Annotated in this window: 81 protein-coding genes and 4 pseudogenes (1 of these 85 only partly in view); 42 read left to right on the plus strand and 43 right to left on the minus strand. The window is 59.7% G+C overall.

The features are described 5' to 3' along the window. From QRN36_RS17160 to QRN36_RS17200, 9 genes are all read left to right on the plus strand, one after another. Positions 1-372, plus strand: the 3' end of a protein-coding gene (locus QRN36_RS17160) for an FAD/NAD(P)-binding oxidoreductase (protein ID WP_285425144.1). The gene continues 888 nt to the left of window position 1, outside the view; the window shows 372 of its 1,260 coding nt (coding positions 889-1,260); its start codon lies beyond the left edge, outside the window; the stop codon is at positions 370-372. A 99-nt stretch (positions 373-471) separates the two neighbouring features. After that, positions 472-1,224, plus strand: coding sequence for an AraC family transcriptional regulator (locus QRN36_RS17165; RefSeq protein WP_285425145.1), 753 nt, complete (start codon positions 472-474; stop codon positions 1,222-1,224). A 218-nt stretch (positions 1,225-1,442) separates the two neighbouring features. Further along, positions 1,443-2,261 (plus strand): transporter substrate-binding domain-containing protein, encoded by an 819-nt coding sequence (locus QRN36_RS17170; RefSeq protein WP_373568764.1) that lies wholly within the window; start codon positions 1,443-1,445, stop codon positions 2,259-2,261. Between the two features lie 196 nt (positions 2,262-2,457). Then, the gene (locus QRN36_RS17175; RefSeq protein ID WP_285425146.1) at positions 2,458-4,227 is read left to right on the plus strand and encodes an aconitase X; all 1,770 of its coding nucleotides are present in this window, start codon (positions 2,458-2,460) and stop codon (positions 4,225-4,227) included. Continuing rightward, a complete protein-coding gene (locus QRN36_RS17180) occupies positions 4,220-4,885 on the plus strand; it encodes an amino acid ABC transporter permease (protein ID WP_285425147.1) in 666 nt (221 codons plus the stop codon). The genes QRN36_RS17175 and QRN36_RS17180 overlap by 8 nt, the downstream gene beginning before the upstream one ends. A 10-nt stretch (positions 4,886-4,895) precedes the next feature. Beyond that, positions 4,896-5,546 carry an amino acid ABC transporter permease gene (locus QRN36_RS17185; protein ID WP_093460869.1) on the plus strand — a complete coding sequence of 217 codons (651 nt, stop codon included), beginning with the start codon at positions 4,896-4,898 and terminating at the stop codon, positions 5,544-5,546. Then, positions 5,539-6,261 carry an amino acid ABC transporter ATP-binding protein gene (locus tag QRN36_RS17190; protein WP_093460872.1) on the plus strand — a complete coding sequence of 241 codons (723 nt, stop codon included), beginning with the start codon at positions 5,539-5,541 and terminating at the stop codon, positions 6,259-6,261. Before QRN36_RS17185 ends, QRN36_RS17190 begins: the two co-directional genes overlap by 8 nt. Before the next feature lie 348 nt (positions 6,262-6,609). Beyond that, a complete protein-coding gene (locus QRN36_RS17195; RefSeq protein WP_285425148.1) occupies positions 6,610-7,647 on the plus strand; it encodes a proline racemase family protein in 1,038 nt (345 codons plus the stop codon). Between the two features lie 195 nt (positions 7,648-7,842). Next, entirely contained in the window at positions 7,843-8,760 is a 918-nt protein-coding gene (locus QRN36_RS17200; RefSeq protein ID WP_093460878.1) for a dihydrodipicolinate synthase family protein, read from the plus strand. 132 nt (positions 8,761-8,892) lie between these two features. Here QRN36_RS17200 and ttcA read toward each other — a convergent pair whose 3' ends face one another. Continuing rightward, a complete protein-coding gene (ttcA, locus tag QRN36_RS17205) occupies positions 8,893-9,717 on the minus strand; it encodes a tRNA 2-thiocytidine(32) synthetase TtcA (protein ID WP_093460881.1) in 825 nt (274 codons plus the stop codon). Between the two features lie 318 nt (positions 9,718-10,035). Here ttcA and QRN36_RS17210 point away from each other — a divergent pair, with 318 nt between their 5' ends. Further along, on the plus strand, positions 10,036-10,638 hold the full coding sequence (locus tag QRN36_RS17210) for a Yip1 family protein (protein ID WP_093460885.1): 603 nt from the start codon (positions 10,036-10,038) through the stop codon (positions 10,636-10,638). 222 nt (positions 10,639-10,860) lie between these two features. Continuing rightward, on the plus strand, positions 10,861-11,355 hold the full coding sequence (locus QRN36_RS17215; RefSeq protein WP_285425149.1) for a SprT family zinc-dependent metalloprotease: 495 nt from the start codon (positions 10,861-10,863) through the stop codon (positions 11,353-11,355). A gap of 113 nt (positions 11,356-11,468) precedes the next feature. Here the strand turns inward: QRN36_RS17215 and QRN36_RS17220 are convergent, their stop codons facing one another. Next, positions 11,469-12,650, minus strand: coding sequence for a CaiB/BaiF CoA-transferase family protein (locus tag QRN36_RS17220; protein ID WP_285425150.1), 1,182 nt, complete (start codon positions 12,648-12,650; stop codon positions 11,469-11,471). Positions 12,651-12,829: 179 nt separating this feature from the next. Beyond that, a complete protein-coding gene (locus QRN36_RS17225) occupies positions 12,830-14,164 on the minus strand; it encodes a dicarboxylate/amino acid:cation symporter (protein ID WP_093460893.1) in 1,335 nt (444 codons plus the stop codon). A 344-nt stretch (positions 14,165-14,508) separates the two neighbouring features. Here QRN36_RS17225 and QRN36_RS17230 point away from each other — a divergent pair, with 344 nt between their 5' ends. Continuing rightward, complete coding sequence (locus tag QRN36_RS17230) at positions 14,509-15,507, plus strand: AraC family transcriptional regulator (RefSeq protein ID WP_285425151.1); 999 nt, start codon at positions 14,509-14,511, stop codon at positions 15,505-15,507. Between the two features lie 167 nt (positions 15,508-15,674). Here the strand turns inward: QRN36_RS17230 and QRN36_RS17235 are convergent, their stop codons facing one another. The 3 genes from QRN36_RS17235 to QRN36_RS17245 form a co-directional block, all read right to left on the minus strand. Next, complete coding sequence (locus tag QRN36_RS17235) at positions 15,675-17,018, minus strand: ATP-binding protein (RefSeq protein ID WP_285425152.1); 1,344 nt, start codon at positions 17,016-17,018, stop codon at positions 15,675-15,677. Further along, a complete protein-coding gene (locus tag QRN36_RS17240) occupies positions 17,015-17,692 on the minus strand; it encodes a response regulator transcription factor (protein ID WP_285425153.1) in 678 nt (225 codons plus the stop codon). The genes QRN36_RS17235 and QRN36_RS17240 overlap by 4 nt, the downstream gene beginning before the upstream one ends. Before the next feature lie 123 nt (positions 17,693-17,815). Next, positions 17,816-18,244, minus strand: coding sequence for a hypothetical protein (locus QRN36_RS17245; protein WP_285425154.1), 429 nt, complete (start codon positions 18,242-18,244; stop codon positions 17,816-17,818). 185 nt (positions 18,245-18,429) lie between these two features. Here QRN36_RS17245 and QRN36_RS17250 point away from each other — a divergent pair, with 185 nt between their 5' ends. Both QRN36_RS17250 and QRN36_RS17255 read left to right on the plus strand, forming a co-directional pair. After that, positions 18,430-19,236 carry a dienelactone hydrolase family protein gene (locus tag QRN36_RS17250; RefSeq protein WP_285425155.1) on the plus strand — a complete coding sequence of 269 codons (807 nt, stop codon included), beginning with the start codon at positions 18,430-18,432 and terminating at the stop codon, positions 19,234-19,236. 404 nt (positions 19,237-19,640) lie between these two features. Then, complete coding sequence (locus tag QRN36_RS17255; RefSeq protein ID WP_285425156.1) at positions 19,641-20,366, plus strand: 4'-phosphopantetheinyl transferase; 726 nt, start codon at positions 19,641-19,643, stop codon at positions 20,364-20,366. 502 nt (positions 20,367-20,868) lie between these two features. Here QRN36_RS17255 and fhuF read toward each other — a convergent pair. Genes fhuF through QRN36_RS17270 form a run of 3 tightly spaced genes read right to left on the minus strand, consistent with a single transcriptional unit; the run spans position 20,869 to position 23,957 of the window. Further along, entirely contained in the window at positions 20,869-21,618 is a 750-nt protein-coding gene (gene fhuF / locus QRN36_RS17260) for a siderophore-iron reductase FhuF (RefSeq protein ID WP_285425157.1), read from the minus strand. Next, positions 21,576-23,216, minus strand: coding sequence for an ATP-binding protein (locus QRN36_RS17265; RefSeq protein WP_285425158.1), 1,641 nt, complete (start codon positions 23,214-23,216; stop codon positions 21,576-21,578). Before QRN36_RS17265 ends, fhuF begins: the two co-directional genes overlap by 43 nt. 3 nt (positions 23,217-23,219) lie before the next feature. After that, positions 23,220-23,957 (minus strand): response regulator, encoded by a 738-nt coding sequence (locus QRN36_RS17270; protein ID WP_285425159.1) that lies wholly within the window; start codon positions 23,955-23,957, stop codon positions 23,220-23,222. Between the two features lie 885 nt (positions 23,958-24,842). On the opposite strand from QRN36_RS17270, the gene QRN36_RS17275 reads away from it, so the two are divergent. From QRN36_RS17275 to hopBF1, 6 genes and pseudogenes are all read left to right on the plus strand, one after another. After that, a complete protein-coding gene (locus QRN36_RS17275; RefSeq protein WP_285425160.1) occupies positions 24,843-27,755 on the plus strand; it encodes a ribonucleoside-diphosphate reductase subunit alpha in 2,913 nt (970 codons plus the stop codon). Between the two features lie 285 nt (positions 27,756-28,040). Further along, positions 28,041-29,288, plus strand: coding sequence for a ribonucleotide-diphosphate reductase subunit beta (locus tag QRN36_RS17280; protein WP_093460925.1), 1,248 nt, complete (start codon positions 28,041-28,043; stop codon positions 29,286-29,288). Between the two features lie 190 nt (positions 29,289-29,478). Continuing rightward, complete coding sequence (locus QRN36_RS17285) at positions 29,479-30,282, plus strand: HNH endonuclease (RefSeq protein WP_285425161.1); 804 nt, start codon at positions 29,479-29,481, stop codon at positions 30,280-30,282. A 337-nt stretch (positions 30,283-30,619) separates the two neighbouring features. Then, entirely contained in the window at positions 30,620-31,114 is a 495-nt protein-coding gene (locus tag QRN36_RS17290) for a type VI secretion system amidase effector protein Tae4 (RefSeq protein ID WP_285425162.1), read from the plus strand. Beyond that, a pseudogene (locus tag QRN36_RS17295) lies at positions 31,111-31,565 on the plus strand (type VI secretion system amidase immunity protein Tai4). The gene QRN36_RS17290 and the pseudogene QRN36_RS17295 overlap by 4 nt, the downstream one beginning before the upstream one ends. Before the next feature lie 158 nt (positions 31,566-31,723). Further along, a complete protein-coding gene (hopBF1, locus tag QRN36_RS17300; RefSeq protein ID WP_285425164.1) occupies positions 31,724-32,338 on the plus strand; it encodes a T3SS effector protein kinase HopBF1 in 615 nt (204 codons plus the stop codon). A gap of 117 nt (positions 32,339-32,455) precedes the next feature. Here hopBF1 and QRN36_RS17305 read toward each other — a convergent pair whose 3' ends face one another. Continuing rightward, the gene (locus QRN36_RS17305; RefSeq protein ID WP_093460941.1) at positions 32,456-32,746 is read right to left on the minus strand and encodes a hypothetical protein; all 291 of its coding nucleotides are present in this window, start codon (positions 32,744-32,746) and stop codon (positions 32,456-32,458) included. A 246-nt stretch (positions 32,747-32,992) separates the two neighbouring features. Between QRN36_RS17305 and QRN36_RS17310 the strand changes: the two genes are divergently transcribed. The 4 genes from QRN36_RS17310 (at position 32,993) to QRN36_RS17325 (ending at position 36,636) form a co-directional block, all read left to right on the plus strand. After that, complete coding sequence (locus QRN36_RS17310) at positions 32,993-33,946, plus strand: restriction endonuclease (RefSeq protein WP_285425165.1); 954 nt, start codon at positions 32,993-32,995, stop codon at positions 33,944-33,946. A 141-nt stretch (positions 33,947-34,087) separates the two neighbouring features. Beyond that, entirely contained in the window at positions 34,088-34,312 is a 225-nt protein-coding gene (locus QRN36_RS17315; RefSeq protein WP_285425166.1) for a hypothetical protein, read from the plus strand. A gap of 298 nt (positions 34,313-34,610) precedes the next feature. Beyond that, positions 34,611-35,279: a polyribonucleotide nucleotidyltransferase gene (locus tag QRN36_RS17320; RefSeq protein WP_285425167.1), complete on the plus strand. Its 669-nt coding sequence runs from the start codon at positions 34,611-34,613 to the stop codon at positions 35,277-35,279. Between the two features lie 277 nt (positions 35,280-35,556). After that, positions 35,557-36,636: a diguanylate cyclase gene (locus QRN36_RS17325; protein ID WP_285425168.1), complete on the plus strand. Its 1,080-nt coding sequence runs from the start codon at positions 35,557-35,559 to the stop codon at positions 36,634-36,636. A gap of 1 nt (position 36,637) precedes the next feature. On the opposite strand, the gene QRN36_RS17330 is transcribed toward QRN36_RS17325, so the two are convergent. The 12 genes from QRN36_RS17330 to QRN36_RS17385 all read right to left on the minus strand — a co-directional run bounded on the left by QRN36_RS17330 (position 36,638) and on the right by QRN36_RS17385 (position 50,323). Then, entirely contained in the window at positions 36,638-37,516 is an 879-nt protein-coding gene (locus QRN36_RS17330) for a hypothetical protein (RefSeq protein WP_285425169.1), read from the minus strand. Positions 37,517-38,109: 593 nt separating this feature from the next. Beyond that, the gene (locus tag QRN36_RS17335; protein WP_285425170.1) at positions 38,110-39,336 is read right to left on the minus strand and encodes an efflux RND transporter periplasmic adaptor subunit; all 1,227 of its coding nucleotides are present in this window, start codon (positions 39,334-39,336) and stop codon (positions 38,110-38,112) included. A 19-nt stretch (positions 39,337-39,355) separates the two neighbouring features. Next, a complete protein-coding gene (locus QRN36_RS17340) occupies positions 39,356-40,738 on the minus strand; it encodes a TolC family protein (RefSeq protein ID WP_285425171.1) in 1,383 nt (460 codons plus the stop codon). Positions 40,739-40,899: 161 nt separating this feature from the next. Beyond that, positions 40,900-41,607 (minus strand): hypothetical protein, encoded by a 708-nt coding sequence (locus QRN36_RS17345; RefSeq protein ID WP_285425172.1) that lies wholly within the window; start codon positions 41,605-41,607, stop codon positions 40,900-40,902. Positions 41,608-41,665: 58 nt separating this feature from the next. After that, positions 41,666-42,871 carry an ABC transporter permease gene (locus tag QRN36_RS17350; protein WP_285425173.1) on the minus strand — a complete coding sequence of 402 codons (1,206 nt, stop codon included), beginning with the start codon at positions 42,869-42,871 and terminating at the stop codon, positions 41,666-41,668. Next, the gene (locus tag QRN36_RS17355) at positions 42,861-43,568 is read right to left on the minus strand and encodes an ABC transporter ATP-binding protein (protein ID WP_373568765.1); all 708 of its coding nucleotides are present in this window, start codon (positions 43,566-43,568) and stop codon (positions 42,861-42,863) included. Before QRN36_RS17355 ends, QRN36_RS17350 begins: the two co-directional genes overlap by 11 nt. A 141-nt stretch (positions 43,569-43,709) precedes the next feature. After that, complete coding sequence (locus QRN36_RS17360) at positions 43,710-43,976, minus strand: LuxR C-terminal-related transcriptional regulator (RefSeq protein WP_285425224.1); 267 nt, start codon at positions 43,974-43,976, stop codon at positions 43,710-43,712. A 411-nt stretch (positions 43,977-44,387) separates the two neighbouring features. Further along, positions 44,388-44,858: a VOC family protein gene (locus QRN36_RS17365; protein ID WP_285425175.1), complete on the minus strand. Its 471-nt coding sequence runs from the start codon at positions 44,856-44,858 to the stop codon at positions 44,388-44,390. Positions 44,859-45,051: 193 nt separating this feature from the next. Then, the gene (locus QRN36_RS17370) at positions 45,052-46,371 is read right to left on the minus strand and encodes an MFS transporter (protein WP_285425176.1); all 1,320 of its coding nucleotides are present in this window, start codon (positions 46,369-46,371) and stop codon (positions 45,052-45,054) included. A 119-nt stretch (positions 46,372-46,490) separates the two neighbouring features. Then, the gene (locus tag QRN36_RS17375) at positions 46,491-47,273 is read right to left on the minus strand and encodes a helix-turn-helix domain-containing protein (RefSeq protein WP_285425177.1); all 783 of its coding nucleotides are present in this window, start codon (positions 47,271-47,273) and stop codon (positions 46,491-46,493) included. Positions 47,274-47,358: 85 nt separating this feature from the next. Then, positions 47,359-47,844: a GNAT family N-acetyltransferase gene (locus QRN36_RS17380; protein ID WP_285425178.1), complete on the minus strand. Its 486-nt coding sequence runs from the start codon at positions 47,842-47,844 to the stop codon at positions 47,359-47,361. A 304-nt stretch (positions 47,845-48,148) separates the two neighbouring features. Next, positions 48,149-50,323 (minus strand): TonB-dependent siderophore receptor, encoded by a 2,175-nt coding sequence (locus tag QRN36_RS17385; protein ID WP_285425179.1) that lies wholly within the window; start codon positions 50,321-50,323, stop codon positions 48,149-48,151. Positions 50,324-50,503: 180 nt separating this feature from the next. On the opposite strand from QRN36_RS17385, the gene QRN36_RS17390 reads away from it, so the two are divergent. After that, positions 50,504-51,142, plus strand: coding sequence for a LysE family translocator (locus QRN36_RS17390; RefSeq protein WP_285425180.1), 639 nt, complete (start codon positions 50,504-50,506; stop codon positions 51,140-51,142). Positions 51,143-51,150: 8 nt separating this feature from the next. Here the strand turns inward: QRN36_RS17390 and QRN36_RS17395 are convergent, their stop codons facing one another. Together QRN36_RS17395 and QRN36_RS17400 are read right to left on the minus strand one after the other, a co-directional pair. Beyond that, positions 51,151-52,296, minus strand: a complete 1,146-nt coding sequence (locus QRN36_RS17395) for a PQQ-dependent sugar dehydrogenase (protein WP_285425225.1) — start codon at positions 52,294-52,296, stop codon at positions 51,151-51,153. 66 nt (positions 52,297-52,362) lie between these two features. Next, positions 52,363-52,707: a hypothetical protein gene (locus QRN36_RS17400; protein ID WP_285425181.1), complete on the minus strand. Its 345-nt coding sequence runs from the start codon at positions 52,705-52,707 to the stop codon at positions 52,363-52,365. A gap of 303 nt (positions 52,708-53,010) precedes the next feature. On the opposite strand from QRN36_RS17400, the gene QRN36_RS17405 reads away from it, so the two are divergent. The 6 genes and pseudogenes from QRN36_RS17405 to QRN36_RS17425 all read left to right on the plus strand — a co-directional run bounded on the left by QRN36_RS17405 (position 53,011) and on the right by QRN36_RS17425 (position 58,969). Then, entirely contained in the window at positions 53,011-53,847 is an 837-nt protein-coding gene (locus QRN36_RS17405; RefSeq protein ID WP_285425182.1) for an AraC family transcriptional regulator, read from the plus strand. A gap of 54 nt (positions 53,848-53,901) precedes the next feature. After that, positions 53,902-54,504 carry a LysE family translocator gene (locus tag QRN36_RS17410; RefSeq protein WP_285425183.1) on the plus strand — a complete coding sequence of 201 codons (603 nt, stop codon included), beginning with the start codon at positions 53,902-53,904 and terminating at the stop codon, positions 54,502-54,504. A 55-nt stretch (positions 54,505-54,559) separates the two neighbouring features. After that, positions 54,560-55,579 (plus strand): diaminopimelate epimerase, encoded by a 1,020-nt coding sequence (locus tag QRN36_RS17415; RefSeq protein WP_285425184.1) that lies wholly within the window; start codon positions 54,560-54,562, stop codon positions 55,577-55,579. A 569-nt stretch (positions 55,580-56,148) separates the two neighbouring features. After that, positions 56,149-56,826 (plus strand): annotated as a pseudogene (locus QRN36_RS27615) (PAS domain-containing protein); the annotation flags it as partial. Between the two features lie 102 nt (positions 56,827-56,928). After that, positions 56,929-57,363, plus strand: a pseudogene (locus QRN36_RS27620) (methyl-accepting chemotaxis protein); the annotation flags it as partial. Between the two features lie 430 nt (positions 57,364-57,793). Continuing rightward, on the plus strand, positions 57,794-58,969 hold the full coding sequence (locus tag QRN36_RS17425) for a Bcr/CflA family efflux MFS transporter (RefSeq protein ID WP_285425186.1): 1,176 nt from the start codon (positions 57,794-57,796) through the stop codon (positions 58,967-58,969). Positions 58,970-59,090: 121 nt separating this feature from the next. Here QRN36_RS17425 and QRN36_RS17430 read toward each other — a convergent pair whose 3' ends face one another. The 7 genes from QRN36_RS17430 to QRN36_RS17460 all read right to left on the minus strand — a co-directional run bounded on the left by QRN36_RS17430 (position 59,091) and on the right by QRN36_RS17460 (position 64,441). Beyond that, on the minus strand, positions 59,091-59,528 hold the full coding sequence (locus QRN36_RS17430; protein WP_285425187.1) for a nucleoside deaminase: 438 nt from the start codon (positions 59,526-59,528) through the stop codon (positions 59,091-59,093). A 59-nt stretch (positions 59,529-59,587) separates the two neighbouring features. Next, complete coding sequence (locus QRN36_RS17435) at positions 59,588-60,052, minus strand: hypothetical protein (protein WP_285425188.1); 465 nt, start codon at positions 60,050-60,052, stop codon at positions 59,588-59,590. A 175-nt stretch (positions 60,053-60,227) separates the two neighbouring features. Further along, on the minus strand, positions 60,228-60,776 hold the full coding sequence (locus tag QRN36_RS17440) for a GNAT family N-acetyltransferase (RefSeq protein WP_285425189.1): 549 nt from the start codon (positions 60,774-60,776) through the stop codon (positions 60,228-60,230). A gap of 164 nt (positions 60,777-60,940) precedes the next feature. Beyond that, a complete protein-coding gene (locus tag QRN36_RS17445; RefSeq protein WP_285425190.1) occupies positions 60,941-61,954 on the minus strand; it encodes an ABC transporter substrate-binding protein in 1,014 nt (337 codons plus the stop codon). A gap of 60 nt (positions 61,955-62,014) precedes the next feature. Next, complete coding sequence (locus QRN36_RS17450) at positions 62,015-62,521, minus strand: sigma-70 family RNA polymerase sigma factor (protein ID WP_285425191.1); 507 nt, start codon at positions 62,519-62,521, stop codon at positions 62,015-62,017. A gap of 183 nt (positions 62,522-62,704) precedes the next feature. After that, positions 62,705-63,484, minus strand: a complete 780-nt coding sequence (locus tag QRN36_RS17455; protein ID WP_285425192.1) for a phosphate/phosphite/phosphonate ABC transporter substrate-binding protein — start codon at positions 63,482-63,484, stop codon at positions 62,705-62,707. 15 nt (positions 63,485-63,499) lie between these two features. After that, on the minus strand, positions 63,500-64,441 hold the full coding sequence (locus tag QRN36_RS17460; protein WP_285425193.1) for a fatty acid desaturase: 942 nt from the start codon (positions 64,439-64,441) through the stop codon (positions 63,500-63,502). A 133-nt stretch (positions 64,442-64,574) separates the two neighbouring features. Here QRN36_RS17460 and QRN36_RS17465 point away from each other — a divergent pair, with 133 nt between their 5' ends. Together QRN36_RS17465 and QRN36_RS17470 are read left to right on the plus strand one after the other, a co-directional pair. Continuing rightward, a complete protein-coding gene (locus QRN36_RS17465) occupies positions 64,575-65,045 on the plus strand; it encodes a GNAT family N-acetyltransferase (RefSeq protein ID WP_285425194.1) in 471 nt (156 codons plus the stop codon). 48 nt (positions 65,046-65,093) lie between these two features. Next, positions 65,094-65,924, plus strand: a complete 831-nt coding sequence (locus tag QRN36_RS17470; RefSeq protein WP_285425195.1) for a class I SAM-dependent methyltransferase — start codon at positions 65,094-65,096, stop codon at positions 65,922-65,924. Between the two features lie 21 nt (positions 65,925-65,945). Here the strand turns inward: QRN36_RS17470 and def are convergent, their stop codons facing one another. The 3 genes from def to QRN36_RS17485 form a co-directional block, all read right to left on the minus strand. Continuing rightward, positions 65,946-66,485, minus strand: a complete 540-nt coding sequence (gene def, locus QRN36_RS17475; protein WP_093462538.1) for a peptide deformylase — start codon at positions 66,483-66,485, stop codon at positions 65,946-65,948. A gap of 60 nt (positions 66,486-66,545) precedes the next feature. Further along, a complete protein-coding gene (locus tag QRN36_RS17480) occupies positions 66,546-67,559 on the minus strand; it encodes a YihY/virulence factor BrkB family protein (RefSeq protein ID WP_285425197.1) in 1,014 nt (337 codons plus the stop codon). A 240-nt stretch (positions 67,560-67,799) separates the two neighbouring features. Next, entirely contained in the window at positions 67,800-67,991 is a 192-nt protein-coding gene (locus QRN36_RS17485; RefSeq protein ID WP_093460996.1) for a CsbD family protein, read from the minus strand. A gap of 252 nt (positions 67,992-68,243) precedes the next feature. On the opposite strand from QRN36_RS17485, the gene QRN36_RS17490 reads away from it, so the two are divergent. Next, positions 68,244-68,624, plus strand: a complete 381-nt coding sequence (locus QRN36_RS17490; RefSeq protein ID WP_093460998.1) for a hypothetical protein — start codon at positions 68,244-68,246, stop codon at positions 68,622-68,624. 87 nt (positions 68,625-68,711) lie between these two features. On the opposite strand, the gene QRN36_RS17495 is transcribed toward QRN36_RS17490, so the two are convergent. After that, entirely contained in the window at positions 68,712-69,548 is an 837-nt protein-coding gene (locus QRN36_RS17495) for a S1 RNA-binding domain-containing protein (RefSeq protein ID WP_285425198.1), read from the minus strand. 96 nt (positions 69,549-69,644) lie between these two features. Here QRN36_RS17495 and QRN36_RS17500 point away from each other — a divergent pair, with 96 nt between their 5' ends. From QRN36_RS17500 to QRN36_RS17520, 5 genes are all read left to right on the plus strand, one after another. Continuing rightward, positions 69,645-69,842 (plus strand): hypothetical protein, encoded by a 198-nt coding sequence (locus QRN36_RS17500; protein ID WP_285425199.1) that lies wholly within the window; start codon positions 69,645-69,647, stop codon positions 69,840-69,842. Positions 69,843-69,930: 88 nt separating this feature from the next. Further along, positions 69,931-70,110 carry a hypothetical protein gene (locus QRN36_RS17505; protein WP_037012170.1) on the plus strand — a complete coding sequence of 60 codons (180 nt, stop codon included), beginning with the start codon at positions 69,931-69,933 and terminating at the stop codon, positions 70,108-70,110. Positions 70,111-70,307: 197 nt separating this feature from the next. Next, positions 70,308-70,793, plus strand: coding sequence for a hypothetical protein (locus QRN36_RS17510; RefSeq protein WP_285425200.1), 486 nt, complete (start codon positions 70,308-70,310; stop codon positions 70,791-70,793). 162 nt (positions 70,794-70,955) lie between these two features. Next, a complete protein-coding gene (locus QRN36_RS17515) occupies positions 70,956-71,699 on the plus strand; it encodes a TorF family putative porin (RefSeq protein ID WP_285425201.1) in 744 nt (247 codons plus the stop codon). A 63-nt stretch (positions 71,700-71,762) separates the two neighbouring features. Then, entirely contained in the window at positions 71,763-72,635 is an 873-nt protein-coding gene (locus QRN36_RS17520; RefSeq protein WP_285425202.1) for a DUF6279 family lipoprotein, read from the plus strand. A gap of 55 nt (positions 72,636-72,690) precedes the next feature. On the opposite strand, the gene QRN36_RS17525 is transcribed toward QRN36_RS17520, so the two are convergent. Continuing rightward, positions 72,691-73,113: a transcriptional regulator gene (locus QRN36_RS17525; protein WP_285425203.1), complete on the minus strand. Its 423-nt coding sequence runs from the start codon at positions 73,111-73,113 to the stop codon at positions 72,691-72,693. Positions 73,114-73,292: 179 nt separating this feature from the next. On the opposite strand from QRN36_RS17525, the gene QRN36_RS17530 reads away from it, so the two are divergent. Further along, positions 73,293-73,568, plus strand: coding sequence for a hypothetical protein (locus QRN36_RS17530; protein WP_285425204.1), 276 nt, complete (start codon positions 73,293-73,295; stop codon positions 73,566-73,568). Between the two features lie 104 nt (positions 73,569-73,672). Here QRN36_RS17530 and QRN36_RS17535 read toward each other — a convergent pair whose 3' ends face one another. After that, positions 73,673-75,025: a DEAD/DEAH box helicase gene (locus tag QRN36_RS17535; RefSeq protein WP_285425205.1), complete on the minus strand. Its 1,353-nt coding sequence runs from the start codon at positions 75,023-75,025 to the stop codon at positions 73,673-73,675. 178 nt (positions 75,026-75,203) lie between these two features. Here QRN36_RS17535 and QRN36_RS17540 point away from each other — a divergent pair. Next, positions 75,204-76,457 (plus strand): annotated as a pseudogene (locus tag QRN36_RS17540) (mechanosensitive ion channel family protein). A gap of 116 nt (positions 76,458-76,573) precedes the next feature. On the opposite strand, the gene QRN36_RS17545 reads toward QRN36_RS17540, so the two are convergent. The 6 genes from QRN36_RS17545 to QRN36_RS17570 form a co-directional block, all read right to left on the minus strand. Beyond that, positions 76,574-76,819, minus strand: coding sequence for a hypothetical protein (locus QRN36_RS17545; RefSeq protein ID WP_285425206.1), 246 nt, complete (start codon positions 76,817-76,819; stop codon positions 76,574-76,576). A 223-nt stretch (positions 76,820-77,042) separates the two neighbouring features. Continuing rightward, complete coding sequence (locus QRN36_RS17550; RefSeq protein ID WP_285425207.1) at positions 77,043-77,276, minus strand: hypothetical protein; 234 nt, start codon at positions 77,274-77,276, stop codon at positions 77,043-77,045. A gap of 303 nt (positions 77,277-77,579) precedes the next feature. Then, the gene (locus QRN36_RS17555) at positions 77,580-77,813 is read right to left on the minus strand and encodes a hypothetical protein (protein WP_285425208.1); all 234 of its coding nucleotides are present in this window, start codon (positions 77,811-77,813) and stop codon (positions 77,580-77,582) included. A 153-nt stretch (positions 77,814-77,966) separates the two neighbouring features. Beyond that, entirely contained in the window at positions 77,967-78,833 is an 867-nt protein-coding gene (locus tag QRN36_RS17560; RefSeq protein ID WP_285425209.1) for a carboxylate/amino acid/amine transporter, read from the minus strand. Positions 78,834-79,073: 240 nt separating this feature from the next. Beyond that, on the minus strand, positions 79,074-79,673 hold the full coding sequence (locus tag QRN36_RS17565; RefSeq protein ID WP_285425210.1) for an FMN-dependent NADH-azoreductase: 600 nt from the start codon (positions 79,671-79,673) through the stop codon (positions 79,074-79,076). Between the two features lie 160 nt (positions 79,674-79,833). Next, positions 79,834-80,148: a 3-phosphoglycerate kinase gene (locus tag QRN36_RS17570; RefSeq protein WP_285425211.1), complete on the minus strand. Its 315-nt coding sequence runs from the start codon at positions 80,146-80,148 to the stop codon at positions 79,834-79,836. A gap of 60 nt (positions 80,149-80,208) precedes the next feature. Between QRN36_RS17570 and QRN36_RS17575 the strand changes: the two genes are divergently transcribed. Next, positions 80,209-81,135, plus strand: coding sequence for a LysR family transcriptional regulator (locus QRN36_RS17575; protein WP_285425212.1), 927 nt, complete (start codon positions 80,209-80,211; stop codon positions 81,133-81,135). Positions 81,136-81,401: the final 266 nt, after the last annotated feature.

An 81,401-nucleotide genomic window follows, 5' to 3' on the forward strand; every position in this document is an offset into this window, starting at 1 on the left:
ATTGCCGGGCTCGTGGCGATCGACCGTCAGGACCAGGCGCGTGCGCTGTGGCCCCAGCGTGAACGCTGGCAGCGGTTTGCCGACCGGTTGAACCGTGCGTTTGCCCTCGATCCGGCCTTGAAGCGACTGGCCGCGCCGGACACCCTGGTGTGCCGCTGTGAGGATGTGGCCTACGCGAGCCTCGTCGAGCATGGCACCTGGAGCGCTGCGAAACTCAACACCCGCTGCGGCATGGGCGCCTGTCAGGGCCGCATCTGCTCGACCGCCGCGCAAACCCTGTTTGGCTGGGAGCCACCGGTGTTGCGCCCACCGTTCAGCCCGGCTCGCATCGCGACGCTGGCGTGTCTGGACGAAGCGGAACCCGCGGCTTGATGCCGGTGAGGTCCGTCCTGCTTATTGCCGCTTTCTAAGCAGCGCCACATTGCCGCATGATCGACCCTGCCCATCCGTCCGGCCGCCCTGATGATGAACATGATTGACCTGCTGCCCGCCTCGCCCCTGCGCGACCTCGATCAATTGCTGACCAGTCTGGAACTGGTTGCGCCGTTGTTCGATGCAATTCCCGGCGTGGTGTTTTTCATCAAGGACGCCAAAGCGCGTTATGCGCTGGTCAACCAGACGCTGGTGCAGCGGTGCGGTTGCAAGGAGAAGCAGCAGATCGTCGGGCTGACCGCCGAGCAGGTTTTCCCGGCGCGGTTCGGCCCGCTGTACACCGCGCAGGATCGGCGGGTTCTGGCCGATGGCAGACAGCTGAGTGATCAGCTCGAGCTGCACCTCTATTACGGCAATCAGCCGATCTGGTGCCTGACCCACAAGATTGCCTTGCGCGACCATCAAGGGGCGATCATTGGTCTGGCCGGGATATCCCGGGATTTACAGACCCTGCAAACCACACACCCGGCGTACCAGAAGCTGGTCGAAGTCGATGCTTATATTCGCCAGCATTTCGCGCGCTCCATCACCCTTGAGGAACTGACCGCCATCGCCGGGCTGTCGATTGCCCAGCTGGAGCGCCACTGCAAGCGCATTTTCCAACTCACGCCGCGCCAGATGATTCACAAAGCGCGACTGGGCGAAGCGTCGCGGTTGTTGCGCGAGGACCTGTCGATCACCGAGGTCGCCTTGCGTTGCGGGTACACCGATCACAGCGCGTTCAGCCGGCAATTCAAGGCGTTGACGGGCGTGTCGCCCAGTCAGTATCGGGATGCGCAGCAGCAGAACTGATACCGCGCTCACCAACGTGCATCTATGAAGCACTGCGTGGTTTTTTGCTCCTTTATGTAACACCTCTGGTGCCCCGGCAGGTCCCTGCCCTGTCGGCAGGCCGCCCACCAAAGCCCTGCAGCGCGTGATGGCAAATCGGGCACGCACCGTGCATATGAAATATCGTATACGAAATTACTTATCCGGCCGTTCCATTACTTGCATCCACCGAGGCTTCTATGAAAAAGCATGCTGTTGCCGTAGCCCTCCTCGCTGTAATGAGTTCCTCTTTCATCAATACTGCCTTTGCCGACAAGCTCGATGACATCATCGACTCCGGCAAACTGCGCTGCGCCGTGACCCTGGACTTCCCGCCCATGGGTTCGCGCGATGACAAGAACAACCCGGTCGGATTTGACGTCGATTACTGCAACGATCTGGCGAAGGTGCTCGGGGTCACCGCCGAAGTGGTGGAAACGCCGTTTTCGGACCGGATTCCGGCCTTGGTCTCGGGACGCGCCGACGTCATCGTCGCTTCGACGTCCGACACGCTGGAGCGGGCAAAAACCGTGGCGATGACCATTCCCTATTTCGCCTTTCAGATGGTCGTCCTGACCCGCGACAACACCGGCATCGGCAAATACGACGACCTCAAGGGCAAGAACGTCGGCAATACCAGCGGCACCTATGAAGCCATCGCGCTGGAAAAAGATCAGAAGGCCTGGGGCAGCGGCAGTTTCCGCGCCTACCAGACGCAGAACGACACGATCCTGGCCGTCGCTCAAGGCCACATCGACGCGACCGTGGTCACCAACACTGTCGCCGCCGCCACGCTCAAATCCGGGAAATACAAAGGCCTGAAAGTCGCGGGCAACGCGCCGTACGTCATCGATTACGTGTCTCTGGCAGCCAAGCGCAACGAATACGGGCTGATCCATTACCTCAATTTGTTCGTCAACCAACAGGTGCGCACCGGCCGTTATGACGAGCTGTGGAAGAAGTGGGTCGGTGACGAAATCAAGCCGGCCAACCTGACCGTGCCGGGGGTTTATTACTGAGCGTGGAGTTGACATCCCCCTGTAGGAGCGTGGCTTGTCCCGCGACCTGCCGGAAACCGGCAGCAAATTCAGCGCATGCGTGGGGCCTGATACACCGCATGCGCAGGGTTACGACGACTACGTCGCCGCTCGCGGGACAAGCCACGCTCCTACAAGGGATCGCATCTGGTTTGACTACCTCATTCAGGAGCCCACGATGTCTGAAGTTTCGTTAAACGGCCGTTGTCTGGTCGCAGGCGCTGCCCAGGGCGAGCTGTTGTACGCCGATGTCGGCCTGAGCTTCTGGGGCGGGGTCGAGCCGTTCACCGGCGAAGTGATTGATCGCCATCACCCGTTGAGCGGCCAGATCATCACCGGACGGGTGCTGGCGATTCCCAGTGGACGCGGTTCGTGCACCGGCAGCAGCGTGTTGCTGGAGCTGATCCTCAACGGTCACGCGCCTGCGGCACTGGTCTTCGAGCGGGTCGAAGACATTCTGACCCTCGGCGTGCTCGTCGCTGAGCAAATGTTCGGCCACTCGATTCCGGTCATCAGCCTGGGCGAGGCAGGGTTCGCCGCATTACGCCCAGTGAAATTCCTGCGCGTCGACGGCGCCCGAGTCACGGCATTCGACAGCGCCCCGCCTGCACTGCCCGCTCAGTCGCCACGCCAGGCGAGTCGCGTCAGCCAGACCATCAATCTGAGCGAGATGGATCAGAGTTTTCTCGACGGCACCTATGGCAAAGCCGCACAAGTGGCAATGGGCATCATCCTGCGCATGGCCGAGCTGCAAGGGGCGACAGAACTGCTGGACATCACCCAGGCGCACATCGACGGCTGCATCTACACAGGCCCGGCGAGTCTGCGTTTCGCACGGCAACTGGTCGAATGGGGCGCCAAAGTGCGCGTGCCGACCACCTTGAATTCGATCTCGGTGGACAAGCGTCGCTGGCGCGAGCTGGGGGTCGATCCGGCGCTCGGCGAACCCGCCAGTCAACTGGGTGACGCGTACCTGGACATGGGCGCCCGCGTCAGTTTTACCTGCGCGCCTTATCTGCTGGACAGCGCGCCAGAGCTGGGCGACCAGATCGTCTGGGCCGAATCCAATGCGGTGGTCTACGCCAACAGCGTGATCGGCGCGCGCACCCTCAAGTACCCGGACTACCTCGACATCTGCATCGCCCTGACCGGCCGCGCGCCGAACATCGGCTGCCACCTGACGCAGCAACGCCTCGCCGCCCTGCGCATCGACATTCCTGCGCTCGACCGGCTGGACGACAGTTTCTACCCACTGCTGGGCTATCACATCGGCCTGCTCTGCGGTGCCGAGATCCCAGTGGTCTGCGGCCTGGAGCACGAAGGCCCGACCCTGGATGACCTCAAAGCCTTCGGTGCCGCGTTCGCCACCACGTCGGCTGCGCCCATGTTTCACATCGCCGGCATCACGCCTGAAGCCACCACCGTCGAACTCGCCCTGGGCGGACACCCTCCCGCCCGGACGCTGAGCGTCAGCGAAACCGATTTACTGCACAGCTGGCGCGAACTGAACAGCGCGCAGAGCCCGGAGGTCGACGCAGTGACGCTGGGTAATCCGCACTTTTCCCTGAGCGAATGCGCAAGCCTGGCAGCACTGTGCCAAGGCAAACGCAAGCACGAGCGCGTCGCCATCGTCATCACCTGCGGTCGCGCCACACTGGAGCGCGCGCAACAGGCCGGGTACGTCGCCACGCTGGAAGACTTCGGCGTGCAATTCGTCACCGACACCTGCTGGTGCATGCTCGCCGAACCGGTCATCCCGCCGACCGCCCGCACGCTGATGACCAATTCGGGCAAGTACGCCCACTACGCACCCGGTCTGGTGGGCCGCCGCGTGCATTTCGCCAGCCTTGCCGAGTGCGTCGAAAGCGCCTGCACCGGCGTCGCCAGCGGCCGTCTGCCAGCCTGGCTGCACGCGGCGGCCCGCGCGGAGGCTGCCGCGAATGTTTGACTACAACTTCCATTGGCGAGCGGCTTTCAAGGCCCTGCCGGACATGCTCGATGGCGCCTGGGTGACGTTCCAGACCGCCGCCCTGTCGATGATCCTCGGGGTCATCATCGCGTTGTTTCTGGTGTTCATGCGTCAGGGCAAGAACCCTGTGTTCCGCGGCTTCGCAGCCACCTGGATCTCCATCGCGCGCAACACGCCCTCGCTGTTTCAGGTGTACATCCTGTATTTCGGCCTTGGCTCGTTCGGTCTGCATGTGAGCTCATGGGTCGCCCTGCTGGCCGGCATCACCCTGAATAACGCCGGCTATCTCGCGGAGAATTTTCGCGGCGGCCTCAAGGCGGTGCCTGACACTCAACTGCGCGCCGCGCGCTCGCTGGGCATGAGCGCGCCGCAGGCCTATCGGCTGATCGTCATTCCGCAGTTGCTGCGCATTGTCTTCTATCCCCTGACCAACCAGATGGTCTGGGCGGTGCTGATGACCTCGATGGGCGTGATCGTGGGCCTGAACAACGACCTCACCGGCGTGACGCAGGATTACAACGTCAAGACCTTCCGCACCTTCGAATTCTTCGCCATCGCGGCGGTGCTCTATTACCTGATCGCCAAGTTGATCGTGGCCGTGGCGCGGCTGCTGTCCTGGCGCCTGTTCCGGTACTGAGGAGTCGAGCATGTTCAATAGCACGTTCAGCTGGAACGACCTGCAATTCATGCTTCAAGGCGCCTGGGTGACGATTCTGCTGACGGTCGTCTCGATGATCATCGGCACCCTGGCGGGCGTGGTCTGCGGCATGGCCCGCGCGCTGCTGCCACGCAGCACCATCCCGCTGGCCTGGTTGCTGGATGTGTTTCGCAGCGTGCCGCTGCTGATTCAGTTCGTCCTGTTCAATGCGCTGAAAAGCATCGCGGGCCTGAACTGGAGCGCGTTCGCCGTGGCCTGCGTCGTGCTGGGGCTGTATGTCACTGCGTATTGCACGGAGATCGTGCGCAGCGGCGTGCTGTCGGTTCCGCTCAGCCTGCGCCGCGCCAGCCGCTCGCTGGGTCTCACGTACTGGCAGGACCTGCGCCGGATCGTCATGCCAATGGCGACCCGCGTCGCCTTCCCCGGCTGGGTGAATCTGCTGCTCTCAGTCATGAAAGACACCGCGCTGGTGATGTGGATCGGCATCGTCGAACTGCTCCGCGCCTCGCAGACCATCGTCACGCGCATTCAGGAACCGCTGCTGGTGCTGTGCATCGCAGGCCTCATTTACTACGTCATGAGTCTGGTGATCGCCCGTCTGGGTGCCCGGCTGGAAACAAGGTGGCAGGAAAATGATTGAGATCGACAACGTACACAAATCATTCGGCGAGCTTGAAGTCATCAAGGGCGTGAGCCTGCAGGTGAACAAGGGCGAAGTGGTGTCGATCATCGGCGGGTCGGGCTCGGGCAAGTCGACGCTGCTGATGTGCATCAATGGCCTGGAATCGATCAAGAGCGGCAGCATTCGCGTGGACGGCACGGAAGTGCATGCCAAGGGCACCGACATCAACAAGCTGCGGCAGAAGATCGGCATCGTCTTCCAGCAGTGGAACGCGTTCCCGCACCTGACGGTGCTCGAGAACGTCATGCTGGCGCCACGCACGGTGCTGGGTAAAAGCAAAGCCGAGGCCGAAGCGCTGGCGGTCCGGCAACTGACCCATGTGGGGCTGGGCGACAAGCTCAAGGTATTCCCCGGCAAACTCTCGGGCGGGCAGCAACAGCGCATGGCGATTGCCCGCGCGCTGGCGATGTCGCCGGACTACATGCTGTTTGACGAGGCGACTTCGGCGCTTGACCCGCAGTTGGTGGGTGAGGTCCTGGACACCATGCGCATGCTTGCCGAGGACGGCATGACGATGATTCTGGTGACCCACGAAATCCGCTTCGCGCGGGACGTGTCCGACCGCGTGGCGTTTTTCCGCAATGGCCTGGTGCATGAAATCGGCACGCCGGATCAGGTCATTGGCAACCCGCAGCGGCCGGAAACGGCGGACTTTCTGCGGTCGATCAATTAAAGGATCTGAAGCCTGAGGGTCAGGCGCAAGGCGTTTGCAGATCAAAATTGCAGGCGTGAGCCTGCTCGCGAAGACGGAGTTTCAGTCCATTCATCTGCACCGGATGTACTGGCCTCTTCCCGGCTGAAGCCGGTCCTGCAGACGCTGCAAGCTTTGCGTAGGACCGGCGTCTTCCCGGCTGAAGCCGGTCCTGCAGACGCTGCAAGCTTTTCGTAGGACCGGCTTTAGCCGGGAAAGCGTCGGGTGTTTCGCCGCTGATCGAAGCGGGGCGCCATAGACAGCTGGCTTACTCCCACAGATTGTGCAGTGGCGTCAGGTAATACGAGTCCAACAGGAGGGTTTTGCGAAATGCGCTCATCGAAAGTGATTCATGTGGTCAGTTGTCACGCCGAGGGCGAGGTCGGTGATGTGATCGTCGGCGGGGTCGCGCCGCCACCCGGGGACACGATCTGGGAACAGTCGCGCTGGATCGAGCAGGACAACGTGCTGCGCAACTTCATGCTCAATGAGCCGCGCGGCGGCGTGTTCCGCCACGTCAACCTGTTGGTGCCGCCTAAGAACCCCAAGGCGCAGATGGGCTGGATCATCATGGAACCTGCCGACGTGCCGCCGATGTCCGGCTCCAACTCGCTGTGCGTGGCAACGGTGCTGCTGGACAGCGGCATTCTGCCCATGACCGAGCCGCAAACCCGCCTGATTCTTGAAGCGCCCGGCGGACTGATCGAAGCCATCGCGCAATGCCGCGACGGCAAGGTGCAGAGCGTCGAGGTGCACAACCATCCGTCCTTCGCCGATCAACTGGACGTGTGGATCGAGGTGCCCGGCCTGGGTTCGGTAGAGGTCGACACGGCTTACGGCGGCGACAGTTTCGCCATCGTCGACTCAGTGAAACTGGGTTTCTCGCTCACGGCCGACGAGGCGAAGGACCTGGTGGAAACGGGGCTCAAGATCACCCAGGCGGCCAACGAGCAATTGGGCTTCACCCACCCGCTGAACAAGGACTGGAACCACATTTCGTTCTGTCAGATCGCGGCCCCGGTGAATTACGCCGCTGGCGTGGCCAATGCCGCGAACGCGGTGGTGATCCGTCCCGGCAAGATCGACCGTTCACCGTGCGGCACCGGCTGTTCGGCACGTCTGGCGGTGTTGCACGCCAAGGGACAGTTGAAGGTCGGTGACCGGTTCATCGGGCGCTCGATCATCGGCTCGGAGTTTCATTGCAAGATCCAGAGCGAAACCGAAATCGCCGGCCGCAAGGCCATTGTGCCCAGCCTCTCGGGCCGCGCCTGGATCACCGGGACCCACCAGCACATGCTCGACCCAAGCGACCCGTGGCCAGAGGGGTACAAGCTGACCGATACCTGGCCGGTTGGCCTGAAGCTGTGATTTGAAGCAAGACGCAATACCTGTAGGAGCGCGCTTGCCCGCGATGCGTCGGATCAGACGCATTGAGGGTGAATGATTCACCGCATCGCGGGCAAGCGCGCTCCTACAGTCGATTCGCAAAGCACATCAACCAGGGCGAAATTCGTCCAAACCAAAACGTATACGAAATACCTTAATGCACAAGAGGAGTCACTCATGAGTCAGTCCGTATCCTGGAGCGGTGTTTTCCCCGCGGTCACCACACAATTCAACGAAGACTTTTCCCTCAACCTGGAGGCCACCCACAAGGTCATTTCCAATCTGGTCCGCGACGGCGTGTCAGGTCTGGTGATATGCGGGACCGTGGGCGAGAACACCTCTTTGAGCGTGTCCGAAAAAATCAGTCTGGTGGAGGCGGCCAAGGACGCCTCGGCCGGTCGAGTGCCGGTGATTTCCGGGATCGCCGAATTCACCAGCGCCAACGCCAGCGCTGTCGCCAAAGACGTACAGAAAGCCGGTGCCGACGGGATCATGCTGATGCCCGCGCTGGTGTATTCGTCAAAACCGTTCGAAACCGCTGCGCATTTCCGCACCGTGGCCGCCGCCACCGATTTGCCGATGATGGTGTACAACAACCCGCCCATCTACAAAAACGACGTCACCCCGGACATCCTGATTTCCCTGGCCGACTGCGACAACATTGTCTGCTTCAAGGACTCGTCGGGTAACACCAACCGCTTCATCGACGTGCGCAACGAGGTCGGCGACCGCTTCGTGCTGTTTGCAGGGCTCGATGACGTACTGGTCGAAAGCGTGGCGGTGGGCGCGGTGGGCTGGGTGTCGGGCATGTCCAATGCCTTCCCGAAAGAAGGCGAAACCCTGTTCCGCCTGGCCAAGGCAGGACGCTTCGCCGAAGCGATGGCCCTGTATGAATGGTTCATGCCGCTGTTGCACCTGGATGCGCGTCCGGATCTGGTGCAGTGCATCAAGCTGTGCGAAGCGATCATGGAACGCGGCAGCGCCCTCACCCGCCCTCCGCGTCTGGCGTTGCCGGACAGCGACCGGGCGTACGTCGAAGGGCTGATGAAGACCGCGCTGGCGAACAAGCCGGTGTTGCCGGATGTGGGGCTTTGACGAACCTGCTGAACGACGCTTGACCATTGTAGGCGTGAGCTCGCTCGCGATTGCCATTCGTCAGACACTGTTTTATCTCTGACCTACCGCAATCGCGAGCAAGCTCACTCCCACAGGATTCCGTGCGTTGCTTTAAATATTCACCACATTCACAAACCGCGACGCGGCAGTTTCGTCGATCTTCAGACTGGTGAAATCGAACAGATTGCGGTCGGCCAGTTGCGACGGCACCACGTTCTGCAGGCTGCGGAAGATCATTTCGGAGCGGCCCGGCGTCTTGCGGTCCCACTCCTGAAGCATGTCCTTGACCACCTGACGCTGCAGGTTTTCCTGCGAGCCGCACAGGTTGCAAGGAATGATCGGGAATTGCTTCATGTCCGAATACGCCTGAATGTCCTTCTCGGCGCAGTACGCCAGCGGCCGGATCACCACGTTGCGGCCATCGTCGGCGCGCAGCTTGGGCGGCATGGCCTTGAGGGTGCCGTTGAAAAACATGTTCAGGAAGAACGTTTCGACGATGTCGTCACGGTGGTGACCGAGCGCCATCTTGGTCGCACCGATTTCGTCGGCGAAGGTGTACAGCGTGCCGCGACGCAGGCGTGAGCACAGCGAGCAAGTGGTCTTGCCTTCCGGAATCAGCTCCTTGACCACCGAGTACGTGTCTTTCTCGACGATGTGGTATTCGACGCCCAGCTCTTTCAGGTAGGCCGGCAGCACGTGCTCCGGAAAGCCCGGCTGTTTCTGGTCCATGTTCACGGCAACGATGTCGAACTTGATCGGCGCGACCTTCTGCAAATGCAGCAGCACGTCGAGCATGGTGTAGCTGTCCTTGCCGCCGGACAGGCAGACCATCACCTTGTCGCCCTCTTCAATCATGTTGAAATCGGCAACTGCCTCGCCTGCAAGCCGACGCAGACGCTTCTGCAGTTTGTTCTGATTGACTGAAAGGGTGCCCATGGCGCTGATATCCGCTCGCTGTGACTCTGGAAAAGGACGGCATTTTACGCATAAACGCTGGGGCTGGTAATGCCTGTTGGTCCCTTGAACACTGCCCGGGTTCTGCGTATTCACGTGGGTGCCGTCCGGGTACAAATCACCAACGGCTATTAACAGCGTTCTTGAATGCGCCAAACACTCTAACGCCTGCGGTTTTCATCGCCTGCGGCTTTCTATACTGCCAGTGAGGTCGCCGCCGTTTCCCTTGCCAGAGCGTGACCTTGCCCTGACTGCATCAGGTTGTCAGGTGCGACGGTTCCCTCATGAGGAGTAGCGGGCATGATTCATCACGTTTTGGGGCTGTTCACGCACCCCGATCAGGAATGGCAACAAATACGTGGCGAAAAAGAAGAAAGCATCGGCCACATGTACCTCACGCATACATTGATCCTCGCGGCGATCCCGGCCGTTTCGGCGTACATCGGCACCACGCAGGTCGGCTGGGTCATCGGCGGACGCACACCCGTCATGCTCACCAGCGACAGTGCGATCTGGATGACGATCATGTCGTACATCGCCATGCTGGCGGGCGTCGCCGTGATGGGTGGGTTCATTCACTGGATGGCAAGAACCTACGACGCCAGCCCTAGCCTCGCACGTTGCGTGGCGTTTGCGACCTACACCGCCACACCGCTTTTCATCGGCGGACTGGCGGCGCTCTACCCGCACATGTGGCTGGGAATGATGGTCGGGGTGGCGGCGGTCTGTTACACGGTTTATCTGCTGTACGTCGGGCTGCCGGTGTTCATGGGCATCGACCCGGACGAAGGCTTCATGTTTTCCAGCTCCGTGCTGGCGGTGGGGCTGGTGGTGCTGGTAGCGATCATGGCATTCACGGTGGTGCTGTGGGGCATCGGGGTCGGGCCTGAATACACGAATTGAGGCCTGTCGGTCATCGATCCAGCGACCGTACGCAAAACCTGCAGGAGTGAGCTTGCTCGCGATTGCGGTCTGCCAGACACAAGGATTTCTCTGACAGATAGCAATCGCGAGCACGCTCACTCCTACACGGCTCGGGGGTGAATTCATGACCATTCGGCAGCTCAGGTTTTCGGCAGGGACGCGCTTTGCGGCATACTCGCCTCCTCTGGAGACCGATGAAGCATGCTCGAGCAACTCAATACCCGCGTCGAATCCTGTTACCAACAAGCCGAAGACTTCTTCAAACGCCCTTTCAAACGCCCTGTCGTCAGCCTCAAATTAAGGGGCCAGAAGGCCGGTGTCGCGCATCTGCACGAAAACATGCTGCGCTTCAATCCGCAGCTTTACCGCGAAAACAGTGAAGATTTCCTGCGTCAGACCGTGGCCCATGAAGTCGCGCACCTGGTCGCCCATCAACTGTTCGGCGACACCATCGCGCCTCACGGCGAAGAGTGGCAACTGATCATGCGTGGCGTGTATGAGCTGCCGCCCAACCGCTGCCACACCTATGAAATCCAGCGTCGCAGCGTGACCCGCTACATCTACCGCTGCCCGTGCCCGGAAAGCGATTTCCCGTTTTCCGTGCAGCGGCACAAGCTGGTGCGCAAAGGTCGGCGTTATCTGTGCCGCCGGTGTCGGGAAATCCTGGTGTTCAGCGGCGAGACGCGGGTGGAGTAACGCCCGCTTCTCGGCAGTCCTCACCGGCCCTTTCGTGAGCAAGCTCACTCCCACGGGGGATCGAGGCATACTTGAACTTGCTCGCGAAGAGGCTGGTGACTGCGCCACATCCGTCAGCCAATGACCCCGGTCGCACGCATGGCGCTGATTTGCTCCTGATCAAACCCCGCCTCCGCCAGCACCTGTTCGCTGTGCGCACCCACTGACACACCGATATGCCGGGGCGGTGCGAGGCCTTCGGAGAACTTCAGCGGGCACGCCATCTGTGGCTGAGCGCTGCCATCGCTCCTCGGCACCAGCGTGACCACCTGCCGGGCTTGCAACTGCGGATGGTCCACCGCCTCCGAGAAGCTCAGCACCGGCTCGACGCATGCATCAACCGCTGCGAAACAGGTCGTAAGTTCGGCAAAACTGCGCCGTTCGAACTCAATCTGCAGCGCTTGTTTGAGCGCCATCTGCTGGGCATGGTCCGATGAAAGTCCCGACTGTGCCAATTCGGGTCGCCCCAAAGCCTCGCACAGCGCATCCATGAACACAGGCTCCAGACTGCCGACCGCGAACCAGCGTCCGTCACGGCTGCGGTAGTAGTCATAGAAGCTGCCGCCATTGAGCATCTGGTCTTCCCGGCGCGGCTCGACGCCCGCCGCCAGGGCACCGGCGCCAGCCAAGGCATTCAGGCTGAAAGTGCAGTCGGTCATGCTGACATCGACGTACTGCCCTCTCCCGGTCTCATTGCGCGCCACCACGGCTGCCAGCAAGCCGATCACGCCGTGCAGCGAACCGCCCGCCACATCGGCGATCTGCACGCCCAGCGGCAAAGGGCCGCTGTCCTTGCGACCGGTGTGGCTGGCAATTCCCGACAGCGCCAGGTAGTTGATGTCATGCCCGGCACGGTCGCGATAAGGGCCGGTCTGTCCGTAGCCGGTGATTGCCACGTAGATCAGCTTCGGATTGATCGCCTGCAGCGCCTGATAACCGATGCCCAGACGCTCCATCACGCCGGGCCGGAACTGCTCCAGCACGATGTCGTAATCCGCGACCAGTCGTTTGACGACCTCGATCGCCTGCGGCTGTTTGAGATCCAGCGCCAGGCTGCGCTTGTTGCGGTTGAGGTACGCGTGGCTGGCGGACACGCCCTGGTCATGGGGCGGCAGCGTGCGCAGAAGGTCTGGCCGGGTCGGCGATTCGATGCGCAACACGTCGGCGCCCATATCGGCCAGCAACAACGAAGCAAAGGGGCCGGGCAGCAGCGTGGAAAAATCGAGGACTTTGAGCGAAGACAACGGACCTTGCATGCGGGCGCTTCCCTGGACATCAATGATGAGGGACAGCGTAGGTCGGGGCATTCGGCGGGGCAATGACACGATCCATCATCAAGACTTACACGAGGTTAGTCTGCCGATCTTGCAGCCAATAAAAAACCCGCCCGGGTTTCCCTCGGGCGGGTTTTTCACATCAGCCAGACGCTAAGCGATCAAGAGCGCCCTACCGTGGCAGAACCTTCAGCCACGCCCAGGTCGTCCTCTGGACGGGTTTCTTCGATGGCGCGACCGCCGCTGGCCAGTTCAGCCTGCATTTGCGGCACGTCCAGTTCCTTCACCCACTTGGCCACGACCAGGGTCGCGACTGCGTTACCGACCAGGTTGGTCAGTGCACGGGCTTCGGACATGAAGCGGTCGATACCCAGGATCAGCGCCAGACCCGCCACCGGCAGGTGACCGACGGCAGACAGGGTCGCCGCCAGTACGATGAAGCCCGAACCGGTCACGCCCGCGGCGCCTTTGGAAGACAGCAGCAGCACCAGCAGCAAGGTGATCTGATGGGTGATGTCCATGTGGGTGTTGGTCGCCTGCGCGATGAACACGGCCGCCATGGTCAGGTAGATCGACGTGCCGTCCAGGTTGAACGAGTAACCGGTCGGGATCACCAGACCCACGACGGATTTCTTCGCGCCCAGACGCTCCATCTTGATCAGCATGCGTGGCAGAGCCGATTCAGACGAAGAGGTCCCCAGCACGATCAGCAGTTCTTCACGGATGTACTTGATCAGCTTGAGGATGCTGAAACCGTGTGCACGGGCGATGCTGCCCAGCACCAGCAGGACGAACAGCAGGCAGGTGATGTAGAAGCACAGCATCAGCTGACCCAACTGCACCAGCGAGCTGACGCCGTAAGCGCCGATGGTGAAGGCCATCGCGCCCAGCGCACCCAGTGGGGCCAGCTTCATGATCATGTTGATGATGTTAAACATCACGTGAGCGAAGCGATCGATGAAGTCCAGGATCGGCTTGCCGTACGAACCCAAGCGATGCAGCGCGAAGCCGAAGATGACCGAGAACATCAGCACTTGCAGGATGTCACCGTTGGCGAAGGCACCGACGATGGTGTTCGGGATCACGTTCAGAATGAAACCGATCACGCTCTGGTCTTTACCGGCCGTGACGTAGGCGGCAACTTTGGAAGCATCGAGGGTCGAAACGTCGATGTTCATGCCGGCGCCCGGCTGAACCACGTTGACCACGATCAGGCCGATGATCAGCGAGATGGTCGACACGATTTCGAAGTAGAGCAGCGCGTAACCGCCGGTCTTGCCCACGGATTTCATGCTCTGCATGCCAGCGATACCGCTGACCACGGTGCAGAAGATGATGGGGGCGATGACCATTTTGATCAGTTTGATGAACCCGTCACCCAAGGGTTTGAGCGTAACGGCAGTGTCGGGATACCAGTGACCGAGTGCGATACCGATGATGATTGCAACGATCACCTGGGCATACAGGGATTTGTAGATTGGCTGACGAGTCGTCATTGCAGTTTCCTCAAGAGCATCGTTTGCAGCATTCCAGATGCAGCGACGCCTAAAGTGCGAACCCTCCTGCTCGGAGGGATTTGTTGTTGTCGAGCTGCTCTCAGGCAGACCTCTGCACCCATTAACGCAAGCCCCGTGCCATCGTTCGATAAAGCGCCAGAAACCCCAAGTGGCAAGGACCGTTCGCTGAATCCTAGTCTGAAATCGGTCGGCACGGTGGCGGATTTCCGCCCTTTTTCGACAAATAGGCGCTGTCATTGGCGGGTATCCGCCTTGCAGGCGACAACGATCGGCGCGACCCTGCGTTCACGCATCCGCAGCCAAAACACAAAAAGAGCAGCCCCATGCGCCATCGCACCATCGCCAGCCACTTCGCCCGGGCCGTTCTGCAAGGCGCGCGGCATTACGACCTCGATTGCCGGCCGATACTGGAGCAGGCGGGTATACAGCCTGAATGGCTGAACGAGCCACGGGCGCGGATCGCGCCGGAGCAGTTCGCACGGCTGATCCAGCTGGTCTGGCGCGCTCTGGATGACGAATTCATGGGCTTTGGCCGTGCGCCCAGCAGACGCGGCACGTTCGCGATGATGTGCCACGCCCTGATTCATTGCCGGACGCTGGAAAAAGCGCTGCAGCGCGGGTTCAGGTTTTATGGCCTGTTTGCGCAGGCCCCACGGCTGAGCCTTGAGCGCGATGGCGAATGGGTGCGGCTGTGCCTGGACGATTCGAGCCTGCGTGACCCGGAACATTTTCTCAGCGAGTCGCTGCTGGTGATCTGGCACCGGCTGGCGAGCTGGCTGATCGGCCAGCGTATTCGCCTGGAGCAGTCAACGTTCGCCTATCCGCGCCCCGCCCATGGCGCGGAGTACGAGCTGCTGTTTTATTCGCCGTTGCGATTCGATGCCGAGCGCACGGCCCTGACCTTCCATCACCGTTACCTGAACCTGCCGCTGCTGCAGGACGAGCGTACGTTGAAGCGGTTTCTCGAACGTTCTCCCGCTGACCTGCTCGCCCGCCCCGATGAGGGTGACAGCCTGAGCAGCCAGTTGCGTCGCCTGCTCAGCCGCGATTGCAATCAGTGGCCGGACCTGGAAACGGTCGCCGATCACTTGCACATCAGCGCGCAAACATTGCGCCGGCATCTGCGTGAGGAAGGCGCCAGTTTTCAGGGGCTCAAGGACGAGTTGCGCCGGGACATGGCGATTTACCATTTGGGTCAGCCAAACCTTTCACTGCAGCAGATCGCCGAGCAACTGGGGTTTTCGGAGCCTTCGGCGTTTCATCGCGCGTTCAAGAAATGGACAGGCCTCACGCCAGGAGCGTATCGGGCGCAGGCGGTTTGAAGGGCCTGAGCATATTGGGTAGGAGCGAGGGGTGTCCCGCGATCTGGCGCGCAGCGGCAGCATTTCCTGACAATGCGCAGGGATAGACGCCCAAGTGTCCGGATTGACGACTGCTGCGCAGCCGATCGCGGGACAAGCCACGCTCCTACAGGGCTGTGACGGATAGTTTAAATCGCAAACTGAATCCTGAACGCTGCGCCGCCCAACTCCGAATCCCCCAAAGTCAGCCCTGCGCCGTAGCTTTCGATGATGTCCTTGACCACCGCAAGGCCGATGCCCTGACCCGGGTTTTTCTGATCCAGGCGCTCGCCACGCTCCAGAATTCGGGCGCGCTGGTTGAGGGGGACGCCGGGGCCGTCGTCTTCGATGCACAGTTCGTCGCCCATCATCGAAGGCCGCCAACTGACCCGCACCTCACCCAGGCACAGGCGATAGGCGTTTTCCAGCAAATTGCCGAGCATCTCCAGCAGCGCGCCCTCCTCCATCTGCACCTGACAGTTGTCCGGCAAGTCGAGCACGACCGTCACCTGCTTGTCGCGATAGACCTTCTCCAGCGTGTTGCACAGGCTCTGAACGACCGGCTTCAACGCGACGTGATGGCGCACCAGACCACTTTTGCGCAGGCTGGCGCGCTGCAGCTGGTAACCGATCTGCTGACTCATGCGCTCGATCTGCGATTGCAGAATGCGCGCCTGCTCAAGGTCTTCGGGGCGCTTGGCGATCTTTTCACTGACGCCCTGCAAGACGGCCAGCGGCGTTTTCAGGCTGTGGGCCAGATCGCCCAGCGAGTCGCGATAGCGAATGCGCTGCTCACGTTCACTGCGCAACAGGCGGTTGAGCGAATCGGTCAGACGCAACAGTTCGCTGGGGTGTTCCTCACTGAGGCTCTCGCGCGAACCGGCTTCGACCTGATCGAGCTCCTGACTCATCCCTCGCAGTGCACGCAAGCCCCAGGTCAGGCCGACCCAGAGCAGAAGCAGCAACACCAGCAATGCGCCGCCGAAACCCAGATAGAGCTTTTCACGCAGACCGGAAATGGTTTCTTGATATTCACGCACCGGTTGCAAGGCGACGATGCTGTAGGCGGCATTGCGTCCGCCCAGCAGTTTGATTTCCACGTCATACACGAAGAATTCTTCGCCATTGGGCTGACGGATCTTGGCGAACTCGTTACCCCGACCGTCATAGCGCGGCTGATAGTCGATGGCTTCGTCTTCGGTGGCGCGGGACCGCCAGACCAGTTTGCCGGCGCGGTTATAGATGTAGCCCAGCAAGCGGCTGTCCGGCAGGCTGAACTGCTCGCCTGGCAGCAGCGTCGGCATCAACAGCCGATCATCCTCCACCCGCGCCGCGGAAATCAGCGTGGTGACGTCTGAGGCCAGTCGTTTTTCGATGGAGCTTTCCAGCGCCAGGCTGAACGCGCTTTGCAGCGCAGGCAACATCAGCAGCATGAAGATGACCGCCAGGGTCGCGGCGGCCAGCATCAGACGCAGGCGAAGCGAACGAATCATCGACAGCGCTCGGTGAAGAGGTAGCCCAGCCCGCGCACGGTATCAATCGGTTTGAAGCCGGAGGGCCCTTCCAGTTTGCGGCGCAGGCGACCGACCAGCACTTCGATCACGTTCGGATCGCGCTCGTCGTCATCGGGATAGAGCTGCTCCATGAGGCGCTCTTTGGGCACCACCTGCTGATGGTGGCGCATGAGGTATTCCAGAATCCGGTATTCGTAAGCGGTCAGCGCCAGCGGCTGTTCGTCCAGCGAGGCCTGCTTGCGGTTGAGGTCCAGGGTGAGCGGCCCGGCAATGATCGTCGATTGCGTGAAGCCGCTCGAGCGGCGCAACAGCGCATTGAGCCGGGCCTCCAGCTCTTCGAACTGAAACGGCTTGACCACGTAATCGTCAGCACCGGCGGCCAGGCCTTCGACCTTGTCCTGCCAGTTGCCGCGTGCGGTGAGGATCAGGATCGGAAACGCCTTGTTCTGAGCGCGCAACTGACGAATCAGGTCCAGCCCGCCAATGCCCGGCAGGCCCAGATCGATCACCGCCAGATCGTGGTTGAACTGCCCCGCCTGATACAACGCCTCCTCGGCATTGCCCACCGCCTCGACCACGTGGCCGCTCTCGGTCAGACGGGTCTGCAAGTGATGACGCAACAGGGCTTCATCTTCGACAACCAGCAATTTCATGACGCACTCCCAGGCAAAGGCATACCTCTCGATTCGTGGACCCCAACGACATTGCCAAGGCCGTCATGGTGACGACCCTGGCGACGATTGCGCAATCCGGACACCGGCAAAAACATCGGCGGCTTACAGCACACGGTGAACAGGCAAGTAGTTGTCTGGACTGTCGCTCAGGCTCAGCGACTCTCCAGCACTGACCGTGCGGGCGGGCGTGGCGTCGCTGAACAGTTTAGCCGCAGTACTTGATGGCATCTTCACATCGTAGCTCGCGAGCTGGGATTCCTGGCGGAGCTTGACACCGTTGACCTTCGCCGACAGGTTTTCGAAGCTTACGCAGTAGGGATGATCGACAGGTTGCTGGGTGAAACCCTCACTCCAGCCGCCGATGGCCGTGCTGACGCTCTGCGTCCGTCGAATGCCACTGGTTCTGTCGGTCTTTTCGCTGTTCTTGCCGTAGTCGATGCGTGAAACGTCAGCATTGCCGTCCGCGGCCTGTGCCGCCGCGCTGCCGCCGAGAAACGCCAGCGCCAGAAAAAACTTGTTGAACGTCAGCATGTGCAGGTCCTCCGGCGCCAGGCGCCTTGTCGGGTACGGTTTGAAGCATACGCAGCGAGCGCTGAACCCCTCCTGAACACCCACTGAACCCGAGCTGAACATACGAGCACCCTTCCGGTCGGAACTTGAGCGGCACAATCGTCTAGGCTCATCGCCAGACGAGCAACCGGACAAGGAGATTGAACATGCGTTTACTCATAGCCTTCACCCTCATGTGCCTGGCCGGCCTGGCCCAGGCAGAGGTGCAGACCCGGACCATCGATTACAAAAGCGCCGACGGCACTCGCCTGGTCGGCTACTTCGCGTACGACGACGCCATCAAAGGCCCACGCCCCGGCATTGTCGTGGTGCATGAATGGTGGGGCCTGAACGACTACGCCAAACGCCGCGCCCGCGACCTGGCCGTGCTGGGCTACAGCGCCATGGCCATCGACATGTATGGCGAAGGCAAGAACACCGAACACCCGAAAGACGCGATGGCCTTCATGCAAGCGGCCACGGCTGACGCAGCAGCATCGGCCAAACGCTTCGACGCAGGTGTCGAGCAATTGAAAAAACAGCCAGAGACCAACCCCAGGAAGATCGCCGCCATCGGCTACTGCTTCGGCGGCGGCGTGGTGCTCGACGCCGCGCGACGGGGCGAACCGCTGGCCGCTGTCGTCAGTTTCCACGGTGCCTTGACCACCAAGACGCCCGCCAGACAAGGCGTGACCCAGACGCCGATGCTGATTGAGCATGGCGACAACGACACCATGGTCACGGCGCAGAATGTCGCGGACTTCAAGAAGGAAATGGACGCGGCCAAGGCCGACTACAAATTCGTCGGCATCGAAGGCGCGAAACATGGCTTTACCAATCCCGACGCCGACAAGCTCAGTCACGGCGACCATGGCGGCCCGGACATCGGCTACAGCCAGGCCGCCGACATGAGTTCGTGGGCAGACATGAAAGCGTTCCTGAAAGAGCAGTTCGCGAAGAACTCGACCTTGTAACGATTCAGCGAGCCATGCCTTGCAGGAGTGAGCCGACCGTATTTAACGCGCTCTTCGATCAACGGCGCAGCACCCGACGCCTTCCCGGCTGAAGCCGGTCCTACGAAAAGCTTGCAACGTCTGTAGGACCGGCTTTAGCCGGGAAAAGGCCGGTGCATTTGGCAGAAATGCGGCAGTCGCGAGCCAGTCGTGCGAGTCTGCTCGCTCCCATGGGACGTGTGGGTGGCCTGGAAATTTTGCAGCGCTGCTAACCCTGTGGGAGTGAGCTTGCTCGCGATTGCTGTCTGTCTGTCTGTCTGTGGCATTCAAAGCGGCGTAAACAACGCGATCGCAAGCAAGTTCACGCCCACCGTTGGTGGCTTACGTGTGGCGTGCCCTGATCCAGTTCCGGCAAAATGCCGTCCATGAGCTCATCCCCTGATCTTCCACTCTGCTGCCCCGCTCTCACTCATCACTGGCCGCTCCCTCAGCCATTGGCTGATGTGGTGTTGGTCAGCACGCCCTTCGATCCGCACAAACTGGCCGATGGCGATTTTCAACGCTGCTTGATCGATCCGCCTGCAAGCATTCAGCGCTCGGTGGCAAAACGGCAGACCGAGTTTCTTGCCGGCCGCCTGTGCGCCCGCGAAGCCATGCGCCTTTTGGACGGCCGCACGCATGTGCCACCGATCGGCGATGATCGCGCGCCGGTCTGGCCGGAGGGCCTGTGCGGTTCGATCACCCACAGCACCGGCTGGGCCGCCGCCATTGTGGCCCGTCGTCAACATTGGCGCGGGCTGGGCATGGATGCGGAGCAGTTGATGAGCAACGAGCGCGCCGTCCGCCTGGCCGGGGAAATCCTCACCGCCGACGAGCTCAAGCGCGTGGCCGCAGGCCCGGAAGATCAGGTCGCCCACCAGGTGACGCTGACGTTTTCGCTGAAAGAAAGCCTGTTCAAGGCGCTTTATCCCCTCGTGCTCAAGCGCTTTTACTTCGAGGACGCCGAGTTGCTGGAGTGGTCGGACGACGGCCGCGCGCGCCTGCGGCTGAAGATCGATCTCAGCGCCGAATGGCATGACGGCAAGGAGCTGGAGGCGCAGTTCGGCGTGCGCGACGGGCAGTTGTTAAGCCTGGTGGCCATCCCCGCGTGAACGGAAAACCACTGCAGGAGCGCGCTTGCCCGCGATTGCGGCGGCTCATCGAACACTCACTCATCTGACGGACCGTGATCGCGAGCAAGCTCACTCCTACAGAGATCTCCGGGTATTCTCGAACTCTCCGGCCACGCCCAACTCCCGTAGGAGCGCGCTTGCCCGCGAAGACTGGTTTCCAGCCACTGCATCTTCGCCGGACACACCGGCCAATTCGCGGGCAAGCGCGCTCCTGCATGGGTACGCAGGGCTGACTGGTACAAAACCTGTGGGGCAAGCTCGCTCATGAAGGCTGACTTCCAGACACTGCACCTCCACAGCATGCACTGGCCTCTTCCCGGCTGAAGCCGGTCCTACAGACGCTGCGGGCTTTCGTAGGACCGGCTTTAGCCGGGAAGGCGTCGGGCGTCACGCCGTTGATCGAGAGGCCGTTAAAGACAATTGGCTCACGCCTACAGGCGTCACCGCGATCGCGAGCGCGCTCCTTCCTACAACTGTTATGTCATTGTTCGGTGTCGGCCCCGCGCAACGGACAATGCTCACACCGTCCGACCCACTCAACCCGGTAACTCAGACAGCAACTGCGCCGCTGCCTGACCCACTGCCCGTTCTTCCCTTCTATATAAGTGATCGCATTGAACAGCGGATTGCGTTTCCCGTCCGGCCGCAGCCTTTCGCGCAACAACTCGTAACCCGACGCCAGCGACACATCGCTGACCGCCGCCAACTCCCGCAGGCAGGTTTCCAGGTAATCCCCGGCGCTGCTCCACAACACCCCCGGCGCCACGCTGCCGTAAGCGCTCAATCGGGCGATGACGTGTTGCAGATTGTCGAGCAAAGGCGCAAACCGCACGAACGGATCTTCCGAGGCAGACGTTTCGTACGCCGCTGCGTAAAACTTCACCCCGTCGAGCACGCCCTGTTCATTCACGGCAAAAGCCAGTTGATCCAGCTGCATGGGCCAACTGACCCGTTGCGTCAGCGTCGCCACCACCACCGGCGGGATCAACTGCATGGCGTAGAACTTGAACCACTGCGACACCAGCACCGGCAACACGCCCGGCATCAGTTCAGGGCCGTAGACCTTCAGCAGCAGGCGATCCAGCGTGTCATCGCACAACAGCTCTGGCAGAGGCACGACAGGACGCCCGTCATCCGCGACGATGGTGTCCGCAAATTTAGCCAACGGGCCGTCAAACACACAAACGCTCAAACGTCCTCCTGTTGTCGCGGCCAGGAAAGGCTGAAGCACGCGCCGCCCAGGTGCTGACTGCGCCCGATCAACGCGCGCCCGCCGTGCCAGTGAATGATCCGCCGGACGATCGACAGCCCAAGACCATGCCCGCCGGAAGCCCGCGTGCGGCTGTCATCCAGGCGCATGAACGGCGTGAAAATCCGCTCCCATGCCGTTTCCGGCACGCCGGGGCCATCGTCGTCGACATCGACGCGGCAGCGCGTCTGGCTCAATTGATAGCCGATACAGACCTCGGATTCCGCGTGCCGCGTAGCGTTACTCACCAGATTCTGCAACGCGCGGTGCAGGTAACGGGGTTCGGCCTCGACCCAGGCTTCGTTGCCCAGAGCGGCATCTTCGTTGACCACCAGGCACTGGCCGCGGGTGACGCGAACGTTGGCGCGCAGTGGCGCAAGCTCGGCGATCACCTGATCGATCAACGCGTCAAGGTCGATCCGCTGGAAATTCAAGGTTGGCGCGCCCTGCTCCAGACGCGCATAGGTCAGCATCTCGTCGACCAGCTTGTCGAGGTCCTGAATATCGTTGTCCATGCCGACCATGTATTTGTGCCGCGCCTGGGGCGTGCTCGCCTCGCCGATCATCTCCAGACCGAAGCGCAGGCGCGCCACCGGCGTACGCAGCTCGTGGGACACCGCCCGCACCAGTTCACGCTGAATGGTCAGCGAACGCTGCAAATGCTCGGCCATGCCATTGAACGCCGAGGCCAGACGCCCCACCGAATCGGCGCCGCTTTCCGGCACGCGGGTTTCCAGGCTGCCTTGGGCGATCCGCGTCGCGGCGGCCTCCAGCCCGCGCAAGCGATGCTCCAGTCGGCGCACGAGTAAATACACCACCAGACCGATCAGGCACAGCCCCAGAAACGCGATGAGAATCAGCAGTTCGGGCGGGTAAGGATTCATCTGGTACAGCGGGCCGATCTCCAGCACCCACTGGGTTTTACCGACGCCGGACAGCACGCGGATGGAATCGCCGCCCTTGCCCAGCGCCATTACCGTATCGCCCTCCTCGATGCGCCGACGCTGATCGTCGTCGACGTCGGCCTGCTCCAGCCTGATCAGGTGCAGGTCGAAGCCGAAACCCTTGCTCACACGCAGGTTTTCCAGGCGCATCGGCTGTTCGTCAACGGGCACACGCACCAACTCATCGAGCAGCAGAAAGAGCGTCGCCCGGGCCAATTGCTCACTGATCTGCTGCACTTCGCCGGTCAACAGCAACGCTGCCCCGCTGTCTGACGAGCCCGCCGGCGCGACTTCGCGAAAGACCCGGGCGGCATGGGGGCCGGTCTGTTCGACGATAACCTGGCCACGACTCAGCCGATTGCGCGCCCCGCCATCCAGATGCGCCTGGGCGGCGGCTTGCAGCGCCAGCGGAATGCCGAGCAACCGTTCCCACACGGCCAGCGCACGGGTGCGTTCGATGCTGTCCATGTGTTTCAGGTTGTCGGCCATCAAGGTGAAGGTGCCGTGGGCCAGTTGCTCGCGGTATTGCTCGCTGCGCACCTTGTTGACCAGGTGCAGCGTCAGCACGCCCAGCAGGGCGACCAGCACCAGAACGCCCAACATGCCGCCGTAAATGCGCAGAAAGATGGAGTGCATGGGTCAGCCGTTGAGCATGACGTGACTCATGTCCCTGGCCGCTTCCGGTACGAACAGATAGCCCTTGCTGCGCACGGTCTTGATCAGGCGCGGATGGATTGGATCGTCACCGATGCGCGGACGGATTCGCGAAATGCGCACATCGATCGAACGGTCCTGGCCGTCATAGCCGACGCCGCGCAGCGCTGTAAAGATTTCCTCACGGGAGAGAATGCGACCGGCGTTGGCAACCAGCAGCCACAAGAGGTCGAATTCGGCGCTGGTGAGGTCGATGCTGTGGTCGTTGAGCCAGGCCTCGCGCAGCGCGTTGTCGACCACCAGAGGGCCGAACGCCAGACGGCGCTGCTCTGGAGCGGGCGTTTCGGCCGGCTCGGTGCGCCGTAACAGGGCATGAATGCGTGCCAACAGCACCCGAGGGTGAACCGGTTTGCCCACGTAATCGTCGGCGCCCATGTCCAGACCCTGAATCTGGTCGCTGTCGTCGGTGCGGGCCGTGAGCATCAGGATCGGTCCCTCGTAGCGACTGCGCACGTTGCGGCAGATGCTCAGGCCATCTTCGCCGGGCAGCATGAGGTCGAGAATCACAAGGTCCGGCTGCTCGTCGATGATCCGCTGAGCAGCGCGCGCGCCATCGCCTTCCAGACTGACGCGCAGGCCGTTGCTTTCAAGGTAATCGCGGGTCAGCTCGGCCAGCCGCCGATCATCCTCGACGATCAGCACCTGCCAGGGTTCTTGGTGCACGGACGGTGTCTCCTGGTGATTGTTCTTATTAATAGTGGCGCGGGACATCCATTGTAGGAGCGTGGCTTGTCCCGCGATCTGTTGCGCAGCAACAGTCAAACCGGAGAATGCGTTGTGCCAGACAACACCACTGGCCGATCTTACGACCGGTTCCCGGCCGATCGCGGGACAAGCCACGCTCCTACAGGTACAGCGTTCAAAAGGTATAGCGTCGTTAAAGAGGTACAGTGTTGATCCGTCGCAATAGTACCCACTCGCCCAACATGACACACGACATGCCAAACCACCCGTCCGTCGCCCTTGCCAATCCCTTATTTCGTGATAGGGTTCGCGCCCGCAAAAAACCCGAAAATTGATTTCTACCCCTGAAAAATCGCCCATCCCAGTCGCCATGCGGCCTACACGCGATTTCCCCGATTCGCACACAAATTACACACAGCTTTATCCACAGGTGACACGTTGCAATTGGTGTCCGAAACGCATTATCTTGTAGCCCGTCGCTGATGAAGACCCTACATGTAGGGTTTGACTCGAAAAACCAAACACAAGTGACCGAGAGATTTCAAGCATTTTTTCTCGTGTTCAAAGGGCTGAACCACCCCCGGTTTTACCGCCTGACCGCTTTCACGCGAATGGCAGACAGCAAGCGTCACGATCTGCGCGTAGCGGTACAAGTGTTGCAACACAAGTCGAGCATTCTGCAACAGTTTTTTCCGGGCGACGGGCTCAGACCCGCACCCTTCTGGACTTCGAAACCAAGGACGGTCAATCAGCCTTTCCCTCCGTTTTGAAGTTTCTGGACTGACGTTTGTCGGTCAACTGCCTCAAGACGGAACGGTGGATGCCTCTGGCGTCCAAATAAACATAGAGAACGTGGAGACACCCATGCAAACAGACACAACTCGCGAGAATCCGCAGGCCATTGCGCCGCAGACAGGTGCGACCCAGCAGGACCTGTCCGCGACCGCTCCGGGTCAGCTGCGCGTGATCAAGCGTAACGGCACCGTTGTTCCGTACACCGATGACAAGATCACCGTCGCCATCACCAAGGCCTTCCTCGCAGTTGAAGGCGGCACCGCCGCCGCTTCGTCGCGCATCCACGACACCGTTGCCCGTCTGACCGAACAGGTCACCGCGACTTTCAAGCGTCGCATGCCTTCGGGCGGCACCATCCACATCGAAGAAATTCAGGATCAGGTAGAACTGGCGCTGATGCGCGCTGGCGAGCAAAAAGTGGCTCGCGACTACGTGATCTATCGCAACGACCGCTCCAAAGAGCGTGCCGGTCGTGGCGGCGAAGCGCCTGTGCAGGCTCACCCGTCGATCCGCATCACCACCAAAGACGGCAGCCTCGCGCCGCTGGACATGGGTCGCCTGAACACCATCATCACCGAAGCGTGTGAAGGCCTGGCCGAGGTTGACGCCAACCTGATCCAGAACGAAACCCTGAAAAACCTGTACGACGGCGTGGCCCTGACCGACGTCAACACCGCACTGGTGATGACAGCGCGCACCTTGGTCGAGCGTGAGCCGAACTACTCGTTCGTCACCGCCCGCCTGCTGATGGACACCCTGCGTGCCGAAGGCCTGGGTTTCCTGGGCGTCGCCGAAAGCGCCACTCACCACGAAATGGTCGACCTGTACGCCAAGGCACTGCCGGCTTACGTCGCCAAAGGTATCGAGTTCGAACTGCTGAACCCTGTCCTGGCCGAATTCGACCTGGAAAAACTGGGCAAGGCGATCAACCACGAGCGCGACCAGCAGTTCACTTATCTGGGCCTGCAGACCCTGTACGACCGTTACTTCATCCACAAGGATGGCGTGCGTTTCGAACTGCCGCAGATCTTCTTCATGCGTGTGGCCATGGGCCTGGCAATCGAAGAGAAAGCCCGTGAAGACCGCGCCATCGAGTTCTACAACCTGTTGTCGTCCTTCGACTACATGGCGTCGACCCCGACGCTGTTCAACGCCGGCACCCTGCGTCCGCAGCTGTCGAGCTGCTACCTGACCACCGTTCCGGATGACCTGTCGGGCATTTACCACGCCATCCACGACAACGCCATGCTGTCCAAATTCGCAGGCGGTCTGGGCAACGACTGGACGCCGGTTCGTGCGCTGGGCTCGTACATCAAGGGCACCAACGGCAAATCCCAGGGCGTCGTGCCGTTCCTGAAAGTGGTCAACGACACTGCCGTTGCAGTAAACCAGGGCGGCAAGCGCAAAGGCGCTGTCTGTGCCTACCTGGAAACCTGGCACATGGACATCGAAGAGTTCATCGAGCTGCGCAAGAACACCGGTGACGATCGTCGTCGTACCCACGACATGAACACCGCCAACTGGATCCCTGACCTGTTCATGAAGCGTGTCTTCGATGACGGCAAATGGACCCTGTTCTCGCCTTCCGAAGTTCCGGACCTGCACGACCTGACCGGCAAAGCCTTCGAAGAGCGTTACGAGTACTACGAAGCGCTGACCGAGTACCCAGGCAAGGTCAAGCTGTTCAAGACCATCCAGGCCAAAGACCTGTGGCGCAAGATGCTGTCCATGCTGTTTGAAACCGGCCACCCTTGGCTGACCTTCAAAGACCCGTGCAACCTGCGTTCGCCACAGCAGCACGTCGGCGTGGTGCACAGCTCGAACCTGTGCACCGAGATCACCCTGAACACCAACAAGGACGAGATCGCGGTCTGCAACCTGGGCTCGATCAACCTGCCGAACCACATCGTCAACGGCAAGCTGGACACCGACAAGCTCAAGCGCACCATCGACGTAGCCGTTCGCATGCTCGATAATGTCATCGACATCAACTACTACTCCGTGCCTCAGGCGAAGAACTCCAACTTCCGTCACCGTCCGGTCGGTCTGGGCATCATGGGCTTCCAGGACGCGCTGTACCTGCAGCACATTCCTTACGGTTCCGATGCTGCCGTCGAATTCGCCGACCGCTCGATGGAAGCCGTCAGCTACTACGCGATCCAGGCTTCCTGTGATCTGGCCGACGAGCGTGGCGCCTACGAGACGTTCCAGGGTTCGCTGTGGTCCAAAGGCATTCTGCCGCTGGATTCGCAACAGATCCTGATCGAAGCCCGTGGCCAGAAGTACATCGACGTCGACCTGAACGAAACCCTGGACTGGGCGCCCGTGCGTGCTCGCGTTCAGAAAGGCATTCGTAACTCGAACATCATGGCCATCGCGCCGACCGCGACCATCGCCAACATCACCGGCGTTTCGCAGTCGATCGAACCGACCTACCAGAACCTGTACGTGAAATCGAACCTGTCGGGCGAGTTCACCGTGATCAACCCGTACCTGGTTCGCGACCTCAAGGCTCGCGATCTGTGGGACTCGGTCATGATCAACGACCTCAAGTACTACGACGGTTCGGTTCAGCAGATCGAGCGCATCCCGCAGGAGCTCAAAGACCTCTACGCCACCGCGTTCGAAGTCGAAGCCCGCTGGATCGTCGACGCTGCAAGCCGTCGCCAGAAGTGGATCGACCAGGCTCAGTCGCTGAACCTTTACATCGCTGGCGCATCGGGCAAGAAGCTGGACGTGACCTACCGCATGGCGTGGTTCCGTGGCTTGAAAACCACTTACTACCTCCGTGCCCTGGCCGCGACCAGCACCGAGAAGTCGACCATCAACACCGGTAAACTGAACGCCGTTTCCAGCGGCGGCCACGGCCCGGACGACTCGGCGATCACCGCCCCGCGTCCAGCCGAAGCAGCCCCGGCCGGTCCGGCGCCAGTGCCAAAGGCCTGCGCCATTGATGAGCCGGATTGCGAGGCTTGTCAGTAATAAACACGCTGGACGCCGCACGTTTCTGAGCGGCGTCCGCGTTGTTGCCGAGTTTTTCGGCCTCCTCACGTACTGACGTACGCTCCGGGGTCCAAAAAACTCGGCGCCTAGCGGTCACTCGCTCAGACTCGCGCTCTTCATGCAGCGCCAGTTAAAAAAGCAAAATCAGGGGCTCAGTCCCCAAGACTTCATGTTCTTTGCGTGCAACGCCTGATACGCAACCAACACTCAAGATCCATCAGGTCAGTCATCTTTCACTGACCCTCACGCAGGAGCCTCATCACCATGCTGAGCTGGGACGAATTCGACAAAGAAGACGCCGCTGAACCCGCCAAAGGCGCCAACGCCGGCCACGCTTCAGAAGCGGCCATGGACAAACTCGACAGCGCCGGTGGTGCGGCCGCGCAGGAAGCACGCGCTGCCAACGCCAACGACTCCGCCGCCGTCGCCCGCGCCAAAGCGGCCCTGAACAAACTCGACATCGCCGAAGGTCTGGCCGAGCTCGAAGGCTCCGCCGCCCGTGTTGCCGTCGACGAAAAGCGCATGATCAACTGCCGCGCCGACCTCAACCAACTCGTGCCTTTCAAGTATGACTGGGCTTGGCAGAAGTACCTGGACGGCTGCGCAAACCACTGGATGCCGCAAGAAGTCAACATGACCGCCGACATCGCCCTCTGGAAAAACCCGGAAGGCCTGACCGACGACGAACGCCGCATCGTCATGCGCAACCTGGGCTTCTTTTCCACCGCCGACTCCCTGGTTGCCAACAACCTCGCGCTGGCCGTGTATCGCCTGATCACCAACCCTGAATGCCGCCAGTACATCCTGCGCCAGGCCTTCGAGGAAGCGATCCACACCCACGCCTACCAGTACTGCATCGAATCGCTGGGCATGGACGAAGGCGAAATCTTCAACATGTACCACGAGATCCCGTCGGTCGCGAAAAAAGCCGCCTGGGGCCTGAAATACACCCGCGCCATCTCCGATCCGGAATTCAACACCGGCACCGTCGAGACCGACAAAGAACTGCTGCGCAACCTGATCGCCTACTACTGCGTTCTCGAAGGCATCTTCTTCTATTGCGGCTTCACCCAGATCCTCTCCATGGGCCGCCGCAACAAAATGACCGGCGTCGCAGAACAGTTCCAATACATCCTGCGCGACGAATCCATGCACCTGAACTTCGGCATCGACGTGATCAACCAGATCAAGATCGAAAACCCGCACCTGTGGGACGCCGAACTGAAGGAAGAAGCCTCGCAAATGATTCTGCAAGGCACCCAGCTGGAAATCGAATACGCCCGCGACACCATGCCTCGCGGCGTACTGGGCATGAACGCAGCGATGATGGAAGACTACCTGAAGTTCATCGCCAACCGTCGTTTGAGCCAGATTGGTCTGAAGGAAGAATACCCAGGAACCACCAACCCGTTCCCGTGGATGAGCGAGATCATGGACTTGAAGAAAGAGAAGAACTTCTTTGAGACGCGAGTGATTGAGTATCAGACGGGTGGGGCTTTGAGCTGGGATTGATTTGATTCCAGGTTAGTGCTTCAAGCGAAAGGGCTGCCAGTGATGGTGGCCTTTTTTTGGATCCAGCCGCCTGACAGTAAAATGCCGAACCAGATCAGCGGGATTCTTCCCGTGTTTTTGTAGGATATTTCCTAGACATTTGTAGTGGCCATTACGTATCGTTCAGTAGATTTTTTATCTCGGCGAGCCTATGGACACTGAAGCTATCAAGACAAAAGCAAGGAATCCGGTATGGAAGCGCGACGAGCTAGTTCTGGCTCTAGAGTTGTACATGAAACACAAGAGGGTTCCCTCTGAAAGTCATCCAGACGTCATTGCGCTTTCAGACCTGCTTGGCGTTCTAGGTAAAAAAGCCAGCATCGAGCAGAACCGTACCTTTCGAAATCGAAATGGTGTGGTGATGAAGCTTGCCAACTTCCAGCGCCTAGACCCAGTCTATGTTGAGCTCGGATTCAAAGGGCTTTCAAGGGGCGGAAAAAACGAACAGATCATATGGGACGAATTCGCTGCTTTTCCTCAGGAACTTGCGGCGACCGCGGAAGCTATTCGATCAGAAATTATGCAACTCAAACAACGGACGCTCTTAGTTGAAGATGACGAGGACTGGGTCGTGGAGGCGCTTGAAGGGAGACTGCTTACTCGTGCTCACAGATACCGCGAAAGAAATAAAGCCATTATTGAGTCAAAAAAGAAGCAAGCGCTAAAGACCCTAGGACGCCTTGCGTGCGAATCATGTGGATGCGATTTCGAAAAAACGTATGGTGAGGTGGGGAAAGGGCTCATAGAGGTACACCACACTAAGCCACTTCATACGCTAAGAGCCGAAGCAAAAACAAAACTCGAGGATCTGGCATTGCTGTGCGCCAACTGCCATCGAGTTGTGCATTCGCAACGAAAGTGGCTGAGTGTTAATGAAGTAAGAAAAGCTTACCGACTAAATTCTCGCCTTAATCAGCCGCTACCCCCTTTAACTAAACCTGCATCGCTGTCCTAGTGCTGCCCGTTGACTAAACGCATGTCAGGCCAACTCATAGCCAAGTAACGTGGACTATACCGATGTGCTGCTCACTACCTCGCCACAATCCTCAGCATCCTGCGAGCTCAGCTAGCGCAATTCATCGGCGGCGCATGCCACGGTCACGACGACGCACACAGCTTCCCGGCAGGACGCTGGCCTATCGTGAAGATCGTCAGTGATGCGTAAACCTCGTCCACGTAAGAAAAACCCAGAACAGAGATAGGAAAACTCCGGATTTTCTCGACGACGGCTGGGCATCCAAAAACGCCGGCAAAGTCACGACCTTGATGTCGAACCGAGCCAAGGATGTGGAATGAACCGCCCGATCTTTACCACCGCGTGGGCTGCCTCGCGGCGCATTTACGACCCTTCTGACTCTGGAGGACACGTTGGCACCATCATCGGCGGCTATGTAGCCAAGAACATCGGCAACCCTGACCCCTCGCAGCGTTGGAGCAACACATGCGCTGTACGCATGAGCTATATCTTCAACGAAGCGGGTTTGACGATCCCGGCCATTCGCGGACAGACCGTCTCGGGTGCCGACAAGCGCCAATATTTCTTTCGAGTCAGAGACCTGATTACTTTCCTGCAGCATAGGTGGGGTCATCCAGAAGTGGTGCAATATCCGCCACCAAGCGAGTTCGAGGGTCGCAAGGGAGTGATCCTTTTCGAGGTGTCAGGCTGGTCTGATGCACAAGGTCACGCGACACTGTTCGATGGGCGCCGCTGCTACGATCAGTGCTACTTCAACTCACCGGAAGCGTTGTACCGAACTGACCGCGCCAACTTCTGGAGCTTGGCATGACTCTGCGCGTGACTGCGACGACGGTCCTAGCGCTGCTGTCGGTCTGCTGCTCAATGGCCGGCGCTACCGACTCCCCGCAAGCCAGCGCTCGCACTCATGCCCAGAATTACAAAGACCTGGTTCTGGCGACCTGCATAGCAACTGCGTACCGAGACGAAAAACAGGCTGCTGCCGATGCGGGCAGCAGTGTCAGCGCGTTGCGGGACTGGACTTATTACGACTTGGAGAAAGCGCCTGATGAGATCAGGGATCTGGTCGATCATTTCCTGTCCAGGGACTACCACAATCCATTGGCAGAACTGGAAGCCCCCGGCACCCGTTTCGATCTGCTGAAGTGCCTGGACTTGTTTCACAGCGATGAGTTGGAGCAGCAGACAAACGCTTGGTCGTCGATCCTCAACACGCCGTGATACAGGAACGTGGCGAACTTCAGGCTCCAGATGGACGTTAATTGCCATCCAGTGGTTTAGCGGCGAGTCATGTCTCGGAGAGCCAGCAAACTCCGCCCAATCCCCGGAACCCAATCCACCTGCTCACCCACTCACTGCGCAGAATCGCGCGAGCTCCGTGCTCGCCTGTCCATCAAACCAGTCAGACAAGGCGATGACCATGATGCCAAGTGTCTCCAATGCCGCCTCAATCCGGCACAGTCCAGGCGTTTCAACCGCAGCGGCGGCGACTCAATTCAAGTCGATCGACTCGGTAGGCGAATTTCTCGGCGAAGGAAGCCAGAAGGACGTTTACCATTCTCGGCAGAATGCCACGCAGTGCATATGCCTGATCCGGCCTGGCACGACCGGGACTATCGCGGAGGGCGACTGCGCGGCTAAAGAGCTGGAAATGACGAAGAAGCTTAAGGACTTGGGGTTTCCGGTCGTCGATGCACATGAGTTGGTCACGCATGACGGCAAGGTGGGTCTGTCGAAAGACTATATCCACAACGCTTTGGACTCGGAGGATGTCATCAATCGTCGCAAGCCCATGCCTGAGGACTTGGCGTTCAATAAAAATGTGTTGAAAGACTGCGACGAAATTATGTCCAGGCTGAGAAATCACGATCTGCACATTGAAGACCTGCAGTTCATTATCGACGGGCATGGTCGGGTGCGGATCAATGACCCAAGGGATGTGATCAGATCATCGCCGGAGAAGAGCATCGACAAAGTGCGCCAGTTGCGAGCCCTTGCATTGGAGAACACGTTGGTCGACAGCGACAGCGACTGAAACGTAAGGCATGCGAGGGAGTGAGTGACCTCAATGAAGCGGGTCACTCACTCGTGCGCGACAATCACTTGCGCAACACGATTCATATGAGCGCGCAGTGCCTGAAGGCAAGCAGCATTATCCCTTCGAGCGCGCTCGATACGCCTGAACCATGTCTTTGGTGACGTCTTCCTTGAAGCACAGTGGCGAGTATCCCCCCGCGCGGTTATAGGCGCTCCGTTTGCCGCAGCGGCTGCCATTGCGAGCCGAGTTGTAAGGACATGGGCAGTTGCCGGGGTAGGAAGAGATCGAATCTTCGATGAGAATCTGGGCAATGGCAGCGTCGGTGAGGCGGGCGTCCTTCGCGGAAACGGTGAAGGCGCTGAGCAGTGCGAGGGCTGCGATGAAGCTGATTCCTACCTTGGTCATGGCTGTTCCTTAGCTGTACGGACGAAAATTCCGCCGACGTTTTACCATGACATCAATAAGCCACTATCATGCTTTTTTTCTATAGAATGACGGCGCTTTCCTGCTATTGCAGATGAGCCTTCTGACAGACGTTTCTCTGAATGTCAGAGTTCGTTTATGAGGGTCACGCTGCAAGCATCGCTAGACCTAGAGTTCTGCCGCGTTATTGATCACCTTCTTCCTCAGGATTTGTAACAGACCACGGATATGGCCAAGAAAACTTCTGCTGTCGAAGCGTTCATTTTTCTCGCAAGCAAGCTGCCTTGGTGGGCGAGCATTGCGCTTGCCGCTGCCTCGGGAATGTACCTCCACGCCCTTGCCACAGCTGCCCCGCCGACGATGAGTGACGTTCGACATATCGATACGGTGCTGACTCACTCGGTGTTCAGCGGACTGGCGACGTTCGGGCAGTTCTTTGTGCCGGTGATTTTTGTGGCGGGCGCGGTTGCCTCGATCTTCAGACGCCGCAAACGCAGCCATCTTTTGAATTCAGTGAGCACGGCAGGCGGTCATACCCTGCTGACCATCAGCTGGCACGATTTCGAGCTGTTGGTAGGTGAAGCCTTGCGGCGCCGTGGTTATGCCGTGCAGGAAACAGGTGCGAACGGACCTGATGGCGGCGTGGATCTGGTTGCGCGCAAGGATGGCGAAACGTATCTGGTGCAATGCAAGCAGTGGCGCTCGATACAGGTCGGCGTGCCGGTGGTGCGTGAGCTTTACGGCGCCATGGCTGCGGAGGGCGCGGTAGGCGGTTTCGTCGTGACCAGTGGGACGTTTTCCAAACCCGCGCGCGCATTTGCCTCGGGGCGCAACGTGCAGTTGATTGACGGCGAGCAGTTAAAGCAATGGATTGCCGAAACGAAGAAGCGTCAACCGCCCCCTCGCCCGGAGGCGACCGCCGAGCGCGTCGAGCCAGCAGTTAAGCCAGCGGTTGAGCCAGTGGTTGAGGCGCCGACGGCCAAGGTAAAGCCGGCGGAATCAGTGGCTGACGTGGTTGAGCCGACAGCGCCGGCCTGCCCGTTTTGTAAGAAAACGATGGTGACGAAACTGGCACGCACCGGGAAAAACGCCGGCGGGCATTTCTGGGGATGCGTCGATTATCCGAAGTGCCGGGGGATTCGGCCACAGTTCGCGCCAATGAAGGTGCAGGGTTTGCCGTAAGCTTCAACTGATTAATTCCCTCCTCTGCACATAACATTTTTTCTAAAGAATCTTTACCTGGGTTTCATTTGATCCGGCGTCGCTGTGTTCTTACAGTGGCGTCACCTGATCGAACTTGCACGAGCAAGAAGGTTTATTCAAATGTTTAAATCCATCGGTATTGCCAGCGTACTTATTCTTTCTTCTTTATGGGTTGCTCCTTTCGCAATGGCTGAAGAGTCCCCAGCGTTTGTCGCGCGTAACGAAGCGCTGCACGCGAGCTTCGAGCAGCACGAAGAGGCCTTGGCCGCCAAGGCCAGGGAGCAGGACAAGACTCAGCAAGCCTCGACTTACAATCCACAAACGGAGAATGCCAAACATACCTGACCTGTACGTTGATTCATCGTGTCGTTTCTGTTGTTTCTCCGCGTCGTTGCTCCCGGCGTGGGGCCTCAAAGCTCCAAACTTCAGCCGCTGACCCCAGCGGCTTTTTTTCGATTCAACGAAACATGATTTATATCCTGGCTACTTTTACAAGTTGCCAAAAACGAAGCCTGTCCCCAATAAGACCGACTGCAAATCCTTCGATAACGGCAGAGCATTCAAATGATGCCCGTAGCATGCAGGCGCCCCTGTCAGGCAAAATGCCGATCCTATGTAGGACTTAGCCGCCAAAGGGGTAGGAATGCGCTTGTTCAAATTGAAGACTGCCTTGATTTGCATCGCGCTGGCGATGGGTGTCGGGGCGGCCGGTGTACAAGCCGCGACCGACACGCAGGGGTCGTCCAAGTCGTCGAAGACCGCGCACTCTTCCAAAACGACGAAGTCTTCGAAGACCTCCAAACCTACCAAGTCGTCGAAAAAACCAAGCAAACCTGCAGGTCAGAAAGTCTCGATGCTGGGCGGCAAGTTCCTGTTCTATCTGCCTAAAGACTACGTCAAAGGGCCGATGGAAGAGATCGACGACAAGGCGAAGGCCGCTGGCGTAACCGGTTCGCTGTACATGAACAAGCCCGCGAAGCGCGTGGTGATCATCACCGAAACGCCGCTGCCGGACGGTAAGTCTGTTCCTTCCAACGATACCGAAACGCTGGACACCATCATTGCCGAAACGCTCGTACAACAGCAGTCCAGTTACCGTGATTTCAAGAAGCTCGGCGAGAAGAAGATGGTCAGAAAAGGCCTCGGCCTTCGTCAGCTGGATATCGCGGGCGGCGTGGACGGTGGCAATGTCCTGAGCACCACGCTGACTGCCGCCTCGGGAACGCGCACTGCAATGGTCAATGTGATTTCGCTCGCCAAGGACGCCAAAGCGCACGCGCAGCTGATCAAAAACATGACCGGGAGCAAGTGAGCGGCCTGTCTGAAGGACGCGCCCCCTGCGGACACCGACTGCAAGAAGCCATGTCCGCTGGCGTATTCAGATGGATTGCAGGATGGAAGGGGCAATAGGGTCTACGCTCTGCCCATCCGATCAGCCTGATTCGTCCTCAGGCGACGACCGGCGATGCGAAATGGACGAATAGTGGCAAATCGCTCTTCCTTCCCTTCAATCGGCAAGCGACACTCTGGGTCATTGGTCGTGGCCGATGTTTCAATCCGGACGCTGTGTCATCACCCGGTGAAGCGCTATGAGCACCTCAAGCCACAAAGGTCTTTCATTTGCACGGCGTCTGCATCTGCCGCGCAGCGTGGGCTTGGGCATGGGTTTTTTCACCGTGGCCGCCGCGTTATATCCTTCTCATCCGCCCACGTGGGTCTGGGTGCTGATGGTGCTGCACGCTTACGTCTGGCCGCACTTGGCGTATTTTCTCGCTCGCTATTCCGACAAGCCCTACCAGGCTGAGCGCCGCAATCTGGTTTATGACTCAGTGGCCGGTGGTTTCTGGGCTGGCGCCATGGGGCTGAACCCGCTTCCAGCGGTGGCGGCGTTATCGATGCTGGCCATGAACAACATCGCCGCGGGCGGCCCACGAATGCTGGCAATTGGCTCGGTGGCGCAGGCCAGCGGCGCGCTGCTTTCGTACTGGATTTTCCGCCCGGAACTGTTTCCGCCCGTCACCCAGATTCAGGTGTATGCCTGCCTGCCGATGCTGGTGATTTATCCGCTGGCTCTCGGTTTGCTGTCCTACCGCGTCGCGGTACAACTTTCCAACAGCAAGAAGGCGCTGGAGAAGCTGAGCACGACCGACAGCCTGACAGGTCTGATGAACCATGGCGCCTGGAAGGATCTGCTGACGCTGGAATTCAACAAGAGTCGGACGCTGGACAGGCACAACAGCGTTGCGCTGATCGACATCGATCACTTCAAAACCATCAATGACACCTATGGCCACATCATCGGCGACAGCGTGCTCAAGCAGTTGAGCAACGCCCTGTCCGCCAACCTGCGGGAAACCGATCTGGCCGGACGCTACGGCGGCGACGAGTTTTGCGTGATCCTGCCCGACACCTCACTTGCGCAAGCCACCGACATCCTCGAGCGCCTGCGCCGCACGGTGAACGAGCATTCTCACGCCGCCCTCCCCGACCTTAAATTGAGCCTGAGCGTCGGCATCGCGGCCTACGGCGCCCATCTGAACGATGCGGGCATGTGGCTGCATGAGGCCGACATGGCGTTGTACAAAGCCAAAAGCACCGGGCGCAACCGCGTGACATCGGCGCCGCCCGGCGTAAGGGCCTGCGAATCAGCGAGTGCCGAACTTGAGTGAGTCAGCGTCGGAGGCGAGCGAGGGTCTGGAAGAGCGTGGGGAGTGCGTCACCTATAAGGTATTTGTTAATTACATCACGCACCGCCCCGGATTCAGCTTGAGCGCGGATAGCATCGGGCGGAAGCAATTCCCTCGTTTCTGCATTTTGTGCTGAAGTTAACGCACTGTTCAAAGGCCATTTGGCCTTCAAATCGTAGACCTCCGTTGAAAGCTGCTTTACCCAGTTCTTTTGATTGGGTTGAAAATGAGAGAAGCGGCCACCAAAGCTTTCTGCAGCCGTCCCTACCGAAGAAAACTTATTGACCATCTGTTCGACAAATTCAAAGTTCAGATAGGTTAGCGCGCTGTAGCGTGGATCTAAGGCGTGCCGTAAAAAACCTTTATCCAGCTGCGTCGTCTCGAACTCATCGCTTTGAAGGATGCGCAAGGCAGTGGCCGCATTCTTTTCCGTAAACAAATAGGTGACTTCGTGCCCCACAAGATCGAAGTTCATACCTGGGCTCTGCGGCAGAGTGCGTCGACCATTATCATGCAACCTGTAATTCGCCATACTGCATGCCAAGTTGTCTACATAAGCAAGATCCGCCCCTTCATCATTCGCATACTGATAGGCATCGCTCAACAGTTGGCGGTCATCCCGCGTCAAGAAAGGCATAGGATCTACTGCCTCTAGCCACTTTGACGGATGGCTTACCGCTGGCTCCTGAGAGTGTCCACCAAACAGCCGTGACATCAATATCGCCTTACCGCTCAATGACACGGGTGTTGCTTGCGAAACGGGGACATCAATAGGGGAACTTAAAGATATCGGCCGGACATCTCCAGCGCTCTTTACCGAATTAACTATAGATGTGGCACTACTCGAAATTGAAATACTCATGCCTAACTCCCACTTAAGCCGCCCTCTGTCAGAGGACGGCTTCTCAGTTAATAGCTCAGGTTGAAGCGTACCCAATCTTCGCCGGAAGGCTGGATGTTCCGAACGGTGCCCGCCGATGAGTAATGACGAATAACAGCGATAGATCCAGCCCCGAAACGTTTTCCTCTGAAGCGATAGGTTGTGCCTGAAGAATTAGGAGCAATCGCCTCACACTCGTCAGGATTACCTCCGGATCCATAACAAAGCTCTACCGTTTCACCCATACTTTGAGGAAATCCGGTAGTACTCCACTGAATAGAATCAAGGGTATATGATGAGCGGGGTCTCGTATCCACAAATCCAATTGGGAACGACGCTCCCCCGATACCCGGCGAAACAATTATTCGATGAGGCATCTTCGACTTCGTCACCGAATGCTCCCCCGCTACCCCCGCCATTGACACAACCACCAACGCTAGTGGCAATAATTTTTTTATCATCATCGATATCCTTATTCCTCATTATTCATTTATTCGAGACGAAGAGATCTTGTGATCAGACTCACTATTAATTCCCACATCTGCTTGCTCTTTATGGCACTGGCACTTAATTGACTACTCCATATCGACCTCCTTCCGAACGAATCCACCGTTTATACCGAATACCTCAACTCCATTGAGCGCGGCTCGTCCAAGGGTTACCTCTCGCTTTGTTTCCGAGCCGTTGACCGCAGATCGATAACTGACGAAATGTTTCCCGCCCTCCTCACCAATTGCTTCAGCCGGCAGGACAATAGCGTTGGGGTTCTGGTAGGTGAGGATCGACAATCGAGCGCTCATGCCCAAACGCAGGCGCTGCTGTCGGACGGGATCAAGTGCGGGTACTGCCACCGTGACGTGGTAGGTAGCGCTATCGCTCTGGATGTCATCGGCAATCGCCTGAGTGCTAACAGTACTGACGATGCCCTGCAGGCGGTCGTTGAAACCATCGCCGCTGATCTCTACGGACATACCTACACGTAATTGGTTGACGTCAACCTCGTCAACCCTGGCCTGCACGCTCAGCCGTTCGAGATTGGCAAGACCAAACAACGGCTGCCTCTGACTCAACCGCACGCCGGGCTCCACCGGCTTTTCGGCATTACCAGCCTGGCCGGCAGGAAGGCGGACGATGATGCCGGCAAACGGCGCCCTGATTTCGCTTTGTTGTTGCAGTGCAAGCAAGGAGCTGTGCCGAGCACGGGCGTTAGCCAGCTGCAACTCGGCGACTTGCTGATAATCGCCCTCCCCCCGCTTGCTCACCAACATCAATTCGGACAGGGCCGCCTTCACCTCAACACTTTGAGCCTTGACTTGCTGGGTGAGGTTATCGACCTCCATTCTGGGAACGATGCCTTGGCGAAGCAGCATCTCACTTTCCGCCAGCTTGCGCCGCGTGTCGGCCAGGCTGAGCTGGCTGCTGTTCAACGACCGCCGCGCCCGGACCACCTCCTCGCCGTCCCCCCAGCCTGCCAGGATACGTACTGCGCTTTCGGCCTTGAGGCGCTCGGCTAGAGACTCGCGAATCTGCATCTGCAGCAAATCGGTATCGAGCTTGACCAGTAACTGCCCCCGCGCAACAAGTTGATCGTCGGCAAACCACTTGTCCTGAAGAATACTTTCAAAAGGCGCCGACACAGTCAGCAAGGCCCGAGGCACGATGCGCCCGGTCACCGCGAGTCGTTGCTCGAGCGGCTCGGGAACGACGGGCAGCCAGGGTTGTGTCTCAATCAGTTCGGGGGGCTCGATCCAATACACTACGCCCACGCCGCCAACCACCAGCAGACTTACTAGTAAGAGCATTGGTCTGATTCTGGACACGTCAGTCATTGAGGGCGATCTCCCAACTGTCCAGCGTCATGCCCAGACGCTCATCGAGCTCGGTTTGCGCGTTGAGATATGCGATTAGCGCACTGAGCACTGCGTTTTCCGAACGCCGAAGATCCGCTTCGAAACTGAGCACCTGAAATGTGCTGGTGCGACCGACCTGGAGTTTCTGCCGCTCTGCACTAAGTTTGCGCTGGGACAGCGCGCGACTCCGCAAGGCGATCTCATACTGGCGCCATTGACTTCGCATGCTCCGTATCGCATCGCTGACCTCGCGTTCTAGCGATTGCCGGGGATCAGCTTGCTGCAGCGATTGGCTGTCCACTGCGACCTGAGCGTTGACTACGCGCTGGCGCTGGCTCAGGTCGCCGATTGGAATTTCCAGCCGCAAGCCGGCGTAGCTCGTCCAACGTCGGTCAACGCCATGTCCCGTGTCGGACGAAAACCCATGACGATCATGCCCTGCGCCAGCGATCAGAGAGAGATCCCACAATTGTTGATTCTTCGCCACCATTAGGTCGATGTCAGCGAGTTCTTCGGCGATTCGCTGCTGCAGATGTCTGGGTTGACGCGTCAGCGCGATTAGGAGTGCCTCGTTCTGGTCGATCTCCACTCGCTCAGCGGTCAGCGCCTCGCTGGCGTATAACGGAGTGGAAACATCAAGCGCTAATAGTTGCGATAGCGCTTGGCGACTGGCTTCAAGATGATGTAACGCCTGCTCGACGCTCAGTTCTTGATAAGCAAGGTCTGCCTCATTCTGCAGGCGATCAACCCTAGCTATCCGCCCGGCGGCGATCAATGCATCATTAACTTTCAGTTGTTCGCGAGACCTGACAAGCGCCTCGGCCACGATACGTTGCTGTTCCTGAGCCTTGAGTAGCTCGCGATACGACGCAACGATTTGAGTCACGCTTTGGGCCACCGAAGCTTGCAGCCCGAGGCTATGACTATGCTCGGTCAATCGTGCGCGGCGCCGTGGTGCAGTGACAATTTCGTACCCAGCGTTTTTTAGTAGCGGCTGAATCACCTCAAAACGCAAGCCTCGGTGGTCTTTGCGACCATCCAGCGCTGCGCGATTAAACCGCTGCGCCCAGGACAGACTAAACTGCGTCCCCCATTCACTGCTCAGCGTAACCTTCGGCGCGACGCTCATTTCGTGGGCGCGATCATTCGAGCCGTGTTGAATCAGTTGCTTGCTGGCAAGCATCAATCGTGGCGAGAAAAGCGCTTCACTCACTTGCAAGTCGAACTTATGTGCCACCCGCTCTAAATATGAACGACGAATGTTGCGGTTGCCACGTAAGCCGAGTGCCACTGCGTCGGCCAGGCTCAGTGGCACCATCTGCGCCTGAACGGACACCGGTAACGAATGACTCATGCTTGGTGCCGACGGGGTCTTCCAGCTTTGGCTCTCAGCACGCGCCTGCCCCCCAGTGAGGGCGTTGACCAGTATCATCAGCGGCGCGGCGCATCCCATCAGGCGCAACCGGCGTCGGCTTCGACAGGCGGCTGTCCACCTCTCTTCGACTGTACAACACGTCATGCCAAGGAATCCGCGCAGCGCTGGGTCAGCTTGAGCAACTCGACGGGCGACACCGTCTCCAGCAAGGCAACCAGGCTTTCGCTCAGCGTCAGAGGGCCATATAGCCCTTCTTCGCGGTCCAGATGCGCTTGCTGGACTTCGCGATAAGCACCGGGGTAGATGCTTTTTTCGACGGGCAGCAAGCGATCGAAATGCTCCAGCAGCCCTCGAAAAACGATGCGCCGCTCCACCACGCCGCGAGTGGTGGCGATCAGTTTGATGAAGAAATCCGAATCGCTCTGGCGCATGGCTTCATACGCGGCATAGCGCTCGACCAGCGTGTACGCGCCGGTTTCATCGAACACCACACAACACAGATCGTGGCGCGCACGACCGCTGAAAGGATTAACGGCGGCGCCGCGACGATTGCTCTGCGCCAGCGCGAAGGCCACTGCGCGCTCCGCCTCCTGTAAACGCTGCGGGCTGTCGAGCCAGGTCAGATCGTCGAGCGCCGGCGCCTGCCGTCCCAGGCGCTCGACCTCTGCACTGAAGGTGGCGAACAGGCCCTGCGGACCAAACCATTGTTTGTGGAGTGCATTGAGTTGGTCTCTGGATAGCGCGGCCTGCTCGTCCACCAGCCGGTTGAATTCAGCCGCGACCCCGACGTGATCAGATCGCGAACGAAGCGGAGCCGAAGGCTGTAAGGTGGCGCTTTGAAGTGTCATCGGATCATTCCTTTTTGTTGTTCAAATGTTGTTCGGCAGCATTGCTATGGCCGCAAAGTCAATCTTCCCGCAGAGCCTTCGCCGGCGAGAGCCTGGCCGCAACTACTGCGGGATAGCAGCCGGATAACAGGCCTATGCACAGTGAGGTGCCCACACCTACCAGCACTGCATCGAGCGAGAGGATCGTGGGCCAATTGCTGGCGCGGCTGAAGAGATAAGCGATCATGCAACCGGTCAGAGCCCCAAGGAGTGCGCCGAGCAAAGAAAGACAGCCGGCTTCCACCAAAAAAAGGACATAGATGTCGGACGGACGAGCGCCTAGGGACATCCGTATGCCAATCTCGCGCCGACGTTCACGAACACTCATAAGCATGACGTTCATCACGCCGACGCCCGCCACCATTAGCGAAATGCCCCCGATACCCGCCAGCAACCAGGCAAAAGTTTCAGCCTGACGCTTGAAGCCGTCGAGCAGCTGCCGTGGCACCTGCACGCTAACTTCCCGGCCCCCGAGCATGCCGCTTAACTGAAATTCAAGCGCTTTGGCTGACTCTGTAAGATCGGTATTCGGACGCGCCTTGGCGATAACATTGCCGGTGCGCGCTGCCGGTGAAAGTCGCGCCGTGCTATGGGCTGGAATGAACACGGAGGAATCGACGGAAAGCGGCAGCAATGGATTGTGCGGTTGCGCCGCTAGCACGCCAATGATCTGGAACTGGTAGTCCCCAATCCGCAGCGAATCACCGGATAGGAGCGGCTGCCCTAGAATGTTCAGTGCAGCGGCAACCTCGGCGCCGAGCACGACGAACAGTTCGTTGCCATCGAAATTTGAGATGAAGCGTCCGCTTGCAAGTTTGAGGTCCATGACCTCTGGCAGCGCGGCTGTGGTACCGATCACAGAACCGTCGAAATGTGCACCTGCACGACGGAGCCTGATTGAGTATTGGCTTATCGGGGCGGAGGCGATTAGCGAATTCAACCGCGAGAGCATCTGTCGCGTGTCGAGCACCCTAGGAAGTGGTAGCTGGCGGTTGGCAAAACCTGGGAAACCGACCACCAGCGTGTCAGTTCCCAGCCCCTTAAAGACGCGCATCGAATCCTCCGACGCACTCCGGCCGATATCAAGCAATGCCACGACAGATGCGCTACCAACAACGATCCCCAGCAACGCCAGCAACGAACGGTGGCCCATGCTGAGCAGGCTTTCTTGCGCCTGGCCCAAATGCCGCCCTAATGTTCGCAAGGCATCGCGCTCAAACAGCATGGTCGGAGCGCTCCAGTAACTGGCCGTTAATGACCTCGATCCGACGCGCAAAACGCTTGGCGAGGCTGACATCATGGGTCACTACCACCAACGTGACCCGATGCTCAATGTTGAGGCCAAGCAGTAACTCAATGATTTCGTTGGCGCATTGCTGATCAAGATTGCCGGTGGGCTCGTCCGCGAGAATAAGTGTCGGCTCACCAATCAACGCCCTTGCTATTGCCACGCGCTGGCGCTGTCCGCCAGATAATTCTGCTGGCCTTCGATGTACGCAATCAGCCAGGCCCACCGCACGCAGTTGCTGCATGGCTAGATCACGAGGGGACTTTCGCCGCTGCTGGCGATAGGCGAGCGGCAAGGCAACATTGTCCAGTGCGCTTAGACGCGGTAGCAGATTGAATGATTGAAAGATGAAACCGATGCTGCGATTACGCCAGTGCGCAAGCATATTGGGCGACGCGGTCGTGACATCCCGCCCGGCAAACCGCAGCTCGCCGCTGGAGGGGCGCTCCAGCAGACCGAGAATGTTTAACAGCGTGCTTTTACCAGAGCCAGACGCTCCGACAATTGCGCAGGTATCGCCCCGATACAACGTAAGATCGATGTTATGAAGAATCCCAGCCGCATTCTTTCCCTCGCCATAACGTTGACTGATACCGCGCAAAACAAATAACGCAGCCGAAGTATCGCTCGACATCTGATTCATGATCTTTTCTGCCAATTCATTGATGCACGCGAGTTGCAACTTCACAGGCACGCGCCCGTACCGACCCAAATAATTGCGGGCGTCGCAATATTTATAAATGCTCAGTCTTCAATCGGTTTTATTATGCGCGCCTCACTCGGCGATACAATCCGTCAAATGTAGGGGTGTATGGATTTTCTTCTTACGCAGCCCGGGCACATGCAGCGCCATTAATTGGGCCCGGTTTTTGACCTCGTTTTTCTTCAGCAGCGACGAGACATGGTCCCGCGCCGTGTAATCGCTGATACCCAGCCTCTGGGCGATGTCCTTGTTGGTGCAGCCCAGCAGCACCAATTGCAGGACTTCCTTCTCTCTCGGCGTCGCTCTGCTCGATCGTTTTCGTTTGCGGTCTTGTTCCATCATCGGCCTGCAATAACCTCCATTAGTTGCCTTCCCTGGCATTGAACAGCTCATCGGCACTGATACAGTTTTATTGAGTAAAATTTTCGAGCGCGCACAACTTCGACTATCGATCAGGCGAAGGGTTAATAATGAGCACAACAAAGGTAATTATTCCTACAGCACGCAAGGACAACTCCTTGCTGGCCTGACCAATAATCGCCCGCGCAGTAATTAATCCTGGCGCAGACCAAAGTTTGGCCCAGTTATATAGAGACAGCTTGTATAGACAGGCACGATAATACTTACGAATGATAATTACAATCATCTGTTACAAATCAGGTGCGTTGATTCACGGCGTTCACGCGCCCGGCGATCAAACCGGTCAAGGTGCAAATCACGCCGGGCGGGTGCAGGACCGGGAAAAGCGTTTCAGGAGGAAGGTTGAGCGAAAAGTTTCGCCGCGCGCTCGCGGATTTCATCGGGAGTGAGGTCCTCCTTGTGCGTGCCGATGAACCACAGATGCCCGAACGGATCACGGACGCTGCCGCTGCGGTCGCCGTAAAACATGTCTTGGACCTCGCTGACCACTGTCGCGCCCGACTCCACGGCGCGCTTGAATTGCGCGTCGACGTCAGCGACATACAGGTGCATGGCGAAGGAGGTTTGGCTGCCGGGTGCAGGGCTGACGAACCCGCCTTGATCACAAGGCTCAGCGAGCATCAGGCGAGAGTCGCCGATTTGCAGTTCGGCGTGACCGACCTTTCCGCCCGGCCCGTCCAGCCGGAACATTTCCTGGGCATCGAAGGCTTTTTTGTAGAACTCGATGGCTTGGTCGGCGGGCGAGACGCCCATGTACACGGTCAGGCTGTGCTGGCCGTCGGGGATAGGTTTGACGCTCATGGCAGGCTCCAGAGGCTTTAGCCTTCTCAGATGGTTTCGGTGCGGCGCAGGTTCGCTCACCCGATGACCGCCTCGGGCGATCGCTGGCGGGAAGCGCCGCGCCCTGCGGCCGCGCCCATCCCGCCCCTGTCTGAAACCTGCTCCACCGATCAAGCGTAGTTCTGCCAGAGCAATCGTCCGGATTGCCCGACGATCAGTTGCCCGTCGGCGCCACCATCACGTCGTCCACCTGCATGCCCTTGCGCATGCCGAAGAACATCGCGGTCAGCAGGCCGACCGCCCCCATAATCACGCAATAGCCGACGCAGACCCACGGACTCCACGGCATCAGCGCGATCAGGGCCAACGGCGTGGTGCTGGCCCAGAGCGCGTAGCTGACGTTGTAGGTAAGGGAGATGCCGGAGACGCGAATGTTCGCCGGGAACAGTCCGACCATGACCGACGGCACGACGCCGACGATGCCGCAGGCCAGACCCGCGACGGCATAGGCCAGGCCCACGGGCAGCCACTGGATGACCAGACTGGCGTACAGCAGACCGACGCCAATCGGCAGCAGCAGGCTGTACAAGACGACGCCGCGCCAGGCGCCGATGCGATCGACCAGCCTGCCGGCCAGCACACAGCCGATGTTCAGAAACACGATGCCGACACTGCTGAGCGCGAACGTGTCGCTAGGGCTCATGCCGAAGCGCTGTTGCATCACCGTCGGCGTGATCACCACCAGGGTCACCACCGCAGAAGTCAGCACGCACGTCAGCAACGCCGCAGGCAGCAGCGACTGGCGATGTTCACGAATCACCGCGCGCAGCGGCAGTTCGGTCATGCCTTCGCGCTGGGCGTGCAGCGCCATGAAGACCGGGGTTTCGCTCAGCCAGCGGCGCAGCCAGACGCCAATCACACCGAATACGCCGCCCAGCAGAAACGGGATTCGCCAGGCGAAATCGAGGATTTCTGCGTGGGTGAACACTCGCGCAAGCCAGGTGGCCGTCAGCGCGCCGATGAGATAGCCGAAGGTGAGCCCGGCCTGCAGCACACCTAAGGCGTAGCCGCGGTGGCCTTTGGGCGCATGTTCAGCGACGAACACCCAGGCGCTCGGCACTTCGCCCCCCACGGCTGCACCCTGCAGAATGCGCAATGCCAACAGCACCAGTGGCGCCCAGTAGCCGATATCGGCGTACGTCGGCATCACGCCGATCAGCAGGCACGGCAGCGCCATCATCAGGATGCTCAGGCTGAACACCCGCTTGCGCCCCAGCTTGTCGGCGAAATGCGCCATCAGGATGCCGCCCAGCGGACGCGCCAGGTAGCCCGTGACGAAGATGCCGAAGCTTTGCAGCAGGCGCAGCCACTCGGGCATTTCAGGCGGAAAAAACAGCTGGCTGAGCGTCAGGGCAAAGAAGACGAAGATGATGAAATCGTAGATTTCCAGCGCCCCGCCCAATGCCGCCAGGCCCAGGGTCTTGTAGTCGCCCCGGTTGATCGGTTGTGGACGTGGTCGAAGAATGGCTGTCATGAAAGACCCCAAATCACAGGTTGAAACGGCAGTTAAGTGCGACAAAGGCGCGCAGGATAACAAAGCTTACAGATTGAGGGCGGTTGGCAGACGGCTGACGTGACGCCACTTGCGTCCGATCACAGGGTGTATGCGCCGGGAGTCGTGCCGAATTGGGCGCTGAAGGCGCCGATAAACGTGCTGACGCTGTCGTAGCCCAGGCGCTGCGCGACGCGGTTGACGCTGTCGCCTTGTGCAAGCAGTTCCAGCGCGCGCTTCATTCGCGCGACGATGCGCCATTGCACCAGCGACATGCCGGTTTCGGCGCGAAAGTGCCGGGTCAGGCCGCGCCGCGACATGCCTGTGCGCCTGGCCCAGTCGTCCAGGCTCAGTTTGTTGGCAGGATCGGCCACGATCGTCAGCGTCATTCCCACCAGATGCGGACTGCTGGGCATCGGCAGAAACAGCGGCTCGGCGGGAGAAATCTTCAACTCGTCGAACAGGACTTCCAGCTGACGATGCTGCGGCGGCGTGAGTTCGCCAGCGCTGTGCTCGATCAGCGCGCCGCTCCAGCCGCCGATGCGTTCCAGCAAGGCGCGGGACAATGACGTCATGTCAAAAACCGTGGGAGTGGTGGGAAACAGCGGGCAGAGGTCGGGGCGCAGGTAGATCATCCAACCTCTGGCGGCCTCATGGATCCGCGCGGCATGGGCAACGCCCGGAGGAATCCAGCCGATGCGACGCGCCGGCACGACCCAACTGCCGGTGTCGAGCTCGGCCGTAATCACGCCTTCCCGGACAGCCCACAACTGGCCTTCACGGTAACGGTGCAGGCTGTCTTCGCTGCCCGACTGCAAGGGCGCATTGACCAATACGGGTCGGCCGTCCTGGATGCGACGTTGCAACGGGTACTGTGCTGGCATGGCCCGATTTCCCGGTTGAGAGGCTTGCCGACGTTAGCAAGCCAGAAGGACCGTTGCCAGTGATACGACAGGTTTCCGCGCTTGCTCAGTGAACGGAATGGGCCGGTAATGCCCGCTCCATGTACAGACTGCGCAACGTAATGCCGCTGGGGTGTTCGTAGGGCTCGTCACGAATAGCCACAAAGCCCATTGCTCGATAAAAGTCGGCGGCGTTGAGCGACGCATAGAGATGAAGCCGGGTGAAGCGCTCTTCGGCGGCAATGGCTTCCAGCGCGTGCATCAGACGTCGCCCGATGCCCTTGCCGATCAGTCCGGGTTCGACGAACAAGGCGACAACCTCGCCGGTCTGCCGGTCGAGAATGCCGTAGCCGAGCCACTGGCCATCCTCTTCGGCGATGACTGCGCATCCGGTGGCGAGCAGTCGCAGGTAGGACTCAGGCGGCGGCGAAGCGCTCCAGACGTCGATCTGTTCGGGAGAATAATGACTGGCACACACCCTGCGCACGGCCCGCGTACGCAGCGACCACAACAACGGAATATCGGCGATGCTGCCTTTTTTCAACTCGATCATCTTCGCTCCTCGCCCTAAAAACCCACGAACCGCCCTGTCCATGTAATGCCACCGCTCAGGCGACAGAATGCGCTAATGAGCTTGCGGGCGAAAGCGCCGAGCTCGGATCTTGAATTTCGGGGGAATAGCAGGCCGTGGCTCGGACGCACGCCCTGTAGGAGCGAGCTTGCTCGCGAAGGCGTCATTCCGACCGACACATCTCCAGCGGATGCAACCGACCCCTTCCCGGCTGAAGCCGGTCCTACGGGCGCTGCGGGCTTTTCGTAGGACCGGCTTTAGCCGGGAAAGCGTCGGGCGCTCCGCCTCAGAAACTGACGGTCGCTGACAGGCGGGCCGTGCGGGGGGCGCCGAGGAAGATGTAGTCGTCGCCCAGGTATTCGCCCACGTCGCGCCAGTAGCGTTTGTCGAACAGGTTGTCGACGGTCAGCCGGAACACGGTGTCGTAGCCGTCGATGCGGGTGCTGTAGCGGCTGCCGGCATTGAACACCGCATAGTCGTCGACCTTCACCGAGCCTTCCCGGTTGGCGTACTTGCTGGAGCTGTACTGCATGCCGCCGAGCAGCGCGAGTCCCGGAATCGGCAAGCTGTAATCGGCGGACAGGCTGCCGCGCACTTTCGGCACGTTGATCGCCTGGTGGCCTTCGTATGCGGCGGTGCCGCTGTCTTCCACGCGCGCGCGGATGGCCGCGACGCTGGCGGCGATCTGCAGCTGCGAAGTCAGCCAGCCGTTGGCGCTCAGCTCCAGACCGGTGTTCTTCTGCTGGCCCTGCTGGACGAACACCGAACTGATGCCGTCATCATTGGGCCTGGAATACTGGTACGCCTGGCGCGTCTGAAACACCGCCGCGGTGAAGCTCATCCGGCGCCAATCGTACTTGACCCCGGCCTCGAGCTGACGGGAGATCGTCGGCGCCAGAATTTCGCCCGCGTTGCTGTCGAACACCGACGCCGTGCCGCCCAGCGAGAGGCCTTTGCTGTAACTGGTGTAGAACGAAACGTTGTCGACCGGTTTGTAGATCAGCGCGGCCTGCGGCAGGAAAATCGAGCGCTGCGTGTGACGATTGTCGCTGCCGTCTTCGTTGTAGGCCTTTTCATCGAGACGCACCTGCCGCCCACCGATGACGGTCTGCCAATGCTCATCGAAATGGATGCGATCCGTGGCGAACAGGCCGTACTGACGGCTGTCCAGACGCCGCTCGGTATGCCCGACCGACAGGTCCGACGGATCGAACGTCTGCGGCGTGTCATGGATATTGCCCGAGCCCACGTATTCGCTGAAATACGGCCGGGTGTCCACAGTGCGGCGGAATGCGCTGGTGCCGAATGTCAGTTCATGCTTGAGCCAGGCCGTGCTGAACAGCCCGCTCATCGACGCCTCGACTTCGTCATTGCGTCGGGTGTCGTCGGGGCTGCGGAAGTCGTAGATGTCGTAACCGCCGCCTGGGGTGAAATGCCCCGTTACCGGTTCGCTCGGGCAGTCGCTCTGGAAATAGCAGCCGTAAGCGAACGCGCTGTAATCGTCGATCACCACGCGGCTGCGCGAGGCGCTGAGGCTGGCCTTCCAGTCATCGTTGAAGCGGTACTCGTAACGGCCGCTCATATTCAGCGAGTCGATGCCGACCGGGTTGGACCAGCTTTGATAGCCGAGCAACTTGCGCGGCGAGGCATCGTGAGGCAGCTCGGTGCCGCCCAACAGTTGATAGCCCGGCACCGATCGCTGCTCTTTGGTCTGATACTCGACGTCCAGCTGCAGCGTCGACTGATCGTTGATGTTCCAGTCGAACGCCAGAGAGGCGAAATCGCGCTTGCCGTCAGCATGCTCGACATACGAGCGAATGTCTTCGTGCGCAAAGTTGGCGCGCAGGCCGAACTGCTTTTCGCTGCCGAACCAGCCACCCACATCCGTGGCCAGGTAGCGCTCGCCATGTTCGTTGGTGGAGACGGTCACCGAGCGCACGTCTTCCGGGCGCTTGGTCTTGTAATTGACCACGCCGGCAGGCTCGGAAACCCCGCTCTGCAAGCCCGACAGGCCTTTGAGCAGTTCGACCTGCTCCTTGTTTTCCAGCGCCACGTTCTGCTCGCCAGTGATGCTGCGGCCGTTGATGCGGTAGCTGTTGGCGGCGTTCAGAGAAAACCCGCGGACGACGAAGTTTTCGTAGTAACCCACCGGCGCGTAGCTGTCGCCCACTGACGCATCGTTACGCAGCACCTCGCTGAGCAGCCTGGCCTGCTGATTCTTGAGCATTTCCTGACTGAACACCGAAATCGAGGCGGGTGTATCGATCAAGGGCGCCTCGTTGAAGCCGCCGACCGACGCGCTGGCAGCTTGATAAACCGACTCCTGTTCGCCTGACACATTCAGCGCATCGAGCGTCAGCGGTTCGGCCTCCTGCGCGGCCAGCCAGGGCGATGCGAAAGCGATGCTCAGCGGCAACAAGCGACGCGTGAAGCCTGCGACAGGTCGGGACGGGGTGTTCATCGGCGGCGGAATTCCTGGTTGATAGCGGTCGGCGGTGAACGACGCGCAGGCGAATCGGCGGCGCATCTTTTACGTTCTGCGCCGGATTTTTACAACCTCGATATAAACCTCGCGCGCGCCTCGAAATGTCAGGGCAGCCTCCTTTACACTCCGGGCTTACCTCTTCATGGACGCTCCCCTATGACGCCCTCGCTGCTCCTGGCCGTGCTCGCCTCAGGCTTCATCTACGCCATTTCGCCAGGCCCCGGCGTGCTCGCCGTGTTCGGCATCGGCGCGTCCAGAGGGCGCCGCGCCGGGGCGGCCTTTCTGTGCGGGCATTTGCTGGGCGATGTGATCTGGTGCAGCACGGCGCTGGCCGCGATCATCGGCGCCAGGGTGATCGGGACGACGGCGTTCGATGTGCTCGGGCTCATAAGCGGGGTATTTCTGTTCTGGCTCGGATGGCGTGCCCTCCGCGCCGGACGCAGCAGCGACGACCCGACCAAAGCGCCGGCGCGGCAGCCTTTCTGGCACGGCATCATGTTCGGTCTGACCAACCCGAAGGCGTACCCGGTGGCCGTCGCGACCTTCACGGCTCTGCTTTCCAGCCGCGCCGACATGCTCAACTGGTCGATGTTGCCGCTGCTGATCCTGATCAGCACGCTGGGCGGCATCGCGGCGTACGGCATCATCGTCGGCGTGGTCGGCGCTCGCCACGTGCGGTCGGTCTATCAACGGCACGAACTGACCATCACGCGGCTGTGCGGCGTGATGTTCATCGGTTTCGCGATCAATGCGCTGATGCATGCCGTACCAGGGCTTCTGCCGCGCAAGCCCTGATCAGGCGCTTACTGCGCCAGGCCGACCTTCAACAACTTGCCGTCGTCCTCGTCCGTCAGTACGTAGAGATAGCCGTCCGGGCCCTGGCGCACATCGCGAATGCGCGACTTCAGCTCGCCGAGCAGTCGCTCTTCGTGCACCACTTTGTCGTCCTTGAGCTCCAGCCGGATCAACACCTGAGCCGACAGCGCGCCGATGAACACGTTGTGATCCCACTGTTTGAAGCGGTCGGCGTCATAGAACGCCATGCCGCTGATGGCCGGGGATTTTTCCCACACATGAAACGGATTCTTCACGCCCTCGACAATCTTGCCTTTGGCCTCGGAAATAGGCTGGCCGGTGTAATCGATGCCGAACGTGGAGATCGGCCAGCCATAATTCGCGCCCCGTTCGATGATGTTGATTTCATCGCCGCCCATGGGCCCATGTTCATTGGTCCACAGCGTCCCGCTCCATGGGTTGAGCGCGGCGCCTTGCTGATTGCGGTGGCCGTAACTCCAGATTTCCGGGCGCACGTTCTTCTGGCCGACGAAGGGGTTGTCCTTGGGTACCGTGCCGTCGGGGTAAAGCCGCACGATTTTGCCCTGCAGCTTGTCCAGATCCTGCGCGGTCGGCCGGTTGTTGTTCTCGCCCAAGGCAATGAACAGGTAACCGTCCCGGTCAAACACGATGCGCGAACCGAAGTGATTGCCCACTGACAATTTCGGCTGTTGCTGGAAAATCCGCGTGAAGTTCTCCAGCCTGGTCATGTCTTCGGACAGTCGCCCGCGCCCCACAGCGGTGCCGCCGGTTTTGCCATCGCTGCCGGCCTCGGCATAAGTCAGGTAGACCATTCGGTCTTTGACGAAATCAGGGGAAAGCTCGACATCCAGCAGCCCGCCCTGGCCCTGCACCCAGACCTTCGGCACACCCGAAATGGGTGCTGACAGCTTGCCGTCAGGGGCCACGCGCCGCAGGCTGCCGGTGCGCTCGGTCACCAGCATGCCGTCGTTGCCGGGCAAAAATGCCACGGCCCACGGATGCTGCAATCCACCGACGACTTCATCCACGGTCAATGTGCCCTCCTCGCTTTGATAAGTGGCTGCCGACGCGTGTATCGACAGGCCAAGCAAGGCGCACGCACTCACAGTGGCAATCAGGGTCCTGCGGATCAACGAGCTATGCATCATGGGCGATTCCTTTTTGGCGGGGAGCGAAAGTGGCGGTCACGATCATCGTTTTCATTGAACGCGGCGCGGTGCGTCGGTGGAAGGCGCCGCAGGCGCAGGCTGGCGCGCCGGGTAGCCATTGCCGATACCGCCGTTTTCGAGGGTCGGCGGCCGCGGCTGAACTGGCCGCAAATCAGGGCCGCGCATGCCGGGCGTAATCGACTGGGTGCCTTGACGGCTGTTGGGGTTGGCGCGGCGGATGGCGCCATTGTCCGGCGTAGTGTTCGATCGGCCAGGGTAGTTGGCCGCAGCCAGTTGCAGGGATGAATCCACCCCGCGCTCAGCGGCCTGCGCGGCACCGGCGCAAAGCAGACCGGTCAGAGAAAACATCACGAGACGTCGCAGGAAACTGTTCATCGGTTATCTCATGTGGGAGGGCGATCGAATGAGTCACGAGTCCGGTGTTTGATGACGATCGAGCGCGTAGGTTCGCGCCGCAGGGGTGGCGTAGCAACGCGTAGGACGATTCGCTTTGTAACAAGACTAGTCTGTCGCTGGGTGATGGGCAGTCGGTCGGCTGCTGCACAAATCTTCCAGACCCGACCGTCCGCTGTTGATAAGGTAAGCAGCGACAGCAACGCATTCGCCCGCAGCGCGAGGGTATCGAGCGGATGCGCCGTGCAGTTCGTTTCGCCAAGCCGTTCCCTTCAGGAGCCCCGGATGTCCAACCGCAACTGGATCGATCTCAAGCAGGACGCGATGTCCGGCATCGAGACCGTGCGCGCGCATTTCGAGGGCCACGCCTACGACCCGCACTGGCACGACAGTTATCTGGTCGGCATCACCGAACAAGGCGTGCAGCAATTCAATTGCCGGCGCCAGCAGTACAACAGCACGCCGGGCAAGGTCTTCCTGCTTGAGCCCGGCGACATCCACGATGGCCACGCTCCCGATGCAGGCGGCTTCACCTATCGCACGCTTTACCTCGAACCCGCCTGGCTCGATCGGGAGCTGCGCGCTCAGTTCGAGGAAGCGCCGGACAACGCCAGCCTTAGCTTCGCCGAAACCCTGGCCGAGGACAGCCGTCTGGCCGTCGCGACGGCCAATGCTTTCCAAGCCATGCACCATGACGAACTGCGCATCGTGCGCCAGACCGCTCTGGATCAGTTGCTGTCGAGCCTGACCAGCCATCTGCGCTGGCGCACGTCGATCACGCCCGATCCGCGCCTGCCGCTGGTGGCACAAAGGGCTCGCGATTACCTGCACAGCCACCTGCATCAGGACATCGGCCTGGATGATCTGGCCCGGGCCACTGGCGTAGACCGCTTCCGCTTGAGCCGTGCATTCAAAGCGGCGTTCGGCCTGGCGCCCCACGCGTACCTGATTCAGTTGCGCCTGACCCGCGCCAGGCATTTGCTGGCGCGCGGCGAACTCCCCGTCAGTGTCGCAGCGGCACTCGGTTTTTCCGATCAGAGCCACATGGGCCGCTGGTTCCAGCGCGCTTACCGCATGACCCCGGCGGACTACCGCAGGCGCTGCTCAAATCTTCCAGACTGACGACCCGGGCGGCAGCGATCATCGATTCATGATCAATAACTGCCGAGTGGTCCCATGCAAACCTTGCTTCCTTTTCTGCTGTTCGCCTTCGTCGCGTCAATCACCCCCGGCCCGACCAACATTCTGGTGCTGACCAACAGCTCGCGTCACGGCATGCTGCGCACCCTGCCGATCGTGCTGGGCGGCTGTGCTGGCGCGGCATTGCTGGTGTTGCTGGTCGGCACGGGCCTGGGTGACCTGCTGGCACGACATCAGTCGATACAGACGGCGATGTCGTGGATCGGCATCCTCTGGCTGACTTGGCTGGCGTGGCAGATTTTCCGGGCACCCGCTGAAGCGGTCGAGCCTGATCGCACCAAAGACACCCCGCAACTCGGCCTGTGGGGCGCGGCCAGCCTGCAGGTGGTCAACCCGAAAACCTGGATGATGGCACTGGCCGTGGTCAGCGTGTTTGCCGGAACCGGCGCTGACCGGATGCTGCAAGTGATGTGGCTGTCGCTGGCGTTTTTTCTGGTGTCGGTCCCATGCCTGATCGTTTGGGCCTACGTGGGCGTGAGCGCGGCGAAGCTGTTCCGCTCGGCGCGCAGCATGAAGCGCTTCAATCAAGCCATGGCGCTGTTATTGCTGGCCTCCGCCTGGCTGACGCTGGTGATGTGAGGCGCACTGGCGGGCGTGTTTTAATGCCTGCTTTCAACGCCGATCAGGACGCAACATGGCGCCTTTCTACGATGCACGCGGCAACATCTACGCCGTCATTTCCCCTGAGACCCTGCGTGCCATGGGCGTCAACGTGCCGGAGTCAGCCGCTCAAGCCGCGTCGGCCCGTCAGCACTGGACGTCAGCGGCCATCAGCGCAATCTGCGACTGGCCTGCGGGGCAGCGTCCGGAAGGGAGCAAAGCCCACCGCTCGGATGGCTTGCTGGTAGGTCCCTTCCCGAGCGTTGCACCTTTGCAGGGCGTTGCGCCGTTCGACGTGCTGATCGTCAACACCGACGGCACCCTCGCCGAGCGCAGCGGCAACGGCCTGACCATCTTTGCCCAATCCCTCACCGACACTGGACTGATCAACGCCGGCGAAAGCTTCACCCTGCACGTTCATCACGACAACGCCGACTCCGCCAGCCCGCAGCCGACTCAGGTGGTCCCTGCAGTCGTCAACGGCGTGAGCGGGTTCTGGCTGGACATCGGCACCCCGGGGTTCGGCCCGCAAGCCGTCGGCGCAAAAGGGGACGGCGTGACGGACGCCCTGCTCGGCCCGCATCGGGTCAGCCGGGTCGAACGACTGGCGTGCCTGCACCCGGCGTGGCACAGCAGCGTATTCGTGAGGGTCGGCAATCCGCACTGCGTGACACTGGTCGCCGACATCGAAGCGCTGCCAGGTTTCGAGCAATTGCATGAAAACCCGTTGAACGATGCCTTGACGCGCATCGCCTTCGCCGCCGGGGCGCTCGGCAGCGGCGATCCCTGCCCGGCGGGCGTCAACCTGCAATGGGCGGCCAGGCTGGGCCCCGACCGGATCGCCGCCAGGGTGTTCGAACGGGGCGAAGGTCCGACGGCGTCGTCAGGCACCAGCGCCAGTGCAGTGGCTTCAGCGGCCTGGCGATGTGGCTGGGTCAGAGCGGGGCTCGTTGAAGTGGTGATGCCGGGCGGGACAGCGCCCGTTCGACTGATCGAGCAACAGGGTGATTTGGCACAAGTGCAGCTGTTCGGCGCCGCGCGCCTGCAACGCTGAATCGTTGCCACAACGCCGCGCAGGCTGCGGCGACGTACGACGCTTGTGCCAAAGTGCGAACCTGCGCGCAGGATCATGGGAAAATGCCACTACCGCGATTGCATCGCCGCCGCATTTGTCTATGCTTTCAGCAATTGTCGTCCGCCATCCGTTTGAATGGCGGACCAAAGGTCAGCTAGTCATCGACTATGGACGTCAGGCGCCGACATGGAATCTCCGTTTCTCTCCCGATTTCTGCGACCGTTGATCGTTTCGATGCTCATCAGACGACCGGTCGACACGCCTCCCGTACAGCACGCAGGCCTCTGGCCCGGCCGTTTCAGCCCTCTTCTGCATACTCGATCAAACATTGATGCCATCCCGCCATGACTCAAGGCGGTTTTCCGCAGGTCGACTCTTTGGTTAGCCAATTCAGGGAAGACGGTCCTCCGACCGCATTTCGCAATTATTGAGGTACATGGCAGATGTTCAATTCACACCGCAAGGCCGTTGAAGCCGAGTTGCAGATGTCCACTGCGGCGCTGAGCCAGTCTCAGTCCAAGCTTGCTGCTATCAGCCGGGCCATGGCGATGATCGAATTCACGCCTGACGGCATCATCCTCGACGCCAACGAGAAATTCTGCCGCGCCATGGGCTATGAACGCGACGAATTGGTGGGCAAGCATCACCGCATCTTTTGCGAAAAAGCGTTCTATGAGAGCGAGGCATACTCCAGGCTCTGGCGCGATCTGGCACGGGGCGAGCCGGTGTGCGGGACGTTCATGCGGCTGGACAAATCCGGCCGGGAAATCTGGCTGGAAGCGGGTTATGTGCCGGTTTTCGATGCGGGCGGCAAAGTCCAGAGCGTCGTCAAGATCGCGTCCGACATCACCGCGCGCTCGCACAAGGAGCATGAAAACCAGAGCATGATCGATGCGATCGGACGCTCGATGGCAATCATTGAATTTTCCCCGGACGGCCGCGTGCTTACCGCCAACGAGAACTTTCTGCAGACCATGCATTACTCGCTGAACGAAGTCATCGGGCAGCATCACAGCATTTTCTGTACCCGCGCTGAAGTGGAGTCGCCGGCCTACAAGGCCTTCTGGGCGTCACTCAATCGTGGGGAATATCATTCCCATCGCTTCGAACGGGTGAATAAGCTGGGGCAGACGGTTTATCTGGAAGCCTCCTACAACCCGCTGTTCGACGTGAAAGGCCGGCTGTACAAAGTCGTCAAGTTTGCCAGTGACATCACCGAGCAAGTGACGGTCCAGCGCCATGCGGCGGCCACGGCCCATGACACCTCGGTCCGCAACGACGCCAGCGCGCAAAAGGGTTCGAGCGTGGTGCAGCAGACTGTGGAAGTGATCGAGCAGATTTCCAGCGACCTCAATGAAGCCGCGCGAAGCATCGATGCGGTGAACAAACAGTCGGAAGTCATCGCCAGCATCGTCCAGACCATTCGCGGCATCGCCGATCAGACCAACCTGCTGGCCCTCAACGCCGCCATTGAAGCCGCCCGTGCGGGCGAGCATGGTCGCGGGTTCGCTGTGGTCGCCGACGAAGTACGCGGCCTGGCCGCACGAACGAGTAAAGCCACGGTTGAGATCGTCGACGTGGTGCGGCAGAACAATGAACTGGCTAAAAGCGCGGTTTCAAGCATGCAATCTAGCCTCAGCCGAACCGGCACCGGTGTGGAACTGGCCAACGAAGCCGGAGAAGTCATCCTGGAAATCCAGCAAGGCTCCCGCCACGTGGTGGATGCCATCAGCCAGTTCAACTCGACACTGCAGCTGGATTGACGTCGGGCTGCGGTGATCGAGGCAGCAGTCCTCGATCACCGCGGCGGTTCGCCTGCCGATGGCGGGATCTCAGGCGTTGTATCAAGCACGCTGATTTACATTGCTTGAACACTATTTAGCTTTTCTGAGTCAGTTCAATGTCGTTCCAATCATCAGATATCTACGAACGCGTTACCATCTGACCAACAATCAACATCATCCAAAGTCCCCCCAAGAGAAATCGCTTTCTGCCTGCACTTCGTAGCCGAAATCTTCCGATGTGTAATCCCACCCGATAAACACCGCATCATTCCTACGCCATATCAAGAATCGCACGACAGCACTGTTTATTGTCATTCAGATCCGGACGGGTAAGCTGAAAACGTCGGCAACAGCCAGGCATCTCATTAGCTGTAGTTAACCAACCACTTCAAAACAGCAGGCCTGCCCGATGCTTGATATCTCAGAGGGTGAAAAGAGAAAAAAATCGACAGTGGTGTTGCTGTTGACCATGGTCTTGCTGGGGGTTTTTCCCCTCGATGTGATTCTGCCTTCTTTTCCCGCACTGTCAGCGCACTTCGACACGCAGTCTTCAACCATAGCGCTGTCGATCAGCATCTTCGCCGTCGGCTTTTCGATTTCTCAGTTTTTTCTTGGACCGCTCTCCGACAGGCTGGGGCGCAAGCGCCTGCTCATGCTCGGGCTAACGGTTTCCATCGTCGGCGCGTGGGGATGCGCAAAGAGTACTCAGTTCGAGACGTTTATAGCGTTCCGCATCGCTCAAGCGATCGGTTGCGGCTGTTTCGTTCTGAGCAACGCGCTGGTTCAGGATATGTATGAAGACACTGAACGAGAACGCGTGAGGATATTGATGACGACAGCCAGTGGCCTGTTCATTTCCACATCGCCGTTATTAGGCACCTTTCTGCAGAACGCCTTCGGATGGGCAGGCAGTTTTTACCTGTTTACGCTGATCGCCATTCTGGTAATCATTCACGCGACATTCGTTCTGCCTGATTCAATGACCACGCAGTCGACGACGCGGTTCTGGAAGTCATTTAACATCATCGTTACGAATAGCCGGTTCATGGGCTTTTCGTTCATCTCTGCAATTGCGTTTACTTGCCACTTCTCCTTTATCGCCATCTCACCCGTCATCTTTCTGGATGGCTTCGGGCTCTCGCAGCTTCAGTTTTCGTGTGTGCTGTTGTTGTATGGCGCGGCGTACGTCATTGGGGGGATTACGGCCGGCCGTCTGCAGAAGCTCGTCAGCCAGTCGCAACAATTGCGAATCGGGTTGGGGCTGACTGGATTGGCCGGTTTGACACTGATGGTGCTGCACCTCACGATTGAACGCAGCTTCCTCACGGTTCTGCTGCCGATGATCATTTGCACCACCGGCACGACGATCGCCCGCCCGGCAGCGACGTCGCGGGCGATGGAGATCTTCCGCGAGCGCGCCGGTGCTGCGGCTTCCATGCTCAATACCACCGTATTTGTGACCGGGGGAATCATCAGTGCAGTCGTCAGTTTGACCGTCGGCAATTTCGAATGGGTGCTGGCTGCAGGTTTTGTCGTGTCGAGTGGGATCGGCTTGGCAATTGTCCGCAGGCTATACCGATCGTAGCAGTGGTTGCCGGCTGCCTAAGCAGTCCCGACTCTCTCCACCACGCCAACGCGTCGGGCTCACCGCTGCGACCCGGCAGATCGCCAGCGGTAAGCCGCCTTGACGTGTTCGATATCGGAAATTACTCGCCGATGTCTTCGTTCCACAGCTCTGGCTTGTCGGCGATGAATTGCTTCATCAGCGCGATGCAGATGGGGTTGTGGACGACGTCGACCTGGACGCCGCGCGAGCGCAGCAACGCTTCTTCGCCCATGAACGTCTCGTTCTCGCCGACGATGATTTTGCGGATGCCGTAAAGCAGGATGGCCCCGCTGCACATCGCGCAGGGTGACAACGTGGTGTACAGCGTGGCCTCGCGATAGACCTGGGCGGGTTGGCGACCGGCGTTTTCGAAGGCGTCCATCTCACCGTGCTTGATCGCGCTGCCTTCCTGGACCCGGCGATTGTGCCCGCGTCCGATGATCTTGCCGTCGTGGACGATGACCGAACCAATCGGAATGCCGCCCTCGGCCAGCCCCTTTTGCGCCTCGTCAATCGCAGCCTGCATGAATGGGTCCATGATCCCTCTCCCGTATGGTCAATAAATCTGCAGCCCTGCTCGTGCAGGGTCAGGCGGGCTCAAGGCTTGGCTTTTTTCAGCGCGTTGTCCAGTGCAGTCGACACATAGACCTTGAGCAACTCGCTGGAACGCTCTTTCATGTCCATGCCGACATCGCGCTGTTTGGTGCGAAATTTATTGGCGATTTCGGGCTCCGGATCACCGATGTCCAGCGCCTGAAGCTCTTCGGGCGTGAATGACGCGGCGTAGGCAGCGGCCAGATTCCGGTCCCATTCCTGCTGATACTGAGGCTGCAGGTACTGAAGCTCGTCCTGCACGATTTCCTGCGCCTTGGTCCGGCCGACCGCCTCGACGATGGTGGAGAACGCCACCGTGCGTGACGCAACCTGATAGCCGAGCCAGCCGAGGCTTTCTCCCAGATGGCGGTCCTTGACGAATGTCAGCGCGCTGTCTGGCACGGGCGCTGCCGGCGCCGCTTCCGATGCCCTGGCCTGGGCAGCCGTCGCGAGCAACAGGCTGAGCATCAGCGCGCTCGCCCCCTTTGAAATCGTCAACGCAGTCGATCTGCAATATCCCATGTCCTCTCCCCGGCGACTTTTATCAGTGTGATCAACTCATTGACGGCTCGGTGTCACGTTCGGTGAAGCTAGCAGTTGAGGCCTGCTTTGCCAGTCCTCCAGGCGCGCGTTATCGGTCAGCTCAGGCGCAAGACGGGTTTGATGACGACCATTGCTGCGCGCTCATGCGATAGATCCTCACGCCCTGACGGTGGTACTGGCTGTGCACGAAGCCTTGGAAGCCGACTTTCTGTATCACCCGAACGGACGCCACATTGGCGGGCTGGACGATAGCGATCACTGAATCAACACCGGCGCCTGCGAAACCCGCTTGCAGCGCGCAACGCGCCGCCTCGGTGCCCAGTCCTCTGCCCCAGAACGCTGACGCCAGCCGATAACCAAGCTCGACCTCGTCGGCCCCATCCACGCGCTCAGCATTCAGACCGCAGAATCCGGCCAAGGTTGAAGAGGCATTGTCCACCACCGCCCACGGCCCGAAACCGTACTGGCGGTAGGAACGGCGGCACCACTCGATGAATTCAGCCGTGGCCTTTTCCGACAGAACCCCGCGTACCGAATGACGCATGACCTCAGCGTCGCCAAGTATCTGCGCCAGCGCCTGCGTGTCGTCAGGGATCAATTCACGCAGCGTCAGACGCTCGGTGTGCCGGGAGAAAACGTGATGAGTCATGATCGCTGATCCTGCGGGCATAAGCCTTGAGCATGGCGCAGGCTGGTGCGTGTGACTGGCGGCAGAGAGGTGAATGCCTGCCTTCACGGGGGTGGGATACCGGGCTGTCAGGGGTCCGATGACTGACGGCCCGGCACAATCCTGTGGCGTTTACCCTGGCGGCCTTACAACGCCGCCGAGACTTTCTGCGCGACGTCGGCAGGCACCCAGGCTTTCCAGATTTCCGGGTGGTCTTTGAGGAAGGTCTTGGCCACGGCATCCGGTTCCTGGCGCTTCTCGCTCATGACACCCAGCGTTTTGTTCAACTGGTCGATAGGCAGGTCAACCTTTTCGAAGAAGCTCACCAGCTCCGGATACTGCTTGTGAAAAGGCTCCGAGACGCCGATGGCCAGATGCGCCGCGAGTGAACTGGAGCCGATCGGATTCGGATTGCTGGCATCGGACAGGGTTTTCCAGGCGGCTTCGTTGAACGGCGGCTCTTCCAGCTTGATCAGCTTGAAGCGTCCAAGCAGCGGCGTGGGCGACCAGTAATAGAACAACACCGGTTTGCCACGACGGATCGAGGAGGCAATTTCGGCATCCAGCGCGGCGCCCGAGCCCGTGCGGAAGTTGACGTAGCTGTCGTTGAGTTTGTAGGCCTTGAGTTTCTGCGTGTTGACGATCTCCGAGGTCCAGCCGGTCGGGCTGTTGAGGAAACGCCCCTTGTCCGGCGATTCGGGATCCTTGAACACGTCCTTGTACTTGGGCAGATCGGCGACCGATTTCAGGTCCGGCGCCAGCGGCTTGATGCCTTTTTCCGGGTCTCCCTTGATCACGAACTCCGGCACCCACCAACCCTCAGTCGCGCCTTTGACGATGTTGCCCAGGCCGTGCACCTTGCCTTCGGATTCAGCCTTGACCCACGCAGGGCTGCGACCGGCCCACTCTTCGCCGATCACCTGAATGTCGTTTTTAGCCAGCGCGGCTTCAAGGCTGACGGTACTGCCGGGCAGTTTGTCGGTGGGGTAGCCGTAACCTTTTTCGACGATGGTGCGCAGGATCTCGGTGATCAGGCTGCCACTTTCCCAGGTGATGTCGCCGAAGTGGATCGGCGCTGTCTTTTCTGCGGCGTTCGCTGAGCTCGCCAGCGCAGCCAAGGCCAGCAGCGAGCCGCCCAGCCAGTGTTTGATCGATGTCATCGTTGTCTCTCGTGGCTCAAGAATAGGAAAGGCCCAGTTGGGTTTAGCACAGCTCACGCTTCATTCCAGACAAGCGCGCCGGCAACAGGTTTCAGCTTTGTCCATGTAAGCACTGACCGAGCTTTGCGAGATGCCCAGTTGCACGGCAATTTCGGGGTAGGTAAGGCCTTGTGTGTGGGAGAGCACGAAAGTCGCTTTGACCTTGAGCGGGAGACGGTTGAGGCGCCGGTCGATGCGGTCGAGGGTCTGCAGCGCGGCCGCCAGATGCTCAGGGGAAGGCGCCTGCTGTTCCTCCTGCGCCAGCCCTTGCACATAATCGCGTTCCAGATCGCCGCGGCGCCAGCGCTGATAAATCAGGCGCTGGGCGATGGTTGTCAGCAGTGCGCGCGGCTGACGGATCGGCACCACATTGGGCGACGCGAGCAGTTGCAGGAAGGTTTCCGAAGCGATGTCTTGTGCGCATTCGCGAGACTTCAGCAGCCGACGCAGGCGCTCGCACAGCCACGCATGGTGCTGCACGAACAACTCGCTGAGGTATTGGCGATGGGTAAGATCGGCGCCAGCCATGAGACGTCCCCTGACGTGTTCTTGTTATCCCGGGAGTGCCGGTGGCGCCATGCTAACAAGTGCCGTTATGCAGTAAAAAGACTTAAAAGTGCTTCTTATAGACGAATCGGAAATAAATGAAATCGGCGGAAATTCTTAGCTCGCGCCGACGCGGTGGCAGTCGCGCTCACCGGATCGAACCGCCTAAAGCGTGCTCAAGCCCTGCCTTTGGGCGTCACGTTCATAATCGAGCAGGACCTGATAATCGCCCTCGGCCGCAGGCACCACTTCACTGATCGCCAGCGTTCGTGCGACGTCCGGCAGCGCTTGGAGTGCCTGATTGAGCGCCCTGCGGATCGCAGCGCCGTCGTTATCCAGGTGGGTGATGTACGGCAGGCACGGTCCCGCCGCCGTGCGGGCAATCACCTTGATGCCAGCGACCTCCTCACTGTGGTCGCGTGCCAGATAGTCGAACGTCACACTGTCAATGGCGGCAAGATCCCCCTCTCCGGCCTTGATCCGGGCCAGACTGTTGCGGTGCCCGCCGGACAAGGAAACCTGGGCAAAGAACCGGCCGTCCTGCTGCAACGGCGCCAGCGTGTGACGGAACAGGTTCATGCCCGAATTGGAATCCCGCGAATTGAGCAGGCCATGGCTGCCGCGGAAAGCCTCAAGCGTCTGACGCGCATCGTCGGCACGCGCGACCAAAAGGCTGCAATGGTTGCCGTCAGCGCTGTGGGCCAGTTGATACACCGGTCGGCCGACCACCTGAACCTGCCCGCGCAATGCGGTCATCAGTGGATAACCGCAGGTCTGCGCGAGCAGCAGTTGCGGCGATAACCACAGCTGCTTCAAGTCCAGCGCCTGCGCATCCAGACGCTCCACGCCGAGGATGTCCAGCGCTCGCAGCAGCCACTTTTCCTGCGCCTCATGGACGCGCGCTGGCGCGACATACATCAGCAGTTCGGCAAATCCCTGGGGCATGTTCGAGTTCCGGGTCTAGACGTAAGGATGCTGTGGGCTGTCGATGGGACTGAAACTGTGACGCCGGAACAGTTCAGCATATCCGGGCACCAGAAAACCACCGCTGCGTGCCAGCCACTGCTCGCGACGGGCGCGATAGACCTGCGGAATGTGGTACCAGGAAAGCCCCGGCAAGTCGTGATGAACCAGGTGCAGATTGAGGTTCAGAAACAGCCAGCCCCACGGCCATGATGCCTCGTTGATCACGGTGCGCTGCTGCGGTTGTTCGCTGGGCCGATGCTCGTAATAGGAGCGGACCATGGAAATCGCCAGCGCTGGAACGGTGCCGAAAGCCAGGTAATGCAGGCTGGACAACGCGCTGTAACGCTCGATGAAACCGAACATCAACACCAGAAAGAACCCGTGCGTCACCCACATCGCCCACGCCTGTCGCTCGCCTTGCTGCAGCCGCGTTGCTTCCCCGACGATCAGGCCGTAGAGCGCCAGCGGCACGCCAAACACCAGACGCCCCGGCGGCGTTTTGTCCAGCCAGCGCAGCAGACGCATCGGCGCGCCAGTCTGCTGCCAGCGGGTCTGGCTGAGGTAACGACTTTCCGGATCCCGGCCCGGAATGGTCAGGTCCTCGTCGCAGTGGTGCTGCAGGTGGGTGTCACGGTACAGCGTGTAGGGATACCAGACCGCGAAGGGCGCGTAACCGAGCATTTTGTTCAGCCACGCACGGCGAGTCGGATGGCCGTGAAGCAGCTCATGCTGCAGCGACATCCACAGGATCAGCAGCGGGATCAACAGCAGCGTGGTCGGCCACACACCCAGCGTCGGACTGAGCAGCATCAGCGCAGGCCAGCCGGCATACACAGCGATCAACAGCAACCACGTCGGCCACTCCGTGCGGCCAGTGAAGCTCGTGCGCAGGCGTACGATCTCATCGCGTTGCGCGTCGTCCAGATAGTTGGGCATTGCCGGTTCCTGCAGTGGGGCTGATACAGGGATGTGCATCGGCGCAGGAAAAACTTGTAGATCGATTGGTTATGACGGTAGAACGAAGCCCCGAGCGCTACGCTGCGCAATACGTCCCCAACCTTGTACGCAGATGTCCACGATCCGGTTTCACGCCCTGCCCGACCTGCAACGTCCCCTGCTGGACAAGTTCTACCGTGCCCAGCGTTCCTCCATGCGCAGCAAAGGCGAGGCGCAGTTCTGGGTCGCCAGGACAGGCGAAGTGGTGGGCGGCCTGTGCCTGACGCCGATGGTCGAAGGGCACTGGCTCACCGGGTTATTCGTCGCGCCATCGATGCGCGGACGCGGCGTTGGCGCAGGTCTGGTGAAGGCGGCCGTCGCGCACGTCCAGGGCTGCGTCTGGTTGTTCTGCGAGCCGGATCTGGTCGCAGGCTTTTACCGGCGGTTGGGTTTTGTCGAAACCGAAGACCTGCCCCGGACCCTGGCCGATCGGCTGGCCCGTTATCGCCAGACAAAGACGCTGGTCGCACTGGTTTACCCCGACGTCGCAATCCTTAGATCCGTTGGTGCGGACCACCAAACCAAATGTGCCATTCCCCGCTGAATCCCGCGTGCTAGCCTCGCCCATCACTTCTGATCGAACGGGATGCACATGAAACGCACGCTTCTGGCTTTGTCCCTGGCAGCACTCATCGGCCCGACGCTGGCCACTGCCGCAACACCCGCGCCAGCTTCAAATATCAGCCATGCGCAGTTCGCGCCGCTACTTGCCGGCGACTGGCGCGTGCCGCAGAACGCAGCCCGCGATCAATACCGCCATCCCGAGCAGACCCTGCAATTCTTCGGTCTGCGCGATGACCAGACGGTCATCGAAATCACCCCCGGCAACGGCTGGTACAGCGAACTGCTGGCGCCGCTGCTTAAGGAAAAGGGTCATTACGTGGCGGCAATCGTCGCGCCTTCAGTCAGCGACTACGCCAGAAAATCCGCCGATGGTCTGAAGCAGAAATACGCCGCCGACCCCGCGCATTACGGCAAGGTCGAGGTCGTGGAATATGCGCCAGACGCCCCGGTCCTGGGCAAGCCGGGGTCTGCAGACACGGTCCTGACCTTCCGCAATGTGCACAACTGGGTCGATGCCGGCAACGAAGCGGCAACCTTCAAGGCCTTCTATGAAGTGCTCAAGCCCGGCGGCACGCTGGGCGTTGTGGATCACCGCGCGAAAAGCGGCACGACTGCGAAAGACAACGAGAAGAACGGCTACCTGCCTACGGATTACGTGGTCAAGCTGGCGCAAAACGCAGGCTTCACGCTGGCCGGGGAAAGCGAGATCAACGCCAATCCCAAAGACACCAAGGACTACCCGGACGGCGTCTGGACCTTGCCACCGGCCTTGGTCAAAGGCGATCAGGACAGGGCCAGGTACCTTGCAATCGGCGAGTCGGACAGGATGACGCTGCGCTTCATCAAGCCCGGCAAATAGGTGAGCCCGGAAGACCCGAACTCAATCGTCGGCGTTCGGGTCCATGTCCGGGAACAGCACTTCGGTGAAACCGAAACGGCTGAAGTCGGTAATGCGCGACGGGTACAAACGGCCGATCAAGTGATCGCATTCATGCTGCACCACCCGTGCGTGGAAACCGCGGGCGGTACGCTGAACAGGCTTGCCGTCGGGATCGAAACCTTCGTAGCGGATGTGTTCGTAACGCTCCACCACACCCCGCAGCCCAGGCACCGACAGGCACCCTTCCCAGCCTTCTTCCAGCGTTGGCGCCAGCGGTGTGATCAGCGGGTTGAGCAAGATGGTCTGTGGCACGGGCTCGGCATCGGGATAACGCTCGCTGCGCTCGAATCCGAAGATCACCAATTGCAGATCGACACCGATCTGCGGCGCGGCAAGGCCCACGCCACCCACGCTTTCCATGGTCTCGAACATGTCCTGAATCAACGTCTTCAACTCGCGAGAGCCGAACATCGATGCAGGCACGGGCGGCGCCACGCGGAGCAGGCGCTCGTCACCCATTTTCAGGATTTCACGAATCATGGCAGAACCTTTCGACTGGGCGGATGCGCCGGATAAAGGCGCATCCTGCCACATTCTCGATCAGGGTTTGTCGGTCTTGAGCACCTGAGGCTGCTGTTCGTAGTCGTGATCGTGGCGATGATCACGACCCAGCCCGGACAGGTGCTGCTTTTCGTAGGCGGGCTCGTAGGAGGTTTTGCCGGCGCCGGTGGCGCTGTCGTTTTCGCCCGCCTCGCGCTCGCCTTTGTCCTTGCCCTCGTCGGACATGTGCTCGATCACCGCATTCATTTCAGCGCCCAGCAACAGCACCGCAGCCGAGATATAGAAGTACAGCAGCAACACGATGATCGCTCCGATGCTGCCGTACATCGCGTTGTAATCGGCAAAGGTCTTCACGTAATAGGCGAAGCCCAGGGAAGCGACGATCCATACCACGACGGCCAATACCGAACCGGGCGTGATGAAGCGGAAATTCTGCTTAACGTCCGGCATCACGTAATACATGATCGCCACCGCGACCATCAGCAGAATGATGATCAGCGGCCAGCGCAGGATCGTCCAGAGCGTGACGATGAAATCTTCCATGCCGATCTGCGCAGCCAGCCAGCTGATCACTTGAGGCCCGGTGACCATCAATGCGGCAGCGGCCAGCAGCATCCCGGCAATGCCGATGGTGTAAAGCACTGACAATGGAATGCGCTTCCACACCGGCCGTTCTTCGACCACGTCGTACGCCGCATTCATCGCGCTCATCATCAGGCGCACGCCCGCCGAAGCGGTCCACAGGGCGATGACGATACCGATGGACAGGAGCCCGCCTTTGGATTGCTGCAGTTGATCGATGACGGGGTTGACCTGATCCAGCGCCTGAGGCGGCAGCACCAGCTCGGACTGTAATCGCAGCCAGCTGAAAAAGTCCGGCAGGTGCAGGAAACCGATCAGGGCGATGAGAAACAGTAGAAACGGGAACAACGAAAACAGCATCTGATAAGCCAATGCCGAGGCGTACGTCGACATCTCGTCATCGAGAAATTCTTTGACCGTTCTGACCAACACCGTCGTCAAACGCAGCTGGCGCAAATCCGGGAATATCATGGCGTCTCCTTTCGCAACGTAGACGTATCTGAAGCACATTTACCTATACGAGCGGGCAAACGCTTTGAAATTCCGTGTGCCCGCTGCAACGGGCCGGTTTTTTACAGACAGTTAAGCAGCTTTGCCATACCCGATGCGTTTCAAAAAACAGCACCGGACACAATAACGGCCATCCGAGGATGGCCGTTATGGGTGAAACGTGTATCCGCTTCAGGCTCATGCGCCTGAAGCGAAGAGGCCTCAGGCCTTGTCGACGCCTTTCTTGACAGCGTCTTTGGCCTTGCCGGCCGTCTGCTGCGCTTCACCTTTGATTTCCTGCGCCTTGCCTTCTGCACGCAGTTTGTCGTTGTCAGTCACTTTGCCGACGCCTTGTTTGACGTTACCGGCTGCTTCGTTGGCCATACCTTTGACTTTATCGCTGGTGCTGCTCATGGGAAATTCTCCAGTGTGAGATTCCGGAAGCGGAATCGGGTGTCATAACCTCGACGTAGTGATTGACTGGCCTCCCGCGATCAGAGTTTCAATTATTTTCTCGGCGGCCATGCGCGAGGCGGTCGTACATTTCGTCCCGTCCGCCAAGTTTGCCTTTAGTTTTGTCCGAGAACCCCGGAGAATGCGCGCCCGAGCCGGGCTGTGCCTATCATGCAACACCAGGTTCACGAGACAGAGATCCACAGGAACGTTATGAAACTCGACAAGCAGCAGGCCATCGCGCGCCGCAACGAACAACTGGGCGGCGCTGTGCTCGGCACCAACAACACCCATTTCGCCACTCTGGACCCCAAGCGCAATATCTGGTGGTTCGACCTGCCCGTCAGCCGCCTTGCAGTGGGCCAGTACGAATGGCTGCACCTGCTGCTGCATACACCGGCCACCGACGAGTTGATCCACCTGAAGGTGACCACCCGATTCCTGCGCGAGAACAAGGACGGCGTGGTTATTCGCAACGAAGGCAAACGCAAGTCGACCGTCAGCCTCGAGCTGTCCGCCGACAAGGACTCCTACCTCAAGGACATGCGCCCCAACGGCGCCAGCCTGAGCTTTGCAGGCTTCGTGCAGAAATAAGCCCGGGGGCCGGAACGCCGGCTCTCACATTCACTGACGTGAATGCCGCGCCCCGGCAATCTGATGCGCGGGGCACGACAGCAGGGTTCAGACCAGCTCGATGCGGTCGGCGTGAATGACGATCTGGCCTTGTTTGTATAAGGCGCCGATGGCTTTCTTGAAGTTGCCTTTACTGACCCCGAACAGATTGCTGATCACTTGCGGATCGCTCTTGTCGCTGACCGGCAACACACCCTTGTTCTCGCGTAACTTGTCGAGGATCTTCGCGGTCAGGCTGCTGGCAAGCTGTTCACCCACTGGCTGCAGGCTCAGGCTGATATTGCCGTCGCTGCGCACTTCCTTGATGAAGCCTTTTTCCTGTTTGCCCGAGCGAAGGAACTTGAACACTTCGTTCTTGTGGATCAGGCCCCAGTGCTTGTTGTTGATGATGGCCTTGAAGCCCATCGCCGTCTCTTCGGCCACCAGCAGGTCAACTTCCTGCCCGACCGAATAGTTGGCCGGCACTTTGTCCAGGTAGCGGTCCAGGCGGGTGGTCGCGGTGATGCGGCGCGTGTGTTTGTCCAGGTAAACGTGGACGACGCAGTAATCGCCGGCCTTCAGCGGACGTTTCTCTTCGGAGTAAGGCAGCAGCAAATCCTTGGGCAGGCCCCAATCGAGGAAGATTCCGATGCTGTTGACTTCAACCACTTTGAGACTGGCGAATTCGCCCACCTGAACTTTGGGTTTTTCAGTGGTGGCAATTAACTTGTCATCGCTGTCCAGGTAAATAAAAACGTTGAGCCAGTCTTCATCTTCGCTGGGAATATCTTTAGGGATATAACGATTGGGCAGCAATATTTCGCCGTCCTGCGCGCCGTCCAGATATAAACCGAAGTTAGTGTGTTTGACCACTTGCAAACTGTTGTAGCGCCCGACTAAAGCCATGTCCAGATACCCTCATTACGTGGGCGGCATTCTACCCGAGTTTGCGAGCGGATTGCCGCTTGCCCCGCACGGGTTTGATCGGGGGCGCCGCAGGCCTTGAAAATCAACGCCTTGGCACGGATGAGCGACGCAATGCATCGGCTGCAAGGGGCCATTCGTCAGGTCGCGAATCGGATTCAGGGCGCCATCGCGCATGAATTCGCGGACGGCATCATCACAGAGTTGGCAATTAAAACAGGCATTTACCGAATATTTTCAGGAAATGATTTGCGTCTTGTCGACTTATCGGTATAGGGTTTGGCGCCAATATTTGCCGAGCAATTTCCTGCGCATTCAGATAACATGGCCGGCCGTATTAATTTTATATAGGTTAATAGCAGCCATGCGCGTAAAAGCATCCAACTCGAAAGCCAAGCCAGCTCCAGCCGTTGAGACCAGTGATTCGATCAACGCTCAGATCGCAGCTTTCCTGAAATCCGGCGGCGAAATCCAGCAGATCGCCAAAGGCGTCAGCGGCCAGACCTTCGGCCCGTCGAAACAGATCTCCCTCGGCAAAAAGTAAAATTTTTCCCCGCCCCCGCGGTCGACATCCAGGCGCTTTGAACACAAAGCGCCAGGTCCATCGATCCTCGCTGCACAAAGCTCTGCTTTACTGTCCGTCATTGACCGCTCGTCGCTGTCCCGGCACGGCATTCGGCTGAATGACCAGACAGACAGGACGATGCCCTGATTTTCCAGTCGTCCCTGCGGAAACCCGATATGAAAAAATGGATGTTCTTCGGCGCCCTGTTCTGTCTCGGTCTGGGCGGTTGCGCGACTCATGGGTGTGACAACACGGTCGCGGGCAGTTCATGCCGGGCAGACTATCTGCTGTATCAGAACGACATGTTGCAGGCCAAGTTGCTGATCAATGAGCGTCGTCAGGAAAATTACGAGCTGGCCAGCGCTCTGCTGCAACGAGCCGCCCGCGAAGACAGTACCGGTGAGGCCGAGTTTTATCAGGCGGTGCTGATGCTGCGGCAGAATGCCGATGAGGCGCAGGTCAACGACAAGCTCAAGGACTCCGCCGATCGCAAGTACCCACTGGCCGTTGCGTTGATGGCCCAGCGCACTGCGACACAGGATCAGGCCAAGGCTATCCGGTACCGCGCGCAGTACGACGAACTCGATGTGGCGAAGAGTGGATACCCTTCATTTTCCGAAGCCTTGATCGTGGTCAACAAGCTGATTTCGCAGGGCAACTGATCGCAAAGTTCACATTTTCTGCATCGAATCGATGAGCGGTCGAGTCGTCGCGGCAATCGGCGGTATGCTTGCGACGCTCTAGCTCGCGGTTCCTATCGAGCCAATCGGCGTACCGATAAGACACCTTCGATCCCACTCCTCTGAATCTGAAAGGAGTGAAGCATGCCTTATGCTCGCTGTTTTACACGATGGAGCGTTGCGCTGTTCACCGGCGCGATGTTTGTGCATCAGACCGCCAGTGCTCAGGTCATGGTGCGGGAACTGGGTGACTTCAGCCTCAAGCTGGGGACCACACCCAGCCGGACGATGGCGCAAGGTCTCGTGACGCCAAGCGGTGGCGACACGGCGTTTCACGGCGGCCTGGACCTGACACACGACAGCGGTTTCTATTTTGGCCAGTGGTCGCCCAGTGCAGGCCTTACACCGGACACGGCGCTTGAAGTCGATTCTTACATGGGCTTCAAAAAGCCGTTCGACAAAACCCTCGGGTACGAACTGGGCGTGATCCGTTACAGCTACCCGAACACCGATCAGCTCGACAGCCACGAGCTTTATGCCGGATTCAGAATCTTCGACAGCCGCATCGGCACAGCTTTCAGCACCGATGCGGGACGTCAGGACAGCACGTTGTTTCTGGACCTGGGCAGTCTCATTCCCTTGGGCCTGGACCTGCGCATGCAGTACGGCAACCATCAGCTCGACACGCCGTCGGTGATCGAAGGCGGCGGCGTCGTCAGCACTTACAACGACTGGTCGTTCAATGTGTCGCGCCCCTGGATGGGCATGGACATGAACCTGATCTACAGCGGCTCGAGCCTCAACGGCGCCGATTGCAGCGCGTACAGCGGCCATAACACCCAGTGCGAAGGCGCGGTCACCCTGAAGGTGGTTCGCTCGTTTTTCTGATTGGCTGAACTGGCATGAACCGACTTGCTCTATAACTGGGAAGTGAACGAGCAAGGAGCTGTCATGCGGAGCGTGCTGAAGACCTGTATGTCGTTGTGCCTGAGCCTGATGCTGGTGGCAGGCTGCAGCCAGATTGGTCTGACCTACCGGCATCTTGATCTGATCATTCCCTGGTCGTTGAACGACTATCTGGACATGAATGCCGCACAGAAGGACTGGCTGGACGACCGCCTGAAAGAACACCTGAGCTGGCACTGCACCACGCAGATTCCGGGCTATCTGGATTGGCTGGATCGTCTGCAGAACATGGTCGAAACCCAGCAGGTCAACGAGCAGCAGCTCGAGGCTCGCACTGAAGAGGCACGTCAGGCCATTGCAGCGGTTTCCCGAGAGATCACCCCTTCAGCCGTTCAGTTGCTCCGCCAGCTCAACGATCAGCAGGTTGCGGAAATGGAATCGGCGTTCGCCAAGGACATGCAAAAGCATGAGGCCGAGTTCGTCGATCAACCGCTGGACAAGCAGATCCGTGATCGCGCCCAACGGATGGAAAAACGCCTGAACCCCTGGATCGGCAAGCTCAGTCCCGTGCAACGAGACCGCGTGATGCAGTGGTCGACATCGCTGGGCGAGCAGAACCGACTGTGGATCGACAACCGCGCTCACTGGCAGTCATTGCTTGTCAGCGCCGTCAAACGGCGCCAGGCGGCAGATTTCGATCAAAAGATTGCCAACCTTCTGCAAGATCGCGAGACCTTCTGGACGCCCGAGTACCGCCAGGCGTATGACCACACGGAACACGCCGCCATTTCACTGATTAGCGACCTCGTCGCACAGAGTTCGCCGGATCAGCGCCAGAAGCTGCTTGAGAAAATCGCTGATGTGCGCAAGGACTTCAAAGATCTGGCCTGTTTGAAAGGGGCGAAGAAAGCGTCCTGAACCAGGACGCCTTCGCTTCGGCAGTGAGTTTGATTGCCCGTCGGGAGCCGGCCGTTCAGATCGCGCCAGGCGATGTCTGAGGCTGCGACGCAATGCTGTCAAACTTCTCAGGATCCAGCGGATCCGCCTGATTATCCAGCGCCTGACGCGGGCCGGTGTCGCCGGGAATACCGCTGTCGATCATGGCCAGCAGGCGTGAACCGCGTGGAGTCAGGACAAAGTTCTCACCGTTTCCGCCCTCCTCCTCAGGCCGCGATTCAATGAATCCGCGTTTCAACAGCAACGCCTCAAGGTCGGCGGCCTGGCTTTTCAGCGCGTCCAGATTGCCCGCACTCTCGCCTTCGGCAGCTTTGGCCGCCGCATGTTCTTCGGCATATTTGCGAGGCGCGAATGTTTTATCGGCGCTGTTCTGTACTTCATGCAGCAGACGCTCGATCAGGTCCCAGTCGTAGCTTTTTTTGTCAGATGCATCAGACATAGTCCAACCTCCAGCAGGGATAGTTACCCGTGACGTCCCGTCATCGGGCTTGGTGCTCTGAAACTGTGACCGAAGCCGTCGACCGCCGTTCAGCCCGCTGGCCGGGCGGTCGGGCGCTGAACTTTTGCCTGAACGCCCCTCTCCACTTCAGTAAGCCCGCAATGGATACCGAGGCAATCATGAAAATCCTGATGAGCATCACCACTGCGCTGACGCTGCTTGCAGCCGTGCCGGTGTGGGCCTGCACACCGGAAGAGGCGGAGGCCAAACGCGAACAGCTGGCGCAGGAGGTGCAAAGGCTGACGCAGCAGAACCCGGCGAAGGCCAAGGAGCTGAATCAAGAGATCAAGGACATGCAGCTGGAGACAGCGGCCAAAGATGTTCCGGACAAATGCCAGTTGATCGATCAGCGCTTGAGAGAGATGGACGAAGCGGCGAAGAAAGCGCAGGGCTGAGTTCAACCCGCTGCCTGCCGCTGACAGGACACTGCAGGCGCCCACTCACGCCTGCAGAACGTCACGTGATCCATGCCCGATCCGGCGCATGGATCAACGAGGCCTTATTCGGAAACCGGCGGACGGGTGACGCGTTTTTTCAACGGCGCCATGCCGTCCTGGCTGACCAGCGATTCGGCCTTCGGACGATTCACCGTCTTGCGCTTGGTCGGGCCCTTGGCGGCTTTTTTCTTCTCGGTAGCCTTCTTGTCGCCTTTCGCGTCAGTCTTTTTCTTCTTCACGCCCACCGCTTTGCCCGAAGCCTTGACCTTCTTCGGCCCGGTGTAGCTGCCTTTGACTTCCTTGATGGTGCGGCGCTCGAACTTCTGCTTGAGGTAGCGCTCGATGCTGGACATCAGGTTCCAGTCACCGTGGGTGATCAGCGAAATCGCCAGGCCTTCTGCACCGGCGCGGCCCGTGCGGCCAATGCGGTGAACATAATCGTCACCCGTGCGTGGCATGTCGAAGTTGATGACCATGTCCAGGCCTTCGACGTCCAGACCGCGAGCGGCCACGTCGGTGGCGACCAGAATCTTCACGCCGCCCTGCTTCAGACGATCGATGGCCAGCTTGCGATCCTTCTGGTCCTTGTCACCGTGCAGCACGAACGTCTTGTATTCCAGCGCCACGAGGCGACCGTAAATGCGATCGGCCATGGCCCGGGTGTTGGTGAAAATGATCGCTTTCTGGTAGGTCTCGTTCGCCAGCAGCCAGTGCAGAACCTGCTCTTTGTGCACGTTATGGTCGGCGGTGATGATCTGCTGGCGGGTACCCGCAGCCAGTTCGCTGACACTGTTGACTTGCAGATGCTGAGGATCCTTCAACACCTTGGCGATCATCTCGCGCAGGCCCGACCCACCGGTGGTGGCCGAGAACAGCATGGTCTGCTGACGGTTGGCGCACTCGCCCGCCAGACGCTCGACGTCTTCGGCGAACCCCATGTCGAGCATGCGGTCGGCCTCATCGAGCACCAGCAGCTCCACCTGTTTGAGGTCCAGATTGCCCGCATTCAGTTGCTCGAGCAGGCGACCCGGCGTGCCGATCAGAATGTCCGGCACCTTGCGCAGCATCGCGGCCTGAACCTTGAAATCCTCACCGCCGGTGATCAGCCCCGCCTTGATGAAGGTGAACTGCGAAAAGCGCTCCACTTCCTTGAGCGTCTGCTGTGCCAGCTCGCGGGTCGGCAACAGGATCAAGGCGCGAATGTCCACGCGAACCTTGGCCGGCCCCATGAGGCGATTGAGCATCGGTAATACGAACGCGGCAGTCTTGCCGCTGCCGGTTTGCGCCGTCACCCGCAGATCGCGTCCTTCCAGCGCCAGCGGAATGGCCGCTGTTTGCACAGGCGTAGGCTCGACGAAATTGAGTTCGGCCACGGCTTTGAGCAGGCGTTCGTGCAGGGCGAATTGGGAGAACACGGGTGTTACCTCGGCGGAATACAAAAAAACAGTCGCATAGGTTACCGGTTTAAGCGGTCTTCGCCGAGTCTCTTTACCTCGAACGGCCTATTTTGTTACCGGATCTGCCGCGCACTGCTTTGTGTTGCTCAACAGTGCTCTAATCGCGCCCTTTTTTTCATCAGGAGAATCTGCGCCCATGGACACTCACTCGATCTGGCTCCGCGCCCAGGAGATCTGGGACCTGCTCGAACACCAACCCGTGCTGCGCGCGACGCTGGGGTTGTTCATGTTGCTGATCGCGGCTTTCGCACTTGGCCGCCTTGCGCGCTTCCTGCTGCTGCACGGTATGAAAGCCCTCGGCCGCCAGCCGGCGCTGTTCTGGCTGAACGACTTTCTGCATAACAAAGTCTTCCATCGACTCGCACAGATCACGCCGTCGCTGGTGATCCAGTTCGGCCTAAACCTGGTGCCCGATCTGACGCCGGTGGCCAGCCACGTGCTGGGTAACGTCGCCCTGGCGTTCACCATCCTCTCGCTGATGCTCACCCTTGGCGCGCTGCTCAATGCGCTGCTGGACATCTACGCCCGTACCGAACACGCCCGAACGCGGTCGATCAAGGGCTACGTGCAGTTGGCGAAAATGATTCTGTATGTGTTCGCCGCGATCATCATCGTCGCAACGCTGATCGACCGCTCGCCGCTGCTGTTGCTGTCGGGCCTGGGCGCGATGTCGGCGGTCATTCTGCTGGTTTACAAAGACACGTTGCTGTCGTTCGTCGCCAGCGTCCAACTGACCAGCAACGACATGTTGCGGGTGGGCGACTGGATCGAAATGCCGCAAGTCGGCGCCGATGGCGATGTGGTGGATATCACGCTGCACACCGTCAAGGTGCAGAATTTCGACAAGACCATTGTCTCGATCCCGACCTGGCGGCTGATGTCCGAATCGTTCAAGAACTGGCGCGGCATGCAGCAGGCTGGCGGTCGGCGGATCAAGCGCAGCTTGTACATCGATGCCAGCGCGGTGCGCTTCGTGTCGGACAGCGAGGAACTGAAACTGACCCAGGTTCGCCTGCTGACGGACTACATGGGCCGCAAGAAAGCCGAGCTCAAAGCCTGGAACGAGGCTCAGGGCAGCGTTGCGGAATTGTCGGCAAACCGGCGCCGGATCACCAATATCGGTACTTTCCGCGCCTACGCGCTGGCGTACCTGAAAAGCCATCCGGACGTTCACCCGGACATGACCTGCATGGTGCGCCAGATGGAGGCGACAGCGCAGGGGGTTCCGCTGTAAATCTACTGCTTCACGCGCACCACCAGTTGGGCCGACTACGAACGCATCCAGGGCGATATCTTCGATTACCTGCTAGCGGTGTTGCCGGAGTTCGGGCTGAGTCTTTATCAGCAGCCGAGTGGATCGGACATGCGGATCGGTCTGGCAAGGTCGTAAGACATTGGCGCGCAGAGCCGGTGTATACATGGAAGCAGAGGCTGCGCCTTTTCACTCGCGCAACAAAAAGCCCGACGTCCGCCGGGCTTTTGATAGTCAGTGCGCGATTGCTGCACTCAGTAACGCTGATACTGCGAGCCGAATTCTTTGCGGTTGTCAGCGACGATAACAGTGTTGGTCGATGGGCTGGCGAAAGGTTTGACGCTGGTTTTATCTGCGCCGTCGGCATTGATGGCCGTGGCGTGGATGTAGGTGGGTTCCAGAACGATGGTCTGGCCGGCGGTGGAAGCTTGCGGACTGGCGAAGGCAGAGGTGGCTGCCAGAACCGACAACGCGAAGCCCAGGGCGATGGATTTTTTCATGATCAGTGTCTCCGGTAGTTGGGGGTGAATCGTGGCGTTGGATTCAATCTATTCCCATCGCCGACGAATTAAAAAACACCGCGACTTATGCTGAACATCGATTGCGCTGATAATAGGGAAAGCACTATTGGCGCAATAAACTCCGTCAATCTGACTTTATGATCGGCAATAAAAAGCCCGGCGTGCGCCGGGCTTTAATGCGTTTGATGCCGTCTTGCTGTAATCAGTAGCGCTGATAGCTGGAACCGAACTCTTTGCGGTTGTCCGCAACGATCACGGCGCTCGACGACTGGGTATCAAAAGGCTTGACGGCGTCTTTGCTGGCTACTTTGCTGTCCAGGACAGTGGCGCTGGAAACATCGACGATAGCGCGTTGGTAGGTTTTTTCCGGAGCGGCAAAAGCAGAACCGGCAGCCAGGATCGAAAGTGCAAAACCGAAGGCGATTGATTTTTTCATGAGGGCGATCTCCGCAGAACTTTGAGTAAGTGGGGTTAATTCGTTTCGTTGGAGCCAAGTTACCCGGCTGTGCGGACAATGGAAAACCAAGCTTGGGCATATTCGACATCAAGCCCGCTGATATAAGGCTTGCAGCCGTCTGGCACGGGCATTCGGGCATTGAGCCATGTGCAGAAGCCCCCCGAACTGCGCGCGAACGCAAGTAGAATCGGGGCACTACGGAACCGCCTTGAGTTTATTCTGGGCAAATAAAAAGCCCGGCGTGTGCCGGGCTTTAATGCGTTGCGTACAGTCTTGCCGTTATCAGTAGCGCTGATAGCTGGAACCGAACTCTTTGCGGTTCTCTGCAACGATCACGGTGCTCGACGACTTGGTGTCGAAAGGCTTGATGGCGTCTTTGCTGGCTACTTTGCTGTCCAGGACAGTGGCGCTGGAAACATCAACGATAGCGCGTTGGTAGGTTTTTTCCGGAGCGGCAAAAGCAGAACCGGCAGCCAGGATCGAAAGTGCAAAACCGAAGGCGATTGATTTTTTCATGAGGGCGATCTCCGCAGAACTTTGAGTAAGTGGGGTTGATTCGTTTCGTTGGAGCCAATCTATTCGGTTAGCCCCAACATGAAAAACCAAGCTCGCAGATATCAAACATCAACCTCGATGATGTCAGCAGCGCAGGCGTCTAGCGCCGCTATTTCAGCGATTCAACGGCTGTTTATCGAGTCCGCGCCGACTGATCCACACCGAAAAAACGATCACCAGACCGCCGAAAAACAGTTTTCCAAGGTCTTCGTTCTGCCCCCAGATCAGCAGATTTATCAGCAGGCCGACCGGCACATGCAGGTTATTCATCACCGCCAGCGTGCCGCCGTTGACCATACAGGCGCCTTTGTTCCACCAGTACATGCCAAGCGCCGTCGAACACAATCCCAGAAACAACAGAACAACCCATTGTTGCGGCGCATCGGGCAGATGCTGAGCGTTGCCAAACAGCAGAAACGCGGGAAGCGCGACGGCCAGCGCGCCCAGGTAGAAGAAACCGAAGCGCCGGTAGTGCGGCAGCTCGCTGGGATGGCGCGCCACCAGATGTTTGTACAGCACCTGCCCCGCCGCGTAGGTGAAGTTGGCCAGTTGCAGCAGCAAGAAGCCGCCGAGAAAGTCGGGGTCCACGCGGTCGTACCGAATGATGACCGCGCCGAGCACTGCGACAATCGCCGCCAGCAGCCCCCACGGATTGAAACGGCGATTGAGCGCATCCTCGATCAGCGTCACGTGCAGTGGCGTGAGAATGGTGAACAGCAGCACTTCGGGCACCGTCAGCACACGGAAACTCAAGTACAGGCAGACATAGGTCACGCCGAACTGCAGCGCGCCGATCAGCAACATGCCACGCACGAATGGCGCCGGAACCCGACGCCAGTGCGTCAGGGGAATGAACACCAGTCCGGCCAGTACCACACGAATCAGCACGGCGAAGTAACTGTCGACGTGCCCTGCCAGATACACGCCGATCAGGCTGAAGGAAAACGCCTGAATCAGCGTGACGAAAAGTAGATAGCCCATGGTTGCCCCTTTTTTGAAGGCGGCGACCTTAGCGGGTTCGAGCGATGCTGTTCAAGCGATACCCGTCACCCAGGCGGACGGCGGTTGCGCAGACAAGAAAAAACCCGATGACCCGGCGCAATCAGGCGGGTCGATCGGGCAATGCACTCAGGAGCGGGACGAGTGCCAAGGGGAGTCGATGAACGCGAGAATGATCGCGCGGCGGCATTAACGGCCGATTAAGCGATCACTCTCACGCGGTCAGGCGACCTGAGCCAGCCGGGCGATGGCCTGATTGAGGCCTTTCTCGGAGAAATCGCCGCCCATGTTCAGGCCTTCGGCATGGATGAACGTCACGTCGTGGATGCCGACGAATCCCAGCACCTGACGCAGGTAAGGTTCCTGATGATCCAGCGTGCTGCCGGCGTAGATGCCGCCGCGGGCGGTCAGCACGAAAGCGCGTTTGCCTGTGAGCAGACCTTGCGGTCCGGTCTCGCCATACTTGAATGTCACGCCGGCACGCAGCACGTGGTCGAACCAGGATTTGAGGGTGCTGGGGATCGCGAAGTTATACATCGGCGCGGCGAGCACCACGACATCCGCCGCCACCAGCTCGTCGGTCAACTCGTTGGAGCGTTCCAGTGCAGCCTGTTCCACGGCGCTGCGCTGATCCTGAGGCTTCATCCAGCCGCCCAGCAGGTCGACGTCCAGGTGCGGCACTTGCTTGACTGCCAGATCACGCACGGTGATGTCGTCAGCGGGGTGCGCGGCGCGCCACTGGCTGATGAATTGTTGGGTCAGGCGACGGGAAACGGAGTCTTGCTGACGGGCGCTGCTTTCGATGATCAGGACGCGAGACATGGGTGTGGCCTCCAGCGAATGAATGAGGGGGTTGAATTCGATGGAGTGAAGATTATGCTCGGACAAATCGATTAAAAAGCGCAAAAACCTGCTGCTAAACATCTAATAATTTGTTTTATGCAGGGAAGAGCATTACGCTCTCCCTGTCGCAAGGCCTGCGTCAAAGCGGCTCACAGCTGAGCTTGATGCGCAGCTTGACGATCTCGCGGTTGAATTTTGCGGTGACTTCGGTGCTGCCCTTCGGCGCAACCTGCACGCGTCGGGTGCGCGGAGCCTCCGGCCCGTTGCGGAAAACCACGCTGCATTTGGCGGGAACATCGCCGTAGTTATTCACGGTGATGTTGCCGATGTCATAAGCGGTGTCGTGGCTGTTGTAATCGATCTGCACGCCCTTGAGGTCCTTCTCCACGTCGATCGGGTAGGCAAACGCGATCAACGGCAGCATGGCCAGCAGCACACAACAGAATTTTTTCATTCGGCAGTCTCCAGACGAGAGTGTGTAAGGACTGCCAGCTTAGGACTAAAGGAGCGAGAGATGAAAGCGCCCCGCGTGACCCTTGATCAATGGCGCACCTTGCAGGCCGTGGTCGACCATGGCGGTTTCGCCCAGGCAGCCGAAGCGCTGCACCGTTCGCAGTCGTCTGTCAGCTATACCGTGGCCAGAATGCAGGATCAGCTCGGCGTGCCTTTGCTGCGCATCGACGGGCGCAAGGCAGTACTGACCGAGGCCGGCGAGGTGCTGCTGCGCCGTTCGCGGCAACTGGTGAAGAACGCCAGTCAGCTGGAAGATTTGGCCCACCACATGGAACAGGGCTGGGAAGCCGAGGTGCGGCTGGTGGTGGACGCCGCTTACCCGAACGCGCGCCTGGTTCGTGCGCTGACTGCCTTCATGCCGCAAAGCCGCGGCTGTCGCGTGCGTCTGCGCGAAGAAGTCCTGTCCGGCGTGGAGGAAGTGTTACTTGAAGGCGTGGCCGATCTGGCGATCAGCGGGTTCAGCATTCCGGGCTATCTGGGCACTGAAATGAGCGACGTCGAGTTCGTTGCCGTGGCGCATCCCGAGCATGCGTTGCATCAGATGCAGCGGGAGTTGAATTTCCAGGACCTGGAAAGCCAGCTTCAGGTGGTGATCCGCGACTCGGGCCGCAACCAGCCAAGGGACGTCGGCTGGCTGGGCGCCGAGCAGCGCTGGACGGTCGGCAGTCTGGCGACCGCGGCCACCTTCGTCAGCAGCGGCCTGGGCTTCGCCTGGTTGCCGAGGCACATGATCGAGCGCGAGATAAAGGAAGGCGTGCTGAAGATCCTGCCGCTGGACAAAGGTGGCAGCCGTCACCCGACCTTCTACCTTTATTCCAGCAAGGACAAACCGCTGGGGCCGGCGACGCAGATTCTGATCGAGCTGATCCAGACCTTCGACACCGCACCGCTCGACGCAGCATTCGCCGCCCCTCAGCAGGTGGTTTGAGGGCCTTGCGAGGCTGACAGGTTCAGTGCCGATCATAGAACCCGTGGCAGCGAGCTTGCTCGCGAAGACTGATTTCCCACCGATGCATCTGCGTCGGATGAACCGGCCTCTTCGTGAGCAAGCTCACTCCCACCGGGGTTTTGCAGCGATTCGGAGGCGAGCCAATGACCAAACCTGTGGCAGCGAGCTTGCTCGTGAAGACTGATTTCCGACCGATGCATCTGCGTCGGATGAACCGGCCTCTTCGTGAGCAAGCTCACTCCCAC

This window comes from Pseudomonas sp. efr-133-TYG-103a (assembly GCF_030209235.1).
GTDB lineage: Bacteria > Pseudomonadota > Gammaproteobacteria > Pseudomonadales > Pseudomonadaceae > Aquipseudomonas.

Excerpts from the sequence above, each read along its gene's own strand:
- hopBF1 (WP_285425164.1), top strand. The coding sequence starts at position 31,724 with ATGATGCCAAGTGTCTCCAATGCCGCCTCAATCCGGCACAGTCCAGGC.
- QRN36_RS17425 (WP_285425186.1), top strand. The coding sequence starts at position 57,794 with ATGCTTGATATCTCAGAGGGTGAAAAGAGAAAAAAATCGACAGTGGTG.
- QRN36_RS17275 (WP_285425160.1), top strand. The coding sequence starts at position 24,843 with ATGCAAACAGACACAACTCGCGAGAATCCGCAGGCCATTGCGCCGCAG.
- QRN36_RS17550 (WP_285425207.1), bottom strand. The coding sequence starts at position 77,276 with ATGAAAAAATCAATCGCCTTCGGTTTTGCACTTTCGATCCTGGCTGCC.
- QRN36_RS17235 (WP_285425152.1), bottom strand. The coding sequence starts at position 17,018 with ATGATTCGTTCGCTTCGCCTGCGTCTGATGCTGGCCGCCGCGACCCTG.
- QRN36_RS17390 (WP_285425180.1), top strand. The coding sequence starts at position 50,504 with ATGACGCCCTCGCTGCTCCTGGCCGTGCTCGCCTCAGGCTTCATCTAC.
- QRN36_RS17460 (WP_285425193.1), bottom strand. The coding sequence starts at position 64,441 with ATGCCCAACTATCTGGACGACGCGCAACGCGATGAGATCGTACGCCTG.
- def (WP_093462538.1), bottom strand. The coding sequence starts at position 66,485 with ATGATTCGTGAAATCCTGAAAATGGGTGACGAGCGCCTGCTCCGCGTG.
- QRN36_RS17565 (WP_285425210.1), bottom strand. The coding sequence starts at position 79,673 with ATGTCTCGCGTCCTGATCATCGAAAGCAGCGCCCGTCAGCAAGACTCC.
- QRN36_RS17520 (WP_285425202.1), top strand. The coding sequence starts at position 71,763 with ATGCGGAGCGTGCTGAAGACCTGTATGTCGTTGTGCCTGAGCCTGATG.
- QRN36_RS17380 (WP_285425178.1), bottom strand. The coding sequence starts at position 47,844 with ATGATCGAGTTGAAAAAAGGCAGCATCGCCGATATTCCGTTGTTGTGG.
- QRN36_RS17230 (WP_285425151.1), top strand. The coding sequence starts at position 14,509 with ATGCGCCATCGCACCATCGCCAGCCACTTCGCCCGGGCCGTTCTGCAA.
- QRN36_RS17510 (WP_285425200.1), top strand. The coding sequence starts at position 70,308 with ATGAAAAAATGGATGTTCTTCGGCGCCCTGTTCTGTCTCGGTCTGGGC.
- QRN36_RS17200 (WP_093460878.1), top strand. The coding sequence starts at position 7,843 with ATGAGTCAGTCCGTATCCTGGAGCGGTGTTTTCCCCGCGGTCACCACA.
- QRN36_RS17320 (WP_285425167.1), top strand. The coding sequence starts at position 34,611 with ATGCGCTTGTTCAAATTGAAGACTGCCTTGATTTGCATCGCGCTGGCG.
- QRN36_RS17255 (WP_285425156.1), top strand. The coding sequence starts at position 19,641 with ATGAGCTCATCCCCTGATCTTCCACTCTGCTGCCCCGCTCTCACTCAT.
- QRN36_RS17350 (WP_285425173.1), bottom strand. The coding sequence starts at position 42,871 with ATGCTGTTTGAGCGCGATGCCTTGCGAACATTAGGGCGGCATTTGGGC.
- QRN36_RS17530 (WP_285425204.1), top strand. The coding sequence starts at position 73,293 with ATGAAAATCCTGATGAGCATCACCACTGCGCTGACGCTGCTTGCAGCC.
- QRN36_RS17450 (WP_285425191.1), bottom strand. The coding sequence starts at position 62,521 with ATGGCTGGCGCCGATCTTACCCATCGCCAATACCTCAGCGAGTTGTTC.
- QRN36_RS17215 (WP_285425149.1), top strand. The coding sequence starts at position 10,861 with ATGCTCGAGCAACTCAATACCCGCGTCGAATCCTGTTACCAACAAGCC.
- QRN36_RS17240 (WP_285425153.1), bottom strand. The coding sequence starts at position 17,692 with ATGAAATTGCTGGTTGTCGAAGATGAAGCCCTGTTGCGTCATCACTTG.
- QRN36_RS17355 (WP_373568765.1), bottom strand. The coding sequence starts at position 43,568 with ATGTCGAGCGATACTTCGGCTGCGTTATTTGTTTTGCGCGGTATCAGT.
- QRN36_RS17185 (WP_093460869.1), top strand. The coding sequence starts at position 4,896 with ATGTTCAATAGCACGTTCAGCTGGAACGACCTGCAATTCATGCTTCAA.
- QRN36_RS17465 (WP_285425194.1), top strand. The coding sequence starts at position 64,575 with ATGTCCACGATCCGGTTTCACGCCCTGCCCGACCTGCAACGTCCCCTG.
- QRN36_RS17555 (WP_285425208.1), bottom strand. The coding sequence starts at position 77,813 with ATGAAAAAATCAATCGCCTTCGGTTTTGCACTTTCGATCCTGGCTGCC.
- QRN36_RS17330 (WP_285425169.1), bottom strand. The coding sequence starts at position 37,516 with ATGAGTATTTCAATTTCGAGTAGTGCCACATCTATAGTTAATTCGGTA.
- QRN36_RS17435 (WP_285425188.1), bottom strand. The coding sequence starts at position 60,052 with ATGCTCAGCCTGTTGCTCGCGACGGCTGCCCAGGCCAGGGCATCGGAA.
- QRN36_RS17505 (WP_037012170.1), top strand. The coding sequence starts at position 69,931 with ATGCGCGTAAAAGCATCCAACTCGAAAGCCAAGCCAGCTCCAGCCGTT.
- QRN36_RS17370 (WP_285425176.1), bottom strand. The coding sequence starts at position 46,371 with ATGACAGCCATTCTTCGACCACGTCCACAACCGATCAACCGGGGCGAC.
- QRN36_RS17265 (WP_285425158.1), bottom strand. The coding sequence starts at position 23,216 with ATGCACTCCATCTTTCTGCGCATTTACGGCGGCATGTTGGGCGTTCTG.
- QRN36_RS17340 (WP_285425171.1), bottom strand. The coding sequence starts at position 40,738 with ATGAGTCATTCGTTACCGGTGTCCGTTCAGGCGCAGATGGTGCCACTG.
- QRN36_RS17415 (WP_285425184.1), top strand. The coding sequence starts at position 54,560 with ATGGCGCCTTTCTACGATGCACGCGGCAACATCTACGCCGTCATTTCC.
- QRN36_RS17250 (WP_285425155.1), top strand. The coding sequence starts at position 18,430 with ATGCGTTTACTCATAGCCTTCACCCTCATGTGCCTGGCCGGCCTGGCC.
- QRN36_RS17225 (WP_093460893.1), bottom strand. The coding sequence starts at position 14,164 with ATGACGACTCGTCAGCCAATCTACAAATCCCTGTATGCCCAGGTGATC.
- QRN36_RS17335 (WP_285425170.1), bottom strand. The coding sequence starts at position 39,336 with ATGCTCTTACTAGTAAGTCTGCTGGTGGTTGGCGGCGTGGGCGTAGTG.
- ttcA (WP_093460881.1), bottom strand. The coding sequence starts at position 9,717 with ATGGGCACCCTTTCAGTCAATCAGAACAAACTGCAGAAGCGTCTGCGT.
- QRN36_RS17245 (WP_285425154.1), bottom strand. The coding sequence starts at position 18,244 with ATGCTGACGTTCAACAAGTTTTTTCTGGCGCTGGCGTTTCTCGGCGGC.
- QRN36_RS17175 (WP_285425146.1), top strand. The coding sequence starts at position 2,458 with ATGTCTGAAGTTTCGTTAAACGGCCGTTGTCTGGTCGCAGGCGCTGCC.
- QRN36_RS17525 (WP_285425203.1), bottom strand. The coding sequence starts at position 73,113 with ATGTCTGATGCATCTGACAAAAAAAGCTACGACTGGGACCTGATCGAG.
- QRN36_RS17305 (WP_093460941.1), bottom strand. The coding sequence starts at position 32,746 with ATGACCAAGGTAGGAATCAGCTTCATCGCAGCCCTCGCACTGCTCAGC.
- QRN36_RS17345 (WP_285425172.1), bottom strand. The coding sequence starts at position 41,607 with ATGACACTTCAAAGCGCCACCTTACAGCCTTCGGCTCCGCTTCGTTCG.
- QRN36_RS17560 (WP_285425209.1), bottom strand. The coding sequence starts at position 78,833 with ATGGGCTATCTACTTTTCGTCACGCTGATTCAGGCGTTTTCCTTCAGC.
- QRN36_RS17445 (WP_285425190.1), bottom strand. The coding sequence starts at position 61,954 with ATGACATCGATCAAACACTGGCTGGGCGGCTCGCTGCTGGCCTTGGCT.
- QRN36_RS17570 (WP_285425211.1), bottom strand. The coding sequence starts at position 80,148 with ATGAAAAAATTCTGTTGTGTGCTGCTGGCCATGCTGCCGTTGATCGCG.
- QRN36_RS17170 (WP_373568764.1), top strand. The coding sequence starts at position 1,443 with ATGAAAAAGCATGCTGTTGCCGTAGCCCTCCTCGCTGTAATGAGTTCC.
- QRN36_RS17545 (WP_285425206.1), bottom strand. The coding sequence starts at position 76,819 with ATGAAAAAATCCATCGCCCTGGGCTTCGCGTTGTCGGTTCTGGCAGCC.
- QRN36_RS17410 (WP_285425183.1), top strand. The coding sequence starts at position 53,902 with ATGCAAACCTTGCTTCCTTTTCTGCTGTTCGCCTTCGTCGCGTCAATC.
- QRN36_RS17385 (WP_285425179.1), bottom strand. The coding sequence starts at position 50,323 with ATGAACACCCCGTCCCGACCTGTCGCAGGCTTCACGCGTCGCTTGTTG.
- QRN36_RS17195 (WP_285425148.1), top strand. The coding sequence starts at position 6,610 with ATGCGCTCATCGAAAGTGATTCATGTGGTCAGTTGTCACGCCGAGGGC.
- QRN36_RS17210 (WP_093460885.1), top strand. The coding sequence starts at position 10,036 with ATGATTCATCACGTTTTGGGGCTGTTCACGCACCCCGATCAGGAATGG.
- QRN36_RS17575 (WP_285425212.1), top strand. The coding sequence starts at position 80,209 with ATGAAAGCGCCCCGCGTGACCCTTGATCAATGGCGCACCTTGCAGGCC.
- QRN36_RS17400 (WP_285425181.1), bottom strand. The coding sequence starts at position 52,707 with ATGAACAGTTTCCTGCGACGTCTCGTGATGTTTTCTCTGACCGGTCTG.
- QRN36_RS17485 (WP_093460996.1), bottom strand. The coding sequence starts at position 67,991 with ATGAGCAGCACCAGCGATAAAGTCAAAGGTATGGCCAACGAAGCAGCC.
- QRN36_RS17515 (WP_285425201.1), top strand. The coding sequence starts at position 70,956 with ATGCCTTATGCTCGCTGTTTTACACGATGGAGCGTTGCGCTGTTCACC.
- QRN36_RS17375 (WP_285425177.1), bottom strand. The coding sequence starts at position 47,273 with ATGCCAGCACAGTACCCGTTGCAACGTCGCATCCAGGACGGCCGACCC.
- QRN36_RS17190 (WP_093460872.1), top strand. The coding sequence starts at position 5,539 with ATGATTGAGATCGACAACGTACACAAATCATTCGGCGAGCTTGAAGTC.
- QRN36_RS17285 (WP_285425161.1), top strand. The coding sequence starts at position 29,479 with ATGGACACTGAAGCTATCAAGACAAAAGCAAGGAATCCGGTATGGAAG.
- QRN36_RS17470 (WP_285425195.1), top strand. The coding sequence starts at position 65,094 with ATGAAACGCACGCTTCTGGCTTTGTCCCTGGCAGCACTCATCGGCCCG.
- QRN36_RS17325 (WP_285425168.1), top strand. The coding sequence starts at position 35,557 with ATGAGCACCTCAAGCCACAAAGGTCTTTCATTTGCACGGCGTCTGCAT.
- QRN36_RS17480 (WP_285425197.1), bottom strand. The coding sequence starts at position 67,559 with ATGATATTCCCGGATTTGCGCCAGCTGCGTTTGACGACGGTGTTGGTC.
- QRN36_RS17315 (WP_285425166.1), top strand. The coding sequence starts at position 34,088 with ATGTTTAAATCCATCGGTATTGCCAGCGTACTTATTCTTTCTTCTTTA.
- QRN36_RS17165 (WP_285425145.1), top strand. The coding sequence starts at position 472 with ATGATTGACCTGCTGCCCGCCTCGCCCCTGCGCGACCTCGATCAATTG.
- QRN36_RS17490 (WP_093460998.1), top strand. The coding sequence starts at position 68,244 with ATGAAACTCGACAAGCAGCAGGCCATCGCGCGCCGCAACGAACAACTG.
- QRN36_RS17405 (WP_285425182.1), top strand. The coding sequence starts at position 53,011 with ATGTCCAACCGCAACTGGATCGATCTCAAGCAGGACGCGATGTCCGGC.
- QRN36_RS17180 (WP_285425147.1), top strand. The coding sequence starts at position 4,220 with ATGTTTGACTACAACTTCCATTGGCGAGCGGCTTTCAAGGCCCTGCCG.
- QRN36_RS17495 (WP_285425198.1), bottom strand. The coding sequence starts at position 69,548 with ATGGCTTTAGTCGGGCGCTACAACAGTTTGCAAGTGGTCAAACACACT.
- QRN36_RS17360 (WP_285425224.1), bottom strand. The coding sequence starts at position 43,976 with ATGGAACAAGACCGCAAACGAAAACGATCGAGCAGAGCGACGCCGAGA.
- QRN36_RS17365 (WP_285425175.1), bottom strand. The coding sequence starts at position 44,858 with ATGAGCGTCAAACCTATCCCCGACGGCCAGCACAGCCTGACCGTGTAC.
- QRN36_RS17455 (WP_285425192.1), bottom strand. The coding sequence starts at position 63,484 with ATGCCCCAGGGATTTGCCGAACTGCTGATGTATGTCGCGCCAGCGCGC.
- QRN36_RS17290 (WP_285425162.1), top strand. The coding sequence starts at position 30,620 with ATGAACCGCCCGATCTTTACCACCGCGTGGGCTGCCTCGCGGCGCATT.
- QRN36_RS17440 (WP_285425189.1), bottom strand. The coding sequence starts at position 60,776 with ATGACTCATCACGTTTTCTCCCGGCACACCGAGCGTCTGACGCTGCGT.
- QRN36_RS17280 (WP_093460925.1), top strand. The coding sequence starts at position 28,041 with ATGCTGAGCTGGGACGAATTCGACAAAGAAGACGCCGCTGAACCCGCC.
- QRN36_RS17430 (WP_285425187.1), bottom strand. The coding sequence starts at position 59,528 with ATGGACCCATTCATGCAGGCTGCGATTGACGAGGCGCAAAAGGGGCTG.
- QRN36_RS17310 (WP_285425165.1), top strand. The coding sequence starts at position 32,993 with ATGGCCAAGAAAACTTCTGCTGTCGAAGCGTTCATTTTTCTCGCAAGC.
- QRN36_RS17220 (WP_285425150.1), bottom strand. The coding sequence starts at position 12,650 with ATGCAAGGTCCGTTGTCTTCGCTCAAAGTCCTCGATTTTTCCACGCTG.